Origin of the sequence: Rhizobium sp. Root1204 (assembly GCF_001424965.1) — a bacterium.
In the GTDB taxonomy this organism is placed as follows: Bacteria; Pseudomonadota; Alphaproteobacteria; order Rhizobiales; family Rhizobiaceae; genus Pararhizobium.
Genome location: NZ_LMCZ01000044.1, coordinates 1 through 115,343, shown reverse-complemented (window position 1 = coordinate 115,343; position 115,343 = coordinate 1). Strand labels below are relative to the sequence as shown.

101 protein-coding genes, 2 pseudogenes and 1 riboswitch (1 of these 104 running past the window's edge) are annotated in these 115,343 nt (G+C 60.1%); of the genes and pseudogenes, 78 read left to right on the top strand and 25 right to left on the bottom strand.

All coding sequences use genetic code 11. The features are described from left to right. Positions 1-240, bottom strand: partial view of an ABC transporter substrate-binding protein gene (locus tag ASC96_RS30940; RefSeq protein WP_060506899.1) — the beginning only. It extends 792 nt beyond the left edge of the window; the window shows 240 of its 1,032 coding nt (coding positions 1-240); its start codon is at positions 238-240; its stop codon lies beyond the left edge, outside the window. A 184-nt stretch (positions 241-424) separates the two neighbouring features. Here ASC96_RS30940 and ASC96_RS30935 point away from each other — a divergent pair, with 184 nt between their 5' ends. Then, entirely contained in the window at positions 425-1,429 is a 1,005-nt protein-coding gene (locus ASC96_RS30935) for a substrate-binding domain-containing protein (RefSeq protein WP_060507030.1), read from the top strand. 95 nt (positions 1,430-1,524) lie between these two features. After that, positions 1,525-2,007: an NUDIX hydrolase gene (locus tag ASC96_RS30930; RefSeq protein ID WP_156397748.1), complete on the top strand. Its 483-nt coding sequence runs from the start codon at positions 1,525-1,527 to the stop codon at positions 2,005-2,007. Between the two features lie 34 nt (positions 2,008-2,041). Here ASC96_RS30930 and ASC96_RS30925 read toward each other — a convergent pair whose 3' ends face one another. Next, positions 2,042-2,221 carry a hypothetical protein gene (locus ASC96_RS30925; protein WP_060506897.1) on the bottom strand — a complete coding sequence of 60 codons (180 nt, stop codon included), beginning with the start codon at positions 2,219-2,221 and terminating at the stop codon, positions 2,042-2,044. A gap of 295 nt (positions 2,222-2,516) precedes the next feature. Here ASC96_RS30925 and ASC96_RS32350 point away from each other — a divergent pair, with 295 nt between their 5' ends. The 10 genes from ASC96_RS32350 to ASC96_RS30880 all read left to right on the top strand — a co-directional run bounded on the left by ASC96_RS32350 (position 2,517) and on the right by ASC96_RS30880 (position 14,662). After that, entirely contained in the window at positions 2,517-2,663 is a 147-nt protein-coding gene (locus ASC96_RS32350) for a DUF1127 domain-containing protein (protein ID WP_082512336.1), read from the top strand. Between the two features lie 198 nt (positions 2,664-2,861). Next, positions 2,862-5,786: an aminotransferase gene (locus ASC96_RS30920; RefSeq protein ID WP_060506896.1), complete on the top strand. Its 2,925-nt coding sequence runs from the start codon at positions 2,862-2,864 to the stop codon at positions 5,784-5,786. 85 nt (positions 5,787-5,871) lie between these two features. Then, a complete protein-coding gene (locus tag ASC96_RS30915) occupies positions 5,872-7,545 on the top strand; it encodes an amidohydrolase (protein WP_060506895.1) in 1,674 nt (557 codons plus the stop codon). Between the two features lie 111 nt (positions 7,546-7,656). Continuing rightward, positions 7,657-8,757: an ABC transporter ATP-binding protein gene (locus ASC96_RS30910; protein ID WP_060506894.1), complete on the top strand. Its 1,101-nt coding sequence runs from the start codon at positions 7,657-7,659 to the stop codon at positions 8,755-8,757. A 1-nt stretch (position 8,758) separates the two neighbouring features. After that, positions 8,759-9,679, top strand: a complete 921-nt coding sequence (locus ASC96_RS30905) for an ABC transporter permease (protein WP_060506893.1) — start codon at positions 8,759-8,761, stop codon at positions 9,677-9,679. Beyond that, complete coding sequence (locus ASC96_RS30900; RefSeq protein ID WP_060506892.1) at positions 9,672-10,472, top strand: ABC transporter permease; 801 nt, start codon at positions 9,672-9,674, stop codon at positions 10,470-10,472. Before ASC96_RS30905 ends, ASC96_RS30900 begins: the two co-directional genes overlap by 8 nt. Positions 10,473-10,496: 24 nt before the next feature. Further along, positions 10,497-11,531, top strand: coding sequence for an extracellular solute-binding protein (locus ASC96_RS30895; RefSeq protein ID WP_060506891.1), 1,035 nt, complete (start codon positions 10,497-10,499; stop codon positions 11,529-11,531). A gap of 67 nt (positions 11,532-11,598) precedes the next feature. Further along, complete coding sequence (locus ASC96_RS30890; protein WP_060506890.1) at positions 11,599-12,630, top strand: histone deacetylase family protein; 1,032 nt, start codon at positions 11,599-11,601, stop codon at positions 12,628-12,630. Between the two features lie 2 nt (positions 12,631-12,632). After that, complete coding sequence (gene aguB / locus ASC96_RS30885; RefSeq protein ID WP_060506889.1) at positions 12,633-13,517, top strand: N-carbamoylputrescine amidase; 885 nt, start codon at positions 12,633-12,635, stop codon at positions 13,515-13,517. Continuing rightward, entirely contained in the window at positions 13,514-14,662 is a 1,149-nt protein-coding gene (locus ASC96_RS30880) for a serine hydrolase (protein WP_060506888.1), read from the top strand. The genes aguB and ASC96_RS30880 overlap by 4 nt, the downstream gene beginning before the upstream one ends. Here the strand turns inward: ASC96_RS30880 and ASC96_RS30875 are convergent. The 5 genes from ASC96_RS30875 to ASC96_RS30855 all read right to left on the bottom strand — a co-directional run bounded on the left by ASC96_RS30875 (position 14,659) and on the right by ASC96_RS30855 (position 18,231). After that, positions 14,659-15,342, bottom strand: coding sequence for a DUF2161 family putative PD-(D/E)XK-type phosphodiesterase (locus ASC96_RS30875; protein ID WP_060506887.1), 684 nt, complete (start codon positions 15,340-15,342; stop codon positions 14,659-14,661). The genes ASC96_RS30880 and ASC96_RS30875 overlap by 4 nt on opposite strands. A gap of 95 nt (positions 15,343-15,437) precedes the next feature. Beyond that, positions 15,438-15,911 (bottom strand): GreA/GreB family elongation factor, encoded by a 474-nt coding sequence (locus ASC96_RS30870; protein ID WP_060506886.1) that lies wholly within the window; start codon positions 15,909-15,911, stop codon positions 15,438-15,440. Between the two features lie 88 nt (positions 15,912-15,999). Beyond that, a complete protein-coding gene (locus tag ASC96_RS30865) occupies positions 16,000-16,434 on the bottom strand; it encodes a low affinity iron permease family protein (RefSeq protein WP_060506885.1) in 435 nt (144 codons plus the stop codon). A 123-nt stretch (positions 16,435-16,557) separates the two neighbouring features. Next, the gene (locus tag ASC96_RS30860; protein WP_060506884.1) at positions 16,558-17,559 is read right to left on the bottom strand and encodes a pyridoxamine 5'-phosphate oxidase family protein; all 1,002 of its coding nucleotides are present in this window, start codon (positions 17,557-17,559) and stop codon (positions 16,558-16,560) included. Between the two features lie 54 nt (positions 17,560-17,613). After that, entirely contained in the window at positions 17,614-18,231 is a 618-nt protein-coding gene (locus tag ASC96_RS30855; protein ID WP_060506883.1) for a glutathione S-transferase, read from the bottom strand. 121 nt (positions 18,232-18,352) lie between these two features. On the opposite strand from ASC96_RS30855, the gene ASC96_RS30850 reads away from it, so the two are divergent. From ASC96_RS30850 to ASC96_RS30835, 4 genes are all read left to right on the top strand, one after another. Continuing rightward, entirely contained in the window at positions 18,353-19,273 is a 921-nt protein-coding gene (locus ASC96_RS30850) for a LysR family transcriptional regulator (protein ID WP_060506882.1), read from the top strand. Positions 19,274-19,358: 85 nt separating this feature from the next. Next, positions 19,359-19,961, top strand: coding sequence for a TetR family transcriptional regulator (locus tag ASC96_RS30845; RefSeq protein WP_060506881.1), 603 nt, complete (start codon positions 19,359-19,361; stop codon positions 19,959-19,961). A 53-nt stretch (positions 19,962-20,014) separates the two neighbouring features. Continuing rightward, positions 20,015-21,154 (top strand): efflux RND transporter periplasmic adaptor subunit, encoded by a 1,140-nt coding sequence (locus ASC96_RS30840; protein ID WP_060507028.1) that lies wholly within the window; start codon positions 20,015-20,017, stop codon positions 21,152-21,154. 30 nt (positions 21,155-21,184) lie between these two features. Then, positions 21,185-24,331 carry an efflux RND transporter permease subunit gene (locus ASC96_RS30835; protein WP_060506880.1) on the top strand — a complete coding sequence of 1,049 codons (3,147 nt, stop codon included), beginning with the start codon at positions 21,185-21,187 and terminating at the stop codon, positions 24,329-24,331. A 438-nt stretch (positions 24,332-24,769) separates the two neighbouring features. On the opposite strand, the gene ASC96_RS30830 is transcribed toward ASC96_RS30835, so the two are convergent. Together ASC96_RS30830 and ASC96_RS30825 are read right to left on the bottom strand one after the other, a co-directional pair. Beyond that, the gene (locus ASC96_RS30830) at positions 24,770-25,780 is read right to left on the bottom strand and encodes an amino acid ABC transporter substrate-binding protein (protein ID WP_060506879.1); all 1,011 of its coding nucleotides are present in this window, start codon (positions 25,778-25,780) and stop codon (positions 24,770-24,772) included. 102 nt (positions 25,781-25,882) lie between these two features. Further along, positions 25,883-28,936, bottom strand: coding sequence for an aminotransferase class III-fold pyridoxal phosphate-dependent enzyme (locus ASC96_RS30825; RefSeq protein WP_060506878.1), 3,054 nt, complete (start codon positions 28,934-28,936; stop codon positions 25,883-25,885). Between the two features lie 128 nt (positions 28,937-29,064). Between ASC96_RS30825 and ASC96_RS30820 the strand changes: the two genes are divergently transcribed. From ASC96_RS30820 to ASC96_RS30810, 3 genes are all read left to right on the top strand, one after another. Next, positions 29,065-29,499, top strand: a complete 435-nt coding sequence (locus tag ASC96_RS30820; protein ID WP_060506877.1) for an Lrp/AsnC family transcriptional regulator — start codon at positions 29,065-29,067, stop codon at positions 29,497-29,499. Between the two features lie 394 nt (positions 29,500-29,893). After that, complete coding sequence (locus ASC96_RS30815; RefSeq protein WP_060507026.1) at positions 29,894-31,186, top strand: NCS2 family permease; 1,293 nt, start codon at positions 29,894-29,896, stop codon at positions 31,184-31,186. A 270-nt stretch (positions 31,187-31,456) separates the two neighbouring features. Then, entirely contained in the window at positions 31,457-31,876 is a 420-nt protein-coding gene (locus tag ASC96_RS30810; protein WP_060506876.1) for a GNAT family N-acetyltransferase, read from the top strand. A 143-nt stretch (positions 31,877-32,019) separates the two neighbouring features. Here the strand turns inward: ASC96_RS30810 and ASC96_RS30805 are convergent, their stop codons facing one another. The 3 genes from ASC96_RS30805 to puuE form a co-directional block, all read right to left on the bottom strand. Beyond that, positions 32,020-32,388, bottom strand: a complete 369-nt coding sequence (locus ASC96_RS30805; RefSeq protein ID WP_060506875.1) for a YciI family protein — start codon at positions 32,386-32,388, stop codon at positions 32,020-32,022. 144 nt (positions 32,389-32,532) lie between these two features. Then, the gene (locus tag ASC96_RS30800; RefSeq protein WP_060507024.1) at positions 32,533-33,018 is read right to left on the bottom strand and encodes an ureidoglycolate lyase; all 486 of its coding nucleotides are present in this window, start codon (positions 33,016-33,018) and stop codon (positions 32,533-32,535) included. Between the two features lie 10 nt (positions 33,019-33,028). After that, entirely contained in the window at positions 33,029-34,447 is a 1,419-nt protein-coding gene (puuE, locus tag ASC96_RS30795) for an allantoinase PuuE (protein WP_060506874.1), read from the bottom strand. A gap of 165 nt (positions 34,448-34,612) precedes the next feature. On the opposite strand from puuE, the gene uraH reads away from it, so the two are divergent. Genes uraH through xdhC form a run of 4 tightly spaced genes read left to right on the top strand, consistent with a single transcriptional unit; the run spans position 34,613 to position 39,677 of the window. Beyond that, entirely contained in the window at positions 34,613-34,972 is a 360-nt protein-coding gene (uraH, locus tag ASC96_RS33125) for a hydroxyisourate hydrolase (protein WP_156397740.1), read from the top strand. A 3-nt stretch (positions 34,973-34,975) separates the two neighbouring features. Beyond that, positions 34,976-36,451 (top strand): xanthine dehydrogenase small subunit, encoded by a 1,476-nt coding sequence (gene xdhA, locus ASC96_RS30785; RefSeq protein ID WP_060506872.1) that lies wholly within the window; start codon positions 34,976-34,978, stop codon positions 36,449-36,451. A 10-nt stretch (positions 36,452-36,461) separates the two neighbouring features. Further along, positions 36,462-38,798: a xanthine dehydrogenase molybdopterin binding subunit gene (gene xdhB / locus ASC96_RS30780; RefSeq protein WP_060506871.1), complete on the top strand. Its 2,337-nt coding sequence runs from the start codon at positions 36,462-36,464 to the stop codon at positions 38,796-38,798. A gap of 6 nt (positions 38,799-38,804) precedes the next feature. Continuing rightward, on the top strand, positions 38,805-39,677 hold the full coding sequence (xdhC, locus tag ASC96_RS30775) for a xanthine dehydrogenase accessory protein XdhC (protein ID WP_060507023.1): 873 nt from the start codon (positions 38,805-38,807) through the stop codon (positions 39,675-39,677). A 4-nt stretch (positions 39,678-39,681) separates the two neighbouring features. On the opposite strand, the gene ASC96_RS30770 is transcribed toward xdhC, so the two are convergent. The 3 genes from ASC96_RS30770 to ASC96_RS30760 all read right to left on the bottom strand — a co-directional run bounded on the left by ASC96_RS30770 (position 39,682) and on the right by ASC96_RS30760 (position 41,342). Beyond that, complete coding sequence (locus ASC96_RS30770) at positions 39,682-40,095, bottom strand: type II toxin-antitoxin system VapC family toxin (RefSeq protein WP_060506870.1); 414 nt, start codon at positions 40,093-40,095, stop codon at positions 39,682-39,684. Beyond that, entirely contained in the window at positions 40,095-40,349 is a 255-nt protein-coding gene (locus ASC96_RS30765; protein ID WP_060507021.1) for a type II toxin-antitoxin system Phd/YefM family antitoxin, read from the bottom strand. Before ASC96_RS30765 ends, ASC96_RS30770 begins: the two co-directional genes overlap by 1 nt. A 78-nt stretch (positions 40,350-40,427) precedes the next feature. Then, a complete protein-coding gene (locus tag ASC96_RS30760; RefSeq protein ID WP_060506869.1) occupies positions 40,428-41,342 on the bottom strand; it encodes a LysR family transcriptional regulator in 915 nt (304 codons plus the stop codon). A gap of 135 nt (positions 41,343-41,477) precedes the next feature. On the opposite strand from ASC96_RS30760, the gene ASC96_RS30755 reads away from it, so the two are divergent. From ASC96_RS30755 to ASC96_RS30735, 5 genes are all read left to right on the top strand, one after another. Beyond that, positions 41,478-42,713 (top strand): urate hydroxylase PuuD, encoded by a 1,236-nt coding sequence (locus ASC96_RS30755; RefSeq protein ID WP_060506868.1) that lies wholly within the window; start codon positions 41,478-41,480, stop codon positions 42,711-42,713. After that, positions 42,710-44,044: a guanine deaminase gene (gene guaD, locus ASC96_RS30750; RefSeq protein ID WP_060506867.1), complete on the top strand. Its 1,335-nt coding sequence runs from the start codon at positions 42,710-42,712 to the stop codon at positions 44,042-44,044. Before ASC96_RS30755 ends, guaD begins: the two co-directional genes overlap by 4 nt. 719 nt (positions 44,045-44,763) lie before the next feature. Then, entirely contained in the window at positions 44,764-45,783 is a 1,020-nt protein-coding gene (locus ASC96_RS30745; RefSeq protein ID WP_060506866.1) for a GH25 family lysozyme, read from the top strand. Between the two features lie 205 nt (positions 45,784-45,988). Beyond that, a complete protein-coding gene (locus ASC96_RS30740) occupies positions 45,989-47,140 on the top strand; it encodes a calcium:proton antiporter (RefSeq protein WP_244482401.1) in 1,152 nt (383 codons plus the stop codon). 248 nt (positions 47,141-47,388) lie between these two features. Continuing rightward, positions 47,389-48,135, top strand: coding sequence for a F0F1 ATP synthase subunit A (locus ASC96_RS30735; protein WP_060506864.1), 747 nt, complete (start codon positions 47,389-47,391; stop codon positions 48,133-48,135). Positions 48,136-48,178: 43 nt separating this feature from the next. On the opposite strand, the gene ASC96_RS30730 is transcribed toward ASC96_RS30735, so the two are convergent. After that, complete coding sequence (locus ASC96_RS30730) at positions 48,179-49,030, bottom strand: IclR family transcriptional regulator (protein ID WP_060506863.1); 852 nt, start codon at positions 49,028-49,030, stop codon at positions 48,179-48,181. Between the two features lie 383 nt (positions 49,031-49,413). On the opposite strand from ASC96_RS30730, the gene gcl reads away from it, so the two are divergent. The 5 genes from gcl to ASC96_RS30705 all read left to right on the top strand — a co-directional run bounded on the left by gcl (position 49,414) and on the right by ASC96_RS30705 (position 54,825). After that, positions 49,414-51,198, top strand: a complete 1,785-nt coding sequence (gene gcl / locus ASC96_RS30725; protein ID WP_060507019.1) for a glyoxylate carboligase — start codon at positions 49,414-49,416, stop codon at positions 51,196-51,198. 22 nt (positions 51,199-51,220) lie between these two features. Further along, positions 51,221-52,036 (top strand): hydroxypyruvate isomerase, encoded by an 816-nt coding sequence (hyi, locus tag ASC96_RS30720; protein WP_060506862.1) that lies wholly within the window; start codon positions 51,221-51,223, stop codon positions 52,034-52,036. 5 nt (positions 52,037-52,041) lie between these two features. Continuing rightward, positions 52,042-52,926 (top strand): 2-hydroxy-3-oxopropionate reductase, encoded by an 885-nt coding sequence (locus tag ASC96_RS30715; protein WP_060506861.1) that lies wholly within the window; start codon positions 52,042-52,044, stop codon positions 52,924-52,926. A 64-nt stretch (positions 52,927-52,990) separates the two neighbouring features. Continuing rightward, a complete protein-coding gene (locus ASC96_RS30710; RefSeq protein WP_060506860.1) occupies positions 52,991-54,259 on the top strand; it encodes a glycerate kinase in 1,269 nt (422 codons plus the stop codon). A gap of 146 nt (positions 54,260-54,405) precedes the next feature. Further along, positions 54,406-54,825, top strand: coding sequence for a DUF4174 domain-containing protein (locus ASC96_RS30705; RefSeq protein WP_060506859.1), 420 nt, complete (start codon positions 54,406-54,408; stop codon positions 54,823-54,825). A 12-nt stretch (positions 54,826-54,837) separates the two neighbouring features. Here ASC96_RS30705 and ASC96_RS30700 read toward each other — a convergent pair whose 3' ends face one another. Further along, positions 54,838-56,049 carry a TIGR03862 family flavoprotein gene (locus ASC96_RS30700; RefSeq protein ID WP_060506858.1) on the bottom strand — a complete coding sequence of 404 codons (1,212 nt, stop codon included), beginning with the start codon at positions 56,047-56,049 and terminating at the stop codon, positions 54,838-54,840. Positions 56,050-56,433: 384 nt separating this feature from the next. Between ASC96_RS30700 and ASC96_RS30695 the strand changes: the two genes are divergently transcribed. From ASC96_RS30695 to ASC96_RS30615, 17 genes are all read left to right on the top strand, one after another. Continuing rightward, the gene (locus ASC96_RS30695) at positions 56,434-57,597 is read left to right on the top strand and encodes an isovaleryl-CoA dehydrogenase (protein ID WP_060506857.1); all 1,164 of its coding nucleotides are present in this window, start codon (positions 56,434-56,436) and stop codon (positions 57,595-57,597) included. A gap of 37 nt (positions 57,598-57,634) precedes the next feature. Then, positions 57,635-59,242: a carboxyl transferase domain-containing protein gene (locus ASC96_RS30690; RefSeq protein ID WP_060506856.1), complete on the top strand. Its 1,608-nt coding sequence runs from the start codon at positions 57,635-57,637 to the stop codon at positions 59,240-59,242. An 11-nt stretch (positions 59,243-59,253) separates the two neighbouring features. Beyond that, positions 59,254-59,637: a RidA family protein gene (locus tag ASC96_RS30685; protein WP_060506855.1), complete on the top strand. Its 384-nt coding sequence runs from the start codon at positions 59,254-59,256 to the stop codon at positions 59,635-59,637. Positions 59,638-59,651: 14 nt separating this feature from the next. Beyond that, positions 59,652-61,637: an acetyl/propionyl/methylcrotonyl-CoA carboxylase subunit alpha gene (locus ASC96_RS30680; protein WP_060506854.1), complete on the top strand. Its 1,986-nt coding sequence runs from the start codon at positions 59,652-59,654 to the stop codon at positions 61,635-61,637. Beyond that, the gene (locus ASC96_RS30675; protein WP_060506853.1) at positions 61,637-62,518 is read left to right on the top strand and encodes a hydroxymethylglutaryl-CoA lyase; all 882 of its coding nucleotides are present in this window, start codon (positions 61,637-61,639) and stop codon (positions 62,516-62,518) included. The genes ASC96_RS30680 and ASC96_RS30675 overlap by 1 nt, the downstream gene beginning before the upstream one ends. Further along, positions 62,515-63,306 (top strand): crotonase/enoyl-CoA hydratase family protein, encoded by a 792-nt coding sequence (locus ASC96_RS30670; RefSeq protein WP_060506852.1) that lies wholly within the window; start codon positions 62,515-62,517, stop codon positions 63,304-63,306. Before ASC96_RS30675 ends, ASC96_RS30670 begins: the two co-directional genes overlap by 4 nt. 87 nt (positions 63,307-63,393) lie before the next feature. Beyond that, complete coding sequence (locus ASC96_RS30665) at positions 63,394-63,765, top strand: antitoxin Xre/MbcA/ParS toxin-binding domain-containing protein (RefSeq protein ID WP_060506851.1); 372 nt, start codon at positions 63,394-63,396, stop codon at positions 63,763-63,765. Beyond that, positions 63,758-64,273 (top strand): RES domain-containing protein, encoded by a 516-nt coding sequence (locus ASC96_RS30660; protein ID WP_060506850.1) that lies wholly within the window; start codon positions 63,758-63,760, stop codon positions 64,271-64,273. The genes ASC96_RS30665 and ASC96_RS30660 overlap by 8 nt, the downstream gene beginning before the upstream one ends. Before the next feature lie 162 nt (positions 64,274-64,435). Continuing rightward, positions 64,436-65,359, top strand: a complete 924-nt coding sequence (locus tag ASC96_RS30655; RefSeq protein WP_060506849.1) for a fatty acid desaturase — start codon at positions 64,436-64,438, stop codon at positions 65,357-65,359. Between the two features lie 135 nt (positions 65,360-65,494). Then, on the top strand, positions 65,495-66,304 hold the full coding sequence (locus tag ASC96_RS30650) for a PhnD/SsuA/transferrin family substrate-binding protein (RefSeq protein WP_060506848.1): 810 nt from the start codon (positions 65,495-65,497) through the stop codon (positions 66,302-66,304). A gap of 219 nt (positions 66,305-66,523) precedes the next feature. Further along, on the top strand, positions 66,524-67,738 hold the full coding sequence (locus tag ASC96_RS30645; protein ID WP_060506847.1) for an ROK family transcriptional regulator: 1,215 nt from the start codon (positions 66,524-66,526) through the stop codon (positions 67,736-67,738). After that, complete coding sequence (locus ASC96_RS30640) at positions 67,735-68,994, top strand: M20/M25/M40 family metallo-hydrolase (RefSeq protein ID WP_060506846.1); 1,260 nt, start codon at positions 67,735-67,737, stop codon at positions 68,992-68,994. Before ASC96_RS30645 ends, ASC96_RS30640 begins: the two co-directional genes overlap by 4 nt. A 41-nt stretch (positions 68,995-69,035) precedes the next feature. Next, positions 69,036-70,091, top strand: coding sequence for a substrate-binding domain-containing protein (locus tag ASC96_RS30635; protein WP_060506845.1), 1,056 nt, complete (start codon positions 69,036-69,038; stop codon positions 70,089-70,091). A gap of 65 nt (positions 70,092-70,156) precedes the next feature. Further along, the gene (locus ASC96_RS30630; RefSeq protein ID WP_244482399.1) at positions 70,157-71,221 is read left to right on the top strand and encodes a substrate-binding domain-containing protein; all 1,065 of its coding nucleotides are present in this window, start codon (positions 70,157-70,159) and stop codon (positions 71,219-71,221) included. A 114-nt stretch (positions 71,222-71,335) separates the two neighbouring features. After that, positions 71,336-72,313 (top strand): ABC transporter permease, encoded by a 978-nt coding sequence (locus ASC96_RS30625; protein ID WP_060506843.1) that lies wholly within the window; start codon positions 71,336-71,338, stop codon positions 72,311-72,313. 14 nt (positions 72,314-72,327) lie between these two features. Then, positions 72,328-73,527 carry an alanine racemase gene (locus tag ASC96_RS30620; protein ID WP_060506842.1) on the top strand — a complete coding sequence of 400 codons (1,200 nt, stop codon included), beginning with the start codon at positions 72,328-72,330 and terminating at the stop codon, positions 73,525-73,527. Between the two features lie 10 nt (positions 73,528-73,537). Then, positions 73,538-74,275, top strand: coding sequence for an ATP-binding cassette domain-containing protein (locus ASC96_RS30615; RefSeq protein ID WP_060506841.1), 738 nt, complete (start codon positions 73,538-73,540; stop codon positions 74,273-74,275). Between the two features lie 9 nt (positions 74,276-74,284). On the opposite strand, the gene ASC96_RS30610 is transcribed toward ASC96_RS30615, so the two are convergent. Next, positions 74,285-74,971, bottom strand: coding sequence for a TetR/AcrR family transcriptional regulator (locus ASC96_RS30610; protein ID WP_060506840.1), 687 nt, complete (start codon positions 74,969-74,971; stop codon positions 74,285-74,287). 205 nt (positions 74,972-75,176) lie between these two features. Here ASC96_RS30610 and ASC96_RS30605 point away from each other — a divergent pair, with 205 nt between their 5' ends. From ASC96_RS30605 to ASC96_RS30560, 9 genes are all read left to right on the top strand, one after another. After that, the gene (locus ASC96_RS30605; RefSeq protein WP_060506839.1) at positions 75,177-76,376 is read left to right on the top strand and encodes a multidrug effflux MFS transporter; all 1,200 of its coding nucleotides are present in this window, start codon (positions 75,177-75,179) and stop codon (positions 76,374-76,376) included. A gap of 169 nt (positions 76,377-76,545) precedes the next feature. Continuing rightward, positions 76,546-76,770: riboswitch (cobalamin riboswitch) on the top strand. 264 nt (positions 76,771-77,034) lie between these two features. Continuing rightward, on the top strand, positions 77,035-77,256 hold the full coding sequence (gene nrdH, locus ASC96_RS30600; RefSeq protein WP_037097908.1) for a glutaredoxin-like protein NrdH: 222 nt from the start codon (positions 77,035-77,037) through the stop codon (positions 77,254-77,256). Between the two features lie 17 nt (positions 77,257-77,273). Continuing rightward, positions 77,274-77,681 (top strand): class Ib ribonucleoside-diphosphate reductase assembly flavoprotein NrdI, encoded by a 408-nt coding sequence (gene nrdI, locus ASC96_RS30595; protein WP_060506838.1) that lies wholly within the window; start codon positions 77,274-77,276, stop codon positions 77,679-77,681. After that, positions 77,660-79,867, top strand: a complete 2,208-nt coding sequence (nrdE, locus tag ASC96_RS30590) for a class 1b ribonucleoside-diphosphate reductase subunit alpha (protein ID WP_060506837.1) — start codon at positions 77,660-77,662, stop codon at positions 79,865-79,867. The genes nrdI and nrdE overlap by 22 nt, the downstream gene beginning before the upstream one ends. Positions 79,868-80,034: 167 nt before the next feature. Next, entirely contained in the window at positions 80,035-81,009 is a 975-nt protein-coding gene (gene nrdF / locus ASC96_RS30585; protein ID WP_060506836.1) for a class 1b ribonucleoside-diphosphate reductase subunit beta, read from the top strand. A 672-nt stretch (positions 81,010-81,681) separates the two neighbouring features. Next, complete coding sequence (locus ASC96_RS30575; RefSeq protein ID WP_060506834.1) at positions 81,682-82,719, top strand: hypothetical protein; 1,038 nt, start codon at positions 81,682-81,684, stop codon at positions 82,717-82,719. After that, positions 82,638-83,441, top strand: a complete 804-nt coding sequence (locus ASC96_RS30570; RefSeq protein ID WP_156397738.1) for a hypothetical protein — start codon at positions 82,638-82,640, stop codon at positions 83,439-83,441. Before ASC96_RS30575 ends, ASC96_RS30570 begins: the two co-directional genes overlap by 82 nt. Positions 83,442-83,631: 190 nt before the next feature. Then, positions 83,632-86,220 (top strand): SH3 domain-containing protein, encoded by a 2,589-nt coding sequence (locus tag ASC96_RS30565; RefSeq protein ID WP_060506832.1) that lies wholly within the window; start codon positions 83,632-83,634, stop codon positions 86,218-86,220. 438 nt (positions 86,221-86,658) lie between these two features. Next, positions 86,659-87,414, top strand: a complete 756-nt coding sequence (locus ASC96_RS30560) for a metallophosphoesterase (RefSeq protein WP_060506831.1) — start codon at positions 86,659-86,661, stop codon at positions 87,412-87,414. 484 nt (positions 87,415-87,898) lie between these two features. Here ASC96_RS30560 and ASC96_RS30555 read toward each other — a convergent pair whose 3' ends face one another. Further along, positions 87,899-89,779 carry a hypothetical protein gene (locus ASC96_RS30555; RefSeq protein WP_060507018.1) on the bottom strand — a complete coding sequence of 627 codons (1,881 nt, stop codon included), beginning with the start codon at positions 89,777-89,779 and terminating at the stop codon, positions 87,899-87,901. Between the two features lie 34 nt (positions 89,780-89,813). Continuing rightward, entirely contained in the window at positions 89,814-90,236 is a 423-nt protein-coding gene (locus tag ASC96_RS30550; RefSeq protein WP_244482395.1) for a hypothetical protein, read from the bottom strand. Between the two features lie 390 nt (positions 90,237-90,626). Here ASC96_RS30550 and ASC96_RS30545 point away from each other — a divergent pair, with 390 nt between their 5' ends. Continuing rightward, entirely contained in the window at positions 90,627-93,794 is a 3,168-nt protein-coding gene (locus tag ASC96_RS30545) for an adenylate/guanylate cyclase domain-containing protein (protein WP_060506830.1), read from the top strand. 247 nt (positions 93,795-94,041) lie between these two features. Here ASC96_RS30545 and ASC96_RS30540 read toward each other — a convergent pair whose 3' ends face one another. Next, entirely contained in the window at positions 94,042-95,547 is a 1,506-nt protein-coding gene (locus ASC96_RS30540) for a hypothetical protein (RefSeq protein ID WP_060506829.1), read from the bottom strand. Between the two features lie 404 nt (positions 95,548-95,951). Here ASC96_RS30540 and ASC96_RS32345 point away from each other — a divergent pair. Further along, positions 95,952-96,163: pseudogene (locus tag ASC96_RS32345) on the top strand (transposase); the annotation flags it as partial. Between the two features lie 546 nt (positions 96,164-96,709). On the opposite strand, the gene ASC96_RS30530 reads toward ASC96_RS32345, so the two are convergent. Then, a complete protein-coding gene (locus ASC96_RS30530; protein WP_244482393.1) occupies positions 96,710-97,342 on the bottom strand; it encodes an ankyrin repeat domain-containing protein in 633 nt (210 codons plus the stop codon). 753 nt (positions 97,343-98,095) lie between these two features. Next, positions 98,096-99,472: a PLP-dependent aminotransferase family protein gene (locus ASC96_RS30525; RefSeq protein ID WP_060506827.1), complete on the bottom strand. Its 1,377-nt coding sequence runs from the start codon at positions 99,470-99,472 to the stop codon at positions 98,096-98,098. 331 nt (positions 99,473-99,803) lie between these two features. On the opposite strand from ASC96_RS30525, the gene ASC96_RS30520 reads away from it, so the two are divergent. The 3 genes from ASC96_RS30520 (at position 99,804) to ASC96_RS30510 (ending at position 101,338) form a co-directional block, all read left to right on the top strand. Then, a complete protein-coding gene (locus ASC96_RS30520) occupies positions 99,804-100,217 on the top strand; it encodes a DUF983 domain-containing protein (RefSeq protein ID WP_060506826.1) in 414 nt (137 codons plus the stop codon). 288 nt (positions 100,218-100,505) lie between these two features. Next, the gene (locus tag ASC96_RS30515; RefSeq protein ID WP_060506825.1) at positions 100,506-100,886 is read left to right on the top strand and encodes a DUF983 domain-containing protein; all 381 of its coding nucleotides are present in this window, start codon (positions 100,506-100,508) and stop codon (positions 100,884-100,886) included. A 224-nt stretch (positions 100,887-101,110) separates the two neighbouring features. Beyond that, positions 101,111-101,338 carry a hypothetical protein gene (locus ASC96_RS30510; RefSeq protein WP_060506824.1) on the top strand — a complete coding sequence of 76 codons (228 nt, stop codon included), beginning with the start codon at positions 101,111-101,113 and terminating at the stop codon, positions 101,336-101,338. 445 nt (positions 101,339-101,783) lie between these two features. On the opposite strand, the gene ASC96_RS30505 is transcribed toward ASC96_RS30510, so the two are convergent. Then, a complete protein-coding gene (locus ASC96_RS30505) occupies positions 101,784-102,437 on the bottom strand; it encodes a dihydrofolate reductase family protein (RefSeq protein ID WP_060506823.1) in 654 nt (217 codons plus the stop codon). A 109-nt stretch (positions 102,438-102,546) separates the two neighbouring features. On the opposite strand from ASC96_RS30505, the gene ASC96_RS30500 reads away from it, so the two are divergent. The 3 genes from ASC96_RS30500 (at position 102,547) to ASC96_RS30490 (ending at position 104,116) form a co-directional block, all read left to right on the top strand. Then, on the top strand, positions 102,547-102,897 hold the full coding sequence (locus ASC96_RS30500) for a metalloregulator ArsR/SmtB family transcription factor (protein ID WP_060506822.1): 351 nt from the start codon (positions 102,547-102,549) through the stop codon (positions 102,895-102,897). After that, a complete protein-coding gene (locus ASC96_RS30495) occupies positions 102,881-103,360 on the top strand; it encodes an SRPBCC family protein (protein ID WP_060506821.1) in 480 nt (159 codons plus the stop codon). Before ASC96_RS30500 ends, ASC96_RS30495 begins: the two co-directional genes overlap by 17 nt. A gap of 450 nt (positions 103,361-103,810) precedes the next feature. Further along, complete coding sequence (locus ASC96_RS30490; protein ID WP_060506820.1) at positions 103,811-104,116, top strand: alkylphosphonate utilization protein; 306 nt, start codon at positions 103,811-103,813, stop codon at positions 104,114-104,116. A 399-nt stretch (positions 104,117-104,515) separates the two neighbouring features. On the opposite strand, the gene ASC96_RS30485 is transcribed toward ASC96_RS30490, so the two are convergent. Further along, complete coding sequence (locus ASC96_RS30485) at positions 104,516-104,917, bottom strand: hypothetical protein (RefSeq protein ID WP_060506819.1); 402 nt, start codon at positions 104,915-104,917, stop codon at positions 104,516-104,518. A 573-nt stretch (positions 104,918-105,490) separates the two neighbouring features. On the opposite strand from ASC96_RS30485, the gene ASC96_RS30480 reads away from it, so the two are divergent. The 11 genes and pseudogenes from ASC96_RS30480 to ASC96_RS34200 form a co-directional block, all read left to right on the top strand. Beyond that, positions 105,491-106,600 carry an extracellular solute-binding protein gene (locus ASC96_RS30480; RefSeq protein ID WP_060506818.1) on the top strand — a complete coding sequence of 370 codons (1,110 nt, stop codon included), beginning with the start codon at positions 105,491-105,493 and terminating at the stop codon, positions 106,598-106,600. A gap of 154 nt (positions 106,601-106,754) precedes the next feature. Beyond that, positions 106,755-107,741, top strand: coding sequence for an ABC transporter permease (locus ASC96_RS30475; protein WP_060506817.1), 987 nt, complete (start codon positions 106,755-106,757; stop codon positions 107,739-107,741). Continuing rightward, positions 107,741-108,535, top strand: a complete 795-nt coding sequence (locus tag ASC96_RS30470) for an ABC transporter permease (protein WP_060506816.1) — start codon at positions 107,741-107,743, stop codon at positions 108,533-108,535. Before ASC96_RS30475 ends, ASC96_RS30470 begins: the two co-directional genes overlap by 1 nt. Next, complete coding sequence (locus ASC96_RS30465; RefSeq protein WP_060506815.1) at positions 108,535-109,620, top strand: ABC transporter ATP-binding protein; 1,086 nt, start codon at positions 108,535-108,537, stop codon at positions 109,618-109,620. The genes ASC96_RS30470 and ASC96_RS30465 overlap by 1 nt, the downstream gene beginning before the upstream one ends. Positions 109,621-109,716: 96 nt before the next feature. Beyond that, positions 109,717-111,216, top strand: a complete 1,500-nt coding sequence (locus ASC96_RS30460; RefSeq protein ID WP_060506814.1) for an NAD(P)/FAD-dependent oxidoreductase — start codon at positions 109,717-109,719, stop codon at positions 111,214-111,216. A gap of 12 nt (positions 111,217-111,228) precedes the next feature. Further along, complete coding sequence (locus tag ASC96_RS30455) at positions 111,229-111,729, top strand: hypothetical protein (RefSeq protein ID WP_060506813.1); 501 nt, start codon at positions 111,229-111,231, stop codon at positions 111,727-111,729. Further along, positions 111,726-112,301: a peroxidase-related enzyme gene (locus ASC96_RS30450; protein WP_060506812.1), complete on the top strand. Its 576-nt coding sequence runs from the start codon at positions 111,726-111,728 to the stop codon at positions 112,299-112,301. Before ASC96_RS30455 ends, ASC96_RS30450 begins: the two co-directional genes overlap by 4 nt. A gap of 41 nt (positions 112,302-112,342) precedes the next feature. Continuing rightward, positions 112,343-112,957 (top strand): XRE family transcriptional regulator, encoded by a 615-nt coding sequence (locus tag ASC96_RS30445; protein WP_082512331.1) that lies wholly within the window; start codon positions 112,343-112,345, stop codon positions 112,955-112,957. Positions 112,958-113,005: 48 nt separating this feature from the next. Further along, complete coding sequence (locus tag ASC96_RS30440) at positions 113,006-114,091, top strand: NAD/NADP octopine/nopaline dehydrogenase family protein (RefSeq protein WP_060506811.1); 1,086 nt, start codon at positions 113,006-113,008, stop codon at positions 114,089-114,091. Between the two features lie 162 nt (positions 114,092-114,253). Next, a pseudogene (locus tag ASC96_RS34205) lies at positions 114,254-114,907 on the top strand (aminotransferase class I/II-fold pyridoxal phosphate-dependent enzyme); the annotation flags it as partial. 1 nt (position 114,908) lies between these two features. Further along, positions 114,909-115,343: aminotransferase class I/II-fold pyridoxal phosphate-dependent enzyme (locus ASC96_RS34200; protein ID WP_244482391.1), on the top strand; the 435-nt coding region annotated here is incomplete at both ends.

Below are 115,343 nucleotides of genomic sequence, written 5' to 3'. Positions count from 1 at the left end.
GATATCGGTCTTCGGGTTGCGCGCTTCGGCACGGATCTTGGCATAGGTCTCGCCGGATGACAGGCGCACCATGTTGACCTTGATGTCACCATGCGCCTTCTCGAAGTCGCCCTTCATCTGCTCGCAGATGACCACGTCAGCCGAGCAGATCAGGTTGAGATCGCCGGCGGCCTGGGCCGAAAAGGCGGACAGTGTCGTTCCGGCGGCAAATGCAGCGACGGCAATATATCGTGAACCCATGAAACTTCCTCCTGTTGAAACAGCGCCTCCACGCCGATCGCTTTTGCAAGCGTGTGCAAATGCTGCATGAGATGAAAACGGCTGTCAAACAAAATCTTCATAAAACTGTCACATTTCGATCAATCGAATGCTTGCACGCAATTGCAAAATTGTGCAGATTATCCATCAAGGGTGGAGTGCGCCGGTGTCGCAGAAATTGTTCGTCAGTGCTCAGGAAGTGGCGGAAAAAGCAGGCGTTTCGCGCTCTGCGGTTTCCCGCACGTTTACGTCCGGCGCCAGCGTTTCGCCGAAAACGCGGCAAAAGGTCCTCGATGCCGCTGACGCGCTCGGCTACCATGTCAACCATCTCGCCCGCGGCCTGATGCGCAACGAAAGCGGAATCGTCTGCCTGATCGTTTCGGAGATCGGCACGCCCTACCGCTCGGCCCTGTTGCGCTCCCTGACGCAGCAGTTGCAGAATTCCGGCAAGGTCGCGATGCTGATCAACACCGACCGCTCGGATGGCAGCGCCGACCTGGCGCTCCGGCAAGCTATTCGCTACCGCGCCGATGCCTCAATCATCCTGTCCGGCTTGCCGGACAAGTCGATCACCGATCTCTGTCTGAAGAATGGCCAGCGGCTGGTGCTGATCAATCGCGATGACGACAGGGAAGGTCCGCTGAAGATCAATCTCGACGATGCGGACGCGGCGGCGCGTATCGCCACGGCATTCGTGCGAGCCGGCTGCCGCAAGCTGGCCTTTGCCAATTCGCAGGCGGGCACCCCGAGCCTGATGGCCCGTGAGCACGGCTTCGTTGCCGCTGCCAAGGCTATGGGTCTCGATGTGATGGTCGAGCGGTTTGGCCATACCGGGTACGAAAGCGGCCGGGCTGTCGCCCAGCAGCTTCTGACCCGCAAGGAGCGCCCTGACGCGGTGTTCTGTGCCACGGATCTGCTCGCCTGCGGCTTTATGGATGCCGCACGGCACCAGTTTTCAATGTCTGTGCCGGATCAGATCTGCGTGGCGGGTTTTGATGATATCGAACAGGCGTCCTGGTCATCCTATGGGCTGACCACATTCGCGCAGCCAGTGGATATGACGGCGCGCGAGGCCGTGTCCTGGCTGGTATCGGAGACGGCGGAATCCGAGAACCATACGGTGCGCCTGCATGCCGATCTGGTGTGGCGAACCTCCATCCGGGGCGGTTGAGTCCCATGGGCAGTGCGCTGAAAAAAACATCGAAAAAATCGGCGACATTTCTATCTGAACTGGCACCTTTTACCGGCACGCTGTTCAAGGAGAGAATGCGCGAGCAGTTTGCCGCCCTTTGCTACCGTATCGGCGGAGACGGCGGCATGTTCGAGGTGCTGTTGGTTACCAGCCGCGAAAGCGGCCGCTGGATTATTCCGAAGGGCTGGCCGATGGCTGGCAAGAAGCCACATGAGGTTGCTGCGATCGAAGCCTTCGAAGAGGCCGGCGTGCGCGGCAAGGCGAAGAAAAAGCCGTTCGGATATTTCACCTATCTGAAAATGTTCGACAATGGCCAACGCGCGCCCTGCTGTGTTCAGGTCCATCTGCTCGATGTCAGCGAAAGCTGTGATGTGTTTCGCGAGAAGGGTCAGCGGCTCAGCGAATGGGTGTCCTGCGTCGAGGCGGCCCGGCGTGTTCGCGAGCCGGAGCTGAAGGGGCTTTTGCTATCGATGCAACGGGCTGTCACCGTAAAGCCATCCCGAATACGAGCTAAGTCTGAATTAATCCGCGGTATTCACTCTCGCGATCACGCATGACCGCGATGATTTCAGTGAATTCCTGCAACTGCGCCTAGCCAAACCGCTCCATGGCGAAATCCGCGGGGGCAACGTTATAGGCAGGCGTGGCCGTCGGGTTCAGACGGCTGGTTTTCGATAATGCCATGCTGCTGTTGTTGACCATTGTCAGGGTCAATAGCAGAGCGGCGCCCAAAACGAACCCAAACGCGAGATAGGAAAATTTTGCGAGCATGTTAGAAACTCCTGTTTGCTCAGCGATTGCAATGCTGCACGGTGAGAAAAGTTCCTGTCAGGAATGCAAAAAACAATCTTACGCCTTTTCCCGCGTTCTTCGAAGTGGGCATGTGCAATTTCCTGCAAGCGGCCTGCCGCTTAACGCGGATCTGGACTATGCGGCCAGTGCATGGGTGGCCTGAAGATTTGGCGCTGTTCCTCCATAATCGGGAGGCTTATATACAGCTCATCAAAACGACAACGGCGCCGCTGAATGGCTGCCGGGCCCGGAAAGCCCTAGAAAGGGGATCATCATGAACGTAGCACGCTCTTTCAACAATTGGCGCAAGTACCGTCAGACGGTCACCGAACTGGGCCGTATGACCTCCCGCGAACTGCGCGATCTTGGCATTGACCGTGCCGACATCGAAAGCATCGCCCGCGCCTCAGTTGCTCGTTAATACCTGACATACCGCCTCCAGCGAAGCTTACAGAAACGCCCGTTGCCTTGCAGCGGGCGTTTTTGCGTTTCGCGTTATCGACGAAGGGACGGTGGGCCGCGCTCATCTGAAAGTTGACAAACGGCGCTCCGATTTGTCATTCGCGTTCACACATGGTTGTGCCAATCTGCCTGCAATCTGATTCCGGGGGGCAAGAGATTGGAACATGCTTTCTTGCGGCGGGCGGCATTGTCGCGGCCCGATGTGAATGCCGAGGATGCCGCGAGCCTTTTTGCCGTGCACTATGGTCTGTCGGGGCCGATCGCCGAACTCGGCAGCCAGCAGGACCGCAATTATCGCATTGACGCGGCAAACGGCCGTTTCGTCCTGAAAATCTGCCGTGCCGACTATGCGACTATCGAGCTTGAAGCGCAGAACGCCGCATTGCGCCATATCGCCGGCAAGGCCGCCGCACCCCGCGTGCCGAAAGTGTTTGCTGGCGGCAATGGCGCCGACATCGTGTTCGTCACGGTGCGCGGTGAGGATTATCAGATCCGCCTGCTTGACTATATCGAGGGCCAACCCCTGACGCGGCGCAAACATCTGCCGGAGGTGACGGTTGCGGCACTCGGCGCCCTGGGCGGCAGGTTGGCGCTGGCACTTGCAGATTTTACGCATCCGGGCCTGTCGCGGGATTTGCAGTGGGATCTGCGAAACGCCGAACCCGCCGTCAACCATCTCCTGTCAGCGGTGAAGGATGCGGATCGCAGGCAGCGTATCAGCCGGGCGATGGATGCAGCCATGCGCCGGCTTGACGGCCTGAAGTCTGAATTGAGGCAGCAGGCGATCCACCATGACGTCACTGACGATAATGTCGTCTGCCTGCCCAATGATAGTGGCCAGTTGATGCCGGATGGCGTGATCGACTTCGGCGATGTCATCAATGGCTGGATTGCCGCAGATCTCGCGGTCACTTGTGCCTCACTTTTGCATCATGCCGATGGTGACCCTTTCATGATCCTGCCTGCGGTCAAGGCGTTCCACGAGGTCTTTCCGCTCAATCAAGCGGAACTGCGCGCGCTTTGGCCCTTGATCGTCGCACGCGCCGCCGTTCTGGTGGCAAGCAGCGAGCAGCAACTCGCGCTCGACCCGGACAATGGCTATGTCAGCGGCAATATCGACCATGAACGTCAGATATTCGAGGTCGCTGTCTCTGTGCCTTCAGCCCTCATGGAAATCGCCATCCTGCAAGCTGTCGGCCAAATGGGCGATCCGGGCGCTGCAATCGGCGGCGAGCGGCTATTGCCGGAGCTCGACTTATCTAAAATCACAGTGATCGCACTGGATACGCAAAGCGATCTGCTCGATGGCGTTGCGTGGCCGCAGTCCGGGCTCAAGAACCAGCTGCTTTCGGCAGCGTGTCGGGACAATGCTTTTGTCTCGACCCGTTACGGCGAATACCGTCTGACCCAGACCGTGCTGCGTTCACCGCAGCCTGGGCAAACATATGCTTTGCATGTCGATCTGCTTTTGCCCGCAGGCACCAGCATGTCTGCGCCTTTCGGCGGCATTCTGAAATCCATCGATGATGGCCTGATATTGCTGGGGCGGGATGCAGCGCTGCATCTTTCCGGCGTCAAAGCCGTGCCAGGCCCGGACGATTTCATCCATCCTGGCAAGCCGCTTGGCCTTGTCGCCGGAACATCCGGTGAAAACGGAGTGCTGCGCGTCCAGCTCTGCAGCGAAAAGGATATCGTGCCACCGCCGTTCGTTTCGCCCGGTCAGGCTGCAGCATGGACGGTTTTATGCCCATCACCGGCAAAGCTCCTCGGATTCGACTGCGACGCGCCAGCGCCCCAGAGTGCATCGCTTCTAACCCGCCGCCAGAGCCATTTTGCCAGGCCGCAGAAGAATTATTACGAGGCCCCACCGCAGATCGAACGCGGCTTGCGCGAACATATGGTCGATGTCGAAGGCCGCGCCTATCTCGACATGGTCAACAACGTCACGATCCTTGGCCACGGTCACCCGCGTCTCGCCGATGCCGTGCACCGGCAGTGGCAGCGGCTGAACACTAATTCCCGTTTCCACTATGCAGCCGTCGCGGAATTTTCCGAACGGCTGGCCGATCTTGCGCCGGAGGGATTGGATACGGTGTTTCTGGTCAATAGCGGCTCGGAAGCCAACGATCTGGCGCTCCGGCTCGCCTGGGCAGCCAGCGGCGCGCGCAATATGCTGTGCCTGCTGGAAGGCTATCACGGTTGGTCGGTTGCCAGCGATGCGGTCTCCACCTCGATTGCGGACAATCCGCAGGCGCTGACCACCCGGCCGGACTGGGTGCACCCGGTGATGTCGCCCAATACCTATCGCGGCCCGTTTCGCGGGGACGGATCGACCGCCGCCTATATCGACGCCGTCATGCCGGCGCTGGAAAAACTGGACCGGGACAGCAAGGGGCTGGCCGGGTTCATCTGCGAATGCGTCTATGGCAATGCCGGCGGCATTCCCCTCCCTCCAGGTTATCTCACGGAGATCTACGCGATGGTCCGGGCGCGCGGCGGTGTCTGTATCGCCGATGAAGTCCAGGTCGGTTACGGCCGTCTCGGTCATCACTTCTGGGGTTTTGAAGAGCAAGGCGTGATCCCCGATATCATCACCGTCGCCAAGGGCATGGGCAACGGCCACCCGCTCGGCGCCGTCATCACCACCAGAGCGATCGCCGATGCGCTGGAGAAGGAGGGCTACTTCTTCTCGTCGGCCGGCGGCAGTCCGGTCAGCTCCGTCGTTGGCATGACGGTGCTGGATATCATGCGCGATGAGAAGCTGCAGGAGAACGCCCGCGTCGTCGGTGATCACCTGAAACGCCGTCTGCAGGCGCTGGAGCAGCGGTTTCCGATTGTCGGCGCCGTGCACGGCATGGGCCTCTATCTCGGGCTGGAATTCGTGCGTAACCGCGAAACGCTGTCGCCCGCGACCGGCGAAACAGCCGCGATCTGCGACCGGCTGCTGCAACTCGGCGTCATCATGCAGCCGACCGGCGATCATCTCAACGTCTTGAAGATCAAGCCGCCGCTTTGCCTGTCGCGCGAGAGTGCCGATTTCTTCGCCGACATGCTGGAGCGTGTGCTGTCGGACGGATGGTGAGGAAATATTCCTACCCCTGTTGAATTGCGTGGCCGGATCGGCTTAGCTCGCGGCACATTCTTTGTGGCAAGCAGTGAGTAGCATCATGACGCAGACCGCCGATATCATCATCCTCAATGCTCGTGTTCTGACGCTGGATGAGGATAGGCCGCGCGCCGAAGCGGTGGCGTTGGCCGCCGGCCATATCCTGGCCGTTGGCACAGAAGCGCAGATGGAGCCGTTTCGAGGCGCTGCCACACAGGTGATCGATGCCGCAGGCGGCACGGTGCTACCGGGTTTCTCCGAAAATCATATGCACCTGTTTTCAGGCGCTGCCGAGCTCGATCATCTCCAGCTGGCCGGCGTCAGCGGACTGGCGGCGCTGAGCGAAGCCGTGCGGGCCTATGCCGCTACGCGCACTGCAGAAAAGGTGTTGTTCGCCCAAGGCACCGACTACACAATCCTTGGCGACACCGAACGGCTGACGCGCCATCATCTCGATGCGATCCTTGCGCACCAGCCGCTGGTTCTGTTTGCACCCGATCATCACACCGCTTGGGCCAATACAAGGGCGCTCGAACTGGTCGATATGCTGCATGGAGCCGAACTGGGGCCGGGCAATGAAGTGGTCGTAGGCGCAGATGGCCTGGCGACAGGGGAGCTGCGCGAGATGGAAGCGTTCAGCCCGCTGCAGGCGGCAGGCGGATTTGATCGCTATCGCCTCGGCCTGTCGACCGGCGGCGAGCCCGATCCTTATCCGAACGAGGCGGAATGGGCGCAGGATATTGCCGTGATGCGGCGCGGTCTCGACTATTGCTCCCGGCACGGTATTACCACTATCCAGAACATGGACGGCAATCTCTACCAGCTGCAGCTGCTGGCGGCGATCGAGAAGCAGGATGGCAGCCTGCCGTGCCGGGTGATCATCCCCTTCCATTTCAAGAATTTCATGTCGCTCGACATGCTCGAAAAAGCGTCGGACCTTGCCCGCCGCTTCAACAGCGACTGGCTGTCATCCGGCGTGGTCAAGGTGTTCTATGACGGCGTTCTCGACAGCTGGACGGCCGTGATGGTCGAGCCTTACGCCGACAAGCCGGGTGGTTGCGGCGAGGGGCTCTTTACGCCTGAAACCTTTCGGGAGGTCGCGGTCGAAGCGGACCGGCGCGGCTTGCAGATCGCGGTTCATGCGATCGGCGACGGCGCGGTGCGGGCGGTGCTCGACGGCTATGAGGCCGCGCGCGCGCAAAATGGCACCCGTGACAGCCGCCACCGCATCGAGCATATCGAGGTGGTACATCCCGATGACATCGCCCGGTTTGCCGAACTCGGTGTCATCGCCTCGATGCAGCCGCCACATCCGCCTGGCTGTGCCGGCGTGCCGCTGGAGCCGACCGTTTCGCGTATCGGCCGGGATCGCTGGCCGCTCAGCTATGCTTGGCGTACGCTCAAGGATGCCGGTGCGCATATCTGCTTTGCTTCCGACTGGCCGGTATCGCCGATCGATCCGATCATCGGGATCGAGGCGGCCGTCACGCGGGAACGCTGGGCAGAGAGTGATCCGGATCAATCCTTCTCGGTGATGGAAGCGCTTAATGCCTATTGTGTCGAAGGCGCCTACGCGGAGTTCAAAGAAGATCGCAAGGGCAGGATTAAGGAAGGTTACTTGGCTGACATCGTCGTGTTGAACGGCGATATCGAGGCTGTGGCCCCCGGCGAGTTGCAGATGATTAAGCCCACCACCACAATTTGTGGCGGACGGATCAGTTTCTCGACCCGGTAATATTTTGATCAAAATATTAAGAATCCAGTTGTCAACGCGAAGCCGCTGTGGTCACCTAGCGCAAAGCCGAAAAGGCGGGAACAGCTTCATGCAACGGGTAGTGGGCCGCATATGGCGGAATTGAACGCGGTCGAAATCCGCCAGGTTTCTAAGATATTCGGCTTTGGCGAGTTTGCGTTCGCCGCCGTCGACAACACATCGGTATCGATCCGCCAGAACGAGTTCTTCACGCTTCTGGGACCCTCCGGTTGCGGCAAGACCACGCTGCTGCGGCTGATTGCCGGGTTCGAATATCCGACATCCGGCGAAATCCTGTTGAACGGCGAGAACATCGCCGCCATGCCTCCTTTCAAGCGGCCGATCAATACGGTTTTCCAAAGCTATGCCCTGTTTCCGCATATGACGGTGGCGGAAAATATCGGCTTCGGCCTCACCATGCTCGGCAAGCCGAAGCAGGAAATCAAGAGCCGCGTCGATGCCATGCTGAAGCTGGTGCGCATGGAAGCGCTTGCCGGACGGCGTACGAGCCAGATTTCCGGCGGCCAACAGCAGCGTGTCGCGCTGGCGCGTGCCCTTGCGCCCCAGCCGAAGGTACTGCTTCTCGACGAACCGCTGTCGGCGCTCGATTACAAGCTGCGCAAGGACATGCAGATCGAGTTGAAGCGGCTGCAGGCAGAAACCGGCATCACCTTCATTTTCGTCACCCATGACCAGGAAGAAGCGCTGACCATGTCGGATCGCATCGCCGTGATGTCGTCGGGCAAGATCCTGCAGGTCGGCAATCCGAGAGAGATTTATGATGCGCCGGCGGATCGCTTCGTTGCCGACTTCATCGGCGAGACCAATTTTTTGAAAGGCCGGATTGGCTCGGTCGTGAACGGCGTTGCGGATGTCGACACTTCGGTCGCTGGCCGCATTTCGGCAACGGTGCCACAGGATTTCCATGCCGAGGGCGAAGTGACCGTGGTTCTACGGCCGGAGCATGCAACGCTCTGCCCGCCCGATCAGCCGGCCGCGTGCCAGATGAACGGCACGCTTGAAAATGTCGTCTATTTCGGCACGGATACGCACTACCACGTCCGCCTATCCGACGGCGAGACGGTGTTTACGTTGCGAGAGCAGAACAAGCCCCTGCAGGCCGCCCGGTTTTCCGCAGGTGACAGGGTTGGCATCGCGCTTGAAGCCAACGCTGCCAGGGTCTTGAGGAACTGAGATGACAGACGCAGCGGGGACGATCGAGGCAGAGCAAAGCAAGGACATCCGCAAGCGGTGGCTGCTTTCACTTCCCGCCCTCCTGATCATCCTGCTGGCAGCAACCGGCCCGCTGCTGATCGTTCTCCTTTATTCGTTCCTGGCACCCGGCCCCTATGGCGACGTGCAATGGGCCCCGTCGCTCGAAGGCTGGATCGGCGTCTTCCTCGAGAAGGACATCTTCGACGAGACGTTGTCGCTTGCGAGCGCCCATATCTCAATCTTCATGCGCTCCGTTGGCTTGTCGCTCGTCACCACCATCCTGACCTTGCTGGTCGGTTTTCCGACGGCCTATTTCATTGCCACGCGCCCCGAAAAGACCCGCGAACTGTGGCTCTTCCTGATCACCATCCCGTTCTGGACCAATCTTCTCATTCGTACCTTCGCCATCCTCGAAGTCATCCGCAACGAGGGACTGATCAACGGCCTGCTGATAAAAACCGGCCTGATTGCAAAGCCGATCCAGATGCTGTTCACCGACGGCGCGATCCTGACCGGTATGGTCTATGTCTATTTGCCTCTGATGGTGCTGCCACTCTATGCCAGCATGGAAAAACTGGATTTCCGCCTGGTCGAGGCAGGCTATGATCTCTATGCGACCCCGTTCCGCGTGCTGCGGAAAATCATCATCCCGCTGGTCAAGCCCGGCATCATCGCCGGCTCCATCCTGGTCTTCATCCCCGCCCTCGGTGCCTATGTCACGCCCAGCATTCTGGGCGGCGGCAAGAACATGATGCTCGGAAACCTGATCGAGCTGCAGTTCGGCCAGGGCCGCAACTGGCCGCTCGGATCGGCGCTGTCGATCACGCTGATGCTGATCGTCATGGTGGCGCTGCTGGTCTATGTCCGCAATGCCGGATCGCAAGGGAGCCGTCATGGCTAGGGCATTCTCCATCCGCCGTCAGCGCGGTTTTACCGCAATAGCCGTGGCCTGCTTCTTTGCACTCTATCTGCCGATCGGCGTTCTGGTTTTCTATTCGTTCAACGCGGGCGAATCCCTTGCCTCCTTCGATGGGATTTCGCTGCGCTGGTTCGCCAAGGCGTTCCAGAACCAGCAGGTGATCGACGCGTCCATCCGGTCGCTACAGATCGCCTCGGTTGCGGCGGTCGTTGCAACGATCGCGGCCACCATGGCGGCGCTGGCGACGACGCGGACGGAGCCCTATCGCGGCCTGACCCTGAAATACGCCTTCATCAACCAGCCGCTGATGATCCCTGAAATCGTCACGGCGGTTGCGCTTCTGATCTTCTTTGCCCGCATCAAGATCTGGACCGGCTATTCCGGCCTCGGCTACCTGATCGCCGCCCATACGGCGTTCTGCATTCCGTTTGCCTATCTGCCGATCCGGGCGCGGCTGGAGAATATGGATCTGACGCTGGAGAAGGCCGCGGCCGATCTCTATGCAACGCCATGGAACGCCTTCCGCTACGTTACCCTGCCGCTGCTCTGGCCCGGAATTCTCGCCGGCTTCATGCTGGCCTTCGTGATTTCTCTGGATGACGTCGTTATCACCGAATTCGTCAAGTCGGCCGGCCAGGATACGCTTCCGACCTACATGCTCGGCCAGATCCGCCGCTCGATTACGCCGGAAATGAACGCGATCTCGACGCTGTTCCTGCTCCTGTCGATCGGTGTCGTCACCGTCTTCTTCATCGTCAATAGAAAACGTGTCTAACAAGAGGGAAAAGGGAACAGCATCATGAAACGGATCACCACGATCATGGCCGCAACGGCCGCGCTTCTCGCGACGACCGGCCTTGCCCGGGCGGAAGGTGAACTCAACATCTACAACTGGGGCAACTATACCAGCCCCGAGATGATCAAGAAGTTCGAAGACCAGTACAAGGTCAAGGTAACGATCACCGACTATGATTCCAACGACACGGCGCTCGCCAAGGTCCGCCAGGGTGGCTCCGGCTTCGACATGGTCGTGCCGTCGCAGAACTACATTCCGATCTGGATCTCGGAGGGTCTTTTCCTCGAGACCGACCCGGGCAAAATGGAGAATTTCAGCCACGTCGCCAAGGAATGGCAGAACCCCGAGTTCGATCCGGGCCGCAAATATACCGTTCCATGGGCGATGGGCATCGTCGGTACCGTCGTCAACACCGACGTCTACAAGGGTGACATCAACACCTGGGGCATCATCTTCAACACGCCGGACGAGCTGAAGGGCAAGGTCAACGTCGTTCCGGAAATGACCGACGTCATCGACGCGGCCGTGCTCTATAACGGCGGCAAGAAGTGCACGGGCGATCTCGCCATCCTCAAGAAGGTTCGTGACACGCTTGTCGCCGCCAAGCCGAACTGGGTAGCCATGGAATACGGCACGATCCAGAAGATGGGATCGGGCGATTTTGCCGCCTCCAGCGACTGGAACGGCTCTGCCTTCCGTCAGCGTCTGGCGAACCCTGCGATCAAATTCGGCTATCCGAAGGAAGGCTATGTCAACTGGAGCGACAATCTTGCTGTGCTCAAGGATGCCAAGAATGTCGAGAATGCCAAGCTCTTCCAGAACTTCATGATGGATCCGGCCAATGCTGGCATGAATTCCGGTTTCCACCGCTACGCCAATGGTATCGCCGGTTCGGGCGAATTCATGCCAGCTGACATGAAGGGCGCACCTGAAATCGACATCCCGGCCGAGTTTGCTTCGGTCGGCGTCCCTTCGCAGACCTGCCCGCCGGAAGTTCAGGAACTCTACACCAAGATCTGGACCGAGCTGCAGAAGTAACCCGTTCCAATCGCACCCCGCTGGTCGCAGTGGGGTGCGTTTTCATTTCCTGACGCTGGATGTTTCCATGAAAACCGTCTTCTCGCCCCGCCATCTCGGCCATGCCAACCAGCTTGAACTGGTGGCTGGCGCCATCGTTCCCGGCTTCGAACTGACCTCGCGCGCCGAGTATGTCTCGGGGCGGATCAAGACGGTCGGGCTCGGACCGATCCTGCCGCCGCAGGAGCATGACCTGACGACGGCCGCGCGCATCCATCGCAAGGATTATCTCGATTTCCTGCCGACGATCTGGGACCGCTGGACGGCGGAGGGACGCACCGGTACCGCGCTTCCCTTCACCTGGCCGACACGCGGCCTGCGCGGCGACGTGCCGCCGGAATTCATCGATGGGCTCTTGGGTTATTATTCCTTCGACGCCGGCTGCGGCATCGTCGAAGGCTCGTGGGACGCGATCAAATCCTCGCATGACGTGGCGCTGACGGCAGCGGGCCTTGTTCAGGACGGTGAACGCTCCGCTTTCGCGCTCTGCCGCCCGCCCGGTCATCACGCCGGTGCCGGTTTCATGGGCGGTTATTGCTATATCAACAATGCCGCTGTGGCGGCGCAATGGTTCCGCGACAACGGCGCCAAGCGCGTCTCGATCCTTGATGTCGATTATCACCATGGCAACGGCACGCAGGAGATCTTCTATTCCCGCTCCGACGTGCAGGTGATCAATCTGCATGCCGATCCGATGCAGGAATACCCCTATTTCCTCGGCCATGCCGATGAGCGCGGCGCAGGCGAGGGGGAGGGCTATAACCTCAATTATCCCATGCGTTTCGGCACGGATTGGCAACGCTGGTGCGAGGCGCTGGAAGACGCCTGCGGCAAGCTGGTCGCCTACAATCCGGACGTGGTGGTGATCTCGCTCGGCGTCGATACGTTCGAGAAGGATCCGATCAGCAAGTTCAAGCTGAAGACCGAGGATTTCCCGAAGATCGGCGAGCGGATCGCCCGGCTGAACCTGCCGACATTGTTCGTCATGGAAGGCGGCTACGCCGTCGCCGAAATCGGCGTCAACGCCGTCAGCGTGCTGACCGGCTTCGAGGGCAATTGATCGTGACATCAAATCCGGTCGTGACCCTGGGCGTCGTCCAGTTCGCCTGCACGGATGATCTTGCGGAAAATCTCGCCACCGCCATCCGGCTGATCCGGCAGGCGGCAAATGCCGGCGCCAATATCGTGCTGGTGCAGGAACTGTTCGAAGGCCTGTATTTCTGCCAGACGCAGGATCCGGTTCATTTCGCCAGGGCGCATACGCTTGCCAAACATCCGGTGATCGCGCCGCTTCAGGCGCTGGCGGGTGAACTCGGGATTGTCCTGCCTGTGTCCTTCTTTGAGAAGAAGAACCAGGCCTTTTACAACAGCGTCGCTATGATCGATGCCACCGGAGACATCCTCGGCATCTACCGGAAATCTCATATCCCCGACGGTCCGGGCTATAGCGAAAAATTCTATTTCCGCCCGGGCGATACCGGCTTCAAGGTGTGGCCGACCCGTTTCGGTGTGATCGGCGTCGGCATCTGCTGGGATCAGTGGTTTCCGGAAGCCGCCCGTGCAATGGCGCTGATGGGGGCCGAACTCATCCTTTACCCGACCGCCATCGGCTCGGAGCCCAAACGCCCCGATCTCGATACCATGGAACATTGGCGTATGGTGATGCGCGGCCATGCAGCCGCCAACATGATGCCGGTCGCCGCAGCCAACCGTATCGGCGCGGAAACGATCGGCGGCCAGTCGCAATCCTATTACGGCTCATCATTCATCGCCGGTGCCGATGGCCAGATTACTGCGAGCGCCGGGCGTGATGGTGAAGAGGTGCTGATTGCCCGTTTCGACCGGCAGCAGCTTGCCGATAATCGCGCAGCCTGGGGTATTTTCCGTGATCGCCGCCCGGAACTTTACGGCGTGCTGGCGACCGCCGATGGAGGAGACAGGACATGACGGAGTTCAGACGCTCGGACGTCAGGCTTAGCAACTGGCGGACAGTCCCCTTTTCAAAATGGGCCTTCCAGAATGTCAGCGAGATCGTTCCCTCCGCCGTCATCAGGGCCAAAGGCGCGGACGAACACGGGGCTTATCTTGATCTTGCCGGTCTCGGAGATCTGCAAGTAGCGGGAGTTGATGGTACATCGCAATCGCTCAAGGCGTTTTTGACCGCAAGCGAGACCGACGAATTTCTGGTGATGCGGGACGGGCGTATCATTGCCGAATGGTCGGCGGATCATTCCAGCCCCTCGCGCCCGCACATCATCTTTTCCGTGTCGAAATCCCTGACGGCGCTGCTTGCCGGGATTCTGGCGGACAAGGGGTTGCTCTCCTTCGGCAAGCTGGTGATCGACTATGTCCCCGAGGTCGCCGGGTCAGCCTATGCGGATGCGACGGTGCAGCAGTTGTTCGACATGGAGATCAGCGTCGATTTCGTCGAGGACTATCTCGATACATCCGGCGGGTTCGACCGTTACCGGCGGGCGACCGGTTGGAACCCCGACCGTCCGGAGAGCCCCGCACTTGATTTGCTGGGTTTCATCTGCAGCATCGGCAAGGGCGGCTGGCAGCACGGCGAAAAGCATGCCTATCGCTCTCCGGATACCGATCTTGCGGGCATCGTGCTGGAACGGGCCGCCAATGGCCGGCTGGCGGACCTGCTGAGCGAGCACCTGTGGCAGCCGATGGGTGCCGGCTCGAATGCGATGATCACGGTCGATCGCGCCGGCACGGCGCGCGCCGCGGGCGGCATGTCGGCAACGGCGCGGGATCTCGCCTTGACCGGCGAACTTGTCCGCCAGAAAGGTGCTGGCCTGCTCCCGGCGGCATTCGTTGACGATCTATGGACCGGTGGCAGTCGGGATGCGTGGAAGAAAGGCGATCAGGCAAGCCTGTTTCCGGGCGGCAGTTACCGCAACTATTGGTACGAGACCGGACAGGGCGAGCTTGCCGCCATCGGCATTCACGGCCAGTGGATCTGGGTCGATCCGGCAACCGCGACGGTGGTCGTCAAATTGTCGTCGCAGACATTGCCTGTCGACGCTGAACTGGACCAGGCCATCGTTTCGATGCTGCGCACGGTTTCCCGCGCGGCGCTCTAAAGGGCTGCGGTTGCGGCGTCTTCGTTAGCAGCCGCAACCGGCCAACGGATCAGCGCCTCGACACCGGTGGCCGTCAGGCCATAGACACCATGGTCAATGCGCTCGAACCAGCCATAGACATTGCCGCGCAGGATCGTTGCTGCCGAGGGGGTGATTGCCTTCAGGTCCCTTGACCGCAAAGGGCCGGCTTGGAGCGCTGCGGCGCAGGCCAGCGCCTGTTGCCGGTAGGCCGTCATGATCGGCGAGCGGGTGCTGCCGCCAATGGCCGGATCGCCCTTGCGCTTTTTGTGTTCAGTGACGAGACGGGACCGTTTGCGAGGATTCTTGCGCGGCATCAGCGCTTGCGGGCTGACAATCACATCGACAGTGCCGTTGTCGGCAACGCTGAGCATGCCGAATCCGAGTCTCCGGCAGAGATTGCGGTAGCGGCCATCGCTTTCGCGGCCCTTGCCCTTGGCCGAAACACGCGCTGCGATCCACACTTCATCACTGGCCGCAGCCCTGTCTACGGCCTGCAGGATCAGTTCCAGATTGAAGCTCAGCTTGAGTTCGCAGATGACCACCACCGGCGGCTCGTCCGGGCTCAGTCCTACCAGGTCACACCCGGCGATCTCGCCCTTGACGCTGTAGCCGGCGGCTTCGAGAAAGCCCTTGATCGGCAGATAGAGCGCGGTCTCCAAATCATGTCCTCACATCATCGTCTGCACGGTCTTGCCGTGATTTGTCGGCGAGATCAATGAAATGATGGTCATGTGCAGGGCTGGCGCTGCCGGGTCTAGTTCATTCCGGCAACGGAAAGAACGACGATCTCCTCTTCGCGGTCCGCCACTGCGAACTCCACCGTGTCGCCAGGTGCGGCATCTTCGAGTGCGCGGGCAAGTGGCGATGTCCATGCGATTGCCCCGGCTGATGGATCCGCCTCGTCCTCTCCGACAATGCGGATATCTTTGACCGCCCCACCGCGCCTGATGGAGACATGCGTTCCAAATTTAACCGTTCCCGGCTCGGAGAGGGGCTCCATGACCTCCATGCTGGCCCGGCGCGCCTCCCAATAGCGCAGATCGCGCTTGAGGGCGGCACGTAACTCGCTGTCGCTGGTTGCCGCAGTCTGCTGCATTAGCGCTGCAACCATCTGTTCGATCTGCCGGGCACCGTTGGGCGTGACGAGGTTGCGAGCCGTGCTGATGGGTCGTTCTGGAACGGGCGGCGGCGGGGCGTCGTCGATTTCCTTGGTGAATGCGCGGCTCATCGGTATCTCCTCCATACCAACATATACCACGCTTTTCGCGCTCATTTATGCCCCAACTGTCGGGTGCGCATTCGAAAAGGCAAACCGATCACACTTTCTTCTTCAGCTTCGTATGCCGGTCCCGGATAATATGGTCGACCTTTCCGGCAAGCGCATGGTCCGGATCATTTTCGGCCGCTTGCCTTAAAAGCTCGGTCAAACGCCTGAGTTCTTTCTCGTCGAGATGTTCGATGCCCATGAAACGGTTCTCGGCTTCGCTGGTGAGAATCAGTTCGTCGAGCTTTGCCTGAACGGCCTTGCCGTCGCGGTTCTGCGAATTTTGCAGCACAAAAACCATTAGGAAGGTGATGATCGTCGTGCCCGTGTTGACCACCAGCTGCCAGGTTTCCGAGAAGCCGAACAGCGGGCCGGTGACCGCCCAGATAACGATACCCGCCACGGCAATCACGAAGGTTGCGGGCTTGCCGGTCAGTTGTGCGACCCCGCCGGAAAATCTTGAAAAGAGACTGGGTTTTTCAGACATGGTTTCCTCCCTAAGGTCGCGCCACGTCCTAAAGTCCCGGCAGCAACGGAAGTTCCTGCCGGGTTGCACACGCCAGCGAAAATCAGGGGATTCGCCCGGGAAACGGTGTTCCGCGCCGGTGCGTCACACTGCCGAATTGCTCAAACGGCTTTCAGCGTCCTCCCAGTTGCCGGTCATCCGCAAGCTCGGTGATTGGCTTTCGTCATGGGAGGCCCAGCGCAGCGGCAGCGCGTCCGGCCGCCGGATGATGCGGCGCGGCGTAAAGCGCCATAGGCGCTCGGCACCCTCGAATGCCGCAATTTCGGGCGAATCCACAATGACATGAGCATCGCCGGACAACTGCAACAAATCGCCGGTCTCGAAATCAGCGAAAACCAGACCAGCCTTTCCATTGGCCAGGATATTGCCGAGTGTGTTGAAGAACAGGTTGCCGGCAAAATCCGGGATGGTCAGTACGCCGTCGCTGCCAACCCGGACGAAGCCGGGCTTTCCGCCACGGTGCGAGACATCCGCCTGCCGCTCACCGTTTTCAAACGCCGCATAGGTCGCGACGAAGAACGTGTCGGCTGCCGCAATCATCTGCCGGGCGCCGGCGTCGAGCGCATTCAGGACTGTCGGCTTGACGGCAGAGCTTTGCGCAGGATCGCGAACGAAGCGGTAGTCACGCAGCTGAATGTATTTCGGACAGTTGCCATAGGACTGGCCGACGTCCACATCGAACCCAAGCGGCCCGGACCGGTGGATGGTTCCGTTCAGCCGGTTGCGGCGCCGGGTGTGCAGTTCGATGCCGAGCATGCCGATCGCTGCCCCGTCATTCATTCCACCGTCCGCCGGATCGTCGTGCTCACGGTCCAGGCGGACGTTCAGTGTGTACGGGTCGGAGCTTTGTAGAAAGCCCGGATTCGCCGCTCGTATTGTCGCCCACGCATCGCCCTGATCGTCCACCGTGCCGAGCACGATGAACGGCAGTTGCGGATAGAAGGCGCGGTGCTGGTCGATCAGATGATCGCGCAGCACCCGTCGGCCGAGCTCTTCCATACGCTCGCCAACACCGGCCTGATCTTGCAGCAGCCGTTCGCCCGCATGCCAGGGCGACGGCTGATCTGTCGTGTGAAGAGCGAACATCTGTTGATCCTTTGATATCTGGCCGGTAAACCGCCGGGAAATCCGGAGGCCTGCTCAGGCAGCCTCCGGAATACCGATTGCGGTCTTCTGGAAGGCAACAAAGCCAGGAAGCGCTTCTATGCGCCTTAGCCAAGCATTGACGTTGGCGTAAGCGCTCCGATCGACATTGCCCTCCGGCGCGCGGTCGATGTAGCTGTAAAGCGCGACATCGGCGATAGTCGGATGACCGGCAGCAATCCATTGGCGGCCCTCAAGAGCGGCCTCGATGCGCTGCAGGATGACGTGGGCGCGTGCAATGACCTCGTCCGCATTGAAAGGCGCACCGAAGACGGTGACAAGCCGTGCGGCACCGGGGCCATAGGCAATTTCCCCGGCGGCTACCGACAGCCAGCGTTGCACGGAGGCAGCCCTTGCCGGATCTTCCGGCAACCAGTTCTTCGCTCCGTTCTTCTTGGCGAGATAGACAAGGATGGCATTGGAATCGGGGATGATCGTACCTTCATCGTCCAGCACCGGCAGTTGTCCGAACGGATTGAGTTTGAGGAAGTCCGGAGCCTTGTGGGCACGGGCAGCAAGATCGACTTCGACCAGCTCCACATCGAGCCCAAGCAGCGAGACGAACAGCCGGGCGCGATGCGCGTGGCCGGACAAAGGGTGATAGTAAAGTTTCATCGTTGCTCTCCAAGTGGCGTTGATCGCCCCGGAGCAAGATGGTTATTTCCTCACACCAACAGAAGTGCGATAAAAGACAAGATATCATTCCAATTTTTGGAATAATCATACGGAGGCGGCAGTGGACAGACTTCAATCCATGCGGGTTCTGGTAAAGGTTGCCGATACGGGCAGCTTCGCGCAGGCTGCGCGTGTGCTCAACATGAGTCCTCCGGCCGTCACCCGGGCCATTGCCTGTCTCGAAGACCTGACGGGTGCGCGGCTCTTTCTGCGCTCAACGCGATCGGTGAAGCTGACCGCGCCCGGCAGCCGCTATGTCGAGGATTGCCGCCGTATCCTTGCCGATATCGATGAGGCCGAAGCTTCGGCTGGSGGCTCGCATGCGACGCCCTCCGGCCTGCTGACGGTCACGGCACCTGTCCTCTTCGGCCAAATCTATGTGATGCCAGTCATGACATCGTTTCTGACCCTGCATCCGGCCGTCAACGGACGCGCCCTTCTGCTCGACCGCGTTGTCAACCTGTTGGAAGAGGGCATCGATGTTGCATTACGCATCGGGCAATTGCCGGATTCAGGATATCACGCCATCAAGGTCGGCAGCGTGCGGCGGGTCGTCTGCGGCGCTCCGTCTTATTTTAAGGATCACCCGGTGCCACAGGTTCCCGCTGACCTCGCGGGGCACACCATTATCGCCAATACCGGTTCGTCCGCGCCGCAGGACTGGCGTTTCGTGGACGGGGAAAAGAGCCATGTGACGCTGCGTCCGCGATTGTTCTGCAATACCGTGGATGCCTCGATCTCTGCCGCGCTCAGCGGCTGGGGCCTGACCAGCGCGCTGTCCTATCAGGTGGCATCGGCGGTGCGGGACGGGACGCTCGATATCGTGCTGGCCGGCTATGAGGAGCCGCCCATTCCCATCCATGTCATGCACGCTGAGGGGCGCCACATCTCGGCCAAGACGCGGGCGTTCGTGGACTTTCTGGTCGCGCAATTACGGGATAATCGGAACCTGCAAGCGGCGGCGTCTTTGATGGAGAGTTAAAGCGCTGCAGTTGACAGTGGCCATATTTCGAATTACGACTGACGAAAATCTAAATTCGTCAGTCGTAATTCGAAAGTGTCTCATTATGGACGGCAACACGGATAGTCCGGATATTGCGCGGCAGGAAAATATAACGCGGATCCTGGAAGCGGCGGAACGGCTGTTTAGGCACTATGGCTACGCCAAGACCAACGTCGCCGATATTGCGCGCGATCTCGGCATGTCGCCGGCCAACATCTATCGCTTCTTTGCCTCGAAAACCGAAATCCATCAGGCGATCTGCGGCCGCATGCTCGCTGGTAGTTATCAGCAAGCCTATGAAATCTCGCAATTGCCGATCAGCGCGGCGGACCGTCTGCGTCGCTACCTGTATGCCGAGTATCAGCTGATCGTCACCGCAATGCTTGATCATGAAAAGGTGCACGAGATGGTCGTCGTCGCCATTGAGCGAGACTGGCACGTGATCGAAAAACACATCGACCGTATGCACGAACTGCTGGAAGAGATCATCCGCCAGGGTATCGCCGCCGGCGAATTTGCCGAACAGGATCCTGCGGTTGCCGCCCGGTCCTTCGGGGCCGCCACGGTGGTCATGTGCCATCCGCAAATGGTGGCGCAATGTCTCTCCAAGCCAAACCGGGCGACGCCCGACGAAATTACCGAATTTGCAATTAATGCCTTGAGATGAACGCGGCCGCCAAGGCCCGCTCCCACGCTTCATTTTTGATCAGGAGTGCGAACATGCTTTCGCCGAGCAATACCTATATTCGCCTGTCTGCCATTTCGATCTTTTCCGCCGCAGTGCTGGCTCTGTCCGGCTGCTCCGAAGAAAAAGCCGAGACCAGGCAGATCGTGCGCCCGGTGAAAGTGGTCGAGATCGCCGCCATCGATACGTCGCGCACGCTCAGCTATTCCGGCACGGTGCGCGCCCGCACCGAAATGAACCTCGGCTTCCGCGTCAACGGCAAGATCACTGAACGCCTCGTCGATATCGGCCAGCGGGTCAAATCGGGCGATCTGCTCGCCCGTATTGACCCGTCCGACTACGAGCTTGCTCTGACCAGTGCGAAAGCAAGCCTTGATGCCACTGAGCGGCAGGTCGAGACGGCGGAACTGGCGCGAGTGCGTGCCGAACAGCTGTTTGCCAAGAATGTTTCGCCGAAATCGCAGCTCGAACAGACAACGCTCAGCTACAATCAGGCCGTCGCCACGCGTGACTCGGCCCGCTCGGCGCTCGACCAAGCGAAAAACCAGGTCAGCTATACCAACCTGAAGTCCGACCAGAACGGCATTGTTACTGCGGTGAGTGCCGATATCGGCCAGGTCGTCGGCTCGGGAACGCCCGTTGTCAGTGTCGCCGTTGATGGCGAAAAGGAAGTGCTGGTCGCCATACCTGAGACGGATATCGCCCAGTTCAAGCCCGGCAAGGTGGTCACGGTCGGCTTCTGGTCGGATGCCTCCCTGATGCTGCAGGGCAAGGTGCGGGAGGTGGCCGGCAGCGCTGAGCCACAGTCGCGGACATTTGCGGTGCGTATCAGCCTGCCGAATGATCAAAACGTGCTTCTCGGCATGACCGCCGGCATCATTGCCGCCGCTTCCGACGTCCAGCAGTTCGTCACCATCCCTCTAAGCGCGCTTGCCAGGAAGGGGGGCGAACCGATCGTCTGGACCGTCGATCGCACCGCCGAGACCGTGCATTCCCGCCCGGTCGAGGTTGCTGATTTTACTGGTGACGGTGTGCGGATTGCCGAGGGATTGAAGCCCGGCGATGTCGTGGTCGCCGCCGGCACGCAGTTCATGACCGAAGGCCTGAAAGTGAAGGTCGGCGACGACGTCGCACAGCAATTGGCTGCCACAGAACACACGCAACTCGTGCGCTGACCCAGATCCATCGAAAGCGGAATAACGCCGATGACCTCCTCCTCCTCCGACCACAAGCAGTCCTTCAACCTGTCGCGCTGGGCAATCGGCCATCCGAGCATCGCCCGCTTCCTTTTCGGCCTCATCCTGATCACAGGCGTTCTTGGCCTGATGCGCATGGGCCAAAAGGAAGATCCAGATTTCACCTTCCGCGTCATGGTCGTGCAGGCCATCTGGCCGGGCGCGTCGATCCAGGACATGGAGGATCAGGTCGTCAACAAGATCGAGCGCAGGCTGCAGGAAACCCCGCATCTCGATTTCGTCCGCTCTTATACCCGCGCCGGCAGTGCCATCATCACCCTGCAGGTTAAGGGGGATACCAATGCAGCTGAGGTGGCCGATGCTTTCTATCAGGTACGAAAAAAGGTCGGCGATATCGCCAATGAATTGCCGCAGGGCCTGCTCGGCCCCTATTTCAACGACGAGTTCGGCGACACCTTCGTCACCCTGCATTCGCTGAGCGGCGAGGGCTACAGCTATCCGGAGCTGAAGAAGTTCGCCATCCAGGCGCGCGACATGCTGCTGACGACCCCGGGCGTCGAAAAGGCCGTGATCATCGGCGATCAGCCGCAGAAGATCTACATCGACATCTCGTCTGCCGTGCTGGCATCGCGCGGGCTGACGCTGGCCGATGTGCAGAACGCCATCAAGGGTCAGAACAATGTCGATCCGGCAGGCTCCGTCGATACCGGCACGCGCTCCGTGCGGATCTCGGTCGAGGGTGGGGTAACCCAGCCGTCCGATATCCGCGAACTGCGGCTGCGCTCCGGCAATGAGGTTACGCGGCTCGGCGATATCGCCACGGTCTCCTCAGGTCTGGAAGACCCTTATCAGCGCAAATACCGTTTCAACGGCGAAGACAGCGTCCAGATCGGCGTGGTCATGGCCAAGGGCTACAAGGTGACCGATGTCGGCGCAGCCGTCGAGGAAACCTACAAGCAGTTTGAAACAGCACTTCCCTATGGTGTGAAGGTCGACCAGATTGCCGACCAGCCGGAAGTGGTCACCGAGGCAGTCGGCGAATTCATGAAGGCGCTCGGCGAAGCGCTGGTGATCGTGCTGGTCGTCTCCTTCCTGTCGATCGGCTGGCGCTCAGGCCTAGTGATCGCCATTGCCATTCCGCTCGTTCTCGCCGCCACCTTCGCCATCATGTATGAGCTCGGCATCGACCTGCAGCGTATTTCGCTGGGCGCGCTGATCATTGCGCTCGGGCTTCTGGTCGATGATGCGATGATCGTCGTCGAGCTGATGGAGCGCAAACTGGAAGAGGGGCTCGACAAGCTCGATGCCGCCAGCTTTGCCTATTCCTCGACCGCATTTCCGATGCTGACCGGCACGCTGATCACCACGGCAGGCTTCATTCCCGTCGGCTTTGCCGCATCAACAGCGGGTGAATATGTCCGCTCGCTGTTTTATGTTGTCGGCATTGCGCTGGTCGTTTCCTGGTTCGTGGCGGTCTATTTCACGCCCTGGCTTGGCTATATGATCCTCAAGCAGCGCGCCCATGCCGGAGAACATCACGATGTCTTCGATACGCGCTTTTATCGCCGCCTGCGTGCAACCGTCGGCTGGGCGGTGCGCCACCGCATCATTGTTCTTTCCCTGACGCTCGTCACCTTCATGACCAGCCTCTGGGCGTTCCAGTTCATCCCGAAAAACTTCTTCCCGCAGTCGTCGCGTCCGGAAATCCTCGTCGATCTCTGGCTGCCGGAAGGCACCAGCATCAAGGAAGTCGAAACCCAGGCCAAGGCTCTGGAGGCCAGGATCATTGACGATACCGACAAGAAATTCATCGCCACCTATATCGGCGAGGGCGCGCCGCGCTTCTTCCTGCCGCTCGATCAGCAGCTGCGCAATCCGAATTTCGCCCAGTTGCTCGTCATGGCCAAGGACGAGCCGGCCCGCGAACGGCTGATCGTCAAGCTGCGCACCATTCTGGCCGAGGATTTTCCGACGATCCGCGGCAAGGTCGACCGCCTGTTCCTTGGCCCGCCGACCGGCTGGCCGGTCCAGATTCGTGTCACCGGGCACGATCGCGCCGAGGTTCGCCGGATCGCCGACCAGGTGAAGGCGAAGTTTGCCGAAAACCCTGAGCTTGGCGCCATCCACGACGATTGGCTGGAGCCGGTTCCGGCGATGAAGCTGGTGATCGATCAGGACCGCGCTCGCGCGCTCGGCGTCTCATCGCAGCGCATCCGCCAGATGCTGCAGGCGACGATGAGCGGCGCGCCGCTCGACGATTTCCGGGACGGCGAGGAAACGGTCTCTATTGTTGCGCGGGAGCAGGAAAGCAGCCGCCATCTGCTGACGGCCGTGCACTCGATCTATGTCCCGACCGATTTCGGCAGTTACGTGCCGCTGTCGCAGGTCGCCAAGGTCGCGCCTGTTCTCGAACAGGGCGTCGAGTGGCGTCGCAACCGCCTGCCGACGATTACCGTGCGCGGCACGCTTCCCGATGGCGTGCAGCCAAACGATGTCGCCATGAAGATGTATGCCGACTTGAAGCCGCTGCGTGACAGTCTTGCGCCCGGTTATTCCGTCGAGATCCAAGGCGGTGCAGAGGATGCGGCCGAGAGCCAGCAGTCGATCGCCGACAAAGCGCCGGTCATGCTCGCCGTCATCGTCGTGCTCTTGATGATCCAGCTTCAGCATTTCGGCAAGGCGATGCTGGTTCTGGCAACCGGCCCGCTCGGCATCATCGGTGCGGCCGCCGCACTCCTCATTAGCGGCGCCCCGTTCGGTTTCGTCGCCATCCTCGGCGTCATCGCGCTGCTCGGCATCATCATGCGCAACTCGATCATCCTTGTCGATCAGATCGATCAGGATATTGCTTCAGGCATGGAACGGACGGAAGCAATCGTTGGTTCGGCCGTGCGCCGTTTCCGGCCGATCGTGCTGACGGCGATGACGGCGGTGCTGGCGCTGATCCCGATCTCACGCGGCGTATTCTGGGGGCCGCTCGCCTATGCGATGATGGGCGGTATCCTGGTTGCGACCGTGTTGACCATCCTCGTCCTTCCGGCCGGCTATGCGCTATTCTTTGGCAAGCAGCCGAAGAGCAAGGTTTCTGAGCCGGAGCCAGCAGACAATGAAGCGGAGGAGACTGGAGGATATCCGGCCGCGATCGCAGCGGAATAATCTTCCCCAGTGTGAAGAATGCCGGCGGCTGGTGTTGCGTGCGCCGCAACCTGCAATGCAGGCCGAGGGCAGGGGAGGCGCATTGAAACGATTTAGAGTACAGCGAGCCATCTGGTACGCGCATAGCGCATGGCTGCCCTGCAAAACTCTGCCTACAATTTAAGCTGAATCAATGTATATTAAAACCATCGAAGCAATGCACCTCCTCCCGCAGAGCTTCGATATGCAAGCGGCCTCACTCCTCCTCCCAGAGGCGCTTGCGGAATGGCAACACTCCTCCTCCCAGTTGCCATTCGGTTCTATTCGAAAGCCTGCCGCACCTCCTCCCGCGGCAGGCTTTTTCGATTCTAGGCCTGTTTTCCCTCGTCTACATGCAAACACAAAAAAACCGCCGCGAAGTATGACCTCGCGACGGCCCAGGACGTTTATGCGCTTTGATCAGCGCAGCGGCGGGGCGTAGACCAGACCGCCATTGTTCCAGAGATTGTTCAGGCCGCGCTCGATCTTCAGCGGGCTGTCCTTGCCAAGATGGCGCTCGAACACTTCGCCATAATTGCCGACGGCCGAGATGGCCTGAAAAGCCCATTTCGGATCGAGGCCGAAGTTCTTGGAGATCGCGCCGTCTGCACCCAGGAAGCGCTTCTGCGCCACGGTGCCGTCTTCCGCCGTTTTGGCGGCATTTTCCTTGGTGATGCCCAGTTCTTCCGCCTCGATCAGCGCGAACAGGGTCCAGCGAACGATCTTGAACCATTGCTCGTCGCCCTGGCGAACGGCCGGTCCGAGCGGCTCCTTGGAGATGACCTCGGGCAGGACCATGTAATTGTCGGGATCGGTCAGCGTCAGGCGCTGGGCGTAGAGCGCGGAGGCATCCGTCGAATAGACGTCGCAGCGGCCGGTGCCGAAGGCCTGCACGGTCTGGTCGGGCTTTTCAAAGGCAATTACGTTGTACTGGATGCCGTTGGCGCTGAAGTAATCGGCCATGTTCTGTTCGGTCGTGGTACCGGTTTCGGTGCAGACCGAAGCGCCCGACAGTTCCTTGGCGCTCTTTACGCCCAGATCCTTGCGGATCATGAAGGCCTGGCCGTCATAATAGTTGGCGCCGACAAAGCTCATGCCAAGATCGGTATCGCGCGACAGGGTCCAGGTGGTCTGGCGCGACAGAAGGTCGACTTCACCGGATTGCAGGGCGGCAAAGCGTTCCTTGGTGGAAAGCGGCACATATTGCACCTTGCTGGAATCGCCGAGTGTCGCTGCCGCCACGGCGCGGCAGAAATCAACGTCGAAGCCTGCCCATTCGCCCTTGTCGTTCGGGCTCGAAAAGCCGAGAACACCCTGGCTGACGCCGCAGCGCAGCGCGCCGCGTTCGCGAGAAATGTCCAGCGTGCCCGCCTGTGCTCCCGTGCCTGCCAGCGTCGCTGCGGCAAACAATGCAAGAATTGCTGATTTCATGATTTTGTCCTCCTCCGGTTTTTAGTCACACGTATCCCGTCCGGGCAGCGCTAAGCGCTGCCAAGCTTCTTTCCTGTTCGTTTCTGGTATTGACCGGGCCTATCAGCCCCGGGCTGTGACCGCCTCGAATGTTTCCTCGAGTATGGAAAGCAGATGGTCCGCATCGCGCTTCGAGAAGATCATCGGCGGGCGCATCTTCAGTACGTTGTCATGCGGCCCTTCGGTGCCCATCAGCACGCCGCGCTGCCGCGCGCCGTTCGAGACCGCGCGGGCAAAATCGGTCGCCGGCGCCTTGGTCTTGCGGTCGGTCACCAGTTCGATACCAAGGAAAAGACCCAGGCCGCGCACATCGCCGATCACCTCGTAACGGTCCTGCATCGCCTGGAAACCGGCCATCAGGTAGTTGCCGATCTCCAGCGCATTGCCGCGCAGGTCCTGGCCCTCGATCACGTCGAGCACGGCGAGACCAACAGCGCAGGAAACCGGGTTGCCGCCGAACGTGTTGAAATATTCCATGCCGTTGTTGAAGCTATCGGCAATCTCGCGGGTGGTCACGACAGCCGCCAGCGGATGGCCGTCACCGATCGGTTTGCCCATGGTGACGATGTCGGGCACGACACCCTGTTCCTCGAACGCCCACCAGTGGCTGCCCACCCGGCCGAAGCCGACCTGAACCTCGTCGGCAATGCAGACACCGCCGGCATCCCGCACCATCCGGTAGACTTCCTTCAGGTAACCCTGCGGCAGGAACACCTGCCCGGCAACGCTCGGGATGGATTCGGCGATGAAGAAGCCCGGACCTTCGCCCTTTGCCTGCATCTCAGCGATCAGTCCGGCAACGCTTTCGGCATAGCGCTTGCCGTGTTCTTCGATCGCCCAATCGGCAGGAGCGCGGTAGCTGTCGGGAACGGCGGCCACATGCACATGCGGCTTCTTCTCCTTGCCGCCCTTGCGGCGGAACTTGTAGGGGCTGATCTCGATCAGTTCCTGCGTCGTGCCGTGATAGGCCCAGTCGAGCACGATGGCGTTTTCGCGGCCGGTATGGGCACGCATCATCCGCAGCGCCAGGCTGTTGGCTTCCGAGCCGCTGTTGACGAATCCGGCGACCGTCAGTTCCCTCGGCAGTGTCGCGGTCAGCCGTTCGGCATAGGCAACGATATTGTCATGCAGGTAACGTGTGTTGGTGTTCAGCGTCGCCGCCTGCCGCGCCATCGCTTCGACCACGGCCGGGTGTGCATGGCCGATATGGCAGACATTGTTGAAGCAATCGAGATAGGCGCGGCCGCTGTCATCGATCAGCCAGACACCGTCGCCGCGCACGAACTTGATCGGCTTGTCATAGGAAATCGACAGGTTGGGAACCAGAAGTTCCTTGCGCAGCGTGACGATCTCCTCATGCGAACGCCCGGTCTTTTCGTAAAATTCCGGGGCAATACCGGCAAAGGCATTGGCATCGGGAAACAACTCGGCCCAGACGTCGAGATAGCGCTCTTCGCCGACGCCAAGGATTTCGGTGGCGGAAAGCCGGGTGTCGACGGACAGTTGCAGATGCAGGTGGGGCGCCCAGCCTCCGTTTTCCGCAGGAGCGCCCATCTGTCCAACCAGCGCACCGGCGTTCAGACGGTCGCCCGCCTTCAAGCGTCCGAGCGCTTCATGAGCAAGATGGCCCCACAGGCTGATAAAGGCCGGGCAGTCCTCAGGTTCATGGCGAAGCGCAATCAGGCAGCCGTAACCAAGCGGATCCGGCTCGATCTCGACACTGACGACCGTGGCAGCGATCGGCGTGTAGAGCTTGGTGCCTGCAGCCATGAACAGGTCTAGGCCGAGATGACGGATGCGGCGGGTCTTTTCGATCAGCCGCGAGACGAACATGTCGCCGGAATAGACCGTGCGCTTCTCGCCCCAAGGGCCGATGCCGAGGTCGACGCCGCGGTCGGCGCAATAGGCTTCCCAGATTGCCTGCGCCTCGTCCGGCTGTTCGCCGGCCGACTTGACCGTCATCGGATGCTGCGGATCGCCATAGGGAACAAGCGCTGCCGGATAGGTCGCGGCCGGGCGGTCGAGCAGTGGATGAAGCGTCTTCCGGTTGGCTTCAATCCAGGCGGTGACGGCGCGCGTGCCGGGTGTCGCCTCGAAACCGCAGGCATGCCGCAGGATCGCGGTGGCAAAACGCGGGTTCATCGCATCGAGCTTGCGCAGCAGCGTCCAGGCCGGCTTTTCACTGATGGCGAGATAGGGATTGCCGCCGGTATGGGCATGGCGCGAGGCCGAGATGGTCACGGAGGTAACGAGCCGCATGGCGATGAGGTCGAAGAGAAGATCGACTTCCTCTTCGAGCAGCGGATATTCGGCATGGAAGCCCCGGGCAATGGCGCCGGCAGCGCCGATCGGATCGGCATGGTCGAGCCCCGCATAGGCGGCGGCGATCGCCACTTCGGCGATGACGGGCGCATAGAGCGCGTCGCCAAGATCGATCAGGCCGGCGATCCGGTCATGGTCGTCTTCCGCGACGAGCACGTTCCAGTCATTGGCATCGTTGTGAATGACCGTCGAGCGTAGCTTCGGCAGTTTCGGTTCGACCGTTGTTTCGAAACGGGCAAGGAACCGCTCCAGCAATGCGCGGTCGTCCGCATCGGCAATGTGCGGCAACCGGCCGGCGGAACGGCCGGCATTGCGGATGTTCCAGTCGAGATCGCGCAGCGCGCCGGGATGCATGAAGCCCTGCAGCGCGGTATCGAAGCGGCCAAGCAGACGGCCGAGCGAGGTGAGCGCTTCTTCACTGCGGGCGGACTGCGCCAGCGGCGTGCCCGGCACCCAGCCGACGAGGCGCAGCAGATGGCGCACGCCGTGGACGCTGGTCGTTTCGCCAAGGCTCGCGCCGGAAACTGTCGGGCGGATATGCGGGATCGGCAGATCCGGCGCATGGTCGCTGACATGGGTCAGCAGCGCCGTCTGGAAATCGCTTTCGACCTGTGGCTCGGCGGCATTGACGATCTTGAGGATGTAGATCCCGCCGGTGCTGGCCGTCACCTTGAAATTCTGGTCGCGCTCGCTGTCGAGCGGCGACAGCGTTCCGTCGAGGCCATAGTGCTCGGCCAGCAGGCGCTGTGCGTCTTCAATGGAAAAATCCGGGGTGGTCTTCAGCATGTCGGTCATGGCGGTTCCTTATCTGCCCCGCAGATTTGCACGGGCGGAGAAGCCATGCACCCGGCAATATGCCGGTTGCACCGGCATTATGTTTATAATAACCGTCATCTTGTCGGCACTTTGAAAGGCGCGCACTCATGCAGGATACAGACGCGATCGACCGGACGATCCTGAGCATCCTGTCGCGGGAAGCCCGGATCCCGATGAAGTCGCTCGCGGGCCGCATCGGGCTTTCCAGAAGCGCCACCACCGAACGCGTCACCCGGCTGGAAAAGGCCGGGATCATTCGCGGCTACCGGGCCGATATCGGCCAGCTCGACGAGGATCAGGTGTACGCCTTCCTGCTGCTGACGCTGAAGAAGACGCCGTCGATCGGCGTGCTCGACCGGCTGGCTGGCTTCTCCTCCGTGCGCAAGGTATCGTCTGTCAGCGGCCAGCTTGATCTTGTCGTTGAAGTCCAGGTCGGATCGATCAATGCGCTGAACGAACTCAGGAATGAAGTAGCGACGATGGAGAACGTCGATGACCTGACGACATCGATTGTGCTGCGCCGCGACATCGAACGCAGCTGAGCCGCGCTTGACTTTGCTGCGGATGCTCACACAATGAAGTCGAGGAAAATACAGCGTTTGCTGCCTTCTCTTGCCCTGATTGATGCAAGAGAAGAGGCGCTTGCCGCTGGGCCAACCCTGTTTCACTCCAAAACTGTTCCCCGAAAAATTTGAAAGTCTTTCGTTGAGCCCGTCGAAATGGACGGCTAGCGATCCGCCGCGCGAAAACGCACAATCACCAAACCGTGAATGAGACATCCGGCCTGCCGCCATGGCAGCCGGATACTGATCGGGCAGGGGCCCTGACAAGTCATGATGGCTTGAAGATCGGTACAGTGTGGTTGGTTGCCAGAGGAGAAGGCGGCCAGTCAGTGGCATGCGCCGGGAATGGATTTTTTCGGCCAAGGGAGGAAATATGTTTGAACGGCTCTTCAAGCTGAGTGAGCACAATACGACGATCCGCACCGAACTGGTTGCGGGCGTCACGACATTTCTCACAATGTCGTACATCATCTTCGTCAATCCGGATATTCTATCGACCACCGGCATGGACCGCGACGCGATCTTCGTCGCGACCTGTCTCGCCGCAGCACTCGGTTCGATCATCATGGCGCTGGTCGCCAACTGGCCGATCGGCATGGCGCCTGGCATGGGCCTCAATGCCTTCTTCGCCTTCACGGTCGTCGCCGCCCTCGGCTTCACCTGGCAGCAGGCGCTCGGCGCCGTCTTCATCTCGGGCCTGATCTTCCTCTTCCTGACGGTGACGGGGATCCGCAGTTGGCTGATTCAGGGCATTCCGCATTCGCTGCGCAGTGCGATCGCCACCGGTATCGGCCTTTTCCTCGGCATCATCGCCCTGAAGAATGCCGGTATCGTCGTCGATAATCCGGCAACGCTTGTTGGCCTCGGCAGCCTCAAGGCCACCGGTCCGCTGCTGGCGATCTTCGGCTTCTTCGTCATTGCAGTGCTCGATGCCCTGAAAGTTCGCGGTGCGATCCTGATCGGTATTCTTGCCGTCACCGTGCTGTCCTGGATCACCGGCGTCAGCCAATTCCAGGGCGTCGTTTCGATGCCGCCCAGCATGGCGCCGACCTTCCTGCAGCTCGATATCGTCGGTGCACTGCATGGTGGCCTGGTCCACGTCATCCTCGTCTTCGTTCTGGTTGAAGTGTTCGACGCCACCGGCACGCTGATCGGCGTCGCCAAGCGCGCCAACCTGATCCAGGAAGGCAAGCCGAGCCGCCTCGGCCGTGCGCTTCTGGCAGACAGCACCGCCATCGTTGCCGGTTCGCTGATGGGTACCAGCAGCACCACGGCCTATGTCGAAAGCGCATCCGGCGTTCAGGCCGGCGGCCGCACAGGCCTGACGGCCCTGGTCATCGCCGTGCTGTTCCTCGCATCGCTGTTCATCTCGCCGCTGGCTGCATCGGTGCCCACGTATGCAACAGCCCCGGCTCTGCTCTATGTCGCCGGCCTGATGATGCGCGAACTGACTGAAGTCGATTGGGAAGACCTGACCGAAGCCGCACCGGCAGCGCTGACAGCTCTTGCCATGCCCTTCACCTACTCGATCGCCAACGGCCTTGCCTTCGGCTTCATCAGCTATGTCGTCCTGAAAGCCTTCACCGGAAAATGGCGCGCCATCCACCCGGCCACTTTCATCGTCGCCGCTCTGTTCGTCATCCGCTTCGCGTTCTTCGCGGAGTGAGTGCCACAACGAGGCGCGAACAGCCGCCTCGTTTCAAGCGATCTGAATATAGTGCGGGCCGCATCCATCGCGGCCCGTTTTATATGGCAAGTTTGCTCTGCCGCCGGTGGTTCAGGGGCGCTTTCATTAACCGATCCTATTTGGGCCGTGACGTGCAAGAGAGGTTCGCCCGGATTGTGGATAGCGCCCGGCAGGTCCCCGCCAGGAGTGCTTCCTGGCGGACAGGATGATAAACGAAATCGCAAGGGTGATGCGATCGGGAGATTTGGGATGGACCAGCGTGCTTATTCAATCGTGGCTCAAACGCCCTCTATAGAAGACTATCTGCATCTGCGTTCCGTGGCGGGGCTGAGCCCGTTCTCGCAAGAGGCAGCTGGCAAGGGGGTGGCGGGCACCGTTTTTTCCGCATTGGTTTTGTTCGAAGGCTCAACGATTGGGATGGGACGACTGATCGGGGATGGCGGTTGTTTCTTCCAGGTCGTGGACATTGCCGTTCATCCCGAACATCAGGGGCGCGGGCTTGGAAAGATGATCATGAAAGCCATTATGGGGTATATCGAAAACGAGCTTCCTGTTTCCGCCTATGTCAGTCTGATCGCGGATGTGCCGGCAAATTCGCTCTATGGAAAGTTCGGCTTCAAGGAAACTGCTCCAAGATCTCTCGGCATGGCATATCGCGTCGTGCGTTAGTATGAGCGGAAATGGCGCGTGCGTTACAGCGTTCAGTCATCTGCGATGGCCGCCAGAACCATAAAAAAATTCCAGAGGCCCGGCGCCGGTTCCCGGCCGCCGGGCTACGCACCCACCGATTTCGTGACCTGCGCGTCAGTGCCTCATTGCCAGTCAGTCATTTCGTACAACGGCCGGATTTCGATCTCACTCGGCCCCGGCATCGGATTGGGGCAGCGCTTGACCCAGGCAACGGCCTCGTCCATGTCCTTGACGTCCCAGAGCCAGAAGCCGGCCACCAGTTCGCGGGCTTCAGCGAACGGTCCGTCAATGACCGTGCGGCGGGATCCATCGAAGGCAACGCGCTTGCCCGCCGAGGAAGGTTTGAGACCGTCGGCGTCGCGCAGGATGCCGGCATCGCGCAGTTCGTCATTGAACTTGCCCATCGCCTCCATCATCGCATTCGTCTCGGCTGTTGGGAAAAAACCCTTTTCGCTGTCTTCGGTCGCTTTCACGAGCACCATCACACGCATCCTCTATCTCCTTGTTAGAGCCGGCCTCAATGGCCGGTCATCCTAACGACGAACGGGCTTTTCGGAAATCGACATCGTCCCGCAGAATTTCTTGCCGGTCGAAAGTGATCGTGTTTGGTCTTTTCTAACAGTGCTGGGAAGCGCTTAGCAGACCAAAAACGGTGCCTCGTAAAAATGCTCCTCCAGATTGATACCATCGCCGGCACGGTCGACGACGGCGAAGTCGGAAACCCCATCGAGCGGTGTCAGGATACCGTGCCAGACGTTGCGGCCGATATTGACGCCCTGTCCGGGTGCCGTCTTGAAGGCGATCGGGTCGCCCGGGCCATCCGGGGTCTCTTCGGCAACAACCACAAGAAAAGGATGTTCGCTGAGTGGAATGAACGCCTGACTGCCGAAGGGGTGCCGCTCCACCATGCCGAGTTCAAGCGGCAGCGGATAAGGCTCGCCGCGCAACAGGCTGATCATCGGGCGGGCCTTTTCGCCGGTCGTCTCGATCTTGGCGAGATCATGATAACGCACACATTTGCCTGCGTTGATCGGGAAATTGTGGGCGCCCTCGGTTTCCAGAACCTCGCCGAAGGGGGCGAAGGCCTCGCGGGTCAATGGCCGGATATGGATCGTCTTCATCATCTCCCCCTCAGTTCGGCAACATGTCGGTCAGACGCAGCAGCGCGATCCGCTCGACCTGACGGCAGGCCGTTTGAAACTCCGTCTGCCAGTCATTGCCGATGCGGCGTTGGAAGGCCGCCAGGATGTCGCTCTTGTCGAGGCCGCGCACGGCGATGATGAAGGGAAAGCCGAAGGTTTTGACATAACGGCCATTGAGCGTGTTGAACTGTTCGCGCTCAGCGTCTGTCAGAGCATCGAGGCCAGCGGATGCCTGTTCGCTGGTCGAGCTTTCGGTCAGGCGCTTGGCCCGCGCCAGCTTGCCGGCAAGATCGGGGTGAGCGTTGAGCACCGCCAACCGCTCCGTTTCGCTGGCACCACGGAAGACTGCCGCCAATGCGGCATGCAGACCGATGGCCGTATCGTTGGCGGCTCCCAACTCGCCCGCAAAGGCGCGCCGGGCGATCCAGTCCGAATGTTCGAAGACGCCACCGAAGCGGGCAACGAAAGCCTCTTCCGAAAGACGCGACGGGCGGCTGTCATTCGCCTTGAAGGGAAAGGTCTTAGCCCAATGGTCGGCGATATCGATGCGCCGGGCGATCCAGACCTTGTCATGGCTCTTCACATAGTCGATGAACCGGGCAAGGGCTGCTGCGCGTCCCGGCCGCCCAACAAGGCGGCAATGCAGGCCGATATTCATCATCTTTGGCGCCCCTTCAGCACCCTCTGCATAGAGCACGTCGAACGTGTCCTTCAGATAGCTGAAGAACTGGTCGCCGCTGTTGAACCCTTGGGGGGTGGCAAAGCGCATGTCGTTGGTATCGAGCGTGTAGGGAATGACCAGCTGGGGCTTGCCGCCATACTCATGCCAGTAGGGCAGGTCGTCGGCATAGCTATCGGAGACATAGGCAAAGCCACCTTCCTCACTGACGAGATCGACGGTGTTTTCCGAACAGCGGCCGGTATACCAGCCGCGTGGCCGCTCACCGGTCACCAGCGTGTGCAAGCGGATTGCCTCGGCGATCTGCTTGCGTTCCTCGGCCGGGTCCATGTCCTTGTGCTCGACCCATTTCAGTCCGTGCGAGGCGATTTCCCAACCGGCGCTCTGCATGGCCGCCACCTGTTCCGGGGAGCGCCTCAGGGCGGTTGCGACACCATAGACGGTGACGGGGACATCACGCTCGGTCAAAAGCCGGTGCAGCCGCCAAAAACCGGCGCGGGCACCGTATTCATAGATCGATTCCATGTTCCAGTGGCGCTGTCCCATCCATGCGCTGGCACCGACGATTTCCGACAGGAAGGCCTCCGAGGCGATGTCGCCATGCAACACGCAGTTTTCGCCGCCCTCTTCATAATTGACGACAAACTGGACGGCGATGCGGGCCTCATCCGGCCAGGCGGCGTTCGGTGCGGTGGCGCCGTAGCCCTGGAGATCGCGTGGATATCGCATGAAATCATTCCTCCCAAAACGTTCGATTGGCCGATTTCTAACCGCAAATCGCGCGCGTCATTCCCCCTCAAAATTTTGAAAGTCTCGAACGATCAGCCTGCTACCGCAGGGAAGTGAGGTGGCGGATAGTGACCGGATGAATGCAGTCTTCGGGAGGTGAAACGCATGCAATCTGGAACAGCCGGCCGGCTGACGACCCACGTGCTCGACACGGCGCTTGGCAAGCCCGCCGAGAACCTGCGCATCGATCTCTTCCGCATCGACGGCGAGCGTGCCGTTGAGATCGGCTCGACCCGCACCAATGATGACGGCCGCTGCGATGCGCCGATTTTGAGCGGCGATGCCATGAAGTCCGGGACCTATGAGCTGCGCTTCCACGCCGGCGATTATCTCGGCCAGACGGATGGCGAAGTGGCGTTCCTCGATATCATCCCCATCCGCTTCGGCATCGCAGACGAGACGGCGCATTACCACGTGCCATTGCTGCTGTCGCCCTACAGCTATTCGACCTATCGCGGGAGCTGAGCCATGACCGTCCAGATTCGCAGCGCCATCCGTTTCCTGCTCAATCATCGCCAAGTCGAACTCTCGGCCGTGTCGGCGGTTCAGACCTTACTCGATTTCCTGCGGCTCGACCGTAATCTGCGCGGCACCAAGGAAGGCTGCGCCGAAGGCGACTGTGGCGCCTGCACCGTGCTGGTCGGCCGCCTGCTGGATGGCCAGCTGAAATACGAAAGCGTCAATGCCTGCATCCGTTTCGTCGGCTCGCTTGATGGCTGCCATATCGTGACGGTGGATTCGCTCGCCGTGCCAGGCGGCCCGCTGCATCCGGTGCAGCAGGCGATGGTCGATACCCATGCCTCGCAATGCGGTTTCTGCACGCCGGGCTTCGTGATGTCGCTCTATGGGCTCTGGATGGAAAATCCGAAACCTTCAGTCGCGGAGATCGAGAAGGCGCTGCAGGGCAATCTCTGTCGCTGCACCGGTTATGCCGCCATCATCCGCGCGGCCGAAGCGGTCGCAGTCGTCGGCGATCTGGACAAGGACCCGCTGGTCGCGGAGCGTGCAACGATTATCGAGAAGCTGGAAGCGCTGAAGGACGGCAAGCGCGTCGAGATCGGTGAAGGATCCGAGCGTTTCCTGCTGCCGGCTTCGGTCGATGATCTCGCCGAAATCTATGAGGCGGAGCCGAAAGCCCGCATCGTCGCCGGTTCCACCGATGTCGGCCTGTGGGTGACGAAGTTCATGCGCGATATCGCGCCGGTCGTGCATCTCAGCCATCTCGACGAGTTGCGCCGCATCACCGTCGATGAGGCCGGCATCACCTTTGGCGCTGGTGTCAGCTACACCGAATCCTTTCCGCTGATCGCAAAACATTTCCCTCAGCTCATCGAGCTCTGGAACCGAATCGGCGGCCAGCAGGTGCGCAACATGGGTACGATCGGCGGCAATATCGCCAACGGTTCGCCGATCGGCGACACGCCGCCGGCGCTGATTGCGCTCGGCGCGTCCGTCGTGCTGCGCAAGGGCAAGGTCAGCCGTACTGTGCCGCTCGAAAGCTTCTTCATCGAATATGGCAAACAGGACCGCCAACCTGGTGAATTTGTTGAGGCCGTGCGCCTTCCATTCCTGAACGAAAACGTCCTTTACGCTGTCTACAAGATCACCAAGCGGCTGGACGAAGATATTTCCGCCGTCTGTGGCGCCTTCCGCATCACCCTTGATGCGGGCGACAAGATTGCCAGCGCGGTGATCGCCTATGGCGGCATGGCCGGAACACCGAAGCGGGCTGACAATGCCGAGGCGGTGTTGACCGGAGCGGATTGGACGGAAGCCACCGTCGAGGCCGCCATGGCGGCACTCGGCAAGGATTACACGCCGCTCACCGACTGGCGGGCATCTGCTGATTACCGGCTGCTGGTGGCACAGAACCTCTTGCGCCGCTTCTATCTGGAAACGCAGGGCGATGAGCCGGTGCGGCTTGACCGCAAGCAGGCTGTGTGAGGAGAAGACCATGAACGTCATGCAGCCCATCAATCGCATCCGCGGCGGTGTCCACGAAAACGAACGCCACGAATCCGGCCACAAGCATGTGACGGGAACCGCTGAATATATCGACGATATTCCCGAACCCGCGGGCACCCTGCACGCCTATCTCGGCCTGTCGCAGCGCGCCCATGCGCAGATCCTGTCGATCGATTTTGATGCCGTCAAATCCGCGCCCGGCGTGATCGGTGTGCTGACGGCAGACGATATTCCCGGCGAGAACGACGTCAGCCCGGCACACAAGCATGATGACCCGGTCTTTGCGACCGGCAAGGTCGAATTCCACGGCCAGCCGATCTTTGCCGTGATCGCCGAAACCCGCGATGCTGCCCGCCGCGCTGCCGCCAAGGTCAAGATCGAGTATCAGGACCTGCCGCATGTCACCGACGTGCTCGAAGCGGCCGCTGCCAATTATCCGCTGGTCATCGATCCCCTGAAGCTGGAGCGCGGCGATATCTCCGCCGGATTTGCCAAGGCAAAGAACATTCTCGAAGGCGAGATGCGCATCGGCGGGCAGGATCATTTCTATCTCGAAGGCCATATCTCCTTCGCCATCCCCGGCGAAGACGACGAAATTTTGCTCTATTCCTCGACCCAGCATCCGAGTGAAACTCAGCACATGGTCGGCCAGGTGCTGGGCGTCGCGTCCAATGCCGTGACCATCAATGTGCGGCGCATGGGCGGCGCTTTCGGCGGCAAGGAAACACAGGCAAACCTGTTTGCGGCGGTCGCAGCGCTCGCGGCGAAGAAGTACCGCTGCGCCGTCAAAATCCGCCCGGACCGCGATGACGACATGAGCGCGACCGGCAAGCGCCATGATTTTCATGTCGGCTACAAGGTCGGTTACGACGACGACGGCCGCATCGAAGCGGTCGATGCGACCTTCTCGGCCCGTTGTGGCTTCTCGGCCGATCTCTCCGGCCCGGTTACCGACCGCGCGCTGTTTCACGCCGATAACTGCTATTTCTATCCAAATGTCCGGCTGCGGTCGCGGCCGTTGAAGACCAATACCGTTTCGAACACCGCGTTTCGCGGTTTCGGTGGCCCGCAGGGCATGGTCGGTGGCGAGCGGATGATCGAGGATGTCGCCTATGCGCTGGGCAAGGACCCGCTCGAAATCCGCAAACTGAATTTCTACGGCGGCGAGGGGCGCAACCTGACGCCCTATCACCAGACCGTCGAAGACAACATCATCGGCCGTATCATCGAGGAACTCGAAACCTCCTGCGATTACGCGGCACGGCGCGAGGCGGTTCTGGCTTTCAACCGCAAGAGCAGCATCATCAAGCGCGGTATCGCGCTGACGCCGGTCAAGTTCGGCATCTCTTTCACCAAGACGGAGTATAACCAGGCCGGCGCGCTGGTGCATGTCTATGCCGATGGGTCGATCCATCTCAACCACGGCGGCACGGAGATGGGGCAGGGGCTCTATACCAAGGTGGCGCAGGTGGTGGCCGACGAATTCCAGGTCGATCTGGACCGGATCAAGGTAACGGCAACGACGACCGGCAAGGTGCCGAACACCTCGGCGACGGCCGCGTCCTCCGGTTCCGACCTCAACGGCATGGCCGCCGCCAATGCCGCCCAACAGATCAAGGCGCGGCTGGTCACCTTTGCGGCCGAGCGCTGGAATGTCAGCGAAAACGATGTCGCGTTCGAGCCGAACACGGTCCGCGTTGGCGCCGAGCGTATTGCCTTTTCGGAGTTCATCAAGATCGCCTATGGATCCCGTATCCAGCTTTCGGCGGCGGGCTTTTACAAGACGCCGAAAATTCACTGGAACCGCTCCGAAGGCCGGGGGCGTCCGTTCTTCTACTATGCCTATGGTGCCTCCTGCTCCGAGGTCAGCGTCGATACGCTGACCGGCGAATATCAGGTCGACCGTGTCGATGTGCTGCACGATGCCGGCAAGTCGCTCAATCCGATCCTCGATATCGGCCAGGTCGAGGGTGCCTTCGTGCAGGGCATGGGCTGGCTGACGACCGAGGAACTGTGGTGGGATGGCAAGGGGCGGCTCAGAACCCATGCACCATCTACCTACAAGATCCCGCTCGCCTCCGACCGGCCACGGATCTTCAACGTCAAGCTCGCCGAATGGTCCGTCAACCGCGAAGAGACGATCCGCCGTTCCAAGGCGGTCGGCGAACCACCGTTCATGCTGCCGATCTCGGTTTTTGAGGCAATCTCGATGGCGGCGGCGAGCGTTGCGGAGTATCGTATTTCACCGCGCATCGATGCGCCGGCGACGCCGGAGCGGGTTTTGCTCGGCATCGAGCGGCTGCGCCGCGCGGCAAGAAACGGGTGATTGGACATGGCCGCCAAGCGCGAAGACATCAGGGATTTCCTGCGCCGCGAGCCGGGCTGCGTGTTCGTCGAAGTGACGGGTGCCGCCGGTTCGACGCCGCGTGATACCGGTGCCTGGATGCTGGTGGCGGCCGAAGGCCTGTTCGGGACCATTGGCGGCGGTCAGTTGGAATATATGGCCATTGACCATGCGCGCCGCAGCCTGCGGCAGGGCGTGCCTGCCGAAGAGATGAACGTTCCGCTCGGCCCGGAAATCGGCCAGTGCTGCGGCGGCCGTGTCGGGCTTTCCTTCACGCAGATGAGCCCCGAACTTTCCACATTCCTCATTGCGCGCAGCGATCGCGAGATGGCCGCCCGGCCTCACGTCTATGTGTTTGGCGCCGGTCATGTCGGCGATGCACTGGCGATGGCCTTGTCGCTGGTGCCCTTGCGTATCGTGCTTGTCGATACCCGCGAGGACGAACTGGCTGCTTCGACGGTTCCCGGTATCGAAACCTGCCTGACGGCGATGCCGGAGGCGGTGGTGCGCGACGCTCCGGCCGGAAGCTCGTTTGTTATCCTCACCCATGACCATGCATTGGATTTCCTGATCACCGCGGAAGCTTTGCGCCGCAGTGATGCGGCCTATGTCGGCATGATCGGTTCGAAGACCAAGCGCGCGACCTTCAAGAACTGGCTCTCCCGCGAGGTTGGGCGGCCGGAACTGTTCGACCGCCTGATCTGCCCAATCGGCGGCACGGCGGTGAAGGACAAGCGACCGGCGGTGATCGCTGCGTTGGCGGCAGCGGAGATCATGACAGTTGCTTTAAATTACGATCGGGTCGGCACTGCTCACCTGCGGCGGGACATTGGCGCGCCAGCGAGAAGCGCGTTGCGCTGACCGCTCATATCCACGGATTGTGGCACCGCACGCCCAGCGGTTCGAAATGTGCCGTATTGCGGGTAACGACATCCAGACCATGGAGAAGCGCGATCGCTGCGATCATCGCGTCTGGAGACGGACGTTTGTCGGCGGTCGGGAGCTTGCCGGCAATCGAGGCTGCATCGGCATCGAAGGGCAATATCCGGCCATGGAAGCGAGGAAGCACGATGGCCCTGAACCATTGGTCGAGTTCTGCCGCAAAGACTGTGTCGCGATTTTGCTCTCGCGAGATGCCAAACTCGATTTCCATGATCGTTATTGCCGGGAGAAATGCTGTGCTGGCATCGAAATCGGCAAAGAATACGCGGAATTCTTCCGTCTGACGCTCCGGCCGCCGTGCGGCCGAAACCACATTTGTGTCAAGGAGTAGAGGCATCAGAAGGTGACGTCACGTCCGGAGAAGTCGACGCGCTCCGGCTCAAAATCCTTGTCTGAGCCGGGTGAGGGATCGGCCAGAGCTTCGAGTAAGCTCATCGGTTTTTTCCAGCTTCGCTGAAAGTCGTCATAATTAACAAGCACATAGCTCGCTTCGCCATGCTCGGTGATGACAAGCGGGCCTTCGTTGGCGGCTTTTTTTGCCTTGCTGGGGTTCTGGTTGAAGTCTGCACTGGTCATGAGGGCATAGGACATCGACACCTCCATCTAGTATATTTATAACAATATATACTATTTTCTCCGGCAGATTCAATGTGGACCGCCTCTCGCCGTCTATTCCAGCATCTTGCCGATCATCCGCTGACAGCGTTCGGCCATGAAATCGATCATCAGGCGAACCTTTGGGTCCTGGAAGCGCTTGTGTGGATAGATCGCGGCGAGCTGGACGCTGGCGGGTGGGGTATCTTTGAGGATCTCCACCAGCGAGCCTTCGTTGAGATAGCTCTTTACCTCGAACAGCGGCTTGTTGATGATGCCGCGGCCTTCAAGCGCCCACTGGGTCAGGACATCGCCGTCGTCGGAATCGTAGGGGCCGCCGATTTCCAGTTTGCGGGTGCCGTCCGGCGTCTGCAGCGTCCAGTAATATTCCTTCGAGCCCGGATAGCGTAAAAGCAGACAGTCGTGCTTGTCGTCGATCAGTGCATCCGGCGTTTCCGGCGTGCCGCGTTTTGCAAGGTATCCGGGGGCAGCGCAGACCACGCGCTGACAGTTGAGGATGCCGCGCATGCGCAGGTTGGAATCCTCCAGCACGCCGAGCTTGAAGGCGACATCGACGCCTTCGCTCAAGATATCGACATTGTGGTCGGAGAGACGCAAACGCACCTCGATATCCGGATACTTGTCATGGAATTCCGGAATGCCCGACGCGATCAGGCGCCGGCCAATGCCGAGTGGGGCTGTGATCCGGAGCGACCCCTTCGGGTTGTGCGAGAGATCGGCGATAGCGCTTTCGGCTTCGTTGACCGCCTCGATGATCTTGACCGCGCCCTGATAGAACACCCGGCCATGTTCCGTCGGTGAGAGCTTGCGCGTGGTGCGGTTGAACAGGCGCACGCCAAGGTGCCGTTCCAGCTCCTTGATGCGATTGCTGGCGACGGCAGGGGTCACCCGCTGGTCGCGGCCGGCGGAGGAGAGGGTACCGAGTTCAACGACCCGGACAAAGACGCGCACGTTATCGAGATAGGACATGGATTTCTTCTACCACATTGAAAATCGAACGGCATCGGGGGCGATCTTATAGTTTTTTTTGAAAGTGTTGGGGATTAACCGGCATTTCAGCGAAGATCGCGCGATGGCAGAAAGCTCCCAAATAGGGAGGCCCATATGTATGAATACGCCATCGCCTGGGACTGGCTGACCTTCGCCGTCCGCTGGCTCCACGTCATCACCGCCATCGCCTGGATCGGCTCGTCGTTCTATTTCGTCGCGCTCGACCTTGGCCTGCGCAAGCGTCCGGACCTTCCGGCAGGCGCCTATGGCGAGGAGTGGCAGGTGCATGGCGGCGGCTTCTACCATATCCAGAAATATCTCGTGGCGCCTGCCAACATGCCGGAACACCTGATCTGGTTCAAATGGGAGAGCTATGTCACCTGGCTTTCCGGCTTCGGCATGCTGTGTCTGGTTTATTATGCCGGTGCGGATCTCTACCTGATCGATCCGAACGTGCTGGATGTTTCCAAGCCCGTCGCCATCGGTATCTCGCTCGCCTCGCTTGCCTTCGGCTGGATCATCTACGACCTGCTCTGCAAGTCGCCCTTCGGCAAGGACAACACCCGGCTGATGGTGGCGCTCTACTTCATCCTGGTCGCCGTTGCCTGGGGGTATACGCAGCTGTTTACTGGCCGCGCCGCTTTCCTGCATCTCGGTGCCTTCACGGCGACGATCATGTCGGCCAACGTGTTCTTCATCATCATGCCGAACCAGCGCATCGTCGTCGCCGACCTCATCGCCGGTCGCACGCCGGATGCGAAATACGGCCGGATCGCCAAGCAGCGCTCGACGCACAACAACTATCTGACGCTGCCTGTCCTGTTCCTGATGCTGTCGAACCACTATCCGCTGGCCTTCGGCACGCAGTTCAACTGGATCATCGCCTCGCTGGTGTTCCTGATGGGTGTCACCATCCGGCACTATTTCAATACCCGCCACGCCAACACCGGCAACCCGACTTGGACATGGCTTGCCACCGTGCTGCTCTTCATCGTCATCATGTGGCTTTCGACTGTGCCAAAGATCCTGACCGGCGCGCCGGAGCAGGTCTCGGCCGCGCAGCAGCCATTCGTGACGGCGCAAGGCTTTCCGAAGGTGCGCGATACGATCCTCGGGCGCTGCGCCATGTGCCACGCGCAGGAACCAGGCTGGGAAGGCATGATCAAGCCGCCCAAGGGCGTGGTGCTGGAAACCGACGCCGAGATCGCCGCCCATGCGCGGGAAATCTACCTGCAGGCCGGTCGCAGCCACGCGATGCCGCCCGCCAATGTGACGGCCGTGACCGACGACGAGCGCAAGCTTCTGGTCGCCTGGTACGAGACAGTTGTGAACGGAGGAAAAACCCAATGAGCGAACTCCTGATCCGTGGACGGGTGCTGACTTTTATCGACGAGCCCCAGGGGATCGATGATACGGCATCCTATCTGACCGTGGACGATGGCGCGGTGCTGGTGCGCAACGGAAAGATCGCCGCCATCGGCGATTATGCCGACATCAGCAAGACTGCCGGTCCCGGCGTCGCGGTGGCCGATCACCGGCCGCACCTGATCCTGCCCGGGCTGATCGACACGCATCTGCATTTCCCCCAGACCCAGGCGATCGCGTCTTATGGCGCCCAGCTGCTGGAATGGTTGAACACCTATATTTTCGTCGAGGAACAGAAATTCGCCGAACTGGAGCACGCGGCCTTTATCGCCGGGCGTTTCATGGACGAACTGCTGTCGAACGGTACGACAACGGCGGCTGCCTACTGCTCGGTGCATCCGCAGAGTGTGGACGCCTATTTCACGGCGGCCGAACAGCGCGGCATGCTGATGGTCGGCGGCAAGGTGATGATGGACCGCAATGCGCCGGATGCATTGCGCGATACGCCGCAAAAAGGCTATGACGAGACCAAGGGGCTGATCGGCAAATGGCATGGCCGTGGACGGGCGCATTATGCGATCAGCCCGCGCTTTGCCATCACCTCGACACCGGAGCAGATGGAAATGAGCCAGGCGCTGGTGGCCGAACACCGCGATTGCTACGTGCAGACGCATCTGTCGGAAAACCGGGACGAGATCGCCTTTGCCACCTCGCTCTATCCTGATGCCAAGGATTATACCGACATCTATGCCCGCTACGATCTTCTGACGGACAAGACGCTGCTGGGGCATTGCATCTATCTCAGCGACCGGGAGATTTCGGTTCTGGCGGAAACCGGCGCGGTCGGCGTGTTCTGCCCGACCTCGAACCTCTTCCTCGGTTCCGGCCTGTTCGACCGCGACCGGTTCGACAGACTGGGTGCGCGATGGTCGGTTGCGACCGATGTCGGCGCCGGCACCAGCTTCTCGATGCTGGAGACGATGGATGAGGCTTATAAGGTCTTGCATCTGCAGGGCCAGCGCCTGTCGCCGCTCAATTCCTTCTACCGCATGACGCTCGGCAATGCCCGGGCGCTCGGACTTCAGGACCGCATCGGCTCGCTGCATGTGGGCGCCGACGCCGATATCGTCGTGCTGGACTCGAGCGGCAAATCGGCAATGGACCTGCGCATGCGCACGGCAAAATCGCTGACCGACGAATTGTTCATCCTGCAGACGATGGGTGATGACCGCTGTGTCGCCGAAGTCTATGTGGCGGGCAAGGCGATGAAGAAGCGTAAGACTGGTGCTTCGGTGCGGACGCTGGAGACGGCGTAAGGCGGTTACTCCCGCCTTGAGGGGGAGGGGCGTTCTCTCTTCTCCCCAGCGGGGAGAAGTGTCGAGCGGATGCGAGACGATGAGGGGGCGTTTCGGCCAACACGGAGTTCGCGGCCCCTCATCCGGCCCTGCGGGCCACCTTCTCCCCGCTGGGGAGAAGAGGGAGTGCGCGGTAACTTCCATGCCCTATAGCCACGCCCGGAAGAATCCGCCGTGGTTTTGTCTGATGCTTACTTGGCCGGGACGCTGGAAAGTGCCGCAGGGTAATTAAGTTCATATGACGCCTTCCGGCGCCCCGTTCGATGTCTTTTGCCGCGCTTCTCAGGTTCTTCTGCGCTTTCCTCTCTGACTGGAAAGCCTCCAATGCCCCAGCCCGGCCGCTTATCCGCCAAGCCTTCCGATCCGGCGGGGTTTGGCCCTGGACCGTCCAAGACGGTGTGACCATCCGGCACGCCCGGTTCATTTGCGAACCGGAGGAGAACCACCTTTCACGCAGCCCCGGGGATTTGCGGGGATGATTTTTCTATCAACGGCCGGAAAAGCCGGGGCCATCGCATCGGGACGTCCCCGTTATCAGTGATAAAATCGCCGCTCCTTTCCAAATTTGCGTCCATCGTACGTAAGAAAGATCGGATTCAATCTTTGTTGGTAATTTTCCGTTAGGAATTGAATTCAGTGGGGCGGGTGCCGCCTGTTTCTTGTTTTGCGTACGGGGTCTCATGCGTTTTTCGGCTGTTCCAGCGATCCTTCTTGCCGGCCTTCTTGTGGCGGGCTGCACATCGAGTTCCGGGCCGGAAAGCCTGGTGAGCGGACTGCCGTCGAAGGAGACGACCAGTTCCGTCGTTGCGGCGCCCGTGCCTGCGGCCGATGTCGGCGCTGTGATTGCGCAGGCTGAAAGCCATCCCGAGCAACTGGCCTGGGCAGGGCAGGTGCCGCAGTCGCAGGCGTTTGAATCTATGTCGACCCAAGGCATGGCGGTTCCGGCTGAGCGGCCGGTGGCGATGATCATGCCGGATGATCCGGTGACCAGCACCAAGCGGACCCGCCGCGGGCAAATCTACAGCCATCAGTTCCGCGACGCGCATCCGATCAATTTCGGCAAGGCTTCGCCGCGCAAGCTCGCCGTACACGGCGTCGATGTATCGCGCTGGCAAGCAAACATGGACTGGGCGAAACTACGCACGCAAGGCGCCAACTTCGCTTATATCAAGGCCACCGATGGCGGCGATCATCTTGACCCGATGTTCAAGACGAACTGGAAGCGGGCGAAGGATGCCGGGCTGAAGCGCGGCGCGTATCACTTCTTCTACTGGTGCCGGACGGCCGGCGAACAGGCCGACTGGTTCATCCGCAACGTGCCGCGCGATCCCGACGCGCTGCCGCCGGTCATCGATGTCGAATATAACGGCGAATCGAGCTGCAAATTCCGCCTGTCGCGGGCCAAGACGCTTGAGAAGATGCAGGTGTTCATGGACAAGCTTGAGCGCCATTACGGCAAGCGCCCGGTCATCTACACTGCCCCTGATTTCTACCGTGACAACCTGGCGGGCGAATTCAAGAACTATCCGTTCTGGCTGCGCTCGGTGGCGGCACATCCATCGCAGGTCTATCCGGGCCGCAAATGGGTGTTCTGGCAGTATTCGGGTTCGGGCCTTTCGCACGGCGTCGAGGGCCGGATCGATCTCAACGTATTCCGTGGCAGCGAAGCCGATTGGCATGATTGGGTGGCGCGGAACTGACCTGGTGCCGGTGGCCGGGCTGCGGATCGCAACGGGCCATCGGCAGCCCCGGTCAACATCGTGGCATCAAGGCCAGTTCCGGTGGCTGGACTCCAGCGCGTTCGATTGTTAGAAACAACCCATATGCTTCGCAGAAGCCTGGCACGGACGACCCTGCCGCGATCCTATAGTTGGGGACGGCCCCTTGTGAGGTTCACAAGTCTTGTTGCCGAAATCTTCCCCTAGCCTGATCCACAGCCCTTATCTGAAACTGGCCATCGCCTGGCTGGTTGTCATCCTGTTTCTCTGGAAGGGCTCCTCCTGGCTTTCCCAGCCGATGACGGTTTCAACGGCGATTGCCTGTTTCGCCGCTCTGTTCGGAACGATCCTGCTCGGCTCGTTCGGTGTCGTGCGCGAGGCCGACCATCTGGCGCATCAACTGGGTGAGCCCTATGGAACGCTGATCCTGACGCTTTCGATCGTGTCGATCGAGGTCATTCTCATCGCCGCCGTCATGCTTGGCCCGAGCGAAGCGCCGACCATCGCGCGGGATTCGATCTTCGCCGTGATGATGATCATCATGAACCTGGTCACCGGCCTCTGCCTGATTGCCGGTGCATGGCGTCATGGCGAGCAGGAATATAACGCGCAGGGTGCCTTGGCCTTCATGTCGATGACGCTGGTGCTTGCGGGTGTGGCGCTCATTCTGCCCAACACGCTGACGACCGGCAACGGCACGTTCTGGCCCGCGCAGGCGATTGCGATCGCGTTGCTGACCGCAGCGCTCTATGCTGCGTTCCTGGCTCTGCAGATGGGGCGGTACAAGATCCATTTCATGCAGCCGCCTGCGGGCGAGATGTCCATCCGCCGGGAAACGGTGAAGGCGCCTGGCGCGGCGGCAACCGCGCAGTCCGGCTCGAACGGGCGCAAGCTGCTGGGGCACACCGTTATTCTGATCGCTCTGATGATCCCGATCGTCCTTCTGGCGCACGATCTTGCCGTCGTTATCGACTATGGCGTCGCCACCGCCGGTGCGCCGGTGGCTGTCGGCGGCGTGCTGATCGCGATCATCGTCTTCACGCCCGAATCGATCACCGCCGTGAAAGCGGCGCTCAACAACGAAACGCAGCGGGCGATCAATCTATGCCTCGGGGCTTTCGTTTCGACGGTCGGTCTTACTGTTCCGGCTGTGCTCACAGTGGGGCTGGTGACCGGAAAAACGGTGGTCTTCGGGATCTCTCCGACGGAAACGGTGCTGTTCGCATTGACTGTGGGCTTGACGGCCATGACCTATCTCGGACGCCGGACCTCGATCACGCAAGGGCTGCTGCATCTGATGGTGTTCGCGGTATTTACCCTGATGCTGTTCACCAGTTGATATCCGAGGGCCTGCGGCGGGTTGCAATCACCGCGGGATATGTCTATCAGACCCCTGCGCAGGACGACCTGCGCCTCGACCATTCCGGGGACGGCCCCGCATCTCATTCGTGAGAGCAGGAGCCGCCCGTGAAAATCCTTTCCTTCGCTTTCATCATTCAGTCCCGCGATCCCATCGCGCGTGTCCTTGCGCCTGTTCGCCGGCGTGCGGACCTGCGCGTGGCCGCGACCTCTTTTCAAGGATAATCGATGGCCGGTCCTATTGAACAATTCGAAATCAAGCCGCTTCTGCAACTGACCGCGGGCGATATCGATCTCAGCTTCACCAATTCCTCCGCCTACATGGTCCTGACGGTCGTGCTTGCCTCCGGCCTGCTTCTGATCGGCACGGCAAGGCGCAGCCTCGTGCCCGGCCGCTGGCAATCGGTGTCGGAACTGCTGTACGAATTCGTCGGTAAAACCCTGCGCGAGAATGCCGGGAAAGACGGCATGCGGTTCTTCCCGCTGGTGTTTTCGCTGTTCATGTTCATTCTTTTCGCCAACCTGATCGGCATGTTTCCCTTCGCCTTCACGGTCACCAGCCACATCATCGTCACCTTCGCGCTGGCGATGATCGTGTTTGGCACGGTGACCGTCTACGGCCTGGTGAAACACGGATTCGGCTTTTTCCGGCTGTTCATGCCGGCCGGGATTCCGATGGTGCTGGCGCCGATCATCATCCCCATCGAGGTGATTTCCTACATGTCGCGGCCGATCAGCCATTCCGTGCGCCTGTTTGCGGTGATGCTGGCCGGACATATCACCCTGAAGGTGTTTGCGGGTTTCGTGGCCTCGATGACCGAACTGGGAACGCTTGGGATTATCGGCGCCGTGCTGCCGCTGGCGATGACGCTTGCCTTGACGGCGCTGGAAATGCTGATGTCGGTCATCCAGGCCTATGTGTTTACGATGCTGACCTGCATGTATCTGAACGACGCGCTGCATCCCGGACATTGATGCCGGCGCACTGCAAACCGGAAGGCTGCCGCTCCGGCGTCCTTCATGACGTTTGCGTGTGACTGTTGTCCCGCCGCCCGCCCATCGCCTGCGTTACCCCGTCGGCTGCTGCCATGACCACCGGGCCGAGTGCGGCCAGCGTCTCGTCCGGCAGCCGTACGGCCGGGCCTGATACCGAGATGCCGGCGATCGCCTCGCCGTATTCGTTGAAGATCGGGGCGGCGAGGCAGCGCATGCCGAGCGTATGTTCCTCGTCGTCGATCGACCAGCCGCGCGCGCGGATGGTTTCGATATCGGCGAGAAGCTTCGGCAGGGTGTCGCGGGTCTTTCCGGTAAACCTTGTCAGCGGGCGCGGCGAGATGAGGCGCTCGATGTCGGCGTTTGGCCAGGTCGAAAGGATGGCCTTGCCGATGCCGGATGCATGAATGGGGCCACGGCGGCCGGGGCGGAAGAAGGCGCGCATCGGCGCGTGGCTTTCGACCTGCGAGATGAACACGACATCGCCACCGTCCTCGATGCCGATATTGGCGGTTTCCCCCGAAAGCTCCATCAGGTTTTTCAGGAAAGGACGGCTGATCGTGCCGAGCTTGCGGAAACGCAGGAAGGCGTTGCCGATCTCGAAGGCTTTCAGCCCGATCGTCCAGGCGCCCGTCTCGGCATCGTGAGTGACCATGCCGTGATTGGCAAGCGAGGTGAGCAGACGATGAACGGTCGAGGGCGCCATGCCGGACTGATCGGACAGCTCCGTCAGTGCCGCGCCATCGGCGCTGGCGACGAGATCGAGCAGCTTCAAACTGCGATCGAGCACCTGTACGGAGGAGGGAACGGCGTTTTCGGCCGCCTTGCGGCCGGGTTTGGCGCGCAATTGATCCTGATGGGTCTGCTTGTCGGCCATGTCGGCTCCGTTTTGTCTGGTCGTCCATGACATAGTGCATCGTTGCCGAAAGCGGAACGGGCGCTTCCGTATCTTCCTCTTCTCCCCCACGGGGAGAAGTGCCGAGCGCATGCGAGGCGATGAGGGGCGGTTCGGCAAGTTCCTGAATCAATGGCTTCGCCCCCTTCATCCGGCGCTTTGCGCCACCTTCTCCCCGCTAGGGAGAAGAGGGATTGGCTGCCGTGCATGAATTCCGTAGCCATTTATCATGCTCCAGAACGCCGCCATTCATATCGGAATCGTTGAAAATGTTTATTTCCGTATGGTGGGAATGATTTCCATTTTATGATTGTCCGTCGGAAAAATTGGACTACCCTGATCCTCACACGATGGAGGATAAACTCATGGCGAAAATGCGCGCAGTCGATGCGGCGGTTCTGGTTCTGGAGAAGGAAGGCGTCGATTGCGCCTTCGGGGTTCCGGGGGCGGCGATCAATCCCTTTTATTCGGCGCTGAAGGCCCGCGGTTCGGTACGCCATATCCTGGCGCGGCATGTCGAGGGCGCCTCGCACATGGCGGAAGGTTATACCCGCGCCAAGCATGGCAATATCGGCGTCTGCATCGGCACCTCGGGACCGGCCGGAACCGACATGATCACCGGGCTCTATTCGGCTCAAGCGGATTCGATCCCGATCCTGTGCATCACCGGCCAGGCGCCGCGCGCCCGGCTCGACAAGGAGGATTTCCAGGCGGTCGATATCGCCAAGATCGCCGGTCCGCTGACCAAATGGGCGGTGACCGTCATGGAGCCGGCGCTGGTGCCGTTCGTTTTCCAAAAGGCGTTTCACCTGATGCGCTCCGGCCGTCCCGGCCCGGTTCTGGTCGATCTGCCTGTTGATGTGCAGCTGGCCGAGATCGAGTTCGATATCGATACCTACGCGCCGCTTGAGGCCTACAAGCCATCCGCGACGCGGGCGCAGGCCGAAAAGGCGATCGCGATGCTGAACGAAGCAAAGCGGCCGCTGATCGTCGCCGGTGGCGGCATCATCAATGCCGACGCGTCCGATCTGCTGACTGAATTTGCAGAGATAACCGGCATCCCGGTCATCCCGACACTGATGGGCTGGGGCACGATCCCGGACGACCATCCGCTGATGGCCGGCATGTGCGGGCTGCAGACATCGCACCGCTACGGCAATGCCAATCTGCTCGCGTCCGACTTCGTGCTCGGTGTCGGCAACCGCTGGGCCAACCGCCACACCGGCAATGTGCCGACCTATACCGAAGGGCGCAAGTTCGTCCATGTCGATATCGAGCCGACCCAGATCGGCCGCGTTTTCGCACCGGACTTCGGCATCGTTTCGGATGCGGGCGCAGCCCTAAAACTGTTCCTCGATGTTGCGACCGAATGGAAGACGGCGGGCAAGCTGAAGGACTGGTCGGGCTGGGCGGAAGAATGCCGCGAGCGCAAGCGGACGATGCTGCGCAAGACGCATTTCGACCAGACGCCACTGAAGCCGCAGCGCGTCTACGAGGAGATGAACAAGGCGTTTGGCCGCGACACCTGCTACGTCTCGACCATCGGTCTCAGCCAGATCGCCGGTGCGCAGTTCCTGCATGTCTACAAGCCGCGCAACTGGATCAATTGCGGCCAGGCAGGCCCGCTCGGCTGGACGCTGCCAGCAGCGCTCGGTGTGCGCGCCGCCGATTCGGACCGGCAGATCGTAGCGCTTTCGGGCGACTATGATTTCCAGTTCATGATCGAGGAACTGGCCGTCGGCGCCCAGCACAAGCTGCCTTACCTGCATGTGGTAGTGAACAACTCCTATCTCGGCCTGATCCGCCAGGCGCAGCGCGGACTGAACATGGATTTCGAGGTCAGCCTCGCCTTCGACAATATCAACCATTCCGGCGATGCTGAGAAGGGATATGGCGTCGATCACGTGGCGGTGGCCGAAGGTCTGGGCTGCAAGGCGATCCGGGTCACGAGCCCGAATGAGTTCCAGGAGGCTTTTGCCAAGGCACAGGCGCTGATGGACGAACATCAGGTGCCTGTTGTCGTCGAGTTCATTCTTGAGCGCGTCACCAATATCTCGATGGGCGCCGACATCAATGCTGTCGTTGAATTCGAGGAACTGGCCGAACGCGGCGAGGACGCCCCGACGGCGATCATGGCGCTGCTCGACTGATCAGAGAACGGAGGATTTTCTCATGCCAAAATTTGCGGCAAACCTGACGATGCTTTTCACCGAGGTGCCGTTCCTCGATCGGTTCGCGCTGGCTGCCAAGGCCGGGTTCGACGCTGTGGAATATCTCTTCCCCTATGATTTCGACGCCAAGGCGCTGAAGGCGGCACTCGAGGTCAACGGCCTGACCCAGGTGCTGCATAATCTGCCGGCCGGAAACTGGGCCGGTGGCGAGCGTGGTATTGCCGTGCTGCCTGACCGGGTGGATGAATTCCGCCGCGGCGTGGCTTCGGCGATCGACTACGCAACCGCGCTCGGGTGCACCCAGATCAACTGCCTCTCCGGCATTGCGCCGGTCGGCGTCTCCGACGATGTCTTGCGGGCGACCTTCGTTGCCAATCTGCGGCTGGCTGCGGGCGAACTGAAGAAGCACGGCATCCGGCTGTTGATCGAGCCGATCAACCGGTTCGATATTCCAGGCTTCTATCTCAACACGGTGGAACAGGCAGCGTCGATCATCAAGGAAACCGGCAGCGACAACCTGTTCATCCAGTACGATCTCTACCATCAGCAGCGCACCCAGGGCGAGCTGATCGGTACGTTCAAGAAATACCAGGGGCAGATCGCCCATGTGCAACTGGCTGACAATCCCGGCCGCAACGAGCCGGGCACCGGCGAGATCAACTATCCCTTCGTCTTCGAGGCGCTGGATGCGGCCGGATATGACGGCTTTATCGGCTGCGAATACAAGCCGCGCACTACGACATCCGAAGGGCTCGGCTGGTTTACCGAGACAAACCGCCAGTCGCATGGCGCAGACATTATCAAGATCAGGAGTTAAGCATCATGGCCACAATCGGCTTTATCGGACTGGGTATCATGGGCACGCCGATGGCGCGCCATCTGCAGGATGCCGGCCACACCGTCGTTACCTCGACATTCCATATCCCGCCGAAGCAGGAACTGATCGACAACGGCCTGAAGTTCGTCGAAACACCGAAGGCGCTGGCTGAGAAGGTCGACATCACCATCCTGATGCTGCCGGACACGCCGGAAGTGAAGGATGTTCTCTTCGGCGAAAACGGCGTTTTCTTTGGCCTGTCGGCGGGCAAGCTGGTCATCGACATGAGCTCGATCTCGCCGATCGAGACGAAGGAATTCGCCAGACGAGTTCGCGAGACGGGCGCCGAATATATCGACGCCCCGGTGTCCGGCGGCGAGGTCGGTGCAAAGAACGCGTCGCTGTCGATCATGGCCGGCGGTGCGCAGGCAAGTTTTGACCGGGCGCTGCCGCTGCTCAAGCTGATGGGCAAGAACATCACGCTGGTCGGCGATTGCGGCGATGGACAGGTGACCAAGGTTGCCAACCAGATCATCGTTGCGCTCACCATCGAGGCTGTCGCGGAAGCGCTGGTCTTCGCCTCCAAGGCCGGCGCCGATCCGGCACGGGTCCGCGAGGCCCTGATGGGCGGCTTTGCCTCGTCGCGCATTCTGGAAGTGCATGGCGACCGTATGGTCAAGCGCACTTTTGATCCGGGTTTCCGCATCTCGCTGCATCAGAAGGACCTGAACCTCGCCCTTCAGGGCGCAAAAGCCATCGGTGTTTCGCTGCCGAACACGGCGGCAACGCAGGAACTGTTCAACAGCTGCGCTGCCCACGGCGATGCCGGGCTCGATCACTCGGGTCTCGTCACGGCGCTTGAACGCATGGCCAACCACGCGGTCGCCTGACGACAAGGACCGGGCAGCCAGGAGGAGGGCTGCCCGGTCTTTTTCATGAATGAGGATAAAAGACATGGCCGTGATCGCCGACCCGAAAGCCTTTCTGGAAACGCTGTTTCATACGGCGGTCGCTGCCGCCGACCCGGAAAAGGTGCTCGCCGCCAATCTGCCGGAAAAACTCAAGGGCCGCACGGTGGTGATTGGCGCCGGCAAGGGGGCTGCCCAGATGGCGCAGGTGTTCGAGCGGCTGTGGGATGGACCGCTCACCGGTGCTGTCGTGACGCGATACGGCTATGGTGCGCGCTGCGAGCGGATCGAGGTGTTGGAGGCATCGCATCCGCTGCCCGACGGGAACGGGCTGAAGGCATCGCGCCGGTTGCTGGAGGAGGTCAGTGGCCTCACCGACGACGACCTCGTTGTGGCGCTGATCTGCGGTGGCGGCTCGGCGCTATTGCCGTTACCGGCTGGTGATCTGACGCTGGACGACGAGATCGCCGTCAACCGGGCGCTTCTGGCATCCGGCGCGCCGATCAGCGCGATGAATGCGATCCGCAAGCATGTTTCCGGCATCAAGGGCGGACGGCTGGCTGCTGCGGCCTGGCCTGCGAAGGTCGTGTCGCTGGTGGTCTCGGACATTCCCGGCGACGATCCGGCGCTGGTCGCTTCGGGGCCGACCATCCCGGACAAAAGCACGCGCGACGATGCCTTGCGCCTTATCGAACGCTATCGCCTGGAATTGCCGGAAAAGGTGATGGCGTATATCCGCAGCGATGCGTCTGAAGCTCCCAACCCGGCCGACCAAAGGTTTCGCCGCAACGCGGTCCGGCTTGTCGCCTCGGCTGCGGTTTCGCTGGAGGCTGCGGCCGAAACGGCACGGGCGGCGGGTGTCGAGGCCGTGATACTGTCCGATGCCATCGAAGGCGAGGCGCGGGAGGTCGGGCGCGTGCATGCGGCGATTGCCCGCGAGGTTGCCGTTCGAAACCGGCCTTTTCAAAAGCCGGTGGTCATTCTCTCCGGCGGCGAGACGACAGTGACGATCCGGGGCAAGGGCAAGGGTGGGCGCAACAGCGAATTTCTTCTGTCGCTGGCACTCGGGATCGATGGTGCCGATGGTATTTCGGCGCTAGCCGCCGATACCGATGGTATCGATGGGTCGGAGGACAATGCCGGGGCGTTTGCGGACGACACGAGTGTGTCGCGGCTTGCAAGGGCCGGTGTCGACGGAGCGGCTTTACTCGACCGCAACGACGCCTGGACCGCATTCGATGCGGTCGGTGACATTTTCAAGCCGGGACCGACAGGGACCAACGTCAATGATTTTCGGGCGATTCTGGTGCAGTAGGCCTGCATCGTCTGCTTGCGCAACTGACTTGATGACGGGGGGATGAATGGCTCTGCCGCCACGCATCGACTCCGCGAAGGATTCGGAACCAAATGCCTTGATCGGCAGTTAATTTCCTCATGGTTCAACGCAGGAGGATGACGGCAATGCTGAAATCATTGTCTCCCGCAATCTCCGGTATCGAAATCGATCCGCAGCAGGGCGGAATGAGTCTGGCCGATTTCGAATGGCGCTACCGCGTGGTGATCATTTTCCCGGATGACAGTCATATCGATGCGGCGCGGCAGGCAAACCAGCTGCTTGCCCAGGCCGAGGGGCTGCGCGAAAGAGATATCATCGTGCTGGAGGTCGGTCGCAATGACGTCAAGGCGTTGTTCGGACCGGAATACGACCTCAATTGCTACGCCATCCGCTCCGATCTGGACGTCACGGACGGCTTCTTTGCAATGATGCTGGTCAGCAAGGATGGTGCGGTGACGTTCCGCACCGACGAGGTGGTGCCGGCAGCGGTGCTGTTTGCGTTGATCGATCAGTTGCCGGCAACGCAGACCAAACGCTCCAACTGAAATCGGCGATGCTTAAACTTGGCTTTTCAGCCATTGATTGATCCCCGCCGCCGCCGCCCGGCCGGTGGCGAAACAGGCGGTGAGCAGGTAACCGCCTGTTGGGGCTTCCCAATCCAGCATTTCTCCGGCGGCGAAGACGCCAGGCAAGGCTTTCAGCATATAGCGCTCATCGACAGCATCGAAACGGATGCCGCCTGCCGAGGAAATGGCTTCGGCGATGGGACGGGGCCGCGTGACGGGAATGGGCAGGGCCTTGATCAGCAGCGCGAGCTGGGCGGGATCGCCGAGCGATTGGGTGCCGAGTTCGCGCACGAGTGCGGCCTTGACGCCTTCCAGGCCAGCGCCCTTGCGCAGGCGGTTGGAAAGGCTGATTTTTCCGTCCTGCCTTGCCAGGTCCCTTTCCAGTCGTTCGACACTGCGGCCGGGGGCAAGATCGACCAGCAGGGTTGCGTTGCTCTGCCGTATCAGCCGCTCCCGCAACGCCGCCGAATGGGCATAGACGAGGCTGCCTTCGATGCCATGGCGGGAGATGACGAATTCGCCGGGGAAGGTGCCTGCATCCGATGTGGTCGTGACGGATTTCAGCGGCGCGCCGGCAAAGCGGTCCTTGAAGACATCGCTCCAATTGACATCGAAGCCGCAATTGGCGGGCTGCAGGTCGGTGATGCCGACGCCTTTGTCTCTCAGCAACGGAAACCAGCTGCCATCGGCACCGAGGCGCGGCCAGCTGGCGCCACCGAGCGCAAGCAGCGTCGCGTCGCTGTGGATGGTTTTGAGGCCATTCGGGGTTTCGAAGGTGAGGCCGTCATCGGTGAAACCTGTCCAGCGGTGGCGGGTCATCAGCTTGACGCCCTGTGTCTCCAGCCGCTTCAGCCAGGCCCGCAACAGCGGCGAGGCCTTCATGACGGTTGGAAAGACGCGGCCGGAAGTGCCGGTAAAGGTTTCCGTGCCGAGGCTGGAAGCCCATGACTGTACGTCGGCGGGGGTGAGAGCATCCAGCGCAGTACGCAGGCGATCCGATGCGGCGCCGAAACGGGTGGCGAAACGCTGATAGTCTTCGGAATGGGTGATGTTGAGACCTGATTTTCCGGCAAGTAGGAACTTGCGGCCGAATGTCGGCATGCCATCGTAGATCGTTACGGCATGGCCGGACGACGATAGAACCTCCGCCGCCATCAGGCCCGCCGGGCCGCCGCCGATGATTGCGATCTGTTTTGCCGTCATTAGATGCGTCCGCTGCCGTTGTTCCAAGCCCGTCTTGGAGACTACGGGCTTCTTGCGCAAGGATAAACGTGATCATTCCGTATTCTGAAGACACGCAGTTATCCGCTCATCGCCGCAACTGCCATCGCAGGCGATCCGGCTCGACCGCATTTTTTTGCAAATCATGCGCGCAAGCTGCTGTCTTGGTTCGGAAATTGTTTTGCGGCTGTGTTAGTCTCAAAAACGGTACCGGTGCTGTGGAGAGGAGTCTGCCGCACCGGCGTCTTGCAGCGGCTGCTGTACCGGGAGGAATGCCGACATCCTTGCCCGCCTTTTGGGCGGCCGGGTTTCATATTGTCGTCTTCTTTCCGTTCAAGCAGCGCGATCCGGCTGAGAGGAGGCCCGATGTATTCTGGCGGCTTGAATTTTGCCTTGGGCGACGAGATCGAGGCGTTGCGCGACACCGTGCAGCGGTTTGCAAGCGAGCGTATTGCGCCGCAGGCGGCGGATATCGACCGGAGCAACAGCTTTCCGATGCCGCTTTGGCGGGAGCTGGGCGATCTCGGCCTGCTCGGGATCACGGCGGGCGAGGATTATGGCGGCATCGGCCTTGGTTATCTCGCCCATTGCGTGACGATGGAGGAAATCAGCCGGGCCTCGGCCTCGGTGGCCTTGAGTTATGGCGCCCATTCCAACCTCTGCGTCAACCAGATCAACCGCAACGGCTCCGACGTGCAAAAAGCCCGGTACCTGCCGAAACTGATCTCCGGCGAACATGTCGGTGCGCTGGCCATGTCCGAGCCTGGGGCCGGGTCGGATGTCGTGTCGATGAAGTTGCGCGCCGACAAGCGTGGCGACCGTTATGTGCTCAACGGCAACAAGATGTGGATCACCAATGGTCCTGATGCGGACGTTCTGGTGGTCTACGCCAAGACCGATCCGGACGCCGGGCCGCGCGGCATTACCGCGTTTCTGGTCGAAAAGGGTTTTGCCGGATTTTCAACCGGCCAGAAGCTCGACAAGCTGGGGATGCGCGGCTCCAATACCTGCGAGCTAATCTTCAGCGATTGCGAGGTGCCGGAGGAAAATGTGCTCGGCAGCGTTGGCGGCGGCGTGCGCATTCTGATGTCGGGTCTCGATTATGAGCGCGTGGTCCTGTCGGCAGGACCTCTCGGGATCATGGCGGCTTGCCTCGACGTCGCGGTCCCCTATCTTCATGAGCGAAAGCAGTTCGGCCAGCCGATCGGCGAATTCCAGCTGATGCAGGGCAAGATCGCCGACATGTATGTGACGCTGAACGCAGCACGCGCCTATGTCTATGCTGTGGCGGCCGCCTGCGACAGGGGCGAGACGACACGCAAGGATGCGGCCGGGTGCATTCTCTATGCGGCAGAACGGGCAACGGCCTTGGCACTCGAAACCATCCAGGTGCTGGGCGGCAACGGCTACACCAACGACTATCCGGCCGGGCGCTTGCTCAGAGACGCGAAACTGTACGAGATCGGTGCTGGAACCTCGGAAATACGGCGTATGCTGATCGGCAGGGAGCTTTTCGGCGAGACGGCTTGAACGTGACACTCTGCAGGATGTTTGGTCGGGGGAATGAATGGCCGTTCTGAAATCGCAAATTACCACGTCCTCGGAAACCTTCCGCGCCAACAGCGCTGCGATGGCGGAGGCGATGCGTGTCGTTGAGGAAGCGGCGGCGCTGGCTGCCGGCGGTGGCGGCGAGGTGGCGCGCGAGCGTCATGTCAGCCGTGGCAAGATGCTGCCGCGTGAACGGGTGGCGCAACTGATCGACCCGGCGACGCCCTTTCTGGAAGTGGGCTTGACGGCGGCGCACGGGCTCTACAAGGGCGAGGCGCCGGGGGCGGGGCTGGTCACCGGTATCGGCCGTGTGTCCGGCCGTGACTGCATGATCGTCTGCAACGATGCGACGGTCAAAGGCGGCACCTATTATCCGATGACGGTGAAGAAGCATTTGCGGGCACAGGAGATCGCGGCGGAGAATAACCTGCCCTGCATCTATCTGGTCGATTCCGGCGGCGCCAACCTGCCGAACCAGGATGAAGTGTTTCCGGATCGCGATCATTTCGGCCGCATCTTCTATAATCAGGCCAATATGTCGGCCGCGGGCATTCCGCAGATCGCCGTCGTCATGGGCTCCTGCACGGCGGGTGGCGCCTATGTCCCGGCGATGTCGGACGAGGCAATCATCGTCGAGGGGCAGGGGACGATCTTCCTCGCCGGGCCGCCGCTGGTGCGGGCTGCGACGGGCGAGGTGGTGACATCGGAGGATCTCGGCGGCGGCGATGTGCACACGCGGCTTTCCGGCGTTGCCGATCATCTGGCCCGCGACGATGCGCATGCGCTGGCGCTGGCGCGCCGGGCGGTTGCCAACCTCAACCGCACCTCCATAACCACCATCGAGCGGCAGGCGCCGGAAGAACCGGTCTACGATCCCGGAGATATCTCTGGTGTCGTTCCCGCCGACCTGCGCACGCCCTATGACATCCGCGAAGTGATCGCCCGGATCGTCGATGGCTCGCGGCTGGACGAGTTCAAGGCGCGCTACGGAACGACGCTGGTCTGCGGTTTTGCCCATATTCACGGAATTCCGGTCGGCATCATCGCCAACAATGGCGTGCTGTTTTCGGAATCGGCACTGAAGGGCACGCATTTCGTCGAGCTGTGCTCGCAGCGGAAGATCCCTTTGATCTTCCTGCAGAACATTACCGGCTTCATGGTCGGGCGCAAATACGAGACGGAGGGCATTGCCAAGCACGGTGCCAAGCTGGTGACGGCGGTGGCGACGACCAGGGTGCCGAAGATCACCATGCTGGTCGGCGGCTCGTTTGGTGCGGGCAATTACGGCATGGGCGGCCGGGCGTTTTCACCGCGCTTCCTGTGGACCTGGCCGAACAGCCGCATTTCGGTGATGGGCGGCGAGCAGGCGGCAGGGGTGCTGGCAACCGTGCGCGGTGATGCGCTGAAGCGGGCCGGCACGCCCTGGAGCGACGAAGACGAGGCAAAATTCAAGCAGCCGGTGCTGAACCTGTTCGAGACCCAGAGCCACCCGCTCTACGCCTCGGCGCGGCTGTGGGACGACGGCATCATCGACCCGCGCAAAAGCCGCGATGTGCTGGCGCTTTCCCTGTCGGCTGCGCTCAACGCGCCGATCGACGATACCCGTTTTGGCCTGTTCAGGATGTGAGGAGAAAGACCATGAAACGTGATGCATTCAATGCCAAGAACGCCCCTCAGCCACGCGGTGGTTATTCACAGGCTGTCCGGCTTGAGGATTTTCAGCGGCTGCTCTTCGTCAGCGGCCAGATCCCGACGGATTCAGACGACAACGTACCGGCAGGGTTTGAAGCCCAGGCGCGGCAGGTCTGGCTGAATGTCGATGCGCAATTGAAGGCCGCCGGGATGAGCAAGGCGGATATCGTCAAGGTGACGGCCTATCTCGCTGACCGGCATCACACCGTGGCCAATCGTGAAATCCGCAGCGAATATCTGGGCAGCCTGACGCCGGCGATGACAGTGGTAATCGCCGGTATTTTTGACGGAGCCTGGCTTCTCGAGGTCGAAGTCATCGCCGCGCAATAGACCGGGATAGAGTAATGTTTTCCAAGATACTCGTTGCCAATCGTGGTGAAATCGCCTGCCGGATTATTCGCACGGCGCGGCGGCTCGGTATTCGGACGGTCGCGGTATTTTCCGATGCGGATGCCGGTGCGCTGCATGTCGAACTGGCGGACGAAGCCTTTCGCATCGGCGCTGCGGCGGCGAGCGAAAGCTACCTGAACGCCGGACGGATCATTGCGGCTGCCGAGCGCGCGGGCGCGCAGGCGATCCACCCCGGTTACGGGTTCCTGTCGGAGAATGCCGAGTTTGCCGAGGCTGTCGAGGCGGCGGGCATGGCCTTTATCGGACCCTCGGCCGCAGCCATTCGCGCCATGGGCCTGAAGGATGCGGCAAAGGCGCTGATGGAGCAATCCGGCGTGCCGGTGGTGCCGGGCTATCACGGCGACAATCAGGACGCCGCATTTCTTGCCGAACAGGCGATCGATATCGGCTTTCCGGTGCTGATCAAGGCACGGGCGGGCGGTGGCGGCAAGGGCATGCGCCGCGTCGACCGGGCCGAGGATTTCGGTGCTTCGCTTGAAGCAGCGCGGCGGGAGGCGGAGGCGGCCTTCGGCGACGGCGCCGTGCTGATCGAAAAATACCTGATGAAACCACGCCATATCGAGATTCAGGTTTTCGGCGACCGGCATGGCAATGCGGTGCATCTTTTCGAGCGCGATTGCTCGCTGCAGCGGCGCCATCAGAAGGTGATCGAGGAAGCGCCGGCGCCAGGCATGACGGCGGAAATGCGCCGGGCGATGGGCGAGGCGGCCGTACGGGCGGCGCGCGCTATCGATTATTGCGGAGCCGGCACGGTCGAGTTCATCGCCGATGTTTCCGACGGGCTCTGGCCCGACCGGTTCTTCTTCATGGAAATGAATACGCGGCTGCAGGTCGAGCATCCGGTGACGGAGGCAATCACCGGTATCGATCTGGTCGAGTGGCAATTGCGGGTGGCCAATGGCGAGCCCTTGCCATTGAAGCAATCGGAACTGTCGATCGACGGCTGGGCCTTCGAGGCGCGGGTCTATGCGGAAGATCCCGCGCGCGGTTTTTTGCCATCGACCGGCACGCTATCGCATGTCGGGTTTCCGGCTGATGGTGTGCGGGTCGATGCCGGGGTGCGCCAAGGTGACCGGATCAGCCCGTTCTACGATCCGATGATTGCCAAGCTGATCGTCCACGGTTCGACGCGAGCTGCAGCATTGGCCAGGCTCACCGCAGCTTTGGCGGCGAGCCATATCGGCGGCGTCGCCAACAATCTTGAATTTCTGACGCGCCTCAGCCAGCAGCCGGATTTCGCCGCCGGGCATCCCGACACCGGCCTGATCGACCGGGAAGTTGCTGCATTGACGGTGACCGAAGCGCCGGATGAAACGGCGCTGGCGCTCGCAGCAGTTTTGTCGCTCGGCACGCTGCAGCTGCCGTCGGCCGATGATCCCTGGCGGTCGCTCGGCCACTGGCAGGTCTGGGGGCAGGCGACGCGCACGGTGACGCTGGATCATGCCGGCGAGCGGCATATGCTGCGCGTGGCGGCGCGTGGTCTCGACCTGTTTGCCGTGCATGGCAACAGCCGGGTCATTCCCGTCCGGATTTCCGGCCGGTTCGACGGCGGTTGCCTTGTCGAGGCTGATGGGCGCCAGAGCCGGTTGCAACGGCTTGAGATACCGAAGGGCTTTACACTCCTTGTCGATGGCCGTGCCTTCGATTTCCACGTTCCCGATCCGCTGGATGGCGAGGCGGAAAGCGCTGAAGGTAGCGACCGTTTGACGGCGCCGATGCCGGGGCTGATCAAGCTGGTGCGGGTGAAGGAAGGCGATACGGTGTCGAAAGGCGATCCGCTTGTTGTCATGGAAGCGATGAAAATGGAGCTGACGCTTTCGGCCAGCCGGGACGGCGTCATTGAAAACCTGTTTGTTGCCGAGGGTGACCAGACTGTCGATGGAGCGGTTCTGCTTACGCTGAAGCCGCAGGAGGCGTGATGTCTTTCTTGGATCCGGATGCCGCCGCAAGCCGCGTGTCCATCGTCGAGATGGCACCGCGTGACGGCCTGCAGAACGAGAAGGTGCTGATCGAAACCAGGGACAAGATCAGGCTCACCGACATGCTGTCGGGTTGTGGTTTCGAGCGGATCGAGGTGACGAGTTTCGTCAGCTCGAATTGGGTGCCGCAACTGGCCGATGCCGCCGAGGTCATGGCGGGGATCGCCCGGCCGCCGGGCGTGCGGTACGCCGTGCTGACGCCCAATATGAAGGGTTTCGAGGCTGCGCTTGCGGCAGGTGCGGACGAGGTGGCGATCTTCGCCTCGGCCTCCGAAGGATTTTCGCAGCACAATATCAATTGCTCGATTGCCGAAAGTATCGAGCGGTTTCGTCCCGTGGCGGAGGCGGCCCGCAAAGAGGGAATTGCAGTGCGCGGTTATGTCAGCTGCGTGGTCGAATGCCCCTATGATGGCGTTGTGGCGCCCGAAAGCGCTGCTGGTGTCGCGGCGCAGCTGCTGGGGCTTGGCTGCTATGAAATCAGCCTTGGCGATACGATCGGCCGTGGCACGCCGGAGGCGGTGGACCGCATGCTGGCTGTCGTGCTTGAGGGTATTCCCGCCCAAAAACTCGCCGGACATTTTCACGACACGTCGGGCCGGGCGCTCGACAACATCGGCGTGGCGCTGGATCGCGGTCTGCGGGTGTTCGATGCGTCCGTTGGCGGGCTCGGCGGCTGTCCCTATGCGCCGGGCGCCAAGGGCAATGTCGATACGCTGCTGGTGGACCGCTATGTGAGGAGCCGCGGATTTGTCACCGAGCTTGATGAAGACGCGCTTGAGGCCGCGTCTCTCTTCGCGCGCAGTTTGAGGAGTGCGGCATGACCTATGAGACCATCCGCGTCGAGGTTGACGGCCGGGGTGTGGCGCGGTTGGCGCTTGCCCGTCCCGACAAACACAATGCTTTGTCCGGTACGATGATCGGCGAATTGACCACCGTGGCAAGATTGCTGGGCGCAGATGCTGCCGTTCGGGCCATTGTATTGTCGGCGGACGGCGCAAGTTTTTGCGCCGGTGGCGATCTCGGCTGGATGAAGGCGCAGATCGAGGCGGACCGGGCGGCGCGCATCAAGGAGGCCACGCGGCTGGCGCTGATGTTCAAAGCGCTGAACGATCTGGAAAAGCCGGTCATTGCCCGCGTGCAGGGCAATGCGTTTGGCGGCGGCATCGGCTTGTTGTGCATTGCCGATGTGGCCGTTGCGGCCGAGACCGCCAAGTTTGGATTGACGGAAACCCGGCTGGGGCTGATTCCTGCCACCATCAGTCCCTATGTGGTGGCGCGGATCGGCGATGGGCGGGCGCGGCCCTTGTTCATGTCCGGCAGGATTTTTGACGCTCAGGAAGCGCAACCCGCAGGCCTTTTGACGCGCGTGGTGCCGCCAAGTGATCTCGATGCGGCGATCGAAGCGGAAGTGGTGCCCTATCTGCAGGTTGCGCCCGGAGCCGTTGGCCAATCCAAGGCGCTGGCGCGATCGCTGGGCATGCCGATCACCGAAGCCGTCATTGCTGCGACCATTGAGCGTCTGGCCGATGTCTGGGAAACGGACGAGGCGCGGGAAGGGATTTCGGCCTTCCTGGAAAAGCGCGAGCCCTGGTGGCGGAAACCGGTTTAGCCGCGCTGATCGACGGCTGCGCTTGAAATGCGCATGATTTGAGCATATTTTGATAGTGTACTTATCAAGATGGGTTAGGAAAGTGTCATGACAGCTTTGAGCTTCGATATGACGGCAAGCCGGTTCGGCGACGGTCAATCACCGTTCCTTTCGGCTGAGCGGGTCTCCAAGCAGCTCGGCGTCACCCTGTCCGAGCTTGCCCGGCTGATTGGTGTTGCCCGCAATACGCTGACGGCGAAATCCGGCGCGCGCAAGGTGGATCATGCCTTGAGCCATGTCGTGCGCATTCTTGCCATGGCGAGCGAAATGGCCGGCGATGAAAACCGCGCCACCATCTGGTTCAAGCATCAGCCAATCCCCGGATGGGCGGGCAAGACCGCCTATGATCTGGTGAGCGAAGGCAAATCGGACAAGGTGCTGGCCTATCTCGAGGCGGTCCGGTCCGGCGTTTATGCCTGAGAAGGCCAGGGAGGCACTGACGCTGTGGCGCGCCTTCGTGCCGCAATGGGCCTTTGCGCCGCTGTCCGGCGAGGGCGCGGCGCGCTTTGGCGGCCGCTGGAACCCGGTGGGAGCGGCGACGATCTATGCGGCACGTGAACTTTCAACCGCCTGGGCGGAATACAATCAGGGTTTTGTCCAGCACCCGGCGCTGATCGCGCAGCTGGATCTCAAGGATGCCGCACTGGCCGACCTGACGGATTTGGACGTTTTGTCTAGCCTTGCCGTCCCGGAGGATATTCACCAGTGCGAATGGCGGATGCTGCTGGACGAAGGCAAGGTGCCGCAGACGCACCTATTGCGCCAGCGGCTGCTGGCCGAGGGTTTCGACGGTGTCGTCTATCCCTCCTTCATGTCGCCGGGCGGAACCTGCGTGGCGCTGTGGCGGTGGAATGCCAAGGGCGCGCCGCGGCTCGATGTCGTTGATCCGGATGGCCGCTTGCCGAAGACGCCGGCGTCGTGGGTGTGATGCGGATGTCGTTATCCAGGGCAGATTAAGGATGAAAGCCACAGCCGATGCGGCTGGGGACGAACGATTTTCCCAAAATAGTCTACAAAATAAATAAACATAATTATCTAAGTCGCGCGTGACGCTGTAACTTCTCTCTGCCTTTGGGGGGAACAGCCGCGCATGTCGAAGACGCCATCCTATACAATCAAAATTCCGCGCCGCCGCATGGAATGGCCGACCATCATTCTTGCTATCGCGATCTACGGCGGATTTCTGGCGCTGACATTCTGGTGGCAATCGCTGCCTGTTGCTGTCGTTGCGCTGGCGGGTGGCTGGCTGATCGCCTGGCAGGGATCGCTGCAGCATGAGGTCATCCATGGGCACCCGACAGAAAATCAGCGCGTCAACGATGCCATCGGTTCGATCCCGCTGTCGCTCTGGCTGCCCTATCCGATCTATCGTGAAAGCCACCTGGAGCATCATCGCGACGAACATCTGACCGACCCGATCGAAGACCCGGAATCCTCCTATTTCACCCGCGCGGCCTGGGAGCGGCTGGGGCGGACGGGCAAGCTGCTTGCCCGCTGGAACACGACGCTGCTGGGGCGGCTGACCATCGGGCCGGCGGTCATGCTGGTCAGTTTCCTGGCGCAAGAGGCGCGGCTTCTGAAGGCCGGCGAACCCGGCCGGGCGCGTGTCTGGGCGGTCCATATGATGGGTGTTGCAGCCGTTCTGTTCTGGGTCAAGATGATCTGCGGCATGCCGTTCTGGCTCTATTTCTTCGGCTTCGTCTATTTTGGCGCGGCGCTGACGCGGCTGCGCTCCTATGCCGAGCACCGCTATGCCGAACGGCACGAGGAGCGCACGGCGATCGTCGAGAACAGCCACCTGTTCGGGCTGCTGTTTCTCTATAACAACCTGCATGTGCTGCATCATCTGAAGCCCGGCATTTCCTGGTACCGGCTGCCCTCGGTCTACCGCCGCAACCGGGAGGCCCTGATCGATACCAATGGCGGGCTGGTCTATAACAGCTACTGGGACATTGCCCGGCGGTTTTTCCTGAAGCCGCATGACGAGATCACCCATCCGAACCATTCCGGATGAACGTGCCGCCGCGTCAAAATCTGGTGATACGGCGCGGGCCGATTGTGCAATAAACGTAAGGTGCTGCAGTAATATTTGCGCGTCATGAATGAAGCGCGTTACTTTAGTGCATTTATCCTTTGTGAAAGCCCCTGAATGCGTCTTGCCAGCCTTGCCATGTATGCCAGTCCGCCGCCGCTTGCGGAGGCCACGGCAAAACTGTGGGATTTTCTCAGCGAAGCACTGAAGCGGGCAGGGTTGGAGGAGATTCCGGCCAGGCTGGACGATGCCGTGGACTATCATCAGGCCTGGACGCGGCCGGATCTGCTGCTTGCCCAGACCTGCGGCTTTCCTTACGTCAAGCATCTGCGCGGCAAGGTGAAGCTGGTGGCGACGCCGGTCTATGGTCATCCGGGCTGCGATGGACCATTGATGCGCAGCTTCATTGTTGTGGCGAAAAACAGTGCTGCTCAATCCCTGGATGACCTCCGTGGTACACGGGCGGCGATCAACCAGCCGGACAGCAATTCCGGCTACAACCTGTTTCGCGCCGCCATTGCGCCGCTGTCACGGAGTGGCCGGTTCTTCGACTCAGTGATCGAAACAGGTGGGCACCGCAACAGCATTGCGGCGATTGCCGCGGGCAAGGCGGATGTGGCGGCAATCGACTGCATCACCTATGGCAACGTGCTGCGGTTTGATCCCAAAAATCTGGGTGGTGTCCGGATTCTCACGCAAACCGTCAGTGGTCCGGGACTGCCGTTGATCACGCGCGGCGATGCCTCGGATGCAGATGTGGATGTGATGAGGCAGGCGTTGCGGGTGGCCATTGCCCAGCCGTCGCTGGAGCCCGTGCGGAATGCGCTTTGCCTCAAGGATTTTGCCGTTCTTTCCGATGCCGACTATGAGCCGCTGGCCGAGCTCGAGCGGCAGGCGCAGCGGGTGGGGTATCCGGTAATCGCTTGAGTTTAGACGCTTCTGGTCATCGCGTTACAGAGCGCGCAGGTGCTCTCTCCATATTTCCAAGGGATTGTCCGTGACGGTTGTGGCTGTGAAGTCATGACGGCATGAGGTTGTGAAACAAGAGGAAAATCCATCGGCTCGGGTTGTTTGTGTATTTTCCTGTTGACTCATCTGGCGTCTGAATCAATAGTTCGGTGATAGAACGAATTAATTGAGGCGACCGTGAGCGAAACCCTGCGCATCTCCCGGAAATTTTCACAAAGGGCCGTGATGGAGGCGATCATCCAGAACGGACCGATCTCCCGCGCCTCGATTGCCAAGCAGACGGGTCTGTCCAAGCAGACCATTTCGGAAATCGTCCGTCAGCTGGAGCTGGATGACTGGGTGCGCGAGACAGGGCGCACCAGCGGTCATGTCGGACGCACCGCCGTCACTTATGAGCTTGTGCCGGATGCGGCCTATATCGCGGCCGTCGATCTCGGCGGCACCAAGATCAGGCTGGCGATCGCGGACCTTGCCTGTCAGGTCTTTGCCGAGGAAGTTGCCGCGACCGACCGGCGCGGCGGCCAGTTCGTGGTCAATCAGATCGCCGAGCTTTGTGCGCAGGCGGCGGAACATCTGAGCATTCCCCGTGAGCGCATCCGTATGGCCGTGATCGGTGCGCCCGGTGCGCCGGATGCCAAGACCGGCCGCATCTTGCTTGCCCCAAACATCTCGGACTTCGATACGATGAACGTGGCGGCTGCCTTCGAAAAGGCACTCGGCGTCGATGTCATCCTGGAGAACGACGTCAATCTGGCGGTGTTGGGCGAAAACTGGCTGGGGCAAGGGCAGGGCATCGACAATCTCGCCTTCATCGCGGTCGGTACCGGCATCGGTGGTGGCCTGATGGTCGGCGGCCAGCTGGTGCGCGGCGCGATGAACGCTGCCGGTGAGCTGGGCTTCCTGCCGTTTGGCGCCGATCCCTTCGATCCGGAATCATTGCGCACCGGCGCTTTCGAGCGCGTCACCGCCTCGATCGGCATCATGGAGCATTATGCTGCGGCGTCCGGCGAAACAGCGACGGTGCCCGCTATCTTCGAGCGGGCAGCGAGTGGTGATGTGCATGCCGCGGCGACCTTGGACGAGACGGCAAAATATCTGGCGCGCGGTATCAGCGCGATTGCGGCGATCGCCAATCCCGAAAAGGTCATTATGGGCGGCTCGATCGGTCTGCGCCTGGAGTTGATCGAACGCATCCGCAAATTCCTGCCAACCTGCTTCCCCTATCCCGTTGATATCGAGGCGAGCCAGCTCGGTCCGCGCGCGGCGATTGTCGGTGCGGCGGCGATCGGGCTCAGCCACCTGCACAATGCGCTGTTCGGCGCCGATGCTCCCGACAGCCGCCTGTCGCTACCGCCGGCGGAGACGGTCACCTTCAAGGAGGCGCTGCGATGAGCATGTCCGACACTCTGACGGAAAAACTGCACGCTGCCCTCGACCGCGACGACGCGATTGCCCTGCTGCGCGGCGCGATCAGCGCCGAGAGCATTACCGGCAATGAAGCGAATTTTGTGGGTTTCCTCGAACGCCAGATGCGGGCTCGCAAGATCGATGGCATCGCAGTTTCGGACTTCCTGCCGGGACGGCCGAACATTCGAGGTGAGCGCAAGGGCGATGGCACCGGCAAGCGGCTGCTGTTCATTGGCCACACGGACACAGTCCATGTCGATGGTTGGCGCGAGCATTGGGCGGGCACCGAGCGCGAGGACCCGTTTGGCGCGCCGATCATCGACGGGCAGATCTGGGGCCGAGGTGCCGGAGACCTGAAGGCGGGTATCTGCAGTTCGCTGGCGGCGCTGAGCCTGCTCGATAAGGCAGGAATCGAGCTCAAAGGAGACGTTGCCTTTGCCTTTGTCGGCGACGAGGAAAGTGGCCAGCCGGGAACCGGCGTGTCCGCCGGGATCAAGGATTACACCGCCAGCATCGAAACCGGCGCGGTGGCAAAGCCGGATTTCACCGTCTATGTCGAGCCAACGCAGCTGGCAGTCTATCCGGCGCAGATCGGCTTCTTCATCACCGATATCAAGATCACCGGCAAATCCGCCTATTTCGGCGTACCGGAACTGGGCCGCGACGCGCTGAAGGCAAGCCATGCGGTCATGTCGGCGCTGTGGAAGCATTCCGACGATATCTCCGCCCGGGCCGAGCATCCGCTGATCGGGCGCGGATTCCTGCTGATCACCGGCCTTTCCGGCGGTGGGTTCATCGCCGTGCCGGAAGAATGCTCGCTGTCGCTGATCCGCAAGCTTTTGCCGGGTGAATCTCTCGACACCGCAGCTGCTGAGCTGGAAAATGTTATCCGTGGCGCGGTCTCCGATCCTGAGATCAAAATCGAAATCTCCTATCCCGCTGGCCGCGATCATGCGCTCGGTGGCTCGGCGGCGGAGATCGATCAGCATCTGCCGGAGGTATCGATGCTTTGCGCCGCTGTCAGCGAGGCGATGGCCGGGCGGGGCACGATACAGGGCGCGCCGTTCTGGTCGGAATCGCCGTTCTTCGTCAACCGGCTTGGCGTGCCCGCCGTCTATTGCGCGCCAGGCGATATCCGTAACTGCCATACATTCGAGGAGCATGTCGATGTCGAGGAATATCTCGCCGGGATCGTGGCATTCGCCACCTTCATGGCGCGCTATTGCGGCATCGCGGAATGAACAACTGAAACAGCCATAATCTGAAAAAAGGGAACAGAAAGATGCTTATCAGGAATTTGTTGAATGCCGCGCTTCTGAGCGGTGCGATGATCGCCGCAGCCCATGCCCAGACCGTCGGTCCGGCGGGCGAAACCGCGACGCCGAGCGCCGAAATCAAGCTGTCGGATAGCGATATCGCCAGCCTGAAGGGCAAGGGCTACAAGGCGGCGCTGCTCTGGCACACGTCGTCGGACTTCATCAACGCCGTTTCAGCCGGCGCCAAGGATGAGTTTGCCAAGGCGGGTGTCGACGTTGTCGTGACGACGGATGCAGGCTTTGATGCTGCCCGCCAGCGCAGCGATATCGAGACGGCGCTGGCCGCCAAGCCGAATGTCATTCTGGCTCTGCCGCTTGACCCGACGACCTCCGCCGAAGCCTTCAAGCAGGCCGTCACCGATGGCACCAAGCTGGTGTTCCTCTCCAATCTTCCCGCCGGTTACAAGCACGGCACGGATTATGCCGCGATCGTCACCGACGATCTGTTCCAAATGGGCAAGCAGGCAGCCGATGCGCTGGCGAAATCGATCGGCGGCAAGGGCAAGGTCGGCTACATCTTCCATGATGCCAGCTATTACGTGACCAACCAGCGCGACCAGGCCTTCAAGACGACCATCGAGAAGGACTATCCGGATATCAAGATCGTTGCCGAACAGGGCATTTCCGATCCGGCCCGCGCCGAGGAGCTGGCCAATGCCATGCTTTTGCAGAACCCGGATCTCGACGGCATCTACGTGACCTGGGCCGAACCGGCCGAAGGCGTGCTTTCTGCCCTGCGTGGCGCAGGCAATACCAAGACGAAGATTGTGACGCTCGATCTGTCAGAGCCGGCAGCACTCGACATGGTCAAGGGTGGTAACGTCGTCGCGCTGGTTGCCGACAAGGCCTACGAGCTTGGCCAGACCATGGCCGCCACTGGCCTGAAGGCCCTGTTGGGTCAGGAGACCCCGGCCTTCATCGTCGCCCCGGCGCTGACCGTGACCAAGGCTGACGTTTCCGAAGGCTGGAAGCAGTCGCTCAACCGCGATGCGCCGCAGTCGGTTCTCGACGCCGCGAAGTGATGTGCTGTGCCGGGCGGTACGAACCACCGCCCGGCGCATCAAACCGAGATTCTGGAGGAATAATGATGAACAAGCTGTCGATGATCCCGGCGGGGCTGGTTGCCGCGCTTCTGTCTACCCACGCTTTTGCCGCCGATGGCGCGACCACCGGTCCGCACGGCGAAAAGCCGACACCGGCCGCCAGCTTCAGGTTGACGCCGGATGAAGAGACGAAGATCAAGGACGGCAAGTTCACCGCCGCCCTCGTCTGGCACGAGATGAGCGAATATACCAACGCGGTCAACAGTGGCGCGCAGGATGAATTCAAGCGCCTCGGCGTCGAGGTTATCGCCCAGACGGATGCGGGCTTCGATGCCGCGCGCCAGAAGGCCGATGTCGAGACGGTGCTTGCCAAGAAGCCATCGATCATCCTGTCGCTGCCGGTCGATCCGGCCACCGCCGGGCCGATCTACGATCCGGCGCTGAAGGCTGGCGTCAAGCTCGCCTTCGTCGACAACTCGCCGCAGGGCTACGTGCAAGGCAAGGACTATGTGACGATCGTCTCCGACGACCTGTTCCAGATGGGTCACAAGGCAGGCGTCGCCATGGCCGAGGCGCTCGGGAAAAAGGGCAAGGTCGGCTATATCTTCCACGATGCTGATTTCTACGTGACCAACCAGCGCGACCAGGCCTTCAAGTCGACGATCGAGCAGGATTATCCCGACATGACGATCACGGCAGAGGCTGGAATGGCCGATCCGGCACGTGCGGAAGAGATCGCCCAGGCGATGGTGACGCAGAACCCTGATCTCGACGGTATCTACGTGACCTGGGCGGAACCGGCATTGAGCGTGCTTTCCACTTTGCGCGCCGCCGGAAACACCCATACCAAGATCGTCACGCTCGATCTCAACGAACCGGCGGCGCTTGATATGGTCAAGGGCGGCGCAGTTGCAGCACTCGTTGCCGACGAGGCCTACAATATCGGCGTCACAGCCGCACGTGCTGCGGCCGGATCGCTTGTTGGCAAGCAGGCCGAACCGTTCCTGGTGGTGGATTCGCTTGCGGTCACCAAGGACACGGTCAAAGACGGCTGGAAGAAGTCGCTCAACAAGGATGTTCCGGCCACCATCGCCGAAGCCATCAAGTAAGACCAGCGCCCAGGCGCAGATTGAAGTCGTCGCACCGGCCGCCGAGAATGCATGCCAGTGCCCGGCGGGAGCCACAGGTTCCCGCCCATACCCCAGCTCTTCGGAGGAGTCGCTATGTCCAGCGCCCCAAGCAATGCCGCCAACCCGGCGATGAGCATGATCAGCCGCATCAATATCCAGCAATATGTCGTCTATGTCGGTTTTCTGGCGATCTTCCTGTTTTTCGCCATCGTGCTGAAAGACAGCGGGTTCCTGACTGTGCGCAACCTGTCCAACATCGTGCTGCAGACGGCGCCGATCACGATCATGGCGATCGGCATGGTCTTCGTGCTTTCGGCCGGTGAGATCGATCTGTCGATCGGCTCGACCGTGGCGGTCGCCGCTCTCTCTGCCGCCGCGACGATGAATGCCTATGGCATGATCGCCGGTATTGCGGCCGGGATCGGGGCAGGAGTCGCCATCGGTCTCGTCAACGGTCTGCTGGTCGCCTATGTCCGGCTGCCGTCGTTTCTGGTGACGCTGGCAACGCTGGGGCTGTTTGCCGGTGTCGCCCGCTCTCTCACCAACCTGCGCTCCATTCCTGTCACCGACAGCACGTTTACCGGCTTCTTCGGTTCTGGCTCGCTGCTCGGCATCCCCTCGCTGATCTGGTGGACCGTGATCGCCATCATCGCCGGGCACCTCATCTTCCGCGAAACCAAGTTCGGTGCGCATGTTCTGGCAACCGGCGATAATGCCCGCGCCGCCAGCGTCTCCGGCATTCCCGTGCCGCGCATCCGGCTTGCGGTGCTAGTGATCAGCGGCGCGCTCGCCGGCCTTGCCGGCCTGCTTTATGCCGGCCGTCTGCAGGCGGCAAAATATACACTGGGCGAAACGGACCTGATGACGGTGATCGCCGCCGTCATCGTCGGTGGCACGTTGCTCAACGGCGGCAAGGGTTCAATCATCGGCGCGCTGGTGGGTTCGCTGATGATGGGCATGCTCAACAACGGTCTGATCCTGATGGGGCTTTCCGTCTCCGACCAGATGATCGTCCGCGGTCTCATCATTCTTGCTGCCGTCGCCGTGTCGCTGCGCGAAAAGCTGCGCTGAAGAAAGGATATCTCATGTTTCTCGACGTTCTGCGCCGCCGCAATCCGAAATTCCTCGAAGCCGCCATCGCGTTGCACCGGCAGGGCAAGATCCCGGCCAATGCCTATGTGCTCGATCTCGATGCCGTCGAGGCCAATGCCCGGGTCTTGAAGACGGAGGCCGACCGGCTCGGTTTGAAGATCTTCGCCATGACCAAGCAGGTCGGCCGCGCCAGCTCCTTCTGCGCCGCCGTGCAGCGAGGCGGCATCGACCGGTCCGTGGCGGTCGACATGGCCTGCGCCCGCGCCACGCACCGGGCAGGCCTGCGCGTCGGCCATCTCGGCCATCTGCAGCAGGTGGCCCGCCACGAGGCCAAGGCCGCGGCAGCAGCCTTCCGGCCGGATTACTGGACCGTGTTCAATGGTGACAAGGCGCGCGAGGCCGCTGATGGCGCCAGCGCAGCCGGCTATGTGCAGAACCTCTTGGCCCGCATCAAGGCCGAGGGCGATACGTTCTACCGCGGCCACGAGGGCGGGTTCGACGCCGCTGACGTCGCCGCCGTCGCCGACGCTTTCGATGCGCTGGAAGGCGGCCGTTTTGCCGGGATCACCACGTTTCCGGCGCTGCTCTTCGATCACAAGACACGCAAGGTCTTGCCGACGCACAATCTGGCGACACTCACCAAGGCTGCCGAGGCGCTGGCCAAAGCCGGACGCACCGGCATCGAGGTCAATGCGCCGGGTACGACGTCTTCGGTTCTGCTGCAGGCGCTCGCCGATGCCGGCGCGACGCAATGCGAGCCCGGCAACGGTCTGCATGGCACGACGGCGCTGCATGTGGTCGAAGATTTGCCGGAGCTTCCGGCGGTCTGCTATCTCACCGAGGTCTCGCACCTTTCCGGCGGCAAGGCCTATTGTTTCGGCGGTGGTTTCTACATCGACCCGATCTTTCCTGACTATGACGTCAAGGCGATCGTTTCCGGCGAGCCGACCGTGGCTGCGTCGTCCCTGCGCAGCGTCGAGGTGCCGCCGCCTTCGGCGATCGACTATTACGCGATGATCGATGCGGCGGGGCCAAACGCGCCGAAGCCCGGTGATGCAGCGGTCTTCGGTTTTCGTGGTCAGGCCTTTGTCACCCGCGCCTATGTCGTTGGCGTCTCGGGCATTGCCACAGGTATGCCGAAAGTCGAGAGCATCGAGAACGGCTTCGGCGAACCCCAATCCTGGCCGGTATAGGAGAATGACCATGAACACTCTGGCCCCTGTGCTGCAGCTCAAGGACATCCGCAAGAATTTCGATGCGGTTGTCGCCATCGAGAATTTTTCGCTCGATATCTATCCCGGCGAGATCGTCGCGTTGGTCGGCGATAACGGCGCTGGCAAATCGACGCTGATCAAGATCGTTTCCGGCGTCTACGGCCCGTCATCCGGTACGATCACCATCGAGGGCGAGACCGTCGCCATGTCCAGCGCCACCATGGCCCGGTCACACGGGATCGAGGTGGTCTATCAGGATCTGGCGCTGGCCGATCAGCAGACGGTCTACATGAACATGTTTCTCGGCCGCGAACTGACCAACGGCATCGGCCTGCTCGACCGCAAGACCATGATTTCCGAGACGGAAAAGCTGGTGAAGGAACTGGATGTGCGCATTCCGTCGGCGCATGCGACGATCCGCGATCTCTCCGGCGGCCAGCGGCAGGGTGTGGCGATTGCGCGGGCCACTCGCTGGGCCAAAAAACTGATCCTGCTTGATGAGCCGACGGCAGCGCTCGGCGTTGCTGAAACCGCCAAGGTTGAGGAGATCGTGCAGTCGTTGAAATCGCGCAATATCGGCGTCTTGATCATCAGCCATAGCCTCGATCAGGTCTTCAAGCTTTCGGACCGTATTTGCGTGCTCCGCCGCGGCAAGCAGATCGGCATCCGCAGGACGTCGGAGACCAACAAGAACGAAATTGTCTCGATGATCACCGGCGTCAACTGACGCCGGAATTCATGCCGTCTTGACCGCCGGGGTGTTTGCCTGCGCTGGCGCGTAGGCCCGCAGGAATGTGCGCACGGCATTGTGGGCCGCACTGTCCAGTTCCTCGTCGGTTGGCGTGACCCCGAACAAGGTGCCCATCTGCAGGTCTGCGTTGACCAGCGCCAGGAACTGACGAGCCGCGACGTCGAAATCGTCGATCTCCAGCAGCCCCTTGTGCGACAGTCTGGCGAAAAGCGCCGCCAGCGCCGTGCCGATCTTGCCAGGGCCGTGCTGGCGCCAACTTTCAAACAGATGCGGATAACGCTCGCCCTCCGACTGGACGAGCTTGCGCAGGAATTTTCCGTCTTGATTGCAGATGCAGCTGCGGCTCAGCCGCACGGCAAAGCCGACGAGGTCATCTTCAAGATTGTCCGGCTTTTCGGGGAAGGTCGACAGGATGGCGAACAGCATGGCGTTTGCCCGGTCCATCACGTCCTCGACCACCGCGGTGAACAGATTATCCTTCTCCCGGTAGTGATTGTAGACCGTCTGGCGCGACACGCAGGCTGCTGATGCAATCTCATCGATGCTCGCACCGGCAAATCCCTGGCGGCAAAACACCTCGGCGGCAGCTTCCAGTATGGACAGGCGCTTGGCGCATTGCCCGCGCTGGCTGTGGACGGACATCTTGGGAACGGGGTCATTCGGAGCTTTCATCAGTCCAAGATAATGCCTCTTGACGTTTTAGACAATGGTGTCTAATTTTACATGCGTGTCCAATTATATTGACATGAATTTCCAAGCGTGCGGATGTTCTCCCAAGCATTGCGTGCGGGCTTGAAACGTTTCCATTGAACCCCGTGAGGCAACGCGGCGCGAAACCGGTCAGGTTCCGTACCGCTGTTTTCTGAAAGACGATCCCATGACGTCCTCCTTCTTCCGGACTGCCCTCATCCTCGGCCTGCTATCAGCCATCGGTCCTTTCGCCATCGACATGTACCTGCCGGCGCTGCCGTCGATCGGACAGGATTTTGGCGCGGAAAACCACGTCGTGCAGCTCAGCCTGCTCGCCTTCTTCATTTCCTTCGCGCTGTCGCAGCTGGTCTATGGTCCCCTGTCCGACATGTGGGGCCGCAAGGCGCCGCTCTACATCGGCATCGGCATTTTTGCGCTCGCCAGCATCGGCTGCGCGCTGGCGAGCGATATCGAAACGCTGATCGCCTTCCGTTTCCTGCAGGGCATCGGCGGGGCCGCCGGCATGGTCATCCCGCGCGCCATTGTGCGCGACATGCATACCGGCGTGCAGGCCGCACGGCTGATGTCGCTGTTGATGCTGGTTTTCAGCATCTCGCCAATCCTGGCGCCGCTGACCGGCAGTGCCGTCATCGAATTCTACGGCTGGCGTGGCGTGTTCTGGGCCGTGATGATCGCCGCCTTCATCGGCCTCATTCTCCTTGCGACGCAATTGCAGGAAACCCGCCTTAGGGAACATCGTGCCGAAAGCGGTTTGCGCAGCGCCATGGCGGCTTACGGCCGGCTGCTCAGAGACAAGAATTTCCTGACGCTGACCTTCATCGGCGGGCTCGGTATTTCCAGCTTCCTCGTCTATCTCGCCAACTCGCCCTTCGTGCTGATCGATTATTATGGATTGACGCCGACGCAATACAGCTTCGCCTTCTCCATCAATGCCGTGTCGTTCTTCGCGGTATCGCAGGCGACCGGCTGGTTCGGCGAGCGTTTTGGGCTTGTCCGCGTCATGCGGATTGCCGTAACGGCCTTTGCACTGACCATGGCTGCGATGGCCATCGTCATGAGCTTTGGTTTCAACCAGCTTCCGGTCATGGCCGCGTTCCTGTTCGTCGGCTACGGCTTCCTCGGCCTGGTCATTCCGACCAGCGCGGTGCTGGCGCTGGAGGATCACGGCGAGATTGCCGGCACGGCATCGTCGCTGATGGGCACGCTGCATTTCGTCACGGCCGCCGTCGCCATGGTGATCGCATCGGTGTTCTTCGACGGTACCGCCGTCCCAATGGCCATGGGCATCGCGCTTTGCGCCGTTGGCGCGCTGCTGCTCACCCAGGCCACCATCGGCCGCCGCCGCGCGGTTGCCGCTGCCGAGTAAATCGGCATTCGCAATATCCTGGAATATCGAAGGCCCGGGGCGATGCTCCGGGCCTTTTGCAATTCCTGTGACCCGGTATTAACGCCCCATTATCCGCAATGCCGGAAAAATTATGTGCCAGGAGGCATGTTTCCGAAGCCTACACATTGACGTTGTTCTCACGCCGTATACTATATCTAGTGCTCAAGGTTCCTCTGACTCGCAAGATTCGGAGGCTAAGAGGGAATGCGGTGCGTTCAGCCATTTTGGCCGGGCAAAACCGGAGCTGCCCCCGCAACTGTAAGCGGCAAGTACCTGTTTCATTTCAAGTCACTGAAGGCATCGATCTTCGGGAAGACGGAACAGGCGCCACGACCCGCAAGCCAGGAGACCTGCCTTAAACAAAACGTCCACGGGCGGGGTGTCCGGAAGGTCGCGTGATGTGCAGCGGAATGGCTCCGCTTTGTGTTGCGTTCTTCCGATGTCCGCCAAAAAAAGGCTTCGGGGTGAAGGCATGTCAGTCAATCGAATTCGCAGACCACGAGATGCGGGATCGCGATCGGCGGTACACGCCTAGCCTGATCGCCAGCTCGCAATGAAAACCACACGATCGGATCCGCGTGCAGCGGCTCGGAGCCCTTTCGTGCGCCTAGCAACACGACAGATCACGAGGAAAATCATGAACATTACCGTTTACAGCAAGCCTTCCTGCGTCCAGTGCACCGCGACCTACCGTGCGCTCGATCGCGAAGGCATCGACTATCAGGTCATCGACATCTCCAAGGACGAGGACGCCTTCGCAAAGGTGATCGGTCTCGGATACCAGCAGGTTCCGGTCGTGATTGCCGGCCAAGACCATTGGGCCGGATTCCGGCCGGACAAGATCAGCGCGCTTTCTTGAGTACGGTCTGACGAGCGATGGGGCTGATCGTCTATTATTCCAGTCTGTCGGAAAACACCCATCGTTTCGTCGCCAAGCTCGGTTTGAAATCGGCCCGTATTCCCGTCAGCAGTGGCGCGAAAACGCCCGATGTACGCGAGCCTTTCGTCCTCATCCTGCCGACCTATTGCGGCGATGATGGCCGGGGCGCCGTTCCCAAACAGGTGATCCGCTTCCTCAACGATGCGGTCAACCGATCCTTCATCCGGGGCGTGATCGCTGCCGGTAACAGCAATTTCGGCGAGACGTTCGGTCTCGCGGGTGACGTGATCTCACGCAAATGCGAAGTGCCGTATCTCTATAGGTTCGAGCTTCTGGGCACCGATGAGGACGTCGCCAACGTTAGAAACGGATTGGAACGATTTTGGACGTCTCAGAGACTTTGACGCGGAATGCGGGCACAAAACCGCTCAACAGTTTTCCTCCTTCCGCCGGTGAACGCCCTTTGAAGGCGACGGAAACGGCAGTCGACTATCACGCGCTGAACGCGATGCTGAACCTTTATGACGATGAGGGGAAGATCCAGCTCGACAAGGACCGGCTGGCCGCGAAGCAGTATTTCCTCCAGCACGTCAACCAGAACACCGTGTTCTTCCATAATCTGCGGGAGAAGCTCGATTATCTGGTGACCGAAGGCTATTACGAGCGCGAGGTTCTCGACCAGTATTCCTTCAACTTCGTGCGCGACCTCTACGATCACGCCTATGCGAAGAAGTTCCGCTTTCCGACCTTCCTCGGAGCCTTCAAGTATTACACCAGCTACACCCTGAAAACCTTTGACGGAAAACGCTATCTTGAGCGTTACGAAGACCGCATCTGCATGGTGGCGCTGACGCTGGCGCAGGGCAATGAAGCGATCGCCCGTGACATGGTCGACGAGATCATTTCCGGAAGGTTCCAGCCGGCAACGCCGACGTTCCTCAATGCCGGCAAGAAACAGCGCGGCGAGCTTGTCTCGTGTTTCCTGCTGCGGGTCGAGGACAACATGGAGAGTATTGCCCGCGGCATCAATTCGGCGCTGCAGCTGTCGAAGCGCGGTGGCGGCGTGGCCCTGTCGCTCACCAACATTCGCGAGGCGGGTGCACCGATCAAGCAGATCGAAAACCAGTCGTCCGGCATCATTCCGGTGATGAAGCTGTTGGAAGACAGTTTTTCCTATGCCAACCAGCTCGGCGCGCGCCAGGGGGCAGGGGCCGTCTATCTCAACGCCCATCATCCCGACATCATGCGCTTCCTCGATACCAAGCGCGAAAACGCCGACGAGAAAATCCGTATCAAGACGCTGTCGCTCGGCGTTGTCGTGCCGGATATCACCTTCGAACTGGCGAAGAACAACGAGGATATGTATCTGTTCTCGCCCTACGACGTGGAGCGCGTCTATGGTGTACCGTTCACCGAAATTTCGGTGACGGAAAGGTACCGCGAGATGGCGGATGACGCCCGCATCTCCAAGAAGAAGATCAAGGCGCGTGAATTCTTCCAGGTGCTGGCGGAAATCCAGTTCGAGAGCGGCTACCCCTACATCATGTTCGAAGACACGGTGAACAAGGCGAACCCGATCGCCGGCCGCATCACAATGAGCAATCTCTGCTCGGAAATCCTGCAGGTGAGCGAAGCCAGCGAATACAATGATGACCTGTCCTACAAGACCATGGGTAAGGATATTTCCTGCAATCTCGGCTCACTGAACATTGCAGCTGCGATGGATAGCTCCGATTTCGGCAAGACCATCGAGACCTCGATCCGGGCGCTGACCGCCGTCTCCGACATGAGCCACATCTCCTCGGTTCCATCGATCGAGAAGGGCAATGACGATAGCCACGCCATCGGTCTTGGCCAGATGAACCTGCACGGCTATCTCGCCCGCGAGCGCATCTATTATGGCTCGGACGAAGGTGTCGATTTCACCAACATGTATTTCTACACGGTGACCTATCACGCCATCCGGGCGTCCAACCGGATCGCGGTCGAGCGTGGATCGAGCTTCAAGGGTTTCGAGAATTCGAAATATGCCTCCGGGGACTATTTCGACAAGTACACCGAACAGGAATGGACACCGGCGACCGAGCATGTGGCCGAACTGTTCGAGACTGCCGGCATCCACATCCCGACACAGGAAGACTGGCTGGCGTTGAAGAAGGACGTCATGGCGACGGGGCTCTATAACCAGAACCTGCAGGCCGTGCCGCCGACGGGATCGATCTCTTATATCAACCACTCGACCTCCTCGATCCACCCGATCGTCTCGAAGATCGAGATCCGCAAGGAAGGCAAGATTGGCCGCGTCTACTATCCGGCGCCGTACCTCACGAACGACAATCTCGACTACTATCAGGATGCCTACGAGATCGGCCCCGAAAAGATCATCGACACCTATGCGGCGGCAACGCAGCATGTCGATCAGGGCCTGTCGCTGACGCTGTTCTTCCGCGACACGGCAACGACGCGCGATATCAACAAGGCGCAGATCTATGCCTGGAAGAAAGGCATCAAGACGATCTACTACATCCGCCTTCGCCAGATGGCGCTCTCCGGCACCGAGGTGCAGGGGTGTGTGTCGTGTACGCTTTGATTTGAGGCCATCTCAGCTACGCCTGTGCCCTCATCCGCCTGCCGGCACCTACTCCCCGATGGGGAGAAGAGACAAGCGGCTGGCGCGAGGTTCCCCTCTCTCCTCGGGGAGAGGGCAGGGTGAGGGGGCCGGGCGGTCCGTAAGATTTTATCGAGGAAAGACATCCCATGAACATCGCCATCAAGACCGTCTCGCGCGTGCGCGCCATCAACTGGAACCGCATTGAGGACGACAAGGATCTTGAAGTCTGGAACCGGCTGACCGGAAATTTCTGGCTGCCGGAAAAGGTGCCACTCTCCAACGATATTCCGTCCTGGGCGACCCTACGGCCGGAAGAGCAGCAACTGACGATCCGTGTCTTCACCGGATTGACCTTGCTCGACACGATCCAGACCAGCATCGGTGCGCCGAAACTGATGGAGGATGCGATCACACCGCACGAGGAGGCTGTCTATTCCAACATCTCCTTCATGGAAGCGGTGCATGCGCGCTCCTATTCCTCGATCTTTTCGACGCTCTGCTCGACACCCGATGTCGACGATGCCTATCGCTGGTCGGAGGAAAACGAGCACCTGCAGAAAAAGGCGGCGCTGATCCTTGAACATTATCGCAACCCCGATCCGCTGAAGCGCAAGGTCGCCAGCGTCTTCCTCGAAAGTTTCCTGTTCTATTCCGGCTTTTATCTACCGATGTTCTGGTCGAGCCGGGCCAAGCTGACGAACACCGCCGACATGATCCGCCTGATCATCCGCGACGAAGCCGTGCACGGCTATTACATCGGCTACAAGTTTCAGAAGGGGTTGGAGCGGCTGAGTGCTGAAAGGCAGCAGGAGATCAAGGACTTCGCCTACGAACTTCTGTTCGAGCTTTATGATAATGAGGCCAAATATACCGAAACGCTCTATGACGGCGTCGGCCTGACCGAGGACGTCAAGAAGTTCCTGCATTACAACGCCAACAAGGCGCTGATGAATCTCGGCTACGAGGCGCTGTTTCCGGTCGAAGCCTGCAAGGTCAATCCCGCGATCCTCTCGGCGCTCTCGCCGAATGCCGACGAGAACCACGACTTCTTCTCCGGCTCCGGCTCGTCCTATGTCATCGGCAAGGCCGTTGCGACCGAGGATGACGACTGGGATTTCTAGACGGTTTCCCTTTGGCAGCTGGCTCACCGGGCACAAGCGGCGCACTTTCACGTGCGTGATGTCGTCTGCAAGGTAATTGTAACCGTAACGTACTCCCGTCCGACCGGAAAAAGCGCATAGATATCTGGGTAGCCGTTTGAGGCCTGCCTTAAACGGAGCGGTAAACTGACAGGCATGCATCCTCGGCCAAACCAGGTACCAGATCGATGTCGACAGACACGGCGCAGAAGGGTTTGTGGAAGCTGATGTTGAGGTTACCCGCGCTGCGCGGGCAGCTTCAGATTCTCAGTGTGCGGAATACGAGTTTGCTGAGCCTTTGTGACGCTTTCCAGGATGCAAGCTCCACTCTCGATTCCTTGAGAAAGTATCCGAACGCGGACAGTGCGATCATTCGCGAGTATGAGATACTGTGCAGCGAAATCGAGAGCGAAGTGATCGAGATCTGTCTGAGCGAACAGACAAAACCACGCTAATATACCGCCATATCCTTTTGTTTAGCCTGTGTTTTTGAGCCTGCTCCAAAGCAGGACGCTTCTGTGCCAAATTATCACTTTTGAAACAGTCAACGGAATTTTTGGCGTTTTTGGGCGCGGTACTTCAGCAAAGGGCGGTTGACTGGCATGCGGATTTTGTGCGGTACTGTGACCTCAGGTTGAAAACTTGGGGGCAGGCATGAGCGGCGAGCGTAAAATCGATCGATCATTCTGCGAACATATCGACTTGGCGGAGGCGCAGGCCGAAATTGACCGGCTGCTCGCGGATTCCCGCTTTCTATCTCCGGAACGCAACCGAAATTTTCTGCGTTTCATTGCATCGGAGTATTTCGAAGGCAGAGCCGAGGCGATCAAGGCGTACACGATCGCCGTCGATGTGTTCGGTCGTCCAGCCAATTTCGATGCGTCGGTTGATCCGATCGTGCGCATCGAGGCGACCCGGCTGCGCGCCGCGCTGACGCAATATTATGAGGTTCACGGAAGCGACACCGGCATCCGCGTTGATCTTCCACGGGGCCAGTACGTTCCAGTCTTCTCCCGCATGGCGCCAAACGACATGACCAGCCCCATGGCAGAAACCGCGGCGCCGGATTTATCTCATCATACACCAAGCTTGGAAAAGAGTTCGAACCTGCGGTTTTGGAGCGCCCATACCGGGCTCGCTTTGACCTGGCTGCTGGTCGGCCTTGGCATTGCCGCCTATGCTCTGACGATAGGACTTGATGCCTGGAACAAAAATTCCTTGAGGCAGAAGCCGTTGATTTCCATAGTGTTGGACGGCGACGAAGATATGCCACAGCGGGAAGTTGGCAAGTTCCGGGATTATCTCACGCTGGCAATCTCGCAGTTCCAGACTGTCCGGCTTGCATCTCCCGGCGCTGCGGTGGTTGCAGCTTCACTGGGCGAATGGTCTCCCCCAAAACTGGTCTCAGCCATGCGGGGCCAGCGGGTGGCTGATGATTACCATATTACGCTCAAGTACCAGGGAAGGGCAGCCAAAGCTCCATCTGGTGGCAAGTTGCGGCTGCGTCCAGCGGAGAGGTTTTGTTGTCGGGTATCGAGAAGCCGCTCCCGCCGGGGTCGCCCGTCTTTTCTTCAAGTGAGAACTTGGCGAACCGGCTGGCGCGGACGCTTGTGGGAACCCGTGGCGTCATCAACACCATTGAAACACAGCATGAATTCGATGCACCCTCGCTTGGTAACGGCTGCACCTTGAGAGCGATCGCGGCAGGCGACCGTGGAAACGAAGCAGGAATTGCGGATGCCCGCAATTGCCTTGAACGGACATTGGCTATTGTACCCAACGATGCTGCAGCCAGGGCGGAACTGGCAATTGTCCTGCTTGCGCAGGATCCGATAGAGGCGCCGACGGATCTCTCCGCCCGGGCCTCTAAGCTGTCCGGCGATGCGGTGAAGCTCTCGCCCTTTTCCGACCGCAGCAAATACGCGCTGATGATGAGCCAGTTCCGGGCCGGCCAGACGGAGGCCGCAATCGAGACGGGATACGCGGCGCTTGCCCTCAATCCCAACAATACTGATATCACCGCACGGCTGGGGCTCTATCTCTTTGCCGCGGGGCGTTGGGAAGACGGCGCCGGCCTTGCCGTGCAATCTGCCCAGATGGACCAGAATGCCGCACCGGACAGCCTGCTCACCCGCGCACTGAATGCTTACCGCCTGGGGCGCTTCGATGATGCGCTGACCCTCTCACGGCAGTTGAATGTAGCGGATGACTATGTCGTTTACGCAGTCCAGGCTGCTACAGCCGGCCAATTGGGCAGGGCCGACGACGCGCGATTGGCGTTAGCCAGCCTCGGCGCCGGCCGCGCCGATTTCGGCGCCGCATTTCGCAAGAGTATGAATGCCCGGCATTTCACGGCCGAACTGACCGATCTTCTCGAGATTGGCGTGCTAAAGGCGCAGGCACTGAATTTCTGAAACCAGCAGCCGTGCCGGGTCTGGTTTAGCCCATGCCCGGGCCACACCGGTCCGGCGTTTTCCCGATATCGCAAAAGTAACTGTAACGTACTTGTATCAGCGCGCCATCGTGCAAGGCTTCCAGGCATGTTTCCCCGCGAGCCCAGCGGGAACGCGACGGCACGTCATGCCCATGACAAGGATGAGAACGATGGTCAGATTTGGTTTTGTGTTCATGACCGCCGCATTGACGGCTAGCTCCGCTTTAGCGGGACCTGCGGTCACAACGGCGAATGTGAATTTCCGTTCAGGCCCAGGCACGGGGTTCGATAGCCTCGGCCAGCTTGTCGAGGGAACCACCGTTGATCTGGGCGAGTGCGACGACAGCGGTGCGTGGTGTGCGGTTTCGCTCAAGGGCGAACAGGGCTTCGTCAGCGGCAAATATCTCAACCAGGCCGACGCGACGACGGACCGCCCGGGCTGGCCGCGGATCTACACCACGGACGGCGGCGCCGAGATCACGCTCTATCAACCGCAGATCACCGATTGGAGGGATTTCACCACGCTCTCGGCGCTGATCGCCACCGAATACAAGCCAACCAAGGATGCAAAGCCGATCTTCGGCGTCATCGGCGTCAGCGCAGACACGGTATCCGATGCGGAGGCCGGCACCGTCATCCTCAGTAATATCAAGGCCACGGAGATCAATTTTTCAGCACTCGACCGGAGCCAGATTTCCGATCTGTCGCTGGAAGTCGGCAAGCTGATGCCGACAGGCGATCTGACCTATCCCGAGGAGCGCCTGACAGCCAGTCTTGCCGATTACAAGCGTATGGACGACGTTCAAGGCTTGAAATCGGACCCGCCGCCGATCTTCATCAGCGAGACACCTGCTATTTTGCTGCAGATGGACGGCAAGCCCGTGCTTGCTCCAGTCAAGGGCTCGGCGGGGCTCTCTTTCGCGGTTAATACCAATTGGGATCTGTTTCAGGCCGATACGGACAAGAGCTATTATCTGCGTGATGACAAGACCTGGCTGACCTCCAAGGATCTGGCCGCTGGATGGCAGGTCGCGGCAACCCTTCCGAACGCATTGACGAACCTGGCCGATGACGACAACTGGAAAGCTGCCCGCACGGCCATTCCGCTGACGGCGGTGGAAGGTTACAAACTGCCCAAGGTCGTCTACTCGGAAACACCGGCCGAACTGATCCAGTTCGAAGGCGAGCCGAAGCTGGAACCCGTCAAAGGCACTGCGCTGAAATGGGCGTCGAATTCCGCCAGCGACGTGTTTTATGACGAAAAGGGCAAGCAATGGTATGTGCTTCTGTCCGGCCGCTGGTTCTCTGCGGCTTCGCTCGACGGCCCCTGGACGTTTGCAACGCCGAACCTGCCGGCGGATTTCCAGAACATTCCGGATGATGCGCCCTATTATGCGGTGCGGGCATCGGTACCGGGCACTTCGGAAAATGCCGAGGCGCGGCTGAAGGCCAGCATCCCACAAACTGCCCGTGTCTCCACCGACGGATCGGTGAAGGTCGATGTTTCCTACAGCGGGGAGCCGAAATTCGAACCGATCGACGGTACCTCGCTCTCCTATGCGGTCAATACCAATGAGCAGGTCATCAAGGTTGGCGACACGTATTTCGTCTTGAAGGATGGTGTCTGGTTCGAGGGCCCAAACCCCACTGGCCCGTTTGCCGTCGCCAAGGCTGTGCCGGACGAAATCTACAAAATACCGCCTTCCTCGCCGGTCTATAACGCCACCTATGTGCGCGTTTACCAGTCGGAGCCGGATGCGGTCTGGTACGGATATACCATGGGCTATCTCGGCGCCTATCTGGCCTGGGATACGTTTGTCTATGGTACCGGCTGGGCCTATGACGACTATTGGGATTACGGCTGGGCGGGCGGCGGCTATATGCCCTATTATCCGCGCCCGGTGAGCTATGGCGTCGGCGCCTTCTACAATCCGGCTTTTGGAACCTTCGGCCGCTACGGCTATGCCTATGGTCCCTATCGCGGCATTGCAGGCGGAGCGGCCTATAATCCCCGTACAGGCACCTACATTCGCGGCGGGGCCATTTCAGGCCCGGCGGGAGAGCGTGGCTTTATTGCGGCCTACAATCCGCGCACCGGCAATGGCGTGATGGCGCGCGGCGGCCACAATGTCTATGGCTCCTGGGGATCTGCCAATGTCAAGCATGGCTCCGACTTTGCGCATATCGCCGGTGGGACCAACGCCTCAGGCGGTTACGTTCACTGGCGCAACTCCGACGGTAATCATGGCTTTGTTGCAGGCGGCAAGGGCGGCGATATCTATGCCGGACGCGATGGCAACGTTTACCGCCGCGACAATGGCCAATGGCAGAAGCACACGCCAGATGGCTGGGACCCGGTGCAGAAGCCATCGACCGACAATCTGAAACAGCATGGCGAGAATTTCGCCGCCAAACATCCAGATGCCGCCCAGAACATTGGCCAGAACCGCGATGCGGTGAAGCCGGTCCAGCGGCACACCAACCGCGTCCGGCCGGCGGCGCCGGACAATCTCGGCCTTGACCGTGCCGGCCGTCAGATCGGCAACCAGCGTGCCTTCCAGCAAGACATGATCCGCCGCCCATCACGGGGTGGTTTCGATGGCGGCGATTTCCAGCGCGGCGGCGGTTTTGGCGGCGGTGGCTTCGGAGGTGGCGGCTTCCACGGCGGTGGTGATTTTGGTGGCGGTGGTTTCCACGGGGGCGGGGGCTTTCATGGGGGTGGCGGGTTCCATGGAGGTGGCGGTTTCCGCCGCCGCTGACCGTCTGGTTCATCCACCGTCCGGAGCATCCGCCTTCGGGCGGTGCTTGCCTCCAACCCGTCGCGGCCGCCGAACGGGACTGGCCAATCCAGTTTCGAACGCTGTTGCCCATGTCGCAAAAGCGTGACGATCTGCAGCCAGGACGTGTCCTTCGCCAGATCGTCGTTGGGCGAGCCCATCTCCACGATCACGCCGTCGCTTGCCGCCGGCTATACTGTGATCCCGGCGCGACGTTTCAAACCGGGGTAAGACAGGGCGGAAATTTCGTGCCGGTATTCACTTTTGATGGCGCGTCACGGGCGGTATAGCCTATAGGAGATTACGTCACCAAGGCTCAGCCTTGGTGACGTCCTTGCCGCTCCAAGTCCTGACATCTTACAAGCATCTGGACTATCTATCGTCAGGCACAATGTACGCCTGCGGGAATTTTTTGTGATTATGACCGAGAATTTATCTTCGACTGTCTATGCCATTGCCGACGTCCATGGACGCGCTGATCTTCTCAAAGCCATGCTTGAGCATATCGCTGCTCACGCGCGTGATCATCAATCCAAGCCGGTCGTGATTTTCCTGGGTGATTTGATCGATCGCGGCCCTCACAGCCCGAAAGTCCTCGATCAGGTCTGTTCGACGCTCGACCTTTATCCGGGTTCTCGGCTGATCCTTGGCAACCATGATTTTTATCTGCGTGAGCTGCTTCGTGGTGCTCTGACTGATGAAGACGCCGTCAACTGGATGGACTGGGGAGGCGTTGCGACAGTGAGTGCATATTCCAACCACCCGGTTCCCGCTTTCGAAAATATCGCCGCAGACATCCGCCTCGTCTTTCCACACCATGTGGACCTGCTTGAAAATGCGCTGACATTCAAGGAGATCGGGCGCTTCTGTTTTGTTCATGCTGGAATACGTCCCGGCGTTCAACTCGCAAATCAAAGCGAATACGATTTGCGCTGGATCAGGACGGGCTTCCTCGACCACATGGACATCTTTGACCATGTGGTTTTACATGGTCATACGATCACAAAGTCGCTTCGTCCCGAAGTCTATTCAAATCGGATCGCTCTGGATACCGGAGCGTATCGGACTGGCCGGCTGAGCGCCGCCGTAATTAGGGGCGATGAACTTTCACATTTCCTATGCACCGAACTGACCGAAAGCGGCGCTATCCATGTCAACGAATGGCAGCCGACCTAATCGACAGGAAGGAAGTTCGCTGTTCCACGACAGGTCGAGGCAGGCTGGGAACCGGAGTTGCATGCGCAAATTCCCGAACCGTGGCTGTGCCACCGCTATGCTTGGTTCATCGACGTGCTCTTTGCCGAAATGTGGCGCCGATTCAGGCCGTGTACGTATTTGTAGAGAGCCACATGAAAAGCCCCACGCCTGAACACGTGACAATCGCCAGCTTCTCATCGTCGCGCCATCGACGCCGCCGCTCTTGCCCAAGAATTTCAACGCGCATCGCAATCCCCCCATAAGACACGTCCCTAACGACGTCGTTAAACACGTGTCTTAGGCCATCAAGGCCTTATGCGGCAGGCGGTGCCAATCGGGCGGTTACGCCGAGGGCGTGGGTGATGGCGTCGAAGTTGCACGCCGCCGCTTTCACATCAGCGTCTTGAGGATGCCACCTCGATGCGGAAGAAAGAGTCGATACTCGGTATCGACTTCGTTCGATCTATATGCCGCAATCTACGTCCTTGTAGAGTAGATATTCTGTTTCGCTGAACCGGACGCCAGAATTATCGAAGCAGAAGCGCTTAGGCACGACCCGAAAAAGATACCGCTTCCCGCATGCCGCCGGGACATCGACCGAATACAATCGCGCTATGTTGGACGGCGCGGGATCTGTCCACTTTTTATGTCCGGCGAAGGAAATGTCTTGCAGGAGCGTCGCCGATCCTGAGGTGCCGACACCTCCTGCCGCTGCGGGAAAACCCGTTCCCTTCGCTTCATCAATCGTTGGATATTCGTGCTTAGCCGGTGGCCGGTGGACCATCGGCACGTCCATCGTCTCGAATGCCACGTTGAAGCGTACATCGTCGCGGGCAGGCACGTAACCGTAGCCGTTCAGGTATTTCCAAGAAAGGCTCAGGACTCTTTGCGCGCCGCCCGTGGTAGCGGGGCGAAAGCGCAAATTGGTCGAAAAGTCCGCTGGCACGAAGGTGTCACCGCCGACGCCCGGGGGCGGGCATGGCGTGAACAGCGCCTTGTACCCACATTCGCTTCCACCGACGCCCCACGCACATTGGCTGAGACGCAACCAATCCTCGTCATTGAGTCCACTCACACCTTTCCATAGGTTGCCACCGTGCTCGGGTATCATCCACGGGCTGATCCTGCCCTCTCCGGAGGCGGAGGCCCATTCGGTCCTGTGGTTCTGCACGAGCGTGAGGGCTACCTTTTGCGCGAAGAGGGCTGCGTTCTGCATCATCGTCGCGTTCGGGATGACAGGGGTCTTCCCAGCGGCGTCGGCGGCGAAGCGGCGTCCCGACTCCAGCGTCGTAAGGCTGTGACAGCCCGAACACGGATGGCCGTCGATCAAGACGGACTTAGCGTCAAGCAGCGTGCCAGCATGGACAGCGGAATATCCCGAACCGATCACGCGGAACGGCAGTTCTTGCTTCGCGACGCGGGCCGGAAGAAAGTTGCCCATGCTGAACACGGCGCGCGGATCATGTCTGCTCTTAAAGTAGCCGACTCTTGCCTGTTGCATGTGCGGATCGACAACCGTTGGCTTCTTGTTGTCATGACAGAGTACGCAATCAACCCTGGCGCTCCCGTCGTATAGGTTTTCCGCGACGCGCCGTCCGGCTAAATCACCGTATGTCGCTCCACCGGGCGGGGGAAACCGCTCCCTCCAGTCGAAGACGGAGCGGTCCTTCCGGCCGTCAAGGAACGCGATTTCGCCCGTGACGTCGTTGAAACCGATCGCGCTGTACCGGGAGAACCGCGGATCTGTCTCAGTCCAGTAGGAATCCGCCTCAATTTCGAGATTCTCGGACGACTTCCGGCAGAGGAACAGCCAATGTATATGGTCACGCGTGACCCGGCCGACCCTCGAGTTCAGTGCGCAGAAGGTTACATCCCCCGCGAGCGAGGGCTTGTCGCAGCGGTCAACGGCGGTTGTCCACTTCACCAGTCGGCCTTCGACGTTACGGTGCGCAAATTCGAGCGGAGCGTCTACCTTGGAAGGATTTGGTTCCAGCCTTACGGCGTTTCCGTCAACTTCGAGACCGACCGGTCTCGAGTTCAGACCCGTGCAGACCCCGTCCGGTATGGGGCCGAATACCGACCTAGCCTCGTCGCCGAATTTCGTCACCGGATCGGTGCTTGCCGTCGCCGGAGCCCACAGCACCTCGCCATTCCACTGAAGAAGAAGGTCGTATGGCGACACGGTTGGGGTGTCGGCTGTTGCGGCTTTTGGGTCAGAAGCTAAGAAGGGTCCCACTTCCTCGAGGTGCCCGGCATGCAACTCTCGCAGAACGGGGAACTCCAAGCCAATCAGTAGATAAAGCGCAACCGCAAACGCGGCGATGAGTTGGACGAGGCCCCCCAAGTTTCCTTCCCTCATTTACTGCTTGCGCGGATGATCAACGCGCGCTGGCCTGGATCCCGGACTGGAAGGGGGCGAGCTTTAGGACATTGAAGTTCATCGTATTGCCATTCTTTTTGATCGTTGCGTATAACTTGGCCGTGTAGTCCGGTTGTACCGCGCTGACGCCGATCGTCTGAATGCTCACCTGGACCGTCAAAGCAACCTCGAAGGTGCCGTCTTCCCTTTTTCCAATAAGAATGCTGCTAAGAACCCGGGTGGCGCTGGAGTTGGTAGCGGCGAGGTTCGCGAACAGCGTCTCGAATTGCTTGGCCAGCGATCCTGCCGAAATGGAAAGCACGGCATTCACGTTGCCTGGGTCGCAGTGGAAGTACTGCCCAGTGTTCTCGAACAATTCGGCCAGCCCGATAAAATCACGATTGTCCATCCTCCATGCATATTGGGAGAGCAGGTCTATCACGTCGCGCCGTTCCTCTGGCGAGGGCGCAGTTAATGACCCTTTACGGTAGTCCCTCCAGGGCATCTCGCTTGACCCGGGGCATTCGTTGATCGCGAATGCGGGTGCGGCCGCAAACAACGAGAAAAGGGCTACAGTCCCGAAAAGCTTACATGCTCTCACGTTGGTCCCCTCCGTGCTGGCTGCCGAGGTCCGTCCCGTCCCCTGCGCCATGTCATACGCTATCAACGGACAGCACCAAACGTTCTCGCAGCATTACCAGTAAACGCGGTCACCATGTGATCGCGTATAGAACAAACTCAAGTTGTTGAATGACCTTATTGAGAATAGTAGCTGGAACTAATAAAATGCGCAAGTTGAGCGCTGCTCAATTTCAACTGAGTGGAATCGGCGATGAACGACGTCACCGCATGGCTAGCCGAGATCGGGTTGCGACATTTGGCGGACAAATTCGTCGACGCCCAAATCGATTTTGACACGCTTGCTCTGCTTTCTGATCGAGATCTGCGCGAACTGGGCGTTCCCATGGGCCCCCGCCGCAAGCTGCTTGCAGCGATCGCTGTGCTCGGCAGTTCAGTGCGGCAGCCTGGGAGTGATCGGACTCCAGTCGAACGTCGACAGTTAACGATCCTGGTCGGCGACATGGTCGGTTCGACAGAATATGCCTCCAGACTCGACCCTGAGGACTTCAGTCAGCTCACACAGACGTTCCTGTCGAGATGCAGCGGTCTTGCAAGGTTGCACGGGGGGTTCGTCGCCAACTACGTCGGTGACGCGCTGCAAGTCCTGTTCGGCTTTCCGACGGCGGAGGAGAATGATGCCGAACGTGCGATGCACTTAGCGCTCGACATCGTGGCGGCCGTCCCACAGATAGAGACGCCGGACAGTTCGCGTCTTGGCGTGAGGATCGGGGTTGCAAGCGGTCTGGTCGTCGTCGGCGATATTGAGGGGGCACCTGCCGGGATTTCGACGGTAGCGTTCGGGTACGTCCCGAATCTCGCGCACCGACTTCAGGCGATAGCCGAACCGAACGGCATCTACGTTGATGAGAACACCTACCAAACAACGTCGGGTGCCTTCGAATACGCCGATGTCGGCGGGAAGACTCTGAAAGGCTTTAGCGATCCCATCCACATCCGGCGCGCTCTCAAACCGATTGCGAGGCAATACCGCTTTGCGGGGAAACTCCGATCGACACCGCTGGTAGGAAGGAAGAGTGAACTGAATGCCGTCGAGGCCCTCTGGGACGCAGTGCGAGCTGACCGCCACGGGCGCGTCGCATTGATAAGCGGCGAGCCGGGGATAGGTAAATCGCGCCTGCTCTACGAGATTGGAAGTAATTTTTTCGGATCGAAGGCGCTCGTTGCTCAGTGCGCCCCTGCCTTCACCAACAGTGCACTTTTTCCGTTCTTGAGACTGCTTAAGCAGGAGGCCTGCATTACAGACGATGCGCCGTTTCCGTCTGAAAGGCTGCGGGCCGCTCTGTCGACCAGCAGCGTCCCCTTGTCGGTTTCGTATCCGATCTTCACACGGCTTCTGGCGCTTGAACCGGAATGCGAACCATCCAGGCTTGCCTCGTCCGAACAGGAGGCGGCGATCAGCCAAGTATTTTCGGACTGGCTTCGGCAATTGGCGAGCGCTGGCCCCCTGATGTTTTTCGTAGAAGACGAGCAATGGATCGATCCATCCTCCGGCAAGCTTCTTCAGACACTCGCTTGCTGCGTCGAGCAGTTTCCGGTGCTCCTCGTGGTTACCTCGCGGGAGACTTGGACGAAGGCTGAGTTCGACGAAGCCGTCACGGTACATCTTGCACTCGAACGGTTCTCCCTTGGAGAGGCTGGCGAGTTCGTCCGGAATGTCGTCGAAGGGGGGCATCTGTCTTCCGGTGTCGTTTCGAAGCTTCTCAGTAAAGCCGAAGGTGTTCCCCTCTTTCTTGAGGAACTCGCCAGGTCAGCCCTCATGCTTGCTGCCGATTCGTCCGACCTGTCCGGGGCGAAGGACGAGAGCGACGTAGCCATCCCCAACTCACTCCAGGCGGCGCTCATGTCCCGGCTGGACAAGCTCGGCGTGGTCAAGACGGTCGCGCAGACTGCAGCCGTGATTGGCCGGGAATTCGACCTGAAGACACTCGCCCATGTCGTCGGCCTTTCGAGCGAGTTACTGCGGCCGCAGCTCGAACGTCTTGTCGCCGTCGGACTCATCGCGCCGCAGCATGTCGGCGATTGGCCCCGCTACTCCTTCTCTCACAGTTTGTTGCAGGAGGCCGCCCAGGGGGCGCTGCTTCGGGGCAGGCGGCGGGAGCTTCATGCCCTCGTTGCCAGGGCGATCGAGGTTGTCGAACCGAGGACGGTCGTGGAGCATCCGGAGATTCTGGCCCAGCACTACCACGATGCAACGCAGTTCGAGCGCGCTGCCGACTACTGGCTCAGAGCGGGCCGGAAGCTTGGGGCGACGTGGGCAAAAGTCGAGGCTGCGAACATGTTCTCGAAAGGGATAGAATGCGTGGGTAAAATGCCGCTGTCGACGGTGCGTGACAGCAAAGAGCTGACCCTTGAACTCGAAAGGGGCGACGTCCTCTATGCGGCATATGGATACATGACTGGCGAGGGTAGCGACGCGTACCGGAACGTCATGCGGCTTAGCGAGGCTACCGGCAATTCGGAGGCGCCGATCCGAGCCTTGGATGGCCTGTTCGGAACTTCATTCAACTCCGCACGTTTCTCTGACGCAGAATGGGCTAGCAACCAACTCAAGCAGATTGGCCGCACGGACGGCAACACCAAGGCCCTTGTGCTCGGATTGCAGTTCGGAGGGATGTGCGCTTTCGCGCGCGGCAGGTTTTCGGAGGCGCGAGAGGCGTTGCTAAAGGCCCTGGAGCACCGCGAGCATTCCCATGAGGTCGGAAGTGACTTTCCAAGCATGTCGATGCTGTATCTCTCGTGGACGCTGCAAATACTTGGGGAGGCTGACGCGGCTATGGAATTGTTCCGCGTGGCTGAAATGGAGACCCGCGGACAGGCAGACTACCACCTCGCTGCGTATCTGGGCAACGGCTGCATACTGATGTCTCTTCGCCAGGATGTAGAGACGCTCGAGAGGCTGGTCGATGAACTCGTGCCGCTCGCGGCACGTAACGGATTTCAGCTTTGGCTCAACTTCGCGTCGTTTTTTTCTGGGTGGGCCAAGGCCGCAGGTCGCCAAGACGCCTCCGGCCTCACGCAGATGAAGCACATCTGCGACAATATGGGTGATCAGGAGGTCGATAAGACATGCTATCTAGGCGTGCTTACCGATAGCTACCTTCGAATGGGACGAATTGACGAGGCGACAGCGGCAGTTGACCAAGGTCTGAGGCTCGCGAGGCGTACCGGCGAGCACTACTACATGCCTGAGTTGCTTCGTTTGAGAGGCGAACTGCTACGGCAGACGGGCCGGGCCGCTCAGGCCAGGAGGTCGTTTCAAGAGGCGATCTCTTTCGCACGCGATCAGGGGGCCAAGGCATGGGAAGAAAGAGCAAAGCAATCACTATATTTGCTTTCTTCTGATCTCCGGCAGAGATAGCGGCAGTAAGTTCGGCGGACGGCGTGGCCCCGCACGTTAGTGGCCGACCACCCTGGAGCAATTTCCAGGCGAGATGGTCTTGCCGACGATGATGTGGGTGGCGCGCGACGGAAGACTGCCGACGGGAGCGGGCGCAGCTTCTCCGTGCTCGACGAGGCGCCTGACGGACGCCTTGAATGGCTCGTCAGTGGGACCACGACGTCGTGGCCCCTGAGAAGTCCTTCTGCGCCACCTGGCCGTTTCCTTTCTAGTGACTGACGCCGCATGCGCAAAGACCGCAGTTGAAAATTCGGCGCTGTAAGCGCGCGCCGCCGTCGACGTTGACGAGCGCATGGGTCTTCGTTTTGTGGTCCCGTAACAGCCGGTGCTCCCGGTCTACGACGGCGCCGTAGTCGACGCGGCCCCGCATGAAGAGGTCATCAACGAAGGCCTTAGCTGCCGCAGTTGCGCTCAAGGCAGTGATCGGCTCACCATCGAAGCCAGCTGCCATAACGATAAACCTGCACGGCTCGGCCGCCGCATCTACGAAGAGCAGACCGTCGATGCCATACTGGGACGCAGACAGTCCGACCATCGGGAGGGGCTCTCGCGCGGCCGTATCCGGCTTCGCCGCCGCGTCTAGGGGCTTGACCTGGGATGTCATCGGGAGCGAGGACGCGGTTTCTAGGGAAAGGATACTTCTCCCCACGAACACGCCTTTGGCGATTGACGCATAGATCGGGTCCGACTGGGCCGCAATCACCATGTTAGCAGCGACGTGGGCGTACCAGTTCGTAACGATTGGTGAACATTTGATACCTTGAACAAGAAATCCGGCAACGTCGTCGGAGACGGTAAGCAACTCAGCCTCGGTCGGTGTCCCCGGTGTAGCCGCCTTAGCCGCGAGAGAAACCCCGAGGATCTCGAAGAATGCTCCTGTGAAAATACGCGAGAAGGAGTGCGGCTCCGATGAGAGACACGACATCGCTGCATTGCTCGGGAGCGTCGTCGGGTCCTGGTAGTTGAACGAGTTGACTGCACTGCGCAGGCAGTCCACCTCGGCTAGATCGGGATCCTGCGCACGCAGAGCACTGCCGAGCTGCTCCGCGAGCCTCGAGAGACGCGATTTAGTGTATATGTTTCCGCCATTCACTGTCAGAATCGCGGTGCGCAACGACGGAATCTGGATGGCCGACATCAAGGCACTGATGTCGCCGAAGGACTCGTGAAAGGCTGCGGCCTCCTGGTTGGCGACGCCCCAAAGCCCCGGCTTGAAGGCGTCAAGCACGGCGTGCCCCATCTCGTGACAGCTTACGTCAGCACTCTCGCAGGTGAATACTGTTCCTGTCACGCCCGGACCGTGGAAGAAGTTCAACGCGGCTCGGTCGTAGTTGGCGTCGAGGTCGAAACCCTTGTCGAGCACGACGTCGAGACTCGGCCCACCGTACCATTGTGTCAGCGGCACCCGCTTCGCCCAATAGTCGGCGGCACGCCTCAACGCAGCCGCCGTGGCCCAGTAGCGGAACTCAGATGTCCCGTGCGCGTAGGTGGCAGGGGGCGGCCCACCAGCCGGGAAGGAGAACGCGAGCGGGGGCTTGGAAAGGTCCGGTATGGGCACCGTCAGGCTGACGGCTGATTCAGGATCATCCTCCCATGAGCCCACCGTCCCACTTGGCGGGAGGGGGAACACATTCTTCTTCGGGGTTTTGGTCTTCGCTGCGCCGGCTACCGGCTTCGTTTGAACTTTGTTAGATTTCCCGGGGGCTTGAGGCATGCGGATGCCCTCTCCAAATGTTGCACCATTTTACCATCATTCTTCGGATGAAGCCTTAAGCTATCGTGCGTTCAGCGTGTGCAGCGTCAATGTTACCATCTGCCATAGGCACCGTAAAGTTAACCGGTCGGCGATCGTTTAGTGCGATCTTGCAGGATGGCACAAGCCGTTCGAGATCCTCGTTATCGCCGCCACTGGAATCCGGGTGAAGTGATTGCCCACGACGATCTTCTTCAATCGCGCATTCTCGTCCTCGAGCTGCTTCAGCTTCCTCATCTCCGGCGGCAACAGACCGACAATGGCGGAACCGCACCGGGTTTGCCGGAGGCTCCAACTTCTGAGAGAGTGGAGCTGATAGGAGTAAGACAACGAGCAAGTTTTCACCTGAAGTCCGTGAGCGTGCGATCCGGACGGTTCTGGATAACGAAGCAGAACATCCGTCACGGTGGGCTGCCGTTTCATCTATCGCGGCCAAGATAGGCTGCTCGGCAGCCACGCTGTATGAGTGGGTGAAGAAGACCGAGGTAGCGGCAAACGAGCAGGCCTGCCGAGTGACGTCGCCGAGAAGATGAAGGCTCTGGAGCGTGAGAACCGCGAGCTTCGTCAAGCCAACAAAACGGCACCCGCCTGAGTGGAAGCCGTCCACGGAATCGACCGGCAGCGACATCAAGCTACCGCATATTGGTTTGCATTTTTCAGGTGCCGACGTTGTTCTTGTTCTGTTAGGCCCGATAGAGTTTCGAATCATTTTCGGGTGAGAAATGCTCAAAACTCACGCCGGTTTGTGCGCTGACAGTCTTGGCGAGATCAGCGGCGATTCTCGCGCTTGAAAGGCCGAAAGGCTCGGCCTGTAGATTGGAAATAGGCGTAGCGGATCTTTTCAACGCCGGCTATCCGCATTGCGGGAAGGCACATGGGACAGCGTTGGCCGCTCGCATAGACTTCGCAGCCATCGAGGCGTGGCGTTTGCAACATTTTGCCTGTCGCACGGGGTGATATCAGTTCGGTATGGACGGTCGGATCGCAACGACCTGCATGCGATTAACGCCCGTGGCGATGACTTTGCCATTCTTGACGGCCACGGCGCCGGACGGGCGCCCGCCTTGTTCGACATCATCGAAGGTGCGTCTTATGGCCCGATGGAGAAACGTGATGGCGCCGCTTATCTTGCGCCGGCCTTTTCCAGCAGGGTCACCATGGGCGCATAGCCGCGGCTGCGGGCATGCTGAAGCGGCGTGACGCCGTCATTGTCTGCCAGATTGACGTTGGCGCCGGCGTCGATGAGAAGCTTCACGATATCCAAATGGCTCTGGCCACCATCGCCCAGCATGATGGCCTCGAGGAGCGCGGTCCAACCAAGATTGTTGACGTGATCGACGTTGATACCTGCCTCGATCAGCGTACGCACCGTTTCGAGGTGACCGCGTTCGGAGGCGGGAATGAGTGCTGTTCCGCCATAGCGATTGGTACTCTTCAAGTCTGCGCCATGTGCAAGCGTCATCTTGAGGATTTCAAGGTGTCCGCGTGCGCCCGCATAAAGATAAGGGCTGTCCTTGATGGCATCCTTGGCATTGACATTGGCCCCCGCATCGATGAGTGCGCGCGCGATATCGATCCTGTTGGCATGGGTTGCTGCGAGAAGTGCCGTCTCACCGTTCCTGCCGGGCGCTTCGAGATCGGCTCCGGCTTTGATCGAGGCATTGACTGCTGTCAGATCCCCGGCTCTTGCAGCCTGAAGAAGGGAAGTTTGGGCATGGGCAGCGGCGTGGTGGCCGGGCACCGTCGGTTCGGTCATAACTATTGTCCCCGCAATCAATGCCAAGGCACTCACGCTGAATATCGTTTGGCGCATCGGCTGGTTCTCCTGCTTGTTGCGTTCATAAAAGCTTGATTTCATATTTTGAAGTTAAATGTTGAACTGATAACCGTGGATTTATGAATGCTCCTTGGACCACGGATATGGTGCTCATGCTACCGCATGATGCCCATGCGACTTATGACGTTCCCCCGGGCATGGGGCGGAGGGGGCGCAGCGATGGCGGCACGAGCGGCCGAATGGTCGCTTGGATACGAAATCAAAATTTGCGTGTCGGCGCACAAAGTCGGATTTGTAAAAAGAAATCCTGAAACGCTGCCAAGACGATGGCTTTCATGCCGGTATCAAAGACAACGACGGCCGCGTGATTTGACGTCGCCGCTATACTCGGTTCACCCAAATGCTCATTACGAATTGGTCGCCCACATGCCGCCCGGTGTTTCGTCATTGGCAAAAGTATGTCTCACTGGCCTTGGATTCCGCCGGCCTTCATTATCTCCCCGGCATCCGGATCGTCATCGACAAATTCTGACCCGACGGCTGCACAGATGCCTCCTGAGGGTGTTGCTCTACAAGCTGAGTACATCGTCGGCCAGAGCGGGCCCAATCATGCATTTATACCCTGGCCAGCAGTTCCTCTTTGCGCTCCAAAGGGGGCGGGAGACGTAGCAAGTCCATAAAGCTATCGGTACTTCACCCGTGAGATATCATCGGCATGGCGATGCGGGAAATTCAAATTATTGTCGTTGAAAGGGCGGGCTCCTGCGCAAGGAGATCGACCAGAAGCGAAAGGCTATGCGTCAATTCTTTCATCGTTGCTGGAGCCCCTAGTCCAAGTCTTACAGCCTCCGGAGGTCGCGACAGCGCAAAAGCGTCACTTGAAACGATACCGACTCCCACAGAGCGAAGCGCCGAAACCAATTCGCCTCTCGACCATGGTTTCGGTACAGCAAGCCAGACGTGGAACCCACCAGGGGAAACTTCAACCTCGTAAGGCAACATCGCCTTCATGGTCTGAACTCTGGCTGCAGTTTCCTGAATGATTGCGCGGCAGACCGCATCTGCTACCCCACTCTCGATCCAACGTGATGCAGTCGCACTGGTAAGAGGTGAAACCAGAGAGGCGGACGCACGGATGGCGCTAGCGACCCTTGGACTGCGCCCGTTGGGCACCGCGACGTAGGCGACCCGCAAGGCTGGAGATAAACACTTGGACAAACTGGCCACATGATAGACAATCTCTGGCGCGAGCACAGCGAGTGGCGCAGGCGCACCAGAAACTAAGGCACCGTAGGCATCGTCTTCGATAACAGGAACGTTGTAGGTGCGCGCCAACTCCACCAGCTCAAGGCGGCGGCCGTGCGGCATCGTGCGGGAGGTAGGGTTATGGAGCGTCGGCATGCAATAGAGAGCTTTTGGCTTTGTTGTTTGGCAGGCCTTTGCGAATGCCTCTGGAAGCAAGCCCTGTTCGTCCATTTCCAGCGGCAGCAACTTGAGCTTCAAATGCGAGGCTACCGAGCGGAAGCCGGGATAAGTCAGTTCTTCGGCACAAACCGTATCTCCCGGTTCCGCGAGAACGCTCAATATGGCGTGCAGGCCGCCCTGAGCGCCTGCCGTAATCAGGATTCGGTCTGCAGAAACGTCGGGGAGACGTTTCATAAGCCACGATGTTGCAGTCATTCGGTCCCGCATGATTCCGCCAGGCTCCTGATACCGCATCAAAAGATCAAGCCCTTCGGCTTCAAGGTCCTTCGTCGCGTCCCACATCCGGCGCGTGAGTGCTGAGTTATCGAAACGCGGCGGCAGGTTCATGCTCATGTCGACCAAGCCGGAGGGCTGTAGGCTGGACAATCGGCTCGGTCGCGTTCTGACATATGTGCCTTGGCCAACCTTTCCTTCTACTAGCCCTCGGCTTCGGGCTTCGGCATAGGCGCGGCTCACTGTGGTGAAGTCAATGTCAAGATCGTCAGCTAGCCTGCGCTGCGTCGGAAGCCGGGCGCCCTCCGCAAGCCGCCCGCTTGCAATATCCGTCGCAAGTGCGTCAGCGATTGCCAGGTAGATGGGGCTATCCTTCGTGTCGAGTCTTGGCGTCCATGATGTCGCAACCATTGGAAGTCCTATTGTATTCGATTTGCTGATTGTATGGACGTTATCTGGAAGCGTCTCGCAGTTGTTGTCAAGCCAGACATAACATCCGTTAAGCCGTGACACCTTACTTCCCTGATTTTGCTGATCTATTAGGCTTCACGACTTGGCACTTACCGTGGGGACCTTCTGGGCGGGCAAGCTGGCCAAGCTTTTTAAATGGCACGGAGCTCGCGGCCGCAGCAAGGGTTCAGCCCATAGAGGTTGTATGTGCGGCATTTTGTAATGTTTCCGGATTGATTGCATTAATGTATGCATTGATAGCGCATATAATCTAAAATTGAAAGGAAAGGTGATGGCAAGTGAATGGCCTCCGCTGCCCCCAATTCGGACTGGCATTAAAGGTCTTTGCCCACGGTGTGGGCAGGGTCATATCTTTGATGGGTTTCTTTCTCTGAAGCCCAGATGTGATGTCTGTGGCTTGGATTATTCCTTTGCCGATCCTGCCGATGGGCCTGCCTTCTTCGTGATATGTTTTACATGCATTCCTGCCGTCGCAGTCGCCTGCTATATCGAGGTGGCCTACACGCCTCCCATCTGGGTCCATCTTCTGACATCGCTACCTTTGGTCTTGGCCGCCTGTCTTCTACCTCTGCGCCCGCTCAAAGGCTGGTTGGTCAACAGTCAGTATTTCTACAAAGCCGAGGAAGGAAAAATCGACTGGGAGTTCCGTCGGCAGGGAAGCGGAACAAGCGACCGGGAGCGTTAAGCCATGGTACCGCCGTCCGTCCGATGCGTACCTCTGGGGTTCGGCATTGGCCGCTTCTGGAGTCCGCTGGCACGTGAACTGACGCCCTACGCCTCGTGAATAGTTTGCAGTCGCCAGTTCGATCGAGCTGAGCACCAATGAGAACCGGCAAGCGGTCGCTCGAATGCGTGGGCCGCACCCTGCATCAGCTGACGGTAACCACCAACCTGCGACAATTTGAATTGTAGGTGATATTGATAGGATAATGTATGTATAATTGCATGCAATTAATCCTAGGAAACCGGAACAATGACTGACAAATCGCCTCCGCTGTCGCCGAGCAACAGCGGGTTGGGACGTGGTCTCGAAAACTCCTCCGCCAAGCCAGCTGATCGTCTGGCGTTCTTTTTAATCTGCTTCATTTGCTTTACAGGCGTGGCGCTGGTGTGCCGAATCCAAGTTGCTTATTCGCCCTCTATTTGGGCGCATCTCTTCATCGCCCTCCCGCCCGTGCTTCTGGCTTGTCTTCTGCCCATTCGATTGTTGAAAGGCTGGCCTATAAGGAGCCGGTTCTACTTTGAGGCGGAAGAGCGAAAAATCGACCGCGACTACGCTCAATCGAAGCCTCGCAAGGGCACACCGCACGCGGTTAACATTAACATCTGCAATCGCACACGAGTTCCGAATTGAGAACGCTTTGACGCCCGGAGCCGGAGGGTTTCGGTTACACAGCCCGGTCGTCACCCCATGCAGTTCATGCCGGCAGTTGCTAAGTTTAAACAAACTGTTGGGGTGAACAGGTAACTCGCCATTCGAACCCACAAGTAGCCACCTGCCGTTACATCTAAACATTGCTACGTTTGCCTGAGTTGAAATCATAACGCGCGTAGCTGATTCACTTGAGAGTCTTCATTATGGATTGGGTACCTATTGCCTTCGGCACGTTCAAAGCCCTCGGATTAGGCGCGGGCATGTTCTTCGCGATCAAGTGGCACTACGACCAAGGGGGGAAGGAGGAAAGGCGAGCTGCATTACGCACGAGCGGCATGATTGCTGCAGCCTTCCTTTTAGCGGTTTCGGCAGTAGTGCTGTTGGCGTTCGTCCTTAGCAGGATGCTTGGTTTGGACCTGAGTTACCCGTGACGGCATCACGTTCTCAGTTTTGGCTAGGCCGTGCACCGGCAAGGAGCTAACATTGGCTTCATCTGAACTTCCTTCCGTCGGTCCCTTCCGCTGGCAAGTCGTTTGCCCAGGGGAGGCGTGGCCGTATTACGAATGGCAGCAGCGAGGTCGTTTCCGGAATAACAGGTTTCGGGCGAGATGATGAAAGCCAGAATTGAATGACGAGATTTGTGGAGCACGGTGACCTGAGCGAACGGGAAGCTCCGCCGACTTAACTTCAAGTGATACGCGATCTACTCGACGGGCGTGCCATCAGTGAAGGGGGCAGGGCTGCGGCCGCGGCTCACTTCATGAATTGTGATGTGTGCCGGATTACCGGCGCTGCCTCTCCAGATGTCATCAAAGCGAACGATGATGGCAACAAATCCTGTAGCGAACGCGAAACCTTAGACGGTGCACGACCGCCTCAGGTCAGGACTTGACGATGAAAAGTGACGTGGATCGTGCCGCTTTCGGCCGTTTCTGACTTGACCGTGTAACCGGCCTCCAAGCCGCTCAAATCGTCCCATAGGCGTATGCCACGTCCTAGCAGAATGGGAACAATGGCGACATGCAAGCGGTCCACAAGCCCGGCCTTTAGATAATCGCGAACCATCGTTGGTCCGCCACCTATTCGTACATCCTTGCTGTTTGCGGCCTTTAAGGCCTGTTGCAGTGCATCAACCGGGTTAGCGGCGAGGAAGTGGAACGTGGTACCTCCAGCCATTTCGATCGAGGCGCGCGGTGTGTGCGTCAGGACGAAGACCGGGCATTTGAAAGGCGGCTCATCGCCCCACCACCCTTTCCAGTTTGGATCATCAGGAAAGTTGTGCAGCCCGAACTTGCCAGCGCCCATGATTTCCGCGCCGATGTTGTCGAAGTAATCCCTTGCATACGCATCGTCCATGCCGGTGGTGCCTTTGCCGCTGGTGTCCTTGAACACACGCTCCCGGAACGTCCTCGTCGCGACATATGCGCCGACTAGGGGCGACCAGTCCTGGCCGAACGGATTGTCTGGCGTCTGGTCCGTCGTTGTTGCAAAGCCGTCGAGCGAGATAACAAGGTCGGCACGAACTGTCATTGGCGCACTCCCAAATACTAAGGTAGTCACCTTTATATTATCGGTCAAACACTAAGGCAAGTGCCTTTTTATTCTTGACCGGCGTACGCGATAGGCTTACCGAGTTGGTATGCCCTACCACTCGAACCCGCTGGACCTCGCATTTCACGCCCTAAGTGACCCGACCCGTCGCGCGGTCGTGTCGCGACTGGCGGAGGGCGAATTGCCGGTCACTGCACTGGCCGAGCCCTTCGACATGGCGTTGCCGTCCTTTGCCCAGCATCTCAAGGTGCTGGAGGATTGCGGATTGATCACCAGCGAGAAGCGCGGACGAAGCCGCTGGTGCCGCCTGGTCCCATCTCGCTTCGACGAGGCGGCGGACTGGATGGAAATCGAGCGCCGGCGTGGGGCCGAGCGGCTCGATCGTCTCGAAGACTACCTGAACAAGACTGAAGGGCACAACGATGGAAAAGCTGTTTGACACTTGGTCGATCGAGCGCGAGATCGTGCTGGTGAAGGTGCTGAAGCACCCGCGGCATAAAGTCTTCGCTGCTTGGCTGGACCCGGCCGCTCTGGCGCAATGGTATGGCCCGGCCGGCCTCAACATTGAGAGCCACGAAGCCGATATCCGCGAGGGTGGGCAATGGCGCTTCGACATGGTGGGCATATTCGAGGGCCAAGAGCAACGCTTCCCCAATCTCATGCGCTTCTTGAAAATCGTTCCGGATGAGCTGATCGTGGTGGACTATGGTACCCCAGACCCCGATGACCCGGACCGTTTCTACATGACGATGACCTTCGATGAGCAGACCGACGGCAAGACTGTGCTGACCATGCGCCAGCTCCATCCGAGCCGCCAAAGACGCCAGGCGGTCGTCGGATTCGGCGCGGTGGAGTATGGGTTGCAGACGCTGGACGGCCTCGCCACGTGGTTGGATAGTTGAGCGATGCTCATCTGGAACGTCGATGGGCGTCGCTACCGTATTCACAAATAACCGCTCACCGGGCGGATCTCGCCGGCTGCTGCAAAACTCCTCGTCACGCGGATGGGTTTGTGATTCACTGGTTTCATTGATGTGGGGGAGTGGATTGATGCGCGGCCGACCGGGTCATGGTGATGAGCTTTTCAGTTTCGTGCGGCTGGAGGACGTGTTCCGGCGGATCATCCTCTGCGGGCAATCCGGGTACTGACGGACGAGGTCCTTGGGTTGCTCAGCCCCGCTTGGAGGCGCTTTATGCACGGGTCGGCCGGCACCAGTCCCGGCTGTCTTCGGCCTGTGGGGTTGCAAAAAGACGCTGGTGATTTGATCTCGATGGCTTTCCGGGATAAATGCATTTTGATTTGGAAACTGCTGTAACGGCTTCCTGGAGTGGCACGGCACAAGGAACAGAAAATGAGTAACCAGAACGGCGACGACTACGTCTATGATGACGTAACAGGTGAATGGCGCCCTGCTTCCGAAATTGCAGCAGATAAAGCCAAAGCCGCCGAAGTCCGCGATGCTTCCGGTAATCTTCTCGCCGACGGTGATTCCGTTGTGTTGATCAAGGATTTAAAGGTCAAGGGCGCTGGCCAGACATTGAAGCAAGGCACCATCGTCAAATCAATCCGGCTCACCGAAAATCCGGAAGAAATTGATTGCCGCCATGACGCAATCAAAGGGCTGGTTCTGCGCACTGAGTTCGTGCGCAAGCGTTGAAGGTAGGGGCGCAGAAACGCGGTTCATGCTGACCAGGCGGCTGTCTTTTCCACGACGGGCCGGTATTGACGGCGTGGCCGTGAAAGGTGCTGAGCTGGTCTCGGGGTGAGGGGCGGGCCAACCGTTGACCAGTCCGTGGCCTACACTTCGGGGTCGATGTCTGAAGTCGCCCTGAAGACGTAGCGACAAGACCTGGGAGAACTGAATGTCTGGCTTGAGGTAGTCGTTCCGACGCTATCCGCGCATATCTCCATCCTGCGCTATCAACGGCATGGCTGACAGCGATCCAACCGCGCTCTTCATGTAAGTGGTCTCGGAGCTCGACGCGTTCGATTTGGCCTATCTGTACGTCATCGAAGGTGAGACCACGTTCGCGGCCAGCAGGAAAGATGAGATTGATTAGGCTGCCCTACGCCACGCGACGTTTTCGAACTCCTGTGCGAAGTGCAGTGCAGCGAGGGTAGGTGAGCCGCCATTGCTATGGCCCAGCAGCAGAATGGGCGAAGCGTGCGGGTGATGGGCATAATGTGCAACAATCGGGGCGAGCTCGAATACGCCGTCTGAAAGGACAATGTAGGGCGCACCAAGCATCTGCGCATAGCGCAAAGTGTTTAGTGAATGATCACGGAGTGGCGTCACCACGATGTTGTGCCGCGCGGTTTTATCTATGCCAAGATCGCCCGAGTGAATGTCGACTTTGGGGATCGTGGCATGGCCGACCTCGGCTGCGAGCGCTGCTGCTTTTTCCATGTCGCGTGCGCCGATAGTGATGATGAGCTCCGGATGGAGTCTGCGCAGCATCCGTGTTGTACGTGAGCCCAGGCTCCCGGTTGCGCCCAGGATCAGGACGGACTGATTTTTTTGTCGCGGTCATGTGAACGTTTCCTCAGTGGGTAAAATCAAAACGGGTACCGATGGCCTTCATCTCATCGACGAAGTAGGTTGGGTCGATCAGGGGTTCAGGGAGATAGAGGACTGGAACAGGTGCGTCGCCGCGTAGGCCCAGCAGCGCTTCAAGCCCTAACGCGACGCCGAGGGCCTTAAGTGGTGTTTCGGCGTGGAATATTGGACGCCAGTAAGGGGGTCAACATTCCGAGCCGATTGACAGAGAGCCACATCAAGCCAGATTGCCGTGGAGCCAACGTCCAGAAAGGTTTTCTCGAAAACCGCTTGACAACCGTCCAATATAGCGATCAATTCCTGTTTACCGGATGCGATGTACGACATACCGGACTGTTGGCTGGGAGGCCTACCTTAACAGTTTTATTTTTGCTTTGGGCACCAGTGGCTCAGGCGGAGCCGTGTGTTGTGAACTCACATAGGTAATCAGGACCATCGGCTCGATAGAAGTTCAAATCAAAAAGGGGAACTTAAATGAGTGATAAGTTGACGACGACCCGCAGAACCGCGCTGAAACTGTTCGGCACAGGCGCGGCCGTTCTTGCATTGCCTTCGATTATTCGCCCGCGCCCAGCGTGGGCTGAAAACGGTGTCCTCAACGTCACAACTTACGACAAGTTCTTGCCCCAGGAATTCCTTGAAAAGTTCCAGAAGGACACCGGGATCGAAGTCAGAATCCGTCTGACCGACGACCAGGGAAAGCAGTATAATCTGCTAACGGCCGAAGGTGCTAACCCTTCAACCGACATGGTGACGGTCGCCGGTCATCGCTATTCTCAGTTCATCAGTTCGAAGCTGCTCCAGCCGCTCGACACCGGCAAGATTGCGAACTGGAAAAATCTCAACACCGCTTATCAGGATGCTCCCTGGGCGCGCATCGACGGTAATCTCTGGGGCTTGCCCATCTTGGCTGGTTATGAGGGCCTTGCCCGTAATGTCGACTATGTCAAGGAAGCGCCGAGCTGGGAGATCATGTTTGATCCGCAGTACAAGGGCCAGACCTCCTATATCGTCAGCGATTTCATGACGATTGCCATGCAGTATCTCGGCCATGACGGCGACTTCGTCACCTATGCCGACAAGCCGGAAATCGCCCAGAAGGCTACCAACGAAGCACGCGACCTGCTGATCAAGCACAAGGATATGGTCCGTAAGTACTATGATGCCGGTTCCGAAGTGCAGCAGATGTTTATCAACGAGGACATCTATCTCGCGCACTCCTGGTCGGGCCCGGCTGCCAAGCTCATCATGGACGGCCATCCGATTCAGTTGTCGGTGCCGAAGGAAGGTACGTTCGGCTTCTGCTACACGCTCAACGTCGTCAACAACGCGCCAAATGCTGAGAACGCCTACAAACTGCTCGACGCAATCCTGGCCAGCCCGGAAGTCGGTGCAGCCATGACCCGCCAGTCGGGCTACAGCTCGACGATGAACGGCGTTGCTGACTTGCTCAACGACCGTGAAAAGCTCGCTTCGACGCTGCCTCAGGAAGAAGTCGACCGCATCATCTTTTTCTCGTCGATCAACCGCGACATGAAGAACGAGATGATCGACCGCGCGACTGCAGAGGTCAAGGCGGCCTAACGAGGCCAAGCCTGCATAAGCCTTCACCTGCTCCGGAGCATTCGATGATCTCCGGGCAGGTGGCGGCCAAGGGCCTGCAAGCCTAACAACGCGCAATGACTGACCGCCGGTTATAAGGCGGTACCAGTTGGGCTGCGCCAACCGAGATTGTTTGATGGTGAATAGCAACACGATAGCCGGGGACGCGGCAGGGCGCAGTGCGTCCATACCCAAATACTCGACCGGCATAGCGCGGATCGTCAATTCCGCAATCTACCGGCACACGCTGGGAGCCGCAGTCGAGTCGCCGATCGGCCGCGTCATCCTTTTGGCCGGCGTGCCGCTGATCTGGCTGGTCATGCTGCATATCGGCCCGATTTATCAGATGCTGAAGATCAGTCTTCTGTCCCACTATCCGGTCCAGCCGGGCGTGGAATCGCATTTCACCTTCGACAACTATGCGATCTTTTTCCGGGAGTCGCTCTACTTCACGCCCCTGATCAAGAGCTTCATCTTTGCAACGGCAGCAACCGCCGCCACTTTGGTCGTGGTCTATCCGGTCGCCTACTATGTCGCCAAGATCGTCAAGCCGGAAGGCCGTTCCAAAGCGCTGCTGCTGCTCTTGGTGCCCTTCTGGGCTGGAGAGTTGATCCGCACATTTTCGGTGATCATGCTTCTGGCCAATCGCGGTGCCGTCAACGTGCTGTTGCGCGAAATCGGACTGATCGACCGGCCAATTCCGATGCTCTACACATCATTCTCTCTCGGCTTCGGACTGGTCTACCTTATCTGCCTGTATATGCTTCTGCCGCTTTATTCGGCGATCGAGAAGATCCCGGGCCAGTATCTCGATGCCGCTGCCGACCTCGGTGCTGGACCGTTCACGCGCTTCCGCAGAATCATCCTGCCGCTGTCCAAGGATGGTATCGTGTCCGGGTGTTCTCTGGTGTTTTTGACCTGCATCGGCGTCTTTGCGACCCCCATGCTGCTCGGCGGCCCCAACACCGTGCTGTTCCCCGAAACGATCAGCGGCTTCTTCCATGGCGCCAGCGACAAATGGCCGGTGGGTGCAGCCTTTGCTTTGATCATGCTGGTAACAGCTTTGATCGCCGCCGGCATCTTCATGCGCCTCGTCGGCGGTAAGAAAGGGAGTGCCTTCTGATGCGCAACATGGTTTCCGACGCTCCGCGCACAACGCTGACTGCGTTCTACTGGGCCTTTATCCTCTATCTGCTGCTGCCGCTCACGCTGATGATGGCGATGAGCTTCAAGGACGCCAATTTCGTCGCATTCCCGATAGGTGACTGGACGTTCGACTGGTACGCCAAGGTCATGCAGGACAAGCAGTTCCTGGAAGCATGCCTCTATTCGATCATGATCGCTGCCGCCTCTACGCTGGCCGCGACCACGCTCGGCACCTGGATCGCCATGCTGATCGTCGCGGATGGCATACGCGGCCGGACGATCATCTTCGCGCTTGCCTGCCTTCCTGCCGTCGTGCCGGGGATGATTTCAGCGATTTCTCTGCGCATCTTCATCTCGACCATCGACATGCCGACGGGAACGGCAGCCATCATCCTGGGCCACACCGTCCACGCGGTACCGTTCGTGGTGGTGATGGCGCTGACACGCCTTCGCTCCATGCCACGCAACCTCGTCGATGCGGCGCGCGATCTCGGTGCTGACGGTGTCGTTGCCTTCTTCCGCGTCACGCTTCCCTATCTGGGACCCGCGCTGTTTGGCGGCATGATCTTCTGTGTCCTGCTGTCGATCGACGATTTTGTCCGCACCTTCTTCCTGGGCGGATACCGCCCGACGCTGCCCATGCTGATCTTTGCCAAGGTGCAAGGCGGCATGTCTCCTGAAATCAACGCAATGGCGACGATTGTCCTGGTGGTTACGGCCGCTGTCGGATTGTACGCCGAATTTATCACCCGCCGTGCGAGGACTCGCTGATGGAACCCGTCGTCCAATTCGACAATGTCAACAAGAGCTACGGCAAGCATGTCGCCGTCGATAACCTGAACCTGAGCATCGAGGCCGGCAAGTTCGTCACACTGCTCGGGCCGTCCGGTTGCGGAAAATCCACCTCCCTTCGCATGCTTGGCGGATTCGAGACGCCAACGTCCGGCCGCATCATGCTGAGCGGCAAGGACGTGACGCGGGTTCCGCCCAACAAGCGCAACGTCAACATCGTTTTCCAGGACTACGCGCTGTTTCCCCATATGAGCATCGCCAAGAACATTGCCTTTGGACTTGAGCTGAAAGGCTTCGACAACCAGCGCATTCATCGCCGGGTGTCGGAGCTGCTGGAACTCGTGCAGCTTCAGGATTATGCCGCGCGTCTGCCGGCCGAACTGTCCGGCGGCCAGCGCCAGCGCGTAGCGTTGATGCGTGCGCTGGCGCCGGATCCGGACGTGCTTCTGCTTGACGAGCCACTTTCCGCGCTCGATGCCAAGCTGCGCCAGCAGATGCAGATCGAACTCAAGGCGATCCAGGAGAAAACCGGCAAGACCTTCATGTTCGTGACCCACGACCAGGAAGAAGCACTGACCATGTCCGATACGATCGTGGTGATGAACAAGGGCCGTATCGAGCAGATGGGCGACCCTAACACGCTCTACGGGCGGCCCGGCTCCGTCTTCGTTGCCAATTTCATCGGCGAAACCAACCTGCTGCGCAGCACGGTGATCAGCTCGGAGGGTGATGTTGCCGCTTTGAATTGGAACGGCATCACCATTACCGCAAATCCCGGCGGGCTCGCGCCCCGGCATGGCGAACACCTCTACGTCGTTCTGCGACCCGAGGCGATCCATTGCTCGGCTGCGGAGCCAGTCAGCGGGAACCGCGTCAAGGGCAAGATTCGCCAGCGCGTCTTCAAGGGCAACCATACCTCGCTGATGGTCGAAGTCGGAGGCGGCGCGATGCTCAACACGCTCGTGCACCCGAGCGACGTTGCCCAGCTGGGCGGCGAAGACATCTGGCTCGGCTGGAAGCCCGAAACCACGACGGTCATTCCAGACCGGCATGCCCACAATTGATAAAAAAACGCGCCCCGCATCCATTGGAATGTGGGGCAGAGACCAGCAGGGCAGTCAATGCGAACCACACGTTCCATCGACCGGCGGAGATGAACCATGGCCTATAACGTACAGACACCGCTCCAATCCGCGGCGGCGAGCCTGCCGGAGCTGGAACAGCGCGTGCGCGACGATCTTGCCTGCCTGTGCTATCCGCCGGCAAACTGGGTGGTCCCGACGGTGGCTGACGGCAGGGAGAAGGTGCACGATGTCGTCGTTATCGGCGGCGGCATGTGCGGTCTGGTCACCAGCTTTGCACTGATCGGTGCCGGTATTCAGAACATCCGTATCTTCGACCGCAATCCACAAGGCCGCGAGGGGCCGTGGCTGACCTATGCCCGCATGGAAACCTTACGTTCGCCCAAGCAACTGACCGGTCCGGCCTATGGCATGGCGTCGCTGACCTTCCGCGCCTGGTACGTTGCCCAGTTTGGCAACGACACATGGGCAACGCTCGACAAAATCCCGCGGCCGATGTGGATGGAATATCTATGCTGGTACCGCAAGGTGCTCGACCTGCCGGTCGAGAACGGCGTCGAAGTCAAGACGATCCTGCCCGAAGGGCCGTTGATGCGGTTGACGCTGGCGGGCGAGGGCGCTCGTGAAAAATCGGTGCTCGCCCGCAAGGTGGTCATGGCAACCGGCCGCGACGGAATGGGCCACCCCAGTATTCCCGGATTCGTCGAAGGACTGCCGCAGAAATATTGGGCGCACTCGTCGCATGAGATCGATTTTGCCGCCCTGCGCGGCAAGCGGGTCGCGGTTGTCGGCGTCGGCGCGTCGGCAGTCGACAATGCCGCCGAGGCCCTGGAGGCAGGGGCAGCAGAAGTTCGCCATCTGATCCGCCGCAAGGAAATGCCCTGCGTCAACAAGCTGATGGGCATCGGCTCGTTCGGATTTACCGCGGCCTTTCCCCAGCTTGGCGACGCTAGGCGCTGGCAGATCATGAACTATTCACTGCGTACGCAGACGCCCGCACCCCGTGGCTCGACGATGCGCGTCAGCCGTCATCCGAACGCCTATTTCCACTTTGATGCGGCGGTCGAAACGACGAAAATCGACAGCGATGAGATCGTTATTCAGACATCGCAGGGCAAGCCGGTGCGCGCCGACTTCCTCATCCTTGGCACCGGTTTCGGCGTCGATCCACTGGCGCGCAAGGAACTCGACGGTTACGCCGACAAGATCCTGTTGTGGCAGGACCGCTTCACGCCACCGGTCGGCCAGGAGAATGCTGATCTGGGTAGGTTTCCCTATCTCGCCAATGACTTCACCTTCCTTGAGCGCGAGCCGGGGCAGGCGCCGTGGCTTGCCAATATTCACAGCTTCAATTCGGGCGCCACGGCAAGCCTTGGAAAGGTCAGTGGCGACATTCCTGGCATCAGCGAAGGCGCGGCATGGCTGGCACAGGAGATTGCCGCGAAACTCTATACCGAGAATTTTGACCAGTATTGGCAGCGGCTGCTCGACTACGACACCCCCGAACTGCGCGGCGACGAGTGGACGGCATCACCCTTGCCCGGCAGCACGCAGAACACCGCCCGCAAGCAGGCATAGGAGGACGACGGCATGGCTGAAAACGAGGACGTGATTGCCGCGATCGCCGGCATTGAACCCGGCAGCGCGTTCGCCGAAGTGGTGGCGGGAAGGGCCGACATCATGGCGCTGACCCAGCAAACCCACGACGGCGCTCTGACACCGGAAAATCCTGGCGGCCTATCGCATGCAGAGCGCGCGGCACTCGCCTGGCGCATAGCAAAGATCAACGATCACAAGGCTTTCGAAGACCATTTCGAAGCGATGCTGGAGAAGGCCGGCGCGCCGGACAATGCCGCCCGCCTCGCCGACATCTGGTTCGACGGTGGCAGCGACCTTCGAACGAAGGCGCTTATCCGGCATGTCGATCTGGTCGCACACGCGCCCAAGGAGGCGACGCGCCGTGACATCGAGTTGCTGCAGGAAGCCGGGATTGCCGACGCAGACATCGTGCGACTATCGGAACTTGTTGCGTTCGTCAGTTATCAGATCAGGGTCGCCGCCGGTCTGCAATTGATGCGGGAACTTGCATGAGCAACATTGTCCACGATTTTACCACCGACATCCCGGTCTGGAAGCCCTATGTGGCACCGCTTGATCTTGCCGAAGCGAGTGCCGAGCAACTTGAGGCGCTGAAGATCACGCCGTCAAATACCAAGGTTTCGGACTATGTTCTTGTGCTTGCGCATGACGTCGAAACCTTGAAACACAGATCGCCGCTGTTCAACGCGGTGATGTACAACCGCGGTGGCCTGTCGCGCGCCGAGCGTGAAATCGGAGCGGTCGGTGCGTCCATTGTCAACCGCTGCATCTACTGTGCCGCCGTTCATGCCAGCCGCTACAACCAGCTGACCAAGGATGAGGACGTCATCGCGGCGATCTTTTCCGATGGCGTCGATGCAGAGATCGATCCACGCCTGAAGGCGATCCTGACATTCGCGGTCAAGCTTTCCAAATGCCCTTCCGATGCAAACACTGCCGATATGGCAGCACTCGTGGAGGCCGGTCTGGGCAAGGACGAGATCCTCGATCTCATTCTGTCCACATCGCTATTCGGCTGGGCAAACCGGCTCATGCACACACTTGGCGAGCCGATCACAGAGTGATTGGCCGCAACGCTTACGGGCTCGGAGAAGGGGGACAAAACATGCTTTCGATCAATCCGCCCGAAATCGGGCCACGCTTGCAGGCCTATCGAAAAGAACTCAATCTGACGCTCGCGGAACTTGCCGCAATGTCCGGTGTGTCGCGTTCGATGCTGTCGGAAATAGAACGGGGCAATGCCAATCCGACCTATGGAACCCTCTGGCACCTGACGCGCGCGCTGAAGATCGATCTCAACAGTTTGATCGGCGGCGCCAGCGAGGAGCGGGGCGGCGGCTCGATTATCGACCTGCAACCGGGGAACCTGACGCCGACCATTCGCAGCGCCGACGGCAGCTGCACGCTGCAGATCCTGTCACCAGCCAATATGGTTTCGCTGATCGAATGGTATCTCCTGAGCTTTGAACCAGAAGGGGAGCTGGCAAGTGACCCGCACGGAGCAGGTACCATCGAGCATTTGCACTGCACCAAAGGCGAGATCCTGGTCAGAAGCGCCGGCAGCACAATGACGGTGCGGGCGGGCGAGACGGCACGCTATGCCGCCGACGTGCCCCATTCGCTGAAGAGCGTCGGCCCGGTCGGGGCCGGAGCATTCCTGGTGGTTGCATCCGGCGATGTCGTGCCGGGCGCACAACGGACGTCGATACGTCCAAAATGATGGCCGGGTTGTGCCGGTTCAATAGATTGACGAGAAAAGGAAATTGTAATGCGGGTAGGTATTGTTGGTGCGGGTTCGATCGCTTATGGAACCGCTGCTCTTGTTGAGCAGCAAGGGCACAAGGTGACCTTGTGGTCGCCATCCGGCGAACGCACCAAGGCGTTGGCCGCTGGCGAAGCACTCGTTGCCGATGGGGCAATCAAGGGCACGTTCCATCCGGCCGTTGCAGCGAGCGCTGCAGAACTCGTCGCTGGCGCAGACGTGCTCGTCGTTGCGCTTCCTGCCTATGGCCACAAGACCGTTCTCGACGCGATCGCACCGTATGTTACGTCACAGCAGACCGTTGTCTTCAGTTCTCATGCTTCGTTTGGTGCGCTGTATCTTTCACGCCTGCTCGCCGAGCGTGGCGTCATCGCCACGATTGTCGCCTGGGGCACCACCGCTGTGACCGGAAGACAGCAAGGCCCGACATCGGTCAATGTGAACACAGTCCGCAAACAGGTTGACCTTGCAACCGTGCCTGCCTCGCGCAGCGCCACCGGTCTCGCCGTCTGCAAGGACCTGTTTGGCGACCGCTTCCTTGATCGCGGCAGCCTGATGGCGATCGCGCTCTCCAACCTCAATCCGCAAAATCACATGGGCATCGCGCTCGGCAACATGACTCGCATGGAGCGGGGGGAAAGCTGGAGCCAGGGTCAGAACGTCACGCCGAATGTCGGACGTCTTCTGGAGGATCTTGATCAGGAACGGATCGCCATTGCCACCAAGCTTGGTCTTGACGTGCGCAATATCTTCCAGCATTTCCATCTTTCATTCCATGTGCCGATCAGCTCGATCTCCCAGATGAACCAGGAGATGCACGAAGCGGGCAATGGCGGCAGCGGCCCGACCACGGCCGACAGCCGATATGTGACCGAAGATGTCCCGTTCGGACTGGTGATGACGGCGAAGATCGGCCGCCTCGCCGGTTACCCTGCGGAGCTACATGAAGCCGGCGTACGGATTTTCTCAGCCATGTATGGCCGCGACTTCACCGCCGAGAACGACCTTCTCTCCGCTCTGGAGCTGGATGCGATGTCGTTGGAGGAACTGAAGAACCTCTGCCATAACGGGTTTGCCGCTGCTGCGGCCTGATCGTTATCGGTTCCTTTGCTCTTGCGTCAGGTGGACTGCCGGACGCTGACCAATCCGAAGGAGAGGAGGGCGGTATCAAGCCCTCCTCATCGTTCTCCAACAAGGTTTCCAAAATGCTGTTGCGCGAAAAGCGTCACCGGCTCAAGCGAGGTTGCATTTGCAATGACAAGCGCATTTTTGTCCCATCTCTCCACGGAGCTTTCCGGTTTGAAGTCATTGGGGCTTTACAAGTCGGAGCGTGTGATCGTGTCCAAGCAGGCTGGCGAGATTGAGGTTGCGTCCGGTGCGAAGGTTTTGAACTTTTGCGCCAACAATTATCTCGGGCTTGCCGACAATGCCGAGCTGATTGCGGCTGGCAAGCAGGCGCTCGATCGTTACGGTTACGGCATGGCCTCGGTCCGTTTCATCTGCGGCACCCAGGAAGAGCACAAGCAGCTTGAGGCGCGGATTTCGTCGTTCCTCGGACTGGAGGACACGATCCTCTATTCCTCCTGCTTCGATGCCAATGGCGGTCTGTTCGAGACGCTGCTTGGCGAAGAGGACGCGATCATTTCCGATGCGCTCAACCACGCCTCGATTATCGATGGCGTGCGGTTGTCGAAGGCCAAACGCTTTCGTTACGCCAACAACGATATGGCGGCGCTCGAAGAAGAGCTGAAGAAAGCCGAGGGCGCGCGTTTCAGGCTGATCGCCACCGACGGCGTCTTCTCGATGGATGGCATCATCGCCAATCTGCAAGGGGTCTGCGATCTCGCCGACAAGTATGGCGCCATGGTGATGGTCGATGACAGCCATGCCGTCGGTTTCGTCGGCAAGNGGCATCATCGCCAATCTGCAAGGGGTCTGCGATCTCGCCGACAAGTATGGCGCCATGGTGATGGTCGATGACAGCCATGCCGTCGGTTTCGTCGGCAAGCATGGCCGTGGTTCGGCCGAATATTGCGGCGTCGAGGGCAGGGTGGATATCATCACCGGCACGCTCGGCAAGGCGCTTGGCGGCGCCTCTGGCGGCTATACGTCGGCGAAGAAGGAAGTGGTCGACTGGCTGCGCCAGCGCTCACGGCCCTATCTGTTTTCCAATACGCTCGCCCCGGTGATTGCGGCTGCCTCGCTAAAAGTGTTCGACCTGATCGACAATGGCGAGGCGCTGCGGTCGCGGCTTGAAGCCAATGCGACGCTGTTCCGCAGCGAAATGGGCAAGCTGGGCTTCACGCTCGCCGGTGAGGGTCATCCAATCATCCCGGTGATGCTC

Coding starts and splice junctions, on each gene's coding strand:
- ASC96_RS30930 (WP_156397748.1), top strand. CDS start 1,525: ATGCGCGAGCAGTTTGCCGCCCTTTGCTACCGTATCGGCGGAGACGGC.
- ASC96_RS30925 (WP_060506897.1), bottom strand. CDS start 2,221: ATGCTCGCAAAATTTTCCTATCTCGCGTTTGGGTTCGTTTTGGGCGCC.
- ASC96_RS32350 (WP_082512336.1), top strand. CDS start 2,517: ATGAACGTAGCACGCTCTTTCAACAATTGGCGCAAGTACCGTCAGACG.
- ASC96_RS30915 (WP_060506895.1), top strand. CDS start 5,872: ATGACGCAGACCGCCGATATCATCATCCTCAATGCTCGTGTTCTGACG.
- ASC96_RS30910 (WP_060506894.1), top strand. CDS start 7,657: ATGGCGGAATTGAACGCGGTCGAAATCCGCCAGGTTTCTAAGATATTC.
- ASC96_RS30905 (WP_060506893.1), top strand. CDS start 8,759: ATGACAGACGCAGCGGGGACGATCGAGGCAGAGCAAAGCAAGGACATC.
- ASC96_RS30900 (WP_060506892.1), top strand. CDS start 9,672: ATGGCTAGGGCATTCTCCATCCGCCGTCAGCGCGGTTTTACCGCAATA.
- ASC96_RS30895 (WP_060506891.1), top strand. CDS start 10,497: ATGAAACGGATCACCACGATCATGGCCGCAACGGCCGCGCTTCTCGCG.
- ASC96_RS30890 (WP_060506890.1), top strand. CDS start 11,599: ATGAAAACCGTCTTCTCGCCCCGCCATCTCGGCCATGCCAACCAGCTT.
- ASC96_RS30880 (WP_060506888.1), top strand. CDS start 13,514: ATGACGGAGTTCAGACGCTCGGACGTCAGGCTTAGCAACTGGCGGACA.
- ASC96_RS30870 (WP_060506886.1), bottom strand. CDS start 15,911: ATGAGCCGCGCATTCACCAAGGAAATCGACGACGCCCCGCCGCCGCCC.
- ASC96_RS30865 (WP_060506885.1), bottom strand. CDS start 16,434: ATGTCTGAAAAACCCAGTCTCTTTTCAAGATTTTCCGGCGGGGTCGCA.
- ASC96_RS30860 (WP_060506884.1), bottom strand. CDS start 17,559: ATGTTCGCTCTTCACACGACAGATCAGCCGTCGCCCTGGCATGCGGGC.
- ASC96_RS30855 (WP_060506883.1), bottom strand. CDS start 18,231: ATGAAACTTTACTATCACCCTTTGTCCGGCCACGCGCATCGCGCCCGG.
- ASC96_RS30845 (WP_060506881.1), top strand. CDS start 19,359: ATGGACGGCAACACGGATAGTCCGGATATTGCGCGGCAGGAAAATATA.
- ASC96_RS30840 (WP_060507028.1), top strand. CDS start 20,015: ATGCTTTCGCCGAGCAATACCTATATTCGCCTGTCTGCCATTTCGATC.
- ASC96_RS30835 (WP_060506880.1), top strand. CDS start 21,185: ATGACCTCCTCCTCCTCCGACCACAAGCAGTCCTTCAACCTGTCGCGC.
- ASC96_RS30830 (WP_060506879.1), bottom strand. CDS start 25,780: ATGAAATCAGCAATTCTTGCATTGTTTGCCGCAGCGACGCTGGCAGGC.
- ASC96_RS30825 (WP_060506878.1), bottom strand. CDS start 28,936: ATGACCGACATGCTGAAGACCACCCCGGATTTTTCCATTGAAGACGCA.
- ASC96_RS30820 (WP_060506877.1), top strand. CDS start 29,065: ATGCAGGATACAGACGCGATCGACCGGACGATCCTGAGCATCCTGTCG.
- ASC96_RS30815 (WP_060507026.1), top strand. CDS start 29,894: ATGTTTGAACGGCTCTTCAAGCTGAGTGAGCACAATACGACGATCCGC.
- ASC96_RS30810 (WP_060506876.1), top strand. CDS start 31,457: ATGGACCAGCGTGCTTATTCAATCGTGGCTCAAACGCCCTCTATAGAA.
- ASC96_RS30805 (WP_060506875.1), bottom strand. CDS start 32,388: ATGCGTGTGATGGTGCTCGTGAAAGCGACCGAAGACAGCGAAAAGGGT.
- ASC96_RS30800 (WP_060507024.1), bottom strand. CDS start 33,018: ATGAAGACGATCCATATCCGGCCATTGACCCGCGAGGCCTTCGCCCCC.
- puuE (WP_060506874.1), bottom strand. CDS start 34,447: ATGCGATATCCACGCGATCTCCAGGGCTACGGCGCCACCGCACCGAAC.
- uraH (WP_156397740.1), top strand. CDS start 34,613: ATGCAATCTGGAACAGCCGGCCGGCTGACGACCCACGTGCTCGACACG.
- xdhA (WP_060506872.1), top strand. CDS start 34,976: ATGACCGTCCAGATTCGCAGCGCCATCCGTTTCCTGCTCAATCATCGC.
- xdhB (WP_060506871.1), top strand. CDS start 36,462: ATGAACGTCATGCAGCCCATCAATCGCATCCGCGGCGGTGTCCACGAA.
- xdhC (WP_060507023.1), top strand. CDS start 38,805: ATGGCCGCCAAGCGCGAAGACATCAGGGATTTCCTGCGCCGCGAGCCG.
- ASC96_RS30770 (WP_060506870.1), bottom strand. CDS start 40,095: ATGCCTCTACTCCTTGACACAAATGTGGTTTCGGCCGCACGGCGGCCG.
- ASC96_RS30765 (WP_060507021.1), bottom strand. CDS start 40,349: ATGTCCTATGCCCTCATGACCAGTGCAGACTTCAACCAGAACCCCAGC.
- ASC96_RS30760 (WP_060506869.1), bottom strand. CDS start 41,342: ATGTCCTATCTCGATAACGTGCGCGTCTTTGTCCGGGTCGTTGAACTC.
- ASC96_RS30755 (WP_060506868.1), top strand. CDS start 41,478: ATGTATGAATACGCCATCGCCTGGGACTGGCTGACCTTCGCCGTCCGC.
- guaD (WP_060506867.1), top strand. CDS start 42,710: ATGAGCGAACTCCTGATCCGTGGACGGGTGCTGACTTTTATCGACGAG.
- ASC96_RS30745 (WP_060506866.1), top strand. CDS start 44,764: ATGCGTTTTTCGGCTGTTCCAGCGATCCTTCTTGCCGGCCTTCTTGTG.
- ASC96_RS30735 (WP_060506864.1), top strand. CDS start 47,389: ATGGCCGGTCCTATTGAACAATTCGAAATCAAGCCGCTTCTGCAACTG.
- ASC96_RS30730 (WP_060506863.1), bottom strand. CDS start 49,030: ATGGCCGACAAGCAGACCCATCAGGATCAATTGCGCGCCAAACCCGGC.
- gcl (WP_060507019.1), top strand. CDS start 49,414: ATGGCGAAAATGCGCGCAGTCGATGCGGCGGTTCTGGTTCTGGAGAAG.
- hyi (WP_060506862.1), top strand. CDS start 51,221: ATGCCAAAATTTGCGGCAAACCTGACGATGCTTTTCACCGAGGTGCCG.
- ASC96_RS30715 (WP_060506861.1), top strand. CDS start 52,042: ATGGCCACAATCGGCTTTATCGGACTGGGTATCATGGGCACGCCGATG.
- ASC96_RS30710 (WP_060506860.1), top strand. CDS start 52,991: ATGGCCGTGATCGCCGACCCGAAAGCCTTTCTGGAAACGCTGTTTCAT.
- ASC96_RS30705 (WP_060506859.1), top strand. CDS start 54,406: ATGCTGAAATCATTGTCTCCCGCAATCTCCGGTATCGAAATCGATCCG.
- ASC96_RS30700 (WP_060506858.1), bottom strand. CDS start 56,049: ATGACGGCAAAACAGATCGCAATCATCGGCGGCGGCCCGGCGGGCCTG.
- ASC96_RS30695 (WP_060506857.1), top strand. CDS start 56,434: ATGTATTCTGGCGGCTTGAATTTTGCCTTGGGCGACGAGATCGAGGCG.
- ASC96_RS30690 (WP_060506856.1), top strand. CDS start 57,635: ATGGCCGTTCTGAAATCGCAAATTACCACGTCCTCGGAAACCTTCCGC.
- ASC96_RS30685 (WP_060506855.1), top strand. CDS start 59,254: ATGAAACGTGATGCATTCAATGCCAAGAACGCCCCTCAGCCACGCGGT.
- ASC96_RS30680 (WP_060506854.1), top strand. CDS start 59,652: ATGTTTTCCAAGATACTCGTTGCCAATCGTGGTGAAATCGCCTGCCGG.
- ASC96_RS30675 (WP_060506853.1), top strand. CDS start 61,637: ATGTCTTTCTTGGATCCGGATGCCGCCGCAAGCCGCGTGTCCATCGTC.
- ASC96_RS30670 (WP_060506852.1), top strand. CDS start 62,515: ATGACCTATGAGACCATCCGCGTCGAGGTTGACGGCCGGGGTGTGGCG.
- ASC96_RS30665 (WP_060506851.1), top strand. CDS start 63,394: ATGACAGCTTTGAGCTTCGATATGACGGCAAGCCGGTTCGGCGACGGT.
- ASC96_RS30660 (WP_060506850.1), top strand. CDS start 63,758: ATGCCTGAGAAGGCCAGGGAGGCACTGACGCTGTGGCGCGCCTTCGTG.
- ASC96_RS30655 (WP_060506849.1), top strand. CDS start 64,436: ATGTCGAAGACGCCATCCTATACAATCAAAATTCCGCGCCGCCGCATG.
- ASC96_RS30650 (WP_060506848.1), top strand. CDS start 65,495: ATGCGTCTTGCCAGCCTTGCCATGTATGCCAGTCCGCCGCCGCTTGCG.
- ASC96_RS30640 (WP_060506846.1), top strand. CDS start 67,735: ATGAGCATGTCCGACACTCTGACGGAAAAACTGCACGCTGCCCTCGAC.
- ASC96_RS30635 (WP_060506845.1), top strand. CDS start 69,036: ATGCTTATCAGGAATTTGTTGAATGCCGCGCTTCTGAGCGGTGCGATG.
- ASC96_RS30630 (WP_244482399.1), top strand. CDS start 70,157: ATGAACAAGCTGTCGATGATCCCGGCGGGGCTGGTTGCCGCGCTTCTG.
- ASC96_RS30625 (WP_060506843.1), top strand. CDS start 71,336: ATGTCCAGCGCCCCAAGCAATGCCGCCAACCCGGCGATGAGCATGATC.
- ASC96_RS30620 (WP_060506842.1), top strand. CDS start 72,328: ATGTTTCTCGACGTTCTGCGCCGCCGCAATCCGAAATTCCTCGAAGCC.
- ASC96_RS30615 (WP_060506841.1), top strand. CDS start 73,538: ATGAACACTCTGGCCCCTGTGCTGCAGCTCAAGGACATCCGCAAGAAT.
- ASC96_RS30610 (WP_060506840.1), bottom strand. CDS start 74,971: ATGAAAGCTCCGAATGACCCCGTTCCCAAGATGTCCGTCCACAGCCAG.
- ASC96_RS30605 (WP_060506839.1), top strand. CDS start 75,177: ATGACGTCCTCCTTCTTCCGGACTGCCCTCATCCTCGGCCTGCTATCA.
- nrdH (WP_037097908.1), top strand. CDS start 77,035: ATGAACATTACCGTTTACAGCAAGCCTTCCTGCGTCCAGTGCACCGCG.
- nrdI (WP_060506838.1), top strand. CDS start 77,274: ATGGGGCTGATCGTCTATTATTCCAGTCTGTCGGAAAACACCCATCGT.
- nrdF (WP_060506836.1), top strand. CDS start 80,035: ATGAACATCGCCATCAAGACCGTCTCGCGCGTGCGCGCCATCAACTGG.
- ASC96_RS30575 (WP_060506834.1), top strand. CDS start 81,682: ATGAGCGGCGAGCGTAAAATCGATCGATCATTCTGCGAACATATCGAC.
- ASC96_RS30565 (WP_060506832.1), top strand. CDS start 83,632: ATGGTCAGATTTGGTTTTGTGTTCATGACCGCCGCATTGACGGCTAGC.
- ASC96_RS30560 (WP_060506831.1), top strand. CDS start 86,659: ATGACCGAGAATTTATCTTCGACTGTCTATGCCATTGCCGACGTCCAT.
- ASC96_RS30545 (WP_060506830.1), top strand. CDS start 90,627: ATGAACGACGTCACCGCATGGCTAGCCGAGATCGGGTTGCGACATTTG.
- ASC96_RS30540 (WP_060506829.1), bottom strand. CDS start 95,547: ATGCCTCAAGCCCCCGGGAAATCTAACAAAGTTCAAACGAAGCCGGTA.
- ASC96_RS30530 (WP_244482393.1), bottom strand. CDS start 97,342: ATGACCGAACCGACGGTGCCCGGCCACCACGCCGCTGCCCATGCCCAA.
- ASC96_RS30525 (WP_060506827.1), bottom strand. CDS start 99,472: ATGGTTGCGACATCATGGACGCCAAGACTCGACACGAAGGATAGCCCC.
- ASC96_RS30520 (WP_060506826.1), top strand. CDS start 99,804: ATGGCAAGTGAATGGCCTCCGCTGCCCCCAATTCGGACTGGCATTAAA.
- ASC96_RS30515 (WP_060506825.1), top strand. CDS start 100,506: ATGACTGACAAATCGCCTCCGCTGTCGCCGAGCAACAGCGGGTTGGGA.
- ASC96_RS30510 (WP_060506824.1), top strand. CDS start 101,111: ATGGATTGGGTACCTATTGCCTTCGGCACGTTCAAAGCCCTCGGATTA.
- ASC96_RS30505 (WP_060506823.1), bottom strand. CDS start 102,437: ATGACAGTTCGTGCCGACCTTGTTATCTCGCTCGACGGCTTTGCAACA.
- ASC96_RS30500 (WP_060506822.1), top strand. CDS start 102,547: ATGCCCTACCACTCGAACCCGCTGGACCTCGCATTTCACGCCCTAAGT.
- ASC96_RS30495 (WP_060506821.1), top strand. CDS start 102,881: ATGGAAAAGCTGTTTGACACTTGGTCGATCGAGCGCGAGATCGTGCTG.
- ASC96_RS30490 (WP_060506820.1), top strand. CDS start 103,811: ATGAGTAACCAGAACGGCGACGACTACGTCTATGATGACGTAACAGGT.
- ASC96_RS30485 (WP_060506819.1), bottom strand. CDS start 104,917: ATGCTGCGCAGACTCCATCCGGAGCTCATCATCACTATCGGCGCACGC.
- ASC96_RS30480 (WP_060506818.1), top strand. CDS start 105,491: ATGAGTGATAAGTTGACGACGACCCGCAGAACCGCGCTGAAACTGTTC.
- ASC96_RS30475 (WP_060506817.1), top strand. CDS start 106,755: ATGGTGAATAGCAACACGATAGCCGGGGACGCGGCAGGGCGCAGTGCG.
- ASC96_RS30470 (WP_060506816.1), top strand. CDS start 107,741: ATGCGCAACATGGTTTCCGACGCTCCGCGCACAACGCTGACTGCGTTC.
- ASC96_RS30465 (WP_060506815.1), top strand. CDS start 108,535: ATGGAACCCGTCGTCCAATTCGACAATGTCAACAAGAGCTACGGCAAG.
- ASC96_RS30460 (WP_060506814.1), top strand. CDS start 109,717: ATGGCCTATAACGTACAGACACCGCTCCAATCCGCGGCGGCGAGCCTG.
- ASC96_RS30455 (WP_060506813.1), top strand. CDS start 111,229: ATGGCTGAAAACGAGGACGTGATTGCCGCGATCGCCGGCATTGAACCC.
- ASC96_RS30450 (WP_060506812.1), top strand. CDS start 111,726: ATGAGCAACATTGTCCACGATTTTACCACCGACATCCCGGTCTGGAAG.
- ASC96_RS30445 (WP_082512331.1), top strand. CDS start 112,343: ATGCTTTCGATCAATCCGCCCGAAATCGGGCCACGCTTGCAGGCCTAT.
- ASC96_RS30440 (WP_060506811.1), top strand. CDS start 113,006: ATGCGGGTAGGTATTGTTGGTGCGGGTTCGATCGCTTATGGAACCGCT.